118 protein-coding genes and 3 tRNA genes (1 of these 121 only partly in view) are annotated in these 112,332 nt (G+C 56.0%); 47 read left to right on the forward strand and 74 right to left on the reverse strand.

The genetic code is table 11. The features are described 5' to 3' along the window. Nucleotides 1–375 precede the first annotated feature (375 nt). The 9 genes from WC600_11150 to WC600_11190 form a co-directional block, all read right to left on the reverse strand. The gene (locus WC600_11150) at nt 376–873 is read right to left on the reverse strand and encodes a YHS domain-containing (seleno)protein (protein ID MFA4903285.1); all 498 of its coding nucleotides are present in this window, start codon (nt 871–873) and stop codon (nt 376–378) included. A gap of 113 nt (nt 874–986) precedes the next feature. Continuing rightward, a complete protein-coding gene (locus WC600_11155; GenBank protein ID MFA4903286.1) occupies nt 987–1,316 on the reverse strand; it encodes a hypothetical protein in 330 nt (109 codons plus the stop codon). A gap of 121 nt (nt 1,317–1,437) precedes the next feature. Then, nucleotides 1,438–2,742: a pentapeptide repeat-containing protein gene (locus tag WC600_11160; GenBank protein MFA4903287.1), complete on the reverse strand. Its 1,305-nt coding sequence runs from the start codon at nt 2,740–2,742 to the stop codon at nt 1,438–1,440. A gap of 67 nt (nt 2,743–2,809) precedes the next feature. Further along, the gene (gene acpS, locus WC600_11165) at nt 2,810–3,190 is read right to left on the reverse strand and encodes a holo-ACP synthase (protein ID MFA4903288.1); all 381 of its coding nucleotides are present in this window, start codon (nt 3,188–3,190) and stop codon (nt 2,810–2,812) included. An 80-nt stretch (nt 3,191–3,270) separates the two neighbouring features. Beyond that, nucleotides 3,271–3,408: a rubredoxin gene (locus WC600_11170; GenBank protein ID MFA4903289.1), complete on the reverse strand. Its 138-nt coding sequence runs from the start codon at nt 3,406–3,408 to the stop codon at nt 3,271–3,273. 80 nt (nt 3,409–3,488) lie between these two features. Further along, entirely contained in the window at nt 3,489–3,875 is a 387-nt protein-coding gene (locus tag WC600_11175; GenBank protein ID MFA4903290.1) for a spore germination protein GerW family protein, read from the reverse strand. 26 nt (nt 3,876–3,901) lie between these two features. Further along, nucleotides 3,902–4,441, reverse strand: coding sequence for a hypothetical protein (locus tag WC600_11180; protein MFA4903291.1), 540 nt, complete (start codon nt 4,439–4,441; stop codon nt 3,902–3,904). 54 nt (nt 4,442–4,495) lie between these two features. Beyond that, nucleotides 4,496–6,868 (reverse strand): endopeptidase La, encoded by a 2,373-nt coding sequence (gene lon, locus WC600_11185; protein MFA4903292.1) that lies wholly within the window; start codon nt 6,866–6,868, stop codon nt 4,496–4,498. Between the two features lie 15 nt (nt 6,869–6,883). Further along, entirely contained in the window at nt 6,884–7,318 is a 435-nt protein-coding gene (locus WC600_11190; protein MFA4903293.1) for an Hsp20/alpha crystallin family protein, read from the reverse strand. Between the two features lie 1,499 nt (nt 7,319–8,817). On the opposite strand from WC600_11190, the gene WC600_11195 reads away from it, so the two are divergent. Next, nucleotides 8,818–9,795, forward strand: coding sequence for a carbohydrate kinase family protein (locus tag WC600_11195; GenBank protein MFA4903294.1), 978 nt, complete (start codon nt 8,818–8,820; stop codon nt 9,793–9,795). 147 nt (nt 9,796–9,942) lie between these two features. Further along, complete coding sequence (locus WC600_11200; protein ID MFA4903295.1) at nt 9,943–11,031, forward strand: hypothetical protein; 1,089 nt, start codon at nt 9,943–9,945, stop codon at nt 11,029–11,031. 80 nt (nt 11,032–11,111) lie between these two features. Here WC600_11200 and WC600_11205 read toward each other — a convergent pair whose 3' ends face one another. The 3 genes from WC600_11205 to WC600_11215 form a co-directional block, all read right to left on the reverse strand. Further along, nucleotides 11,112–11,285, reverse strand: a complete 174-nt coding sequence (locus WC600_11205; protein ID MFA4903296.1) for a YHS domain-containing protein — start codon at nt 11,283–11,285, stop codon at nt 11,112–11,114. A gap of 104 nt (nt 11,286–11,389) precedes the next feature. Next, nucleotides 11,390–12,145 (reverse strand): triose-phosphate isomerase, encoded by a 756-nt coding sequence (gene tpiA / locus WC600_11210; protein ID MFA4903297.1) that lies wholly within the window; start codon nt 12,143–12,145, stop codon nt 11,390–11,392. Continuing rightward, entirely contained in the window at nt 12,138–13,340 is a 1,203-nt protein-coding gene (locus tag WC600_11215) for a phosphoglycerate kinase (GenBank protein ID MFA4903298.1), read from the reverse strand. Before WC600_11215 ends, tpiA begins: the two co-directional genes overlap by 8 nt. Nucleotides 13,341–13,768: 428 nt before the next feature. Between WC600_11215 and WC600_11220 the strand changes: the two genes are divergently transcribed. From WC600_11220 to WC600_11245, 6 genes are all read left to right on the forward strand, one after another. After that, nucleotides 13,769–14,539, forward strand: coding sequence for an MlaE family lipid ABC transporter permease subunit (locus WC600_11220; GenBank protein MFA4903299.1), 771 nt, complete (start codon nt 13,769–13,771; stop codon nt 14,537–14,539). Then, entirely contained in the window at nt 14,506–15,285 is a 780-nt protein-coding gene (locus WC600_11225; GenBank protein MFA4903300.1) for an ATP-binding cassette domain-containing protein, read from the forward strand. The genes WC600_11220 and WC600_11225 overlap by 34 nt, the downstream gene beginning before the upstream one ends. An 8-nt stretch (nt 15,286–15,293) precedes the next feature. Further along, complete coding sequence (gene mlaD / locus WC600_11230; protein ID MFA4903301.1) at nt 15,294–15,734, forward strand: outer membrane lipid asymmetry maintenance protein MlaD; 441 nt, start codon at nt 15,294–15,296, stop codon at nt 15,732–15,734. Between the two features lie 229 nt (nt 15,735–15,963). Continuing rightward, complete coding sequence (locus WC600_11235; GenBank protein ID MFA4903302.1) at nt 15,964–16,569, forward strand: ABC transporter substrate-binding protein; 606 nt, start codon at nt 15,964–15,966, stop codon at nt 16,567–16,569. A 150-nt stretch (nt 16,570–16,719) separates the two neighbouring features. Further along, nucleotides 16,720–17,940 (forward strand): MFS transporter, encoded by a 1,221-nt coding sequence (locus WC600_11240; GenBank protein MFA4903303.1) that lies wholly within the window; start codon nt 16,720–16,722, stop codon nt 17,938–17,940. Between the two features lie 167 nt (nt 17,941–18,107). After that, nucleotides 18,108–18,734, forward strand: a complete 627-nt coding sequence (locus WC600_11245; protein ID MFA4903304.1) for an ABC transporter substrate-binding protein — start codon at nt 18,108–18,110, stop codon at nt 18,732–18,734. A gap of 39 nt (nt 18,735–18,773) precedes the next feature. Here the strand turns inward: WC600_11245 and WC600_11250 are convergent, their stop codons facing one another. The 5 genes from WC600_11250 to WC600_11270 form a co-directional block, all read right to left on the reverse strand. Continuing rightward, nucleotides 18,774–19,208, reverse strand: a complete 435-nt coding sequence (locus WC600_11250) for a PaaI family thioesterase (protein MFA4903305.1) — start codon at nt 19,206–19,208, stop codon at nt 18,774–18,776. An 876-nt stretch (nt 19,209–20,084) separates the two neighbouring features. After that, entirely contained in the window at nt 20,085–20,915 is an 831-nt protein-coding gene (locus WC600_11255; GenBank protein MFA4903306.1) for a hypothetical protein, read from the reverse strand. A 66-nt stretch (nt 20,916–20,981) separates the two neighbouring features. After that, on the reverse strand, nt 20,982–21,740 hold the full coding sequence (locus WC600_11260) for a hypothetical protein (protein ID MFA4903307.1): 759 nt from the start codon (nt 21,738–21,740) through the stop codon (nt 20,982–20,984). Between the two features lie 77 nt (nt 21,741–21,817). Beyond that, complete coding sequence (locus WC600_11265; protein ID MFA4903308.1) at nt 21,818–22,963, reverse strand: glycosyltransferase family 4 protein; 1,146 nt, start codon at nt 22,961–22,963, stop codon at nt 21,818–21,820. A 40-nt stretch (nt 22,964–23,003) separates the two neighbouring features. Beyond that, nucleotides 23,004–24,197, reverse strand: coding sequence for a glycosyltransferase (locus tag WC600_11270; GenBank protein MFA4903309.1), 1,194 nt, complete (start codon nt 24,195–24,197; stop codon nt 23,004–23,006). Nucleotides 24,198–24,518: 321 nt separating this feature from the next. Between WC600_11270 and WC600_11275 the strand changes: the two genes are divergently transcribed. Then, nucleotides 24,519–24,594, forward strand: a tRNA-Ala gene (locus WC600_11275). A gap of 172 nt (nt 24,595–24,766) precedes the next feature. Here the strand turns inward: WC600_11275 and WC600_11280 are convergent. The 6 genes from WC600_11280 to WC600_11305 form a co-directional block, all read right to left on the reverse strand. Beyond that, complete coding sequence (locus WC600_11280; GenBank protein ID MFA4903310.1) at nt 24,767–25,396, reverse strand: class I SAM-dependent methyltransferase; 630 nt, start codon at nt 25,394–25,396, stop codon at nt 24,767–24,769. Continuing rightward, nucleotides 25,396–26,544, reverse strand: coding sequence for a BtaA family protein (locus tag WC600_11285; GenBank protein MFA4903311.1), 1,149 nt, complete (start codon nt 26,542–26,544; stop codon nt 25,396–25,398). Before WC600_11285 ends, WC600_11280 begins: the two co-directional genes overlap by 1 nt. Nucleotides 26,545–26,835: 291 nt before the next feature. Beyond that, nucleotides 26,836–27,387 (reverse strand): hypothetical protein, encoded by a 552-nt coding sequence (locus WC600_11290; GenBank protein MFA4903312.1) that lies wholly within the window; start codon nt 27,385–27,387, stop codon nt 26,836–26,838. 87 nt (nt 27,388–27,474) lie between these two features. Beyond that, nucleotides 27,475–29,421 (reverse strand): adenylate/guanylate cyclase domain-containing protein, encoded by a 1,947-nt coding sequence (locus WC600_11295; protein ID MFA4903313.1) that lies wholly within the window; start codon nt 29,419–29,421, stop codon nt 27,475–27,477. A 245-nt stretch (nt 29,422–29,666) separates the two neighbouring features. Continuing rightward, on the reverse strand, nt 29,667–29,909 hold the full coding sequence (locus tag WC600_11300; GenBank protein ID MFA4903314.1) for a hypothetical protein: 243 nt from the start codon (nt 29,907–29,909) through the stop codon (nt 29,667–29,669). Between the two features lie 45 nt (nt 29,910–29,954). Then, nucleotides 29,955–30,101: a hypothetical protein gene (locus WC600_11305; protein ID MFA4903315.1), complete on the reverse strand. Its 147-nt coding sequence runs from the start codon at nt 30,099–30,101 to the stop codon at nt 29,955–29,957. 289 nt (nt 30,102–30,390) lie between these two features. Here WC600_11305 and WC600_11310 point away from each other — a divergent pair, with 289 nt between their 5' ends. The 6 genes from WC600_11310 to WC600_11335 all read left to right on the forward strand — a co-directional run bounded on the left by WC600_11310 (nt 30,391) and on the right by WC600_11335 (nt 39,560). Further along, on the forward strand, nt 30,391–31,731 hold the full coding sequence (locus WC600_11310) for a sigma-54 dependent transcriptional regulator (GenBank protein MFA4903316.1): 1,341 nt from the start codon (nt 30,391–30,393) through the stop codon (nt 31,729–31,731). A 167-nt stretch (nt 31,732–31,898) separates the two neighbouring features. After that, nucleotides 31,899–33,728, forward strand: a complete 1,830-nt coding sequence (locus WC600_11315) for an ATP-binding protein (GenBank protein MFA4903317.1) — start codon at nt 31,899–31,901, stop codon at nt 33,726–33,728. Nucleotides 33,729–33,950: 222 nt separating this feature from the next. Beyond that, nucleotides 33,951–35,753, forward strand: coding sequence for a potassium-transporting ATPase subunit KdpA (gene kdpA / locus WC600_11320; protein ID MFA4903318.1), 1,803 nt, complete (start codon nt 33,951–33,953; stop codon nt 35,751–35,753). Between the two features lie 11 nt (nt 35,754–35,764). After that, nucleotides 35,765–37,795 carry a potassium-transporting ATPase subunit KdpB gene (kdpB, locus tag WC600_11325; protein ID MFA4903319.1) on the forward strand — a complete coding sequence of 677 codons (2,031 nt, stop codon included), beginning with the start codon at nt 35,765–35,767 and terminating at the stop codon, nt 37,793–37,795. A gap of 12 nt (nt 37,796–37,807) precedes the next feature. Further along, nucleotides 37,808–38,416, forward strand: a complete 609-nt coding sequence (gene kdpC / locus WC600_11330; GenBank protein ID MFA4903320.1) for a K(+)-transporting ATPase subunit C — start codon at nt 37,808–37,810, stop codon at nt 38,414–38,416. Further along, the gene (locus WC600_11335; GenBank protein MFA4903321.1) at nt 38,406–39,560 is read left to right on the forward strand and encodes a histidine kinase; all 1,155 of its coding nucleotides are present in this window, start codon (nt 38,406–38,408) and stop codon (nt 39,558–39,560) included. The genes kdpC and WC600_11335 overlap by 11 nt, the downstream gene beginning before the upstream one ends. Nucleotides 39,561–39,631: 71 nt before the next feature. On the opposite strand, the gene WC600_11340 is transcribed toward WC600_11335, so the two are convergent. Both WC600_11340 and WC600_11345 read right to left on the reverse strand, forming a co-directional pair. Then, nucleotides 39,632–40,330: a response regulator gene (locus WC600_11340; protein MFA4903322.1), complete on the reverse strand. Its 699-nt coding sequence runs from the start codon at nt 40,328–40,330 to the stop codon at nt 39,632–39,634. Nucleotides 40,331–40,372: 42 nt separating this feature from the next. Further along, nucleotides 40,373–42,337: an ATP-binding protein gene (locus WC600_11345; GenBank protein ID MFA4903323.1), complete on the reverse strand. Its 1,965-nt coding sequence runs from the start codon at nt 42,335–42,337 to the stop codon at nt 40,373–40,375. Between the two features lie 285 nt (nt 42,338–42,622). Here WC600_11345 and WC600_11350 point away from each other — a divergent pair, with 285 nt between their 5' ends. Beyond that, a complete protein-coding gene (locus WC600_11350; protein ID MFA4903324.1) occupies nt 42,623–43,381 on the forward strand; it encodes a YkgJ family cysteine cluster protein in 759 nt (252 codons plus the stop codon). A gap of 76 nt (nt 43,382–43,457) precedes the next feature. Here the strand turns inward: WC600_11350 and WC600_11355 are convergent, their stop codons facing one another. From WC600_11355 to WC600_11365, 3 genes are all read right to left on the reverse strand, one after another. After that, nucleotides 43,458–43,814: a DsrE family protein gene (locus tag WC600_11355; protein MFA4903325.1), complete on the reverse strand. Its 357-nt coding sequence runs from the start codon at nt 43,812–43,814 to the stop codon at nt 43,458–43,460. Nucleotides 43,815–43,953: 139 nt separating this feature from the next. Continuing rightward, nucleotides 43,954–44,319 (reverse strand): hypothetical protein, encoded by a 366-nt coding sequence (locus tag WC600_11360; GenBank protein MFA4903326.1) that lies wholly within the window; start codon nt 44,317–44,319, stop codon nt 43,954–43,956. A gap of 179 nt (nt 44,320–44,498) precedes the next feature. Next, nucleotides 44,499–45,002, reverse strand: a complete 504-nt coding sequence (locus WC600_11365; GenBank protein ID MFA4903327.1) for a hypothetical protein — start codon at nt 45,000–45,002, stop codon at nt 44,499–44,501. A 256-nt stretch (nt 45,003–45,258) separates the two neighbouring features. On the opposite strand from WC600_11365, the gene WC600_11370 reads away from it, so the two are divergent. After that, the gene (locus tag WC600_11370) at nt 45,259–45,705 is read left to right on the forward strand and encodes a hypothetical protein (GenBank protein MFA4903328.1); all 447 of its coding nucleotides are present in this window, start codon (nt 45,259–45,261) and stop codon (nt 45,703–45,705) included. Between the two features lie 76 nt (nt 45,706–45,781). Here the strand turns inward: WC600_11370 and WC600_11375 are convergent, their stop codons facing one another. The 10 genes from WC600_11375 to WC600_11420 form a co-directional block, all read right to left on the reverse strand. Then, nucleotides 45,782–46,489, reverse strand: coding sequence for a DNA alkylation repair protein (locus tag WC600_11375; GenBank protein ID MFA4903329.1), 708 nt, complete (start codon nt 46,487–46,489; stop codon nt 45,782–45,784). Nucleotides 46,490–46,517: 28 nt separating this feature from the next. Beyond that, nucleotides 46,518–47,294 carry an ABC transporter ATP-binding protein gene (locus tag WC600_11380; protein ID MFA4903330.1) on the reverse strand — a complete coding sequence of 259 codons (777 nt, stop codon included), beginning with the start codon at nt 47,292–47,294 and terminating at the stop codon, nt 46,518–46,520. Nucleotides 47,295–47,306: 12 nt separating this feature from the next. Continuing rightward, nucleotides 47,307–48,308: a branched-chain amino acid ABC transporter permease gene (locus WC600_11385; GenBank protein MFA4903331.1), complete on the reverse strand. Its 1,002-nt coding sequence runs from the start codon at nt 48,306–48,308 to the stop codon at nt 47,307–47,309. 15 nt (nt 48,309–48,323) lie between these two features. Continuing rightward, nucleotides 48,324–48,521 (reverse strand): DUF6485 family protein, encoded by a 198-nt coding sequence (locus WC600_11390; GenBank protein MFA4903332.1) that lies wholly within the window; start codon nt 48,519–48,521, stop codon nt 48,324–48,326. 23 nt (nt 48,522–48,544) lie between these two features. Beyond that, a complete protein-coding gene (locus tag WC600_11395; protein ID MFA4903333.1) occupies nt 48,545–49,054 on the reverse strand; it encodes a 2-oxoacid:acceptor oxidoreductase family protein in 510 nt (169 codons plus the stop codon). Beyond that, nucleotides 49,051–50,844 carry a thiamine pyrophosphate-dependent enzyme gene (locus tag WC600_11400; GenBank protein ID MFA4903334.1) on the reverse strand — a complete coding sequence of 598 codons (1,794 nt, stop codon included), beginning with the start codon at nt 50,842–50,844 and terminating at the stop codon, nt 49,051–49,053. The genes WC600_11395 and WC600_11400 overlap by 4 nt, the downstream gene beginning before the upstream one ends. A gap of 134 nt (nt 50,845–50,978) precedes the next feature. After that, a complete protein-coding gene (locus WC600_11405; GenBank protein MFA4903335.1) occupies nt 50,979–51,329 on the reverse strand; it encodes a DUF559 domain-containing protein in 351 nt (116 codons plus the stop codon). Between the two features lie 48 nt (nt 51,330–51,377). Beyond that, complete coding sequence (locus tag WC600_11410; protein ID MFA4903336.1) at nt 51,378–52,250, reverse strand: branched-chain amino acid ABC transporter permease; 873 nt, start codon at nt 52,248–52,250, stop codon at nt 51,378–51,380. A 182-nt stretch (nt 52,251–52,432) separates the two neighbouring features. Next, a complete protein-coding gene (locus WC600_11415) occupies nt 52,433–53,659 on the reverse strand; it encodes a hypothetical protein (protein ID MFA4903337.1) in 1,227 nt (408 codons plus the stop codon). A gap of 1,644 nt (nt 53,660–55,303) precedes the next feature. Beyond that, nucleotides 55,304–55,888: an HD-GYP domain-containing protein gene (locus WC600_11420; protein MFA4903338.1), complete on the reverse strand. Its 585-nt coding sequence runs from the start codon at nt 55,886–55,888 to the stop codon at nt 55,304–55,306. Nucleotides 55,889–56,390: 502 nt separating this feature from the next. On the opposite strand from WC600_11420, the gene WC600_11425 reads away from it, so the two are divergent. Continuing rightward, the gene (locus WC600_11425; protein MFA4903339.1) at nt 56,391–57,644 is read left to right on the forward strand and encodes a transglycosylase SLT domain-containing protein; all 1,254 of its coding nucleotides are present in this window, start codon (nt 56,391–56,393) and stop codon (nt 57,642–57,644) included. 170 nt (nt 57,645–57,814) lie between these two features. Here the strand turns inward: WC600_11425 and WC600_11430 are convergent, their stop codons facing one another. The 8 genes from WC600_11430 to WC600_11465 all read right to left on the reverse strand — a co-directional run bounded on the left by WC600_11430 (nt 57,815) and on the right by WC600_11465 (nt 63,457). Further along, complete coding sequence (locus WC600_11430) at nt 57,815–58,024, reverse strand: hypothetical protein (GenBank protein ID MFA4903340.1); 210 nt, start codon at nt 58,022–58,024, stop codon at nt 57,815–57,817. A 256-nt stretch (nt 58,025–58,280) separates the two neighbouring features. Next, nucleotides 58,281–58,724 (reverse strand): hypothetical protein, encoded by a 444-nt coding sequence (locus WC600_11435; GenBank protein ID MFA4903341.1) that lies wholly within the window; start codon nt 58,722–58,724, stop codon nt 58,281–58,283. Nucleotides 58,725–58,916: 192 nt separating this feature from the next. Beyond that, nucleotides 58,917–59,111, reverse strand: coding sequence for a hypothetical protein (locus WC600_11440; GenBank protein ID MFA4903342.1), 195 nt, complete (start codon nt 59,109–59,111; stop codon nt 58,917–58,919). Nucleotides 59,112–59,238: 127 nt separating this feature from the next. After that, the gene (locus WC600_11445) at nt 59,239–60,642 is read right to left on the reverse strand and encodes an MFS transporter (GenBank protein ID MFA4903343.1); all 1,404 of its coding nucleotides are present in this window, start codon (nt 60,640–60,642) and stop codon (nt 59,239–59,241) included. A 190-nt stretch (nt 60,643–60,832) separates the two neighbouring features. Then, nucleotides 60,833–60,924, reverse strand: a tRNA-Ser gene (locus WC600_11450). Nucleotides 60,925–60,976: 52 nt separating this feature from the next. Next, entirely contained in the window at nt 60,977–61,900 is a 924-nt protein-coding gene (locus tag WC600_11455) for a hypothetical protein (protein MFA4903344.1), read from the reverse strand. Between the two features lie 67 nt (nt 61,901–61,967). Beyond that, nucleotides 61,968–62,053 (reverse strand) — tRNA-Ser (locus tag WC600_11460). A gap of 114 nt (nt 62,054–62,167) precedes the next feature. Then, nucleotides 62,168–63,457, reverse strand: a complete 1,290-nt coding sequence (locus WC600_11465) for a phenylacetate--CoA ligase (protein MFA4903345.1) — start codon at nt 63,455–63,457, stop codon at nt 62,168–62,170. A gap of 147 nt (nt 63,458–63,604) precedes the next feature. Between WC600_11465 and WC600_11470 the strand changes: the two genes are divergently transcribed. From WC600_11470 to mutM, 4 genes are all read left to right on the forward strand, one after another. Continuing rightward, nucleotides 63,605–63,994 carry a hypothetical protein gene (locus WC600_11470; protein MFA4903346.1) on the forward strand — a complete coding sequence of 130 codons (390 nt, stop codon included), beginning with the start codon at nt 63,605–63,607 and terminating at the stop codon, nt 63,992–63,994. 493 nt (nt 63,995–64,487) lie between these two features. After that, nucleotides 64,488–65,093 carry a tetratricopeptide repeat protein gene (locus tag WC600_11475; GenBank protein ID MFA4903347.1) on the forward strand — a complete coding sequence of 202 codons (606 nt, stop codon included), beginning with the start codon at nt 64,488–64,490 and terminating at the stop codon, nt 65,091–65,093. Beyond that, the gene (locus tag WC600_11480) at nt 65,090–65,305 is read left to right on the forward strand and encodes a hypothetical protein (protein ID MFA4903348.1); all 216 of its coding nucleotides are present in this window, start codon (nt 65,090–65,092) and stop codon (nt 65,303–65,305) included. The genes WC600_11475 and WC600_11480 overlap by 4 nt, the downstream gene beginning before the upstream one ends. A gap of 83 nt (nt 65,306–65,388) precedes the next feature. Then, nucleotides 65,389–66,216 (forward strand): bifunctional DNA-formamidopyrimidine glycosylase/DNA-(apurinic or apyrimidinic site) lyase, encoded by an 828-nt coding sequence (gene mutM / locus WC600_11485; protein ID MFA4903349.1) that lies wholly within the window; start codon nt 65,389–65,391, stop codon nt 66,214–66,216. 580 nt (nt 66,217–66,796) lie between these two features. Here the strand turns inward: mutM and WC600_11490 are convergent. The 3 genes from WC600_11490 to WC600_11500 form a co-directional block, all read right to left on the reverse strand. Further along, a complete protein-coding gene (locus WC600_11490; GenBank protein ID MFA4903350.1) occupies nt 66,797–67,066 on the reverse strand; it encodes a DUF2277 domain-containing protein in 270 nt (89 codons plus the stop codon). Between the two features lie 344 nt (nt 67,067–67,410). Then, the gene (locus WC600_11495; protein MFA4903351.1) at nt 67,411–67,701 is read right to left on the reverse strand and encodes a hypothetical protein; all 291 of its coding nucleotides are present in this window, start codon (nt 67,699–67,701) and stop codon (nt 67,411–67,413) included. 125 nt (nt 67,702–67,826) lie between these two features. Beyond that, on the reverse strand, nt 67,827–68,156 hold the full coding sequence (locus WC600_11500; protein ID MFA4903352.1) for a hypothetical protein: 330 nt from the start codon (nt 68,154–68,156) through the stop codon (nt 67,827–67,829). Between the two features lie 215 nt (nt 68,157–68,371). Here WC600_11500 and rpmE point away from each other — a divergent pair, with 215 nt between their 5' ends. The 3 genes from rpmE (at nt 68,372) to WC600_11515 (ending at nt 70,575) form a co-directional block, all read left to right on the forward strand. Continuing rightward, nucleotides 68,372–68,602: a 50S ribosomal protein L31 gene (rpmE, locus tag WC600_11505; GenBank protein ID MFA4903353.1), complete on the forward strand. Its 231-nt coding sequence runs from the start codon at nt 68,372–68,374 to the stop codon at nt 68,600–68,602. Continuing rightward, a complete protein-coding gene (locus WC600_11510; GenBank protein ID MFA4903354.1) occupies nt 68,599–69,594 on the forward strand; it encodes a DUF1385 domain-containing protein in 996 nt (331 codons plus the stop codon). The genes rpmE and WC600_11510 overlap by 4 nt, the downstream gene beginning before the upstream one ends. Before the next feature lie 72 nt (nt 69,595–69,666). Next, complete coding sequence (locus tag WC600_11515) at nt 69,667–70,575, forward strand: DUF72 domain-containing protein (protein ID MFA4903355.1); 909 nt, start codon at nt 69,667–69,669, stop codon at nt 70,573–70,575. A 121-nt stretch (nt 70,576–70,696) separates the two neighbouring features. Here the strand turns inward: WC600_11515 and WC600_11520 are convergent, their stop codons facing one another. The 3 genes from WC600_11520 to feoB all read right to left on the reverse strand — a co-directional run bounded on the left by WC600_11520 (nt 70,697) and on the right by feoB (nt 74,628). Continuing rightward, on the reverse strand, nt 70,697–71,383 hold the full coding sequence (locus WC600_11520) for a hypothetical protein (protein MFA4903356.1): 687 nt from the start codon (nt 71,381–71,383) through the stop codon (nt 70,697–70,699). A 342-nt stretch (nt 71,384–71,725) separates the two neighbouring features. After that, nucleotides 71,726–72,295: a VPLPA-CTERM sorting domain-containing protein gene (locus WC600_11525; protein MFA4903357.1), complete on the reverse strand. Its 570-nt coding sequence runs from the start codon at nt 72,293–72,295 to the stop codon at nt 71,726–71,728. Between the two features lie 410 nt (nt 72,296–72,705). Beyond that, on the reverse strand, nt 72,706–74,628 hold the full coding sequence (gene feoB, locus WC600_11530) for a ferrous iron transport protein B (protein MFA4903358.1): 1,923 nt from the start codon (nt 74,626–74,628) through the stop codon (nt 72,706–72,708). Between the two features lie 244 nt (nt 74,629–74,872). On the opposite strand from feoB, the gene WC600_11535 reads away from it, so the two are divergent. The 13 genes from WC600_11535 to ribD all read left to right on the forward strand — a co-directional run bounded on the left by WC600_11535 (nt 74,873) and on the right by ribD (nt 85,315). Beyond that, nucleotides 74,873–75,415, forward strand: a complete 543-nt coding sequence (locus WC600_11535) for a DUF177 domain-containing protein (GenBank protein ID MFA4903359.1) — start codon at nt 74,873–74,875, stop codon at nt 75,413–75,415. Between the two features lie 11 nt (nt 75,416–75,426). Next, nucleotides 75,427–75,609 (forward strand): 50S ribosomal protein L32, encoded by a 183-nt coding sequence (rpmF, locus tag WC600_11540; GenBank protein ID MFA4903360.1) that lies wholly within the window; start codon nt 75,427–75,429, stop codon nt 75,607–75,609. A gap of 6 nt (nt 75,610–75,615) precedes the next feature. Continuing rightward, entirely contained in the window at nt 75,616–76,773 is a 1,158-nt protein-coding gene (locus WC600_11545) for an acyl-CoA dehydrogenase family protein (protein ID MFA4903361.1), read from the forward strand. A 254-nt stretch (nt 76,774–77,027) separates the two neighbouring features. Continuing rightward, entirely contained in the window at nt 77,028–77,813 is a 786-nt protein-coding gene (locus WC600_11550; GenBank protein ID MFA4903362.1) for an electron transfer flavoprotein subunit beta/FixA family protein, read from the forward strand. Nucleotides 77,814–78,012: 199 nt separating this feature from the next. Then, a complete protein-coding gene (locus WC600_11555) occupies nt 78,013–78,753 on the forward strand; it encodes an isoprenylcysteine carboxylmethyltransferase family protein (GenBank protein MFA4903363.1) in 741 nt (246 codons plus the stop codon). A gap of 41 nt (nt 78,754–78,794) precedes the next feature. Further along, nucleotides 78,795–79,988 (forward strand): FAD-binding protein, encoded by a 1,194-nt coding sequence (locus WC600_11560; GenBank protein ID MFA4903364.1) that lies wholly within the window; start codon nt 78,795–78,797, stop codon nt 79,986–79,988. Between the two features lie 235 nt (nt 79,989–80,223). Continuing rightward, nucleotides 80,224–80,970: a 3-oxoacyl-[acyl-carrier-protein] reductase gene (gene fabG, locus WC600_11565; GenBank protein ID MFA4903365.1), complete on the forward strand. Its 747-nt coding sequence runs from the start codon at nt 80,224–80,226 to the stop codon at nt 80,968–80,970. Nucleotides 80,971–80,992: 22 nt separating this feature from the next. Continuing rightward, nucleotides 80,993–81,229 (forward strand): acyl carrier protein, encoded by a 237-nt coding sequence (gene acpP, locus WC600_11570; GenBank protein ID MFA4903366.1) that lies wholly within the window; start codon nt 80,993–80,995, stop codon nt 81,227–81,229. Further along, nucleotides 81,195–81,683 (forward strand): ribose 5-phosphate isomerase B, encoded by a 489-nt coding sequence (gene rpiB, locus WC600_11575; protein MFA4903367.1) that lies wholly within the window; start codon nt 81,195–81,197, stop codon nt 81,681–81,683. The genes acpP and rpiB overlap by 35 nt, the downstream gene beginning before the upstream one ends. Nucleotides 81,684–81,697: 14 nt before the next feature. Beyond that, entirely contained in the window at nt 81,698–82,984 is a 1,287-nt protein-coding gene (gene glyA, locus WC600_11580) for a serine hydroxymethyltransferase (GenBank protein MFA4903368.1), read from the forward strand. 248 nt (nt 82,985–83,232) lie between these two features. After that, nucleotides 83,233–83,709, forward strand: a complete 477-nt coding sequence (gene nrdR / locus WC600_11585) for a transcriptional regulator NrdR (protein MFA4903369.1) — start codon at nt 83,233–83,235, stop codon at nt 83,707–83,709. Nucleotides 83,710–83,834: 125 nt separating this feature from the next. Next, nucleotides 83,835–84,224, forward strand: a complete 390-nt coding sequence (locus WC600_11590; protein ID MFA4903370.1) for a carboxymuconolactone decarboxylase family protein — start codon at nt 83,835–83,837, stop codon at nt 84,222–84,224. 17 nt (nt 84,225–84,241) lie between these two features. Next, entirely contained in the window at nt 84,242–85,315 is a 1,074-nt protein-coding gene (gene ribD, locus WC600_11595) for a bifunctional diaminohydroxyphosphoribosylaminopyrimidine deaminase/5-amino-6-(5-phosphoribosylamino)uracil reductase RibD (GenBank protein ID MFA4903371.1), read from the forward strand. Nucleotides 85,316–85,345: 30 nt separating this feature from the next. Here the strand turns inward: ribD and WC600_11600 are convergent, their stop codons facing one another. From WC600_11600 to trpE, 15 genes are all read right to left on the reverse strand, one after another. After that, nucleotides 85,346–85,837, reverse strand: a complete 492-nt coding sequence (locus tag WC600_11600) for a GNAT family N-acetyltransferase (protein MFA4903372.1) — start codon at nt 85,835–85,837, stop codon at nt 85,346–85,348. A gap of 146 nt (nt 85,838–85,983) precedes the next feature. Then, nucleotides 85,984–86,781, reverse strand: coding sequence for a tryptophan synthase subunit alpha (gene trpA / locus WC600_11605; protein MFA4903373.1), 798 nt, complete (start codon nt 86,779–86,781; stop codon nt 85,984–85,986). Then, the gene (gene trpB / locus WC600_11610; GenBank protein MFA4903374.1) at nt 86,768–87,961 is read right to left on the reverse strand and encodes a tryptophan synthase subunit beta; all 1,194 of its coding nucleotides are present in this window, start codon (nt 87,959–87,961) and stop codon (nt 86,768–86,770) included. The genes trpA and trpB overlap by 14 nt, the downstream gene beginning before the upstream one ends. 92 nt (nt 87,962–88,053) lie before the next feature. Continuing rightward, nucleotides 88,054–88,491 (reverse strand): four helix bundle protein, encoded by a 438-nt coding sequence (locus WC600_11615; protein MFA4903375.1) that lies wholly within the window; start codon nt 88,489–88,491, stop codon nt 88,054–88,056. Nucleotides 88,492–88,585: 94 nt separating this feature from the next. After that, nucleotides 88,586–89,212: a phosphoribosylanthranilate isomerase gene (locus tag WC600_11620; protein ID MFA4903376.1), complete on the reverse strand. Its 627-nt coding sequence runs from the start codon at nt 89,210–89,212 to the stop codon at nt 88,586–88,588. Between the two features lie 220 nt (nt 89,213–89,432). Next, nucleotides 89,433–89,819, reverse strand: a complete 387-nt coding sequence (locus WC600_11625) for a transposase (protein ID MFA4903377.1) — start codon at nt 89,817–89,819, stop codon at nt 89,433–89,435. A 131-nt stretch (nt 89,820–89,950) separates the two neighbouring features. Next, nucleotides 89,951–90,730 carry an indole-3-glycerol phosphate synthase TrpC gene (gene trpC / locus WC600_11630; GenBank protein MFA4903378.1) on the reverse strand — a complete coding sequence of 260 codons (780 nt, stop codon included), beginning with the start codon at nt 90,728–90,730 and terminating at the stop codon, nt 89,951–89,953. Between the two features lie 207 nt (nt 90,731–90,937). Beyond that, nucleotides 90,938–92,005 carry an anthranilate phosphoribosyltransferase gene (gene trpD / locus WC600_11635; GenBank protein MFA4903379.1) on the reverse strand — a complete coding sequence of 356 codons (1,068 nt, stop codon included), beginning with the start codon at nt 92,003–92,005 and terminating at the stop codon, nt 90,938–90,940. A gap of 32 nt (nt 92,006–92,037) precedes the next feature. Beyond that, nucleotides 92,038–94,029 (reverse strand): hypothetical protein, encoded by a 1,992-nt coding sequence (locus WC600_11640; protein ID MFA4903380.1) that lies wholly within the window; start codon nt 94,027–94,029, stop codon nt 92,038–92,040. Then, nucleotides 94,013–94,588 carry a 2-oxoacid:acceptor oxidoreductase family protein gene (locus WC600_11645; protein MFA4903381.1) on the reverse strand — a complete coding sequence of 192 codons (576 nt, stop codon included), beginning with the start codon at nt 94,586–94,588 and terminating at the stop codon, nt 94,013–94,015. The genes WC600_11640 and WC600_11645 overlap by 17 nt, the downstream gene beginning before the upstream one ends. A gap of 63 nt (nt 94,589–94,651) precedes the next feature. After that, nucleotides 94,652–95,503, reverse strand: coding sequence for a 2-oxoacid:ferredoxin oxidoreductase subunit beta (locus WC600_11650; protein MFA4903382.1), 852 nt, complete (start codon nt 95,501–95,503; stop codon nt 94,652–94,654). 271 nt (nt 95,504–95,774) lie between these two features. Continuing rightward, nucleotides 95,775–96,911 carry a 2-oxoacid:acceptor oxidoreductase subunit alpha gene (locus WC600_11655; GenBank protein MFA4903383.1) on the reverse strand — a complete coding sequence of 379 codons (1,137 nt, stop codon included), beginning with the start codon at nt 96,909–96,911 and terminating at the stop codon, nt 95,775–95,777. Next, entirely contained in the window at nt 96,908–97,222 is a 315-nt protein-coding gene (locus WC600_11660; protein ID MFA4903384.1) for a 4Fe-4S dicluster domain-containing protein, read from the reverse strand. Before WC600_11660 ends, WC600_11655 begins: the two co-directional genes overlap by 4 nt. 109 nt (nt 97,223–97,331) lie before the next feature. Continuing rightward, the gene (locus tag WC600_11665) at nt 97,332–97,904 is read right to left on the reverse strand and encodes an aminodeoxychorismate/anthranilate synthase component II (protein MFA4903385.1); all 573 of its coding nucleotides are present in this window, start codon (nt 97,902–97,904) and stop codon (nt 97,332–97,334) included. Nucleotides 97,905–98,001: 97 nt separating this feature from the next. Then, nucleotides 98,002–99,477, reverse strand: a complete 1,476-nt coding sequence (trpE, locus tag WC600_11670) for an anthranilate synthase component I (protein MFA4903386.1) — start codon at nt 99,475–99,477, stop codon at nt 98,002–98,004. A 355-nt stretch (nt 99,478–99,832) separates the two neighbouring features. Between trpE and WC600_11675 the strand changes: the two genes are divergently transcribed. Together WC600_11675 and WC600_11680 are read left to right on the forward strand one after the other, a co-directional pair. Beyond that, nucleotides 99,833–100,060, forward strand: coding sequence for a type II toxin-antitoxin system HicB family antitoxin (locus tag WC600_11675; protein ID MFA4903387.1), 228 nt, complete (start codon nt 99,833–99,835; stop codon nt 100,058–100,060). Beyond that, nucleotides 100,039–100,263, forward strand: coding sequence for a type II toxin-antitoxin system HicA family toxin (locus WC600_11680; protein ID MFA4903388.1), 225 nt, complete (start codon nt 100,039–100,041; stop codon nt 100,261–100,263). The genes WC600_11675 and WC600_11680 overlap by 22 nt, the downstream gene beginning before the upstream one ends. Nucleotides 100,264–100,294: 31 nt before the next feature. Here WC600_11680 and WC600_11685 read toward each other — a convergent pair whose 3' ends face one another. From WC600_11685 to WC600_11695, 3 genes are all read right to left on the reverse strand, one after another. Then, the gene (locus tag WC600_11685) at nt 100,295–101,119 is read right to left on the reverse strand and encodes an inositol monophosphatase family protein (GenBank protein MFA4903389.1); all 825 of its coding nucleotides are present in this window, start codon (nt 101,117–101,119) and stop codon (nt 100,295–100,297) included. Between the two features lie 168 nt (nt 101,120–101,287). Then, nucleotides 101,288–101,746, reverse strand: a complete 459-nt coding sequence (locus WC600_11690) for a PPC domain-containing DNA-binding protein (protein MFA4903390.1) — start codon at nt 101,744–101,746, stop codon at nt 101,288–101,290. Nucleotides 101,747–101,786: 40 nt separating this feature from the next. Next, entirely contained in the window at nt 101,787–102,500 is a 714-nt protein-coding gene (locus tag WC600_11695) for a rhomboid family intramembrane serine protease (protein ID MFA4903391.1), read from the reverse strand. A gap of 438 nt (nt 102,501–102,938) precedes the next feature. Between WC600_11695 and miaB the strand changes: the two genes are divergently transcribed. The 7 genes from miaB to gpmA all read left to right on the forward strand — a co-directional run bounded on the left by miaB (nt 102,939) and on the right by gpmA (nt 109,113). Continuing rightward, nucleotides 102,939–104,321 (forward strand): tRNA (N6-isopentenyl adenosine(37)-C2)-methylthiotransferase MiaB, encoded by a 1,383-nt coding sequence (miaB, locus tag WC600_11700; protein ID MFA4903392.1) that lies wholly within the window; start codon nt 102,939–102,941, stop codon nt 104,319–104,321. Beyond that, entirely contained in the window at nt 104,315–104,812 is a 498-nt protein-coding gene (locus WC600_11705) for a bifunctional nuclease family protein (GenBank protein MFA4903393.1), read from the forward strand. Before miaB ends, WC600_11705 begins: the two co-directional genes overlap by 7 nt. Before the next feature lie 171 nt (nt 104,813–104,983). Beyond that, a complete protein-coding gene (locus WC600_11710) occupies nt 104,984–105,877 on the forward strand; it encodes an alpha/beta hydrolase (GenBank protein MFA4903394.1) in 894 nt (297 codons plus the stop codon). A 105-nt stretch (nt 105,878–105,982) separates the two neighbouring features. After that, a complete protein-coding gene (locus tag WC600_11715) occupies nt 105,983–106,636 on the forward strand; it encodes a histidinol phosphate phosphatase domain-containing protein (GenBank protein ID MFA4903395.1) in 654 nt (217 codons plus the stop codon). A 146-nt stretch (nt 106,637–106,782) separates the two neighbouring features. Then, the gene (locus WC600_11720; protein MFA4903396.1) at nt 106,783–107,532 is read left to right on the forward strand and encodes a ComF family protein; all 750 of its coding nucleotides are present in this window, start codon (nt 106,783–106,785) and stop codon (nt 107,530–107,532) included. A 54-nt stretch (nt 107,533–107,586) separates the two neighbouring features. Then, nucleotides 107,587–108,081 carry a D-glycero-beta-D-manno-heptose 1-phosphate adenylyltransferase gene (gene rfaE2, locus WC600_11725; protein ID MFA4903397.1) on the forward strand — a complete coding sequence of 165 codons (495 nt, stop codon included), beginning with the start codon at nt 107,587–107,589 and terminating at the stop codon, nt 108,079–108,081. 282 nt (nt 108,082–108,363) lie between these two features. Next, nucleotides 108,364–109,113, forward strand: coding sequence for a 2,3-diphosphoglycerate-dependent phosphoglycerate mutase (gpmA, locus tag WC600_11730; GenBank protein ID MFA4903398.1), 750 nt, complete (start codon nt 108,364–108,366; stop codon nt 109,111–109,113). Between the two features lie 157 nt (nt 109,114–109,270). Here gpmA and WC600_11735 read toward each other — a convergent pair whose 3' ends face one another. The 4 genes from WC600_11735 to WC600_11750 all read right to left on the reverse strand — a co-directional run. Further along, entirely contained in the window at nt 109,271–110,395 is a 1,125-nt protein-coding gene (locus tag WC600_11735; GenBank protein MFA4903399.1) for an MFS transporter, read from the reverse strand. After that, on the reverse strand, nt 110,396–110,818 hold the full coding sequence (locus WC600_11740; GenBank protein ID MFA4903400.1) for an NIL domain-containing protein: 423 nt from the start codon (nt 110,816–110,818) through the stop codon (nt 110,396–110,398). Nucleotides 110,819–110,868: 50 nt separating this feature from the next. Then, nucleotides 110,869–111,597, reverse strand: a complete 729-nt coding sequence (locus WC600_11745; GenBank protein ID MFA4903401.1) for a hypothetical protein — start codon at nt 111,595–111,597, stop codon at nt 110,869–110,871. A gap of 169 nt (nt 111,598–111,766) precedes the next feature. Then, nucleotides 111,767–112,332: the final stretch of an AIR synthase-related protein gene (locus WC600_11750; GenBank protein ID MFA4903402.1), read on the reverse strand. The gene runs 2,419 nt beyond the window's last position; 566 of the gene's 2,985 nt are visible here — the last part of the coding sequence; its start codon lies beyond the right edge, outside the window — the gene reads right to left on this strand; the stop codon is at nt 111,767–111,769.

The following is a 112,332-nucleotide window of genomic DNA, read 5'->3' on the forward strand; positions in this document are numbered from 1 at the left end:
CCCCAATGGGGGAGAGGGTTAGGGTGAGGGGGAAGTAATCTTCTCGGAGCCGGAAGTGCGCAGCGAATTTTTGAGCTGTTGGACTACGCCCAACGAACTTCCTCATTTGCAAAAACCAAACCGGACATTGCTGCCTAATACCAAGTTGCGGTCATACAGGTAATTATAGTTTTTGTAGGGGCGGACCTATGTGTCCGCCCTCAGAGTGGTCGCACATGCAAGTGTGCCTCTACAAAACCGAAGCTATTTTTACTTCTATGAGCGCAACTTGGTATAAATCCCCCTTTTTCAAAGGGGGACTTAAAAACCAACGCGAACAAACTTTTCTTCTACGAGGAAGAAACCTAACTCTTGAGACAGGTTTTGAAATAGGTTTTAATAGGTCCCGCGCTGCTGCGTGGCCAGCTTAAAGTAATGTTGCCGGGCCTCATAAATGGTCCGGCGAGGGTCACGCAGAAACAAGTCCAGGAACTCCTGGTTGTTGAATAGGTAGAGCTTCCCGTCATAGATCAGGAAGACCTTGGGATTGATGTCCTCCAAGCGGCCCATGGCCATCGAAGTGACGCAGTAGCCGCCGAATTGCGGTTGATAGCGCGGCGCATCCCGGAGGAACTCATACCGGTCGCCGCTGGAAGCAAAATGGTACTCGGCGCCCCCTAACCGCTCAATAATCCGCTTGCTGCCTTTCACCGCCCGGTTGCGGGTGAAATACGCCACCGGGTCGTAGCCGTGCAGGGCTATGGAGTTCTCCAGATTGAGCAGGGCCATACCCGAGCCCCCGGAGGTTGTAGGCGGCGGCTGTGCCGCGGTCGCGGCCACCAGGCCGCCCACGATGAGCAGCGCCAGCCATACCTTAACTACCTGTATTTTCATAATATACCCTCCACTTATAAGAAATCTAGCGTTTACCAAAAGTTCTTTCTTCTTGTCCCCTCTCCCCCCAGCGGGGGGAGAGGGTTAGGGTGAGGGGGGGGACGCCTCCAGCCTCAATCGCAATATTTGCCCTCATAGACCTGGGCCATGACCCACTGCTCACCGAGCTTCGCAGGGATTATGATGCGCTCGTACCCTTCCCCTTCAAAGTCGTCCAACTCGGGGATCAGAAGCGGGAGTTCGGCCGACCCCAGGAGCCAGGCCGGGTGCTCCGGCCCTTGGGGGTCGTAACGGAAAGACTTGAAGCCCTGGTAGTGGCCCAGGTATCCCCGGATTTGGCATCGACCCCACTCACCACTGAGACCTGCCAGCAGGAAGTGATTGGCCTCCCCAGGAGCCAGGCTGCCATAAACGACTAACCTATTTTCGGGGTTGTCGGTCATCTTATCTCAGTGGCACGGGCATCTTGCCAGGGCAGATGAACAGGCTGAAAGCCTGTTCCACTTTACCTTAAATCTTGTTATTCTGAGCGGAATGAAGAATCTCTCATCTTTCTTCTATGCCTCAACGGCGGCGGCCCAGGCGGTTGCGCAGGGCCAGCAAAAATAAGGCCGTCTGACCGGGGATAAGCAAGACACTGAACCCGGCTATCAGTTTCCCCATAAAGGTCACGGGTTCGGCCCACGTGGGCCGCTGGAGGGTGGCCTTTTGGAGGAGATAAATAAATGAATCTCCAAAATCGGCTATGTGGAGAGGATTGACAACCTCCAATCCCAGCCTCCAGACTAATCCCGACAGGCCAAACAATAATATAACGAGCCACATTAAGGCCCATAAGGGCCGTTCACCATAACCACTTAAAGACCTATATAGATTATACCAGGAGAAAAAAATCCAGCGCCTCCAAGGGCTGGCTCGCCGGTGCATCTCCATTTCGCCGTAATGGAAATCGCCCGCGTTTTTATAGTCTCCCTCGTTTTCATAATTGATCCTAATATACCTGTAAAGCTCCTCAACTCTTGCATACTCGGCTTTGTTTGGTTTTGAAATCTTTAAATAGGGCCATCTCCAAAACAATGCAATATTGATAAGATTGGCTTTAGCCCTATAGAAAAGAGATGGTTCCTTCTCATCTAACAATACCTCATCATAGACAGCTTGCCGAATCGGTAACCATTTCACATCCTTTCTAAAAAACCAATTACTGTAAGAATGCCAAGTTATATTACGATATTCAATGTGCCGCAAATCTGTGCCAGCAAACGCCACATTGGCAAGCGATAGGTCCTGAAACCTTACCACCGTGCTGTGCTCAATCTTAAGGTCACGAAAATTACCAATAAAAGGGTGATCCCGCTCTTTTGGAGATTGGAAATTAATTGTTGCAAAAGTCGCCTGGCCTGCAAATTGGGCGGCAGTAAAAATAGCCTGATCGTCAAACTCGGTTTCAGAAAAGTCAACATTGCCATTAAATTTAGCCAGATAAAAGTTAGCCCTTCCACAAAATTTTGCTTTAATAAAACTGACAAATACGCCAAATTTAACCTGGGAAAAGTTGGTCTCGCCTGAAAATTGCGAATTCTCAAAGAATGTCCAACTATTAAATTCAGCATGTTCAAAATTGGCATTATGAAATACTTGGCGTGCAAATAAAAGCATATCACCCGGGAAAAAGACACCGCGGAAGTTATAGTCTTTTCGCTCCAATTTCTCCATAATTGAAGCGCTAAAGGCATTTAAATCTTTATCCAACTGACGGGAATGTAAAATGCACATGCCCTCTGGGTCTGATTCTAATTGGGGATTCTGGCATAAATCAGGATAATAAACGTCTTTTCTCCTAGGCTTGTTGAAATTACAAGTCGGCATAATATTATTTACCTATTGAGCAAGGTCTTCTTTAAAACATAGTGGCCTTTGTATAAAGTAAATGACATCACCGCTCCAAAATCACCACCGCCAAGGCCCGGCTATCTTCGTCGGTGAGGGACAGGTGCATGTTGGCGATGCCCGCGGTCTCACAGAGGGCCGCGGCCCGGCCGCTTACGAAAATTTCGGGCTTGCCTATGGGGTTGGGGACTACCTCCACCTCCCGCCAGCGGATGCCGCCTTTGCGCAGGCCCACCCCTAACGCCTTGGAAAAGGCTTCCTTCGCGGCAAAGCGCATGGCCAGGGCGGACGCGGCCCAGGCCTTCCCCCGGCAGTAGGCGATCTCCCGGCTCGTGAAGACGCGGTCTAAAAACCGGTCGCCATAGCGCTCCAAGACCCGCTCGATCCGGGCCACCTTCACCAGGTCAACGCCGATGCCGTAAATCATAGAAACCAGTAATCAGTTATCAGCTTTCAGTTTTGGCCAAGATAAACACCGCTCCGGTCATAGAGACCACGGGCTAGCCGTTACTTCTTTGGTTCTTTTTTGACGGCCGGGGCCTCTGCTTTGCCCATACAGCCCGATTCGCTGCACGCCGGGCACTTTTTGGGTTTGCACCGGGTCTCCACTTTTTCGCCACATTTCTCGCAGGTAAAGACGGCCATGTTGATATCCTCCAGAGCTAACAGGTTATAATTGCTGCCTCCATCCTAAGTCTGGATGTCGTGTCCATCATGTGACGGGATTAGGCTTCGGGCTCCGCCTGCTCTCCTTTTACCTCTTCCGCATGGCATTTAGCCAGAATTTTGTCGGTTATTTCGGGAAGATGTTCAAAGAGCCCATCCAGGGCGCCGCCGCGTTTAATGCCATGGAAAGAAATTTCGTCTCCTTTAATGACGATAAAGGCAATGGGCGTGACCATCACCCCGCCGCCACCGCCACCGCCCTCCCCTTCTTTCTTGTTGTCGGTGCCTTTTCCGCCACCCGCGCCGACCCCCAGAGAGATTCTGGAAATAGGAATCAGGGTGAATTCTCCCACCTTAATCTCCTGCCCTAAGATGGTTTCGGTTTTGGCAACGGTTTTGAGTTCATCCATGAGCTTGCCGATAATTTCCACAGCAGGAGCCGCCATAGCTTTTCTCCTTATTTATCCTTATGTTATGGTCTTGTCAGGTTTTTGAGGTCCCAGGCGAATCTCAATATCCTTATATAAGGCAGTTGAATCAAAAAAGTGGTTAGTTTCGAGGCCACCCGGTAAGGATAAATCGTCACCCGGATTTTGGCATAATTGCGGTTTTCAAAATTCACCGACAGAGAAACATTCTCCAGGTGGATATTGCTTGCCACCGCAAAAAGCAGGCCGTTCCACATGGGGTCAGGCAGGGAGATGGCGGCTTGCGAATCCCGGAAATTGAGCGTTTTAAAGACTTCCAGCATGAAGCGCCAGACCCGATGAATTAATTCCAGGCACAGTTCCCGCTTGGCCCACAGCCGCTTAAGCACCGCCCAGCCACGCCTTTCCCTCTTTTCGGTGCTGGCTTCCTGCTTTTTGGGTTTCTCCTCAGCCAAGCTTTTCTTCAGGGACAGGCCCAGCCATCTGATCTTGAGCCAGTTCTCTCCGGAATCGTACCCCAGGGAAATGGGGGCCGCCAGAATGACCACCCCCATCAGAATCACACTCAGAATCAAGTAGCTCATAGGGCTTCCAGAAAGCCTCGGGGAAAGCATAGGCAGGGGGCTAGCCCCCTGTCCTCACTCTTTCCCGCGCGGAAAGGCGAACTCCAGGGCCTCGTCCAGGCGCGAAACCAAGTGAAAGGTGAGTTCACCCCGCACGGACTCGGGAATCTCCTCCAGGTCCACCTGGTTTTGGGCCGGGAGAATGATCTCCTGGATACCGGCCCGGTGCGCGGCCAGGACCTTGTTCTTGATGCCGCCCACCGGGAGCACATGGCCCCGGAGGGTGATTTCGCCGGTCATGGCCAGGTTTTTTTTCACGGCGCGGCCCGATAAGAGCGACACCAGGGCAGTGAGCATGGCCACCCCGGCAGAGGGGCCGTCCTTGGGGATGGCGCCCGCAGGCACGTGGATGTGGAGGTCGGACTTCTCGAAGAAGTCTTCCTCGATCCCCAGGAAGGGGGCCCGCGCCCGAATGTAGGACAACGCGGCGTTGGCGGACTCTTTCATGACATCACCCAACTGCCCGGTGAGTTTCAGGCTCCCCTTGCCCGGCATGCGCAGGACTTCAATGAAGAGGATGTCGCCGCCGGTTGGGGTCCAGGCCAGCCCCGTGGCCACGCCCGGTTCGGGGTGATCCAGAGCCGCGTCCCGGAAAAAGCGCGGCGGTCCCAAGTACTGGGTCACGTCAGCGTCATCGATCTTGACCTGCTGACGGCCGCCTTCCGCCACTTCCCGGGCCACGCCCCGGCAGAGCGCGGCGATTTCCCGCTCCAGGTTCCGTAGCCCCGCCTCCCGAGTGTAGGAGGCGATGACCCGGCGGACGGCCTCGCGGGTGAGCTCCATCTGCTCGACAGTCAGACCGTGAGCCTCCAGTTGCCGGGGCAGGAGGTGGCTGAAGGCGATCTCCAGCTTCTCCTCCTCGGTGTAGCCGGTGAGTTCCAAGACCTCCATGCGGTCCCGCAGGGCCGGCGGGATGGGGTCCAGAAGATTGGCGGTGGTGATAAACATGACCTTGGACAGGTCGAAGTCCACCTCCAGGTAATGGTCGGAAAAAGTGTTATTCTGTTCCGGGTCCAAAACCTCCAAGAGGGCAGACGATGGGTCTCCCCTAAAATCGGCCCCGATCTTGTCCACTTCATCCAGAATAAACACCGGGTTGTTGGAGCCGGCTTTGCGGATGGACTGGATGATGCGGCCAGGGAGAGCCCCCACATAAGTGCGGCGATGGCCCCGAATCTCGGCTTCATCCCGGACCCCCCCTAACGAGAGGCGCACAAACTTGCGGCCCAGTGCCCTTGCGATGGAGCGGCCTAAAGAGGTCTTGCCGGTGCCCGGCGGGCCTACGAAGCAAAGGATGGGGCCTTTCAGGTCGGGCTTGAGTTTGCGCACCGCCAGGTATTCCAGGATGCGCTTTTTCACTTTTTCCAGGTCATAGTGGTCCTCGTCCAGGATTTCCCGGGCTTGGTGCAGGTCCAGGTTGTCCTCGGTAGATTTGGCCCAGGGCAACTCGATGAGCCACTCCAGGAAATTGCGGATGACCTGGTGATCCGGCGACGTAGGCGGAGTGCGTTTCAGACGGTTCAGTTCCCGTTCCGCCTCTTTCATGGCGTGGGGCGGCAACTCCGCCTCCTCCAGGCGGAACTGCAGATCGTCGACGTCCCGAGTGCGGTCATCCCCTTCCCCCAGTTCCTTCTGCAAGACCTTGATGTGTTCCCGGATGTAGTATTCCTTCTGGGCCTTGTCCATCTCGGTCTTCACCTGGCCCTGAATCTTCTTGCCCAACTCCAGGATTTCCAACTCCCGGTTGATGGCGGTCAATACCTTTCGCAGGCGCTCCGTCACATCGATGGTCTCCAGCATTTCCTGCTTCTCGGCTTTGGAAATATTAAGGCTGCCCGCGGTGACGTCGGCCAGGACCCGGGGGTCGCTGAACTCCCGCACCAAGGCCCCCAGTTCCGAGGGCAGGTAGGGGGAGAGCTCCAACATTTTCAGGAAGAGGCCTTTGACGTTGGAAACCAGGGCCTCCACTTCGAGAGAGGGTTCGTATTCCTCCGGGATAGGGGTTATCCGGGCCATCAGGTAAGGTTCCTGACCCACCCAACTCTCCACCCGGAAACGGTACAGGCCTTGAATGAGGAGACGCACAGAGTCGTCGTCGGCTTTGCGCATTTTTAAGATGACCGCGGCGGTGCCGACATTGTAAAAATTGTTCGGGTCAAACCCCGTGGGCTTTTCTTCCTTGCTGGTCAAAAAACCCAGGGTCTTATCCTGGAGCAAAACCTCGTGCACCAGCTTCTGGGCCGGCTCCTCCCAGAGGGCCAGGGGCATGACGATACGGGGGAACAGCACCAGGTCGGTTGCCGGTAATATGGGGAGGATCCGAGGGCCAGGCTGTTCATCAGATGGAATGGCCACCTGGATTTCGTCGGTCTCGTGATGATTGGTCATGATATCTCCATATGCTTAAGTTAAGGATTTTACCGTGATCTGTCGACTCTGGGGCACTTTGCGAGGCAAGCGGACTTCCAGAATGCCATCCACATAGGCGGCTTCCACGCCCTCGGAATCAATGGGGAGGGGGAGTGTGAAGCGCCGTTCAAACGCGCCGAAACCTATCTCCAGTCGAATAAAGCGCCGGAGGCCTTCCGGAGGGGGAGGCCGGCGCCGCCCCCGCACTACCAGTTCGTGCGCGGTTAAGGACAGGGAAATGTCCTCTGCGGCCACCCCGGCCAACTCCAGGCGGAGCACCAGCCCCTGGCTGGTTTCATAGAAATCGGCCGCGGGCCTAAAAGACGCCGAGGTCTTATGGGCTTCCAGCAAGGTATCGAGGCCGCGGCGCACCTGTTCTTCCAGGCGGTCGAAGTCTCGGATGACTCGGATTTTGATGAGACGGTACATAAGCTCCTCAAAAATTGATTTCTTCTTAATGTAATAATTTTAATGACAAAATCCAGGGATGGCGCTTTTTTATCTGCAAGCCAGCAGCTTTTTTATAAGCAATGACTTATGAGCCTCTTGCAAATATCTCCCTGCCTGTCATTCTGAGGGAGCGAAGCGACCGAAGAATCTCATAAGTGGTTGAAAATACGAGATCATTCGCTTCGCTCAGGATGACAAAACGGCTTTTTGCAAGAACCTCTTATACCAATTCGCATTCAAACGGTGGCACAGGCGTCTCGCCTGTGCAGGCGCAGGCTATAAGTCTGCGCCTACCCGACATTGCTCTTTGAATGCAGCTCGGTATTACAAGTCATTTCAAAACCTAATTCCGGCCTGATCTTGAATCAAGCAAGTGCGCCTGAACAGGTAAAGAATCACCCCCCTTTTCTAAAGGGGGGTAGGGGGGATTAAATAACACTTGATAATCCCCTTAAATTCCCCTTTAGAAAGGAGGACTAAAACTTCGCCCTCGTTCCCAAGCGCAAGCCTTAGCCCTCGTTCCCAAGCTCCAGCTTGGGCGCCGCTACCTCCCTGCGCGCCCGACCCTGCTTGTCCAAAACCCGCTGGCTTTAAAGGGACGGGGGAAAAAGTCCCCCTTTGAAAAAGGGGGATTGAGGGGGATTTGGTTTTTCACGGTAAAGCCTGCGGCTGCCAAATTACCTGTTCGACGGCATCAATCCTCCATCGCCGTCTTTAAGGCTCGCTTGCAACCCTGATAACGCTCGCTTAAAAAGCCTGTCATCTTTCTCATCATTGTTTGATGCATCGCAGACCAGAGTTTATGCTGTCCCCATGCCTTGCCGGGATAAAAGTGAGACACTTAAAATCAAGTTGAGGATTATGGCCAGGCTCCAGCCCTCCCCCCTGTGCCGCGTCCCGGGACAAGGATACTGGCCCACCATTAATCCATTGATATTAATAGCTAATTTTAGCTGGAGCCGAATATTAACCCCGGGACAGGGTCGGCACAACCCTGGCACACCCCTGGCACAACGTCGACCGGAACACGCATGCACGCGGGTTTAGACCGGGTATATGGCGAGGGCGCCTCGGCAATGTCCCGGCACATGTGCCGAAGTTGCCCCCAAAAACGACCCGCGCCCGACTATTTTCGTCGATTTTTGGCGCATTTTAGGGTGATTTTAAGCCATGCAAACACCGTTTTTACCGTCTTTATCCTTCATTCTGAACGAAGTGCAGGATCTCACTTCGTTAAAAATATGAGCTTCTGCGCTACGCTCATGAGAGCGCTGGTCAAAAGTTCTTCCTTTTATTCTCCTCTCCCCTTGTGGGAGAGGGTAGGGTGAGGGGTGAGGCTGAAAACCTTTTGGCAACGAGTATTATGACTATGCTTATCAAAGGCAGGTTTTAAAATGGCTTGTGCAAGAGGTCGCTTGGCCGGCCTTCCTCTATCCCCTGCCTTGACCGAAAACGCAAATCCTGGTAGTTTTCCAGGCATGTCACCACAGGTAATTTGTTTGGGAGCTATCAACCTTGACCTGAAGTTTCAGGTGGAGGATCTGGCGGGTTTCCTGAAGGACTGGGGCACCGGATTGACCCGGGGGGGCGAAGAGGCCGTATCCCGGGGAGAGGAGTCCCGCCTCAAGGAACTGCTGGGCCGGTACGGCCGGCCGGCAGGGCGCTTCGGCGGCGGCATGGCCGCCAACACGGCCTATGCCCTGGCCTGTCTGGGTATCCCGGTAACCCTGGTAGGACGCGTAGGGAATGATGCCGATGGAGAATTTCTTATAAAAAGCCTGGCCGGGGTGGATCTGGCGCACGTGATCACCAAAGGGGAAAGCGGCCGGGCCTATATCCTGGCGGACCCGGAAGGCGAACGCACCATCCTGCTGGCGCCCAATACCAATGATGATATAGACGAGCGGGATATTCCCTGGGAAGCCCTTAACAATACAACTTTTCTCCACCTCACCGCGCTCGCGGGAGACGGCCCTCTGGCGCTCCAGGGGATGATCGCCAGCCGGGTCCAGGAATCGGTGCGCCTCAGCCTGGACCCGGGGGAACTCTATGCCCGACGCGGCTGGCAGGCCATTGAAGCCATCCTGGATCACACAGAAACCCTGCTGCTAAACGAAATCGAGTGGCGGCTATTGGGGGGAGATATCAACGTTCACCCCACCTGGGCCCCGCCCCTGGTGGTGATCAAACGGGGGGGCCGGGGCGCCCGGCTGCTGACGCCGCTTCGCCATCTGGATTTTCCGGTGGAGCTGGGCGGAGAATTGGTGGATACCCTGGGCGCGGGTGACGTCTTCGCCGCAGGCTACCTGGCCGGACGCCTGGCCGGGCTGCATCTCAATCTTTGCGTGCGCCTGGGCAACCGGGCCGCAGCAGTGAGCCTCGGGGGCGCCGGGCGCGAGAGCTACCCGGATAAGATCTTTATAGAACGACAGATACAACTGCTGCAACAGGCTTGAATAATTCAGGGGAAAAGTCGGGCCACTGCTTGCGTAGGGGCTGGTTTAAAACCCGCTCCTACAGGGGAAAAAGCGCGGATATAAACCGCATCGACAAAAAATTAATGATATCATCAGGCTGTAAGCTATGACAGATAAGGGGAAAGTATGTCCAAGGTCCAGTTGATTACCAATTGCGAGGGTCCCCTGGCTCTCAATGACAACGCTTTTGAGCTCTGCCGGGACTTTATTAAGCCCCAGGGGGACCGGTTTTTCCGGCAGGTAAGCCGCTATGACAATTACCTGGCGGAGGTGGCCAAAAAGCCCGGGTACCAATCCGGGAACATCCTCAAGCTCATCCTGCCTTTTTTGAAGGCCCATGGCCTCACCAATGCCCAGATCGGGACTTACTCCCGGCAGACCATGATGCTGATGCCCGGGGCCGAAGGCGCCTATCAGTTCCTCCGCGGCCGCAATTTGCCCATTTTTGAGATCAGCACCAGCTACCGGCAATTTGCCAACGCCGTGGGGCTCAAGTTGGGTTTTAAACCACAACACGTCTTTTGCACCGAACTGGGTCTGGACCGCTTTGAGCTTGCCGCGGCCGAAACCGCGGAATTACTGGGCCTCCAGGAAGAAATTACCGGGGCGCCGGAGATCGAGCTGCACGAGGCCGCATCAATCACGGACCTACCGGGGGCAGTGCAGGAGGCCGCGGCCACGCTGGACCGGATCTTTGGGGAGCTGCTCCCGGCCATGGGGATCGGCGCCCTCCTGAAGGAAGTGAAGCCCTTCGGCGGGCCTGAGAAGGCCAAAGCCGTGGCCGACATTCTCGTGAAAACCGGCCTGAAAATGTCAGAAACCATCTATATAGGGGACAGCACCACCGACGTCCAGGCCTTCGAGGCGGTGCGGGCCGGGGGTGGCCTGGCCATTTCCTTCAACGGCGACAGCAACGCGATGAATGCCGCGGAAGTGGTGCTGGTGTCGGATAGCGCCTGGTCTATCGCGCTGTTAACCGCGGTTTTTCAGTCGTGGGGCAAAGAAGGGGTGCTGGAAGTGGCGGCCCCGGAGACCCGGGACAAGTCTCGGAGCCTGGTGCTCCCGGAAGACACGATCGATCCCATTATGACGGGTCTTAATGGCCATATGTTAAACATTTATCTGTCCAAGGGCATCGACCGCGCCAAAATCGCCAAGGAGAGCCTGGCCATGCGGGCCAAACTCCGGAGCGAGGCCGTGGCCGCTGAGGGTTGAGCGCAGATAAAAGCAAAGGGCGGTTTTAAGAACCGCCCTCCAAATTCATCGTGGGGTCATAATAACGCAGCGCAAGGTCGCTATTTCTGTTTCTTGACGAATTTTTTCGGTTCCTTGGCAAACTGGTCCTTGCAGAGTTCGGAACAGAAATAATAGGTCTCATCTTCAAACTCATATGCGAACTTTCCATGCATGTCCTTCAGGTCCATCATACACACCGGGTCCACGTCACATTTGGCTGGATCTTTGGCCATGGCTCTCTCCTTATGAACTTAAACTTATATAAAGACTAAGAAGCCTCTATCCCGCCGTCAAGGGAACCGTGGCATTTCCACACCGGCTTCAATGAAGTTCTGGATCACCCGGCCGCATTGATGATGGGCAAAAACAACTCGGGCTTGAGGGAAGCGCCTCCCACCAGCGCGCCATCGATATCCGGTTGACCCAGGAGAGTTGCGGCGTTGTCCGGGGTGACGCTGCCGCCATACTGAATACGGATTGCTTCGGCGTGAGGCCCCATGAACTCCCGCAGCAGACTGCGGATGAAGGCATGAACTTCCTGGGCCTGCTGGGGTGTAGCAGTTTTACCGGTGCCGATGGCCCATACCGGCTCGTAGGCGATAACCAGGCGGTCCGGGCCCGCGGCCACACCAGCCAACCCCTCGCGCAGCTGCGTGCGCACGAGCTCGAAGGTCCGGTCCGCTTCCCGTTCCCCCAGGGTTTCGCCCACACAGAGGATGACGGCTAGACCGCTCTCCAGGACTGCTTGAAGTCGGCGATTGACCGTGGCATTGGTCTCGCCGAAGTGCTGGCGCCGCTCGGAATGCCCGATGATGACATAATGGCAGCCCACATCGGCCAGCATCACAGGAGAAATGGCGCCGGTGTAGGCCCCCTGCTTTTCCCAAAAAGAGTCTTGGGCCGCCAGGCGGATGTCGGACCCGGACAGCTCTTCGGCCACTGCGGCCAGGGCGGTATAAGGCGGGGCGACCGCCACTTCAGCCCGCCGCCCCGGTCCCATCCCCTGCCGGATGTCCCGGGCCAGTGCCCTGGCTTCGGCCAGAGTCTTGTGCATCTTCCAGTTTCCCGCGATGAAAGGCTGGCGCTCAGACATTGGGATTCCCCTCGGCCCATTCCTCCAGGGCCGTGATACCCGGCAACTTTTTACCTTCCAGCAGTTCAATGAAGGCGCCCCCGCCTGTGGAGACATAAGAAAATTTCTGGAAGTCCCCGGCCTTGTGCAAGGCCACATCGGTATCGCCGCCGCCAACGATGGTCAGGGCATAAGATTCCGCCACCTTCTGGACCATGGCCATGGTGCCCCGGCTGAAGGCGTCGAACTCAAAAGCTCCCATGGGTCCGTTCCAGATAATGGTTTTGGCGTTTTGCAGCGCCTCGCCAAAGAGGGTGACAGTGGCCGGACCGATGTCGGTGATGAGCCATTCCCGGGGCACTTCCTGCACCGGAGTAATCTTGGTTTCGGCCTGTTTATCCAACCTGTCGGCCACCACGCAATCCACCGGCAGGTAAAATTTCACGTTCTTCTGCAAGGCCTCGGCCATGATCTCTCTGGCCGCGTCCAACAGGTTATCGTCCGTGAGGGATTTGCCCACTTCATACCCCATGCTCTTCAGAAAGGTATTGGCCATGGCCCCGCCGATGATCATCTTGTCCACGTGCTGCAAGAGATTCTTCAGGGCAATGAGCTTGCTGGAAACTTTGGCGCCGCCAATGATGGCCGCCAGGGGCCGGGCCGGGTCTTCCATGGAACGGTGAAAATAATGCACCTCATCCCGCATCAAAAAGCCGCCGACGCAGATGGGGGCAAAATGGGTGACCGCTTCCACCGAGGCGTGGGCCCGGTGCGCCACCGCAAAGGCATCGTCCACATAGATATCGATGCCTTTCATCAATTCCCGGGAAAAATCGGGATCGTTTTTTTCTTCCTCGGCGTGAAACCGCAGGTTTTCCAGGAGCAGCACATCGCCGGGCTTCATTTCCGCCTTGAGCTGATCCACTTCGGGACCGATGCAATCCGGTGCCAGGTTCACCTTCTTATGCAGCCGATAGGCCAGCCGACGGGCCACCGGGGCCAGGGAGTAGGCCTCCACCCTTTGGCCTTTGGGCCGCCCCAAATGAGAGGCCAGGACCACTTTGGCGTCGGCCTCCAGACAATAATTGATGGTGGGCAACACCGCCCGGATACGAGTATCGTCCGTAATATTGAGGTTCTGGTCTAAGGGGACGTTGAAATCCACCCGGATAAAAAGGGTTTTCCCTTTGATGTCAATTTCGTCGATATACTTCACTGGCAGCTCCTATTACTCACAAATTACTTATAAATTAATCCAGGTGGCGATCCACATGCACCGCCAGGTCTCATATCCGGTGGGAAATCCATTAATAGCTATCCTGACCGCCATTCCTCCTCCCGTTGCAAAATGACGGCCGCAAGGCTCAAAGGCTTTATAAGTACGGCTTTATGTTAATCAGAGTTATTCTGGCCGTCAATGATTTTATCTTTTTGGGGGGATTTTCCGAAAAGGAGGATAAGATAATGTGAGTCGGGGATGTTGACCTCGGAGGTTGACGAACTCGCGGCTCCCTGAAGAGGTCTTTTGCTGGGGCCCTGGGCCAGCGCTTCGGAATTGTGTGAATGCGCCCATCAAACCCTTTGACTCTTGCTTTTTACACTATTTTAATTTAAGTCTAGATGTTAATTTTTATGGGATTCTCCATGGCCAATCCAATTCGTCAACTAGGGCAACGCTCGTTGAATCTGGTTCAAGAAGCCGGGGGCATGATGATCTTCCTCCTGGAAGGTCTGGGTTTGGCCTGCGTACCGCCTTTCCGGTTCCGGCGGTTTCTCCAGGAATTACAGAATATTGGGGTCAGATCCACCCTGATCGTCATGCTTACCGCGGCTTTTACGGGCATGGTCATGGCCTTGCAGGGCTATTACACTTTGAGAAGGTATGGTTCCGAAGGGGCACTGGGGTCGGTGGTGGCTTTGGGTCTGATACGTGAAATGGGGCCAGTGCTCACCGGAATCATGGTTTCAGCCCGAGCCGGCTCGGCGGTCACGGCTGAGATCGGGATCATGCGGATAACCGAACAACTGGACGCCCTGGACACCATGGCCGTTAACCCCATCCAATATGTGGTGATGCCAAAGCTGCTGGCGGGAGTCATTGCGGTACCCTTGCTCACCGCGATTTTTGACGTAGTGGGCATCCTGGGCGGCTACCTGGTGGGCGTTGTCCTTTTGGGAGTAAGTTCCGGATCATATTTTTCCAGCATGACCCAGAGCGTGGTAATGAACGATGTTAACGGCGGCATCGTCAAGTCCCTGGTCTTTGGCCTCACCATCATCCTGGTGGCCTGCTACAATGGCTACTACACCGAACATGGCGCCGAGGGCGTAAGCAAAGCTACCAACCAGACCGTGGTCTTGTCTGCGGTGCTGGTGCTGGCGTGGGACTACGTTCTCACGTCTTTCTTTATGTAACCATGATCAAGATCATCAATCTGGTCAAATCCTTCCGCGGTCACAAGGTCCTGGACGGCATCAACCTCGAGATTCCCACCGGTCAGATTACCGTGGTGATCGGCAAGAGCGGCGTGGGCAAAAGTGTGCTCTTGAAGCACATCATCGGCCTGTTAAAACCCGACTCCGGTCAGATCCTCGTGGACGACCGGGATATCGCTCTGTTGAAGGGAAACAGCCTACGGGAATTCAAACTGCGCCTCGCGGTGCTCTTTCAGGGCGGAGCTCTTTTCGATTCGCTCAGCGTCTTTGAAAATATCGCCTTCCCCTTAAGGGAAAAAACCCGGCTGTCCGAAGACGAGATTGCCACCCGAGTCCGGGAACGCCTGGTCCAGATGAATCTGGCCTCTGAAGTGGAAGCCAAGTTTCCCGATGAACTGAGCGGTGGCATGAAAAAGCGCGTCGCCCTGGCCCGGGCCATGATCCAGGAACCGGAAATCATGTTCTTCGACGAACCGGTCACCGGGCTGGACCCGCCCATGACCAATACCGTCTTCCATCTCATCTCCAAGACCCATCAGGACAGTGGCTATACCGCCTTGATGGTAAGCCACGATATTCCCGAGGTCTTTCATGTGGCGCACCAGGTGGCAATGCTCCATAAGGGCCGGATTATTGCTGCAGGCACCCCCGAGGAGATTCAAAGCCATCCCGACCCGATGGTTCAGAGTTTCATCCACGGGGAAGTTGACTTTCTGGAGGATTAGACAATCTTATGAGAAGAACCAATCTGGAACTGACAGTCGGTGTCTTCGTGCTGTTGGGCCTGGCTTGCCTGGCTTATCTGGCTATTAATCTGGGCAAGATGGAGATTTACGGCGAGGGTTACCAGATTTTTGCCATATTTGATAATGTCTCCGGACTCAAAAGCGGGGCCACGGTGGAAATTGCCGGGGTGGAAGTTGGCCAGGTGAATTCCATTCAGCTTACCTCCCTGTACCAGGCCCGGGTCGGCCTGAGGTTGCATGAGGGGATTAAAGTTCACGACGATGCCATCGCCTCCGTGCGCACCAAGGGGATCATCGGGGATAAATTCGTTAAGTTGTCCCCGGGTAGCTCGGAAAATCTCATCCCGGTGGGTGGCAAGATCATCAACACCGAATCCGGCATCGACCTGGAAGAACTGATTGGCAGTTACATCCACGGCAAGGTTTGAATCTTGGCTAACGTTGGGTAAAACCGGGCAAAAAGGATATTTCCCGTCTGAGTACCCACCCTGGTCTTTAACTTGCTGTTTTTGGTCTTATCTTGATGAACAGGAATAGAATTCCTCTTGCGCCTTTGAGACAACCAGTCTGACTTAAAGCTGGGGCTGCGGCAAAGGGTTTCCCGGCCATCACCAAGTCTCCGGGAGAATTTTCGAGATTGAAGGTAAAGGAGCGCGTATGAGTCGTTTATTGATAAGAAGCGCGATTTTCGGTTTAGCTTTGCAGTTGGTGCTAGGGGCTTCCGGGGCCTGGGCGGGTCAGCCTACGGAAGTTGTCCGAAGTGTTATTGAGCGAGCCCTTGATGTTCTGAAAAATCCATCCTATAGCAAGTCACAAAAGCACCAGATGGTCAAGAATATCGTGGACCCTCACTTCAATTACCGGGAGATGGCCAAGCTCTCCCTGGGAGCAACCTGGGGGAGTCTCAATGGCGGTCAACAGGCTGAATTTGTGAGTTTGTTTTCCGAGCTTCTTGAGGCCTCTTATGCCGACAAGATCGATAAGTATGCCCAAAGGGTGAAAATTGATTACGCCGACGAAATCCCGGATGGTAATCGCGTTGAAGTGCGCACCGTAGTGCGAAGGCCCAATGACCGGTTCCCCTTGAACTACCGTCTCATCCAGGAAGGCGGCACCTGGAAGGTTTACGATGTGGTGATCGAGGGCGTCAGCCTGGTAAGCAACTACCGGTCGCAGTTCAGCCGCATTATTCATCAATCTTCTTATGCTGAACTGGTGCGGCGCCTCAAGACCAAAGTATCGGAATTACAGCAAACCGGATGATGACCGGATTTGTCCGGCAAAGCGGAAACGGGCTCCGGTTTTGAACCGGCCCGTTTCCGTTGCCACCAAGCCTTGGCCTCACCTACATTACAGAGCGCTACCCCGGCAATCGGGGCGCCGCATCACATCCACCCCTAACCCCGGCCTCCCATGACGTCTGAACCGGCTCGCCCCTACAGTTACTACACCCTTCTCTGCATTTGCTGCGGCATAGTCCTGGGCTGCTACTTCGGCACCTATATGCGCTTCCCGGTGGTGCCGCTGTTTGCCCAGTCCCTGGGCGCCGACACCGTGTTGGTAGGGGTGATCAACGCGGCCTTCCTCTTGGCCGCAGGGGCACTGTCCCTGCCCCTGGGCCTGATCGCCACCCGACTGGGCATGAAACGCCTGGCCGGCATAGGCCTCCTGATTTTGGCCGCGTCTTCCTTTCTGCTGGCGGTCAGCCATACGCCACACCAGCTTATTTGGATTTATCTGTTCTCCGGGGCAGGTTTGGCGGCGTTCGGCCCAACCACCATGTCTTATGTGGCCGGGATTTCACCGCCCACCCATTTGGGCCGGGCTTACGGCTGGTATACTACCGCGCTCTATGTCGGCATGAGCCTGGGGCCGGCAGCCGGCGGCTTCGTGGCGGAGGCCTGGGGCTTCCCTATGGTGTTTATCCTGTCGGGCCTCAGCATCTTCGTAACCTTCTGGGTTACGTTCTTTTTTCTGCCCCGGGCCCGTCACGTCATGCCGGGGGGCCACCAGCATTCCCCCATTGGACGCGCCGTCATCCGGGAAGCCTTAAAAAATCTACCCTTGTTGGGCTCCTGGGTAGCCACCGGCGGGGGTTGCTTCGGGTTGGGCATAGTCCTCACCTTCCTGCCTCTCCATGCCCACGAGCGAGGTTTGAGTTACGGACAGATTGGCTTGATCTTTGCTGTCCAAGGGGTTATGAACGCCCTTTCCCGCCTGCCCTTCGGCCACTTGAGCGACCGGGTCCAGAACCGCAGCCTCTTGGTGATTTTGGGACTCCTGGGTGTGGTTGCCTCGTTGGCCGGTTACGGCATCTCCCGGCGACCGATGCATTTCAACCTCTGCGCCGTGGCCATGGGGCTGAGCATGGGCCTGGCCTTCACGTCAGTGGCCGCCTTCAGTGTGGAAACCGTCCTGCCGGAATTCCGGGGGTTGGCCATGGGCGGCTATAACTCCGCCATCTATTTGGGCATGATGGTCAGTTCTGCGGGCTTAGGGCCAATCATCGGCCGCATCGGTTTTGAAGACGGTTTCCTCATTACCGCGTTCATCACGCTCCTGATTACCGGCGGCTCCTGTCTTCTTATGAAGAATTTCTCTCCTCCGGGCACCCCAGCGCCCAAGGCAAGTTAACCTTCCGGAGGGTAAGGCTGGTTTGTTCACCGGAGCCAATTCTCCTCGAGGAAGATATAATTAATTAACTCTTCGGCCAGATGGACTATTTCAGGCCCTTGAAAAACTTGAAAATTTGGAAAACAGCTGGTCCGTTTGTTTCGCCGATAAAGAGAGGGAAAAGCGTGATGGAAAACAAGGTGCGTGGGTGCGCTGGGGTGCGAGTCTTCTTCGTAGCCTTGGCCGTTCTGTTCATAATGGCAGGGTCTCAGGCCCTGGCTGCTGGTCCCACGGATAGCGTAATAAGCCTCTTTAACGAAGTATCGAGCATCCTAAGTAATCCGGCCCTCCAGGGCAGTTCCCACCGTTTCCAGAAAGTCGAACTGGTGGAGAAAGCCTCGGCCCGTTATTTTGATTACCGGGAAATGGCCAAACGCTCTCTGGGGGAAACCTGGGATTCCCTGAATCATGGCCAGCAAGACGAGTTCGTGAAGGATTTCAGCGGTCTCTTAAAGGCCTCTCATGCCCGTTCCCTCTTCATGTTCACCAAGGGCAAGGTGGCTTACCAGCCGCAAATCCTCAAGGCTGATGACGCCGAGGTGCCCATCGTCATCTTGCCCCCCAACGACAAGATCTCCGTCAGTTTCCGGATGTCCAAGAAACCCCAGGGCTGGATGATTTACGACTTGGTGATCGAGGGGGTCAGCTCGCTGGATCATTATAAAACTCAATTCGCCCGGATTATCCAGGAGTCCTCGTTCAAAAACCTCCTCAAGGTCCTGAAGGCCAAAATGCAGGAAATATGCATACCCTAATGATGCTTCAGGCCCTTTCAGGGGGACGTTGCTCCACTGTTACGATTCGCCGAACTCCCACGGCGTATCCTTGCGGTAGGCCAGGGCCTGGCAGGAGGCGATGAGGCCGCCTTTGGGGTCCGTCACTTCGATGAAATAAGTTGCGGTGCGGCGGCCAGCGCGGAGTTCCCGGGTTGAAGCCACCAGACGCTCACCCATCTTGGCCGCGGCATGGAAGGTCAGGTTCATGTTGAGGGCCACTGCCACGGTGCCGTGCCCGTTCACCGCGGCCTGAAAGGCTTCATCGATTAAAGCAAAGATTGCCGACCCATGCACCATCCCCATGATATTGGCCATCTCGGGACGGCAGACCATGGACACCCGGGCCCGGCCCGGGCCTACGTCTTCTAGTTCCAATTGCCAGAATTTGCTGATCTCTTGCGCGGCAATCCGCTCCTTGAAGGCAGTCAGAAAAGCTTCATTAACCTTGCTCATTTCTTCCCCCACGTATTCGTTTTCCGGAAGTCCCTATAGGGGCGGGTTTCAAACCCGCCCCTACGGCTACTTTTGACGATAAAGTCCACTACTATCTGAGCCTCTTGCAAAAGTCTCTTTGCGGTCGAAACCGTATATATAATAAAGCACAGGCTGGAAAGCCTGTGCTACCGGCGAATTTCCGGCAATTTTGCAAGAAGCTCTTTTGGCAATTACTATTAAGTGTCTTCGCTTCGTTCATGATGACAGAGAAAAACGGTGTTTTTCATGGCTTAAAATCACCCTAAACTGCCCAAAAAATCGCTGAAAATGGCCGGGCTCGGGCCGATTTGAAGGGCAAACCCGGCACATGTGCCGGGATATTGCCGAGGTGCCTTCGCCATATACCCGGTCTAAACCCGCGTGCAAGCGCGTTCCGGTCGAGGCGGTGCCAGGGTTGTCACGCGCTTGTCCCGCGCTTGTCCCAGGGTAATAATCGGGCTTTCGTAATATTTAGTCTTTAATATCAATAAATTAATGATGAGCTGGCATCCTCGTGCCGGGACACGGCACAGGCGGAACAGCTGGAGTCTGTCAATTTTCCTAAGGTTGGCCAGCAGTGAACCGCTTTTATCCCGGCAAGTCATGTCGACAGCATAAACTCAGAACTGCGACGGCATCCAGCAATGATGAGAAAGGTGACCTGCTTTTCAAGCGGACATGATCAGGTTGTAACCACATCATTTGCCAAAAGAGGTTCTTGCAAAAAGCCGTTTGGTCTATTATGAGATTCTCCGGCCCCTTCGTTCCCTTAGGATGACAGGCAGGGAGGTATTTGCAAGAGGCTCATCTGATAATCGTTATCCCCAGCTTTGCTGACCGCTGATAGCTGCCCGCTTACTCATAAATCTCCGGAAACTGGTTCTTCCAGCGGCGGTGGAGCCAGAGCCATTGAGCCGGTTCGGCTCGCACCCAGGCTTCGATGACCCGGTTTTGCAGTTCTAAATGGCGCTGGATGTCAGCCTGAGCGTCGGAGGTTTTTTTAAGGGGCAGTGGTGGGAAAATCGCCATGAGGTGACGACCGTCCGGCAGGCGCCGGGATAAGGTGGGCAGAACCGGGGTCCCCCGGCGGGCTAGGAGCGCCGCCACAGGGGTGGTGCGGGCCGGTTTGCCAAAGAAGTTCACCAGGACCCCTCCCGCGGTGGTGGTGTTCTGGTCGATGACAATCCCCACCGGCCAGTTCTGCCGCAGATATCCCATGATTCCCTTCATGCCCTTCTGCTTGGCCACCATGGCGTTACCGCCCCGCTGTCTGATATACCGGGCCATTCGGGCCGCCCACGGTTGGTCCAACTCCCGGCCCACCGCCACTCCTGGCCGGCAGAGGAGGCCGTAGCCCATGACAGTATACTCCCAGTTGCCGGCGTGAGCCGCGATGGCGATGGCGCCTCGCCCCTGTGCCAGCGCCGCCTCCATATGCTCATCACCTACGATGACCACTTTCCGTTTGATCACGGACAGCGGGGCCAGGAGAAGTTCCACCATCTCCCAGGCAAAGCGCACGAAATGGCAGAAAACCTCCCGGGCCAGACGCTCTCGGTCCTCGGGGTTAAGCGTGTCTCCGTAAGCAAATTTCAGGTTAGCCAGGGTGATCCGCCGGTGCCGTTTATCCAAGCGGTACCAAAGTGCGGCCAGACTTCTCACCAACCAGTTACTGCAAAGACCCATGGCTCACCTGCGTACCGTTGAAAATGACTTGCTGATAACTTGGAGTCGCCTCTGTCGTCGCCATCACTACTGATTCATCGGGAAAACCGTGGGAGAATCCGCCATGACGGGTGCCCCGCCCGGCTTTCCCCGCCGCCGTCCGTAAATCCGTACCGCCTCTTCTCCCACCAGGTCGGCAACCCTGGCCATAAGAAGGCGTGCCACCACCTCTTTGCCTCCGTGGTAGGCGGCCTTGCGGCCCCAGTGCCAGGGATTGGCGTAATTAAACGCGGTCCAGCCCCAACGCGCCACTTTGTCCAGGTGGTATCGCTGAATGAAGGTGAAGCCCCAATGGCTCTTGACGTTCTGATACATCTCATGATAACGCACCACCGTCGCCAGTTCCACATCCTTGAAAGGACGCATAGGCACGGTCTCCAGCCAGGCGGCCAGCCGGCTGCCCACCCGGTTGTGCAGGGCCACCAAATCTGCCAGGGAGGCCTTGAGTTCGGGCCGGTCTTCGTTGGGATAATAGACGCGGGCGATCTCCCTGATCAAATCCATGGACATATCGTTAATGGCCTTGAAGGAGATGGCGGTCCCCGGCCACCATTTGAGCAGGTAACGGCGGCGGTAGCTGCGGATGAGTTCCAGGGCGGTCAGATCTGCGGGCCGGGGGTCCGGCAGGTTGATTCTGACTTCATCGGGGGCCCCCTCTTGCCGCAGCAAGGCATGGATCACCTGATGCCGGGTCCAGAGGCGCACGGTGAGCAGAGACGCCCCCCAGAGCGCCAGTAGTGCGCCGATGGCGAGAATGAGCCAATGGTATTCCAGGGAAAAATTCATGGTGGCGAGAACAGGGCTCCAGGTTTCATGGGTATGAGAATATGGCGAAAGTCACGCAGGTCCGGGCTGAACGGGGTTCACCCCCCGCCCTCCCCTTCCCGGCGATTCTGTAAGACGCCGTAAACCGCCTCAATTTCTGTGGCCATCTGCTCCAAAGAAAAACGCTCCACCACCAGTTCCCTGCCCCGACGCCCCAACTCCTGGCGATAGTTAGGGTTGGCCTGCAAACGGCCCAAGGCTTGAGCCAGCGCCTGGGGATTCCGGGGGGGCACGAGCAAGCCGGTTTCGGCGTCAATGACCACCTCCGGAATACCGCCCACCGTGGTTCCCACCACCGGCCGGGCCATAGCCATAGCCTGCAGGAGAGACTGGGGCACCCCTTCGTTGGCATAGGACGCCAGGACCACCACGTCCATCAGGGCAAACCAGGGCGTCACTTGATCTCGGAAACCTGCCAGGCGCACCCAGGGCTGGAGGCCTAATTGGGCGATTTTCTCTTCAATCACCACCCGGTAAGGCCCCTCCCCCACCAGGAGAAGAAAGGCCCGAACGCCGTCGGCAATGAGATTCCGGAAGGCCTCCAAAAGATAGAGGTGCCCCTTCCAGGAGCGCAGCACTGCGACGCTGCCAAAGACAAAAGCATCGGTGGGAATCTTGATCTGGGCCAGCAACTCCCGGCTTTTTTCCTGGGGGACAAACTCCGCCAGATCCACCCCTGTGGGGATGGAAAAAATCCGCTGACCCGGCACTCCCAGGCGCTTCATGAGCAACTCCCTGGTAACCTGCCCGGTGGTGATGATGGCGGCCGGGGTCTGGTAGAGCCAGCGGGTGGGCCAGTTGATTTTGACCCGGGTGGATAGATGTCGGGTCCGCACCAGCAGGGGCCGGTTACGCAGGCTGCGCCAAGCCAGGGAGCCGACCCAGGAATCCAGGGAGCTGTGGGTGTTCAAGATATCGGGCGTCTCTGCATGCAAAAGTCGGCGTAGATTTATCCAGGCGCCCAGATTGTGCGTTCCCCCGAAAGTCAGAGGCGTTACCGAAAACCGGTGAAGGCAAGCCCGACGGTAGAGCTCCCCCCGGGGATCGCAGGCAACGGCCAGCCGATGGCCGCGCTGGCGCATGGCCAAGGCTTCCACCAGGATGCGGCGCTCCTGCCCGCCCCAGCCCAGGGAGGCTTCGGTATGGAGGATAGATAACGACTTGGGCGTTGACTTATCGGCCATGAGGCATCTTATCTTGTTAGCGTTAGACTTTCCAGCACTATCAAGCCCCCCGAGACCCTGCGTGCCGCCGATGGAGGTCTAGATAGAGTTCTTCCAGTTGGCGCACCATGGCCTCCAGGGAATAGCGCTTTGCCACAGTGCGCCGGGCTGCGTCTGCCAGGCGCTGCCGCTCGTTCGGATGCAGGGCGAGGTCCAGGATGGCCCTGGTCAGCGCCTGGGGGTCACCGGCTGCCACCAGCCGGCCATTAACCCCATCCACGATGGCCTCCAGGGAGCCGCTCACCCTGGTGGCCACCACCGGCAACCCTGCGCCCATGGCTTTCAATAGGGCCAGAGGTAGGCCTTCCCACAAGGAAGGCTGCACGAAAAGGTCCAAAGCGCGATAAATTTCCGGCAGATCCCGGCGAGTGCCCAAAAACCTGACCATGTCCTGAAGGCCCAAGTCTTGGACCTGGCGCTTTAAATCTTCCTGCCGCCGGCCTTCCCCCACCAAAAGCACGAGCATATCGGGAATCTCCCGACGCACCTCCGGGAGCGCCGCCAACAGATGGGCATGACCTTTCTGGTCCTCCAACCGGCCCACAGCCCCGATGACCAGACCACTCACTCCCAGGCGCTCCCGGGCCGCATCCCGGCTTAAAGGCGTGTCCAACTCGGCCAGGGGAATGCCGTAAGGCAGGAGCAGCAGGCGCGAGGCGGGCACGCCATCGTACCGCCGCACGTCTTGCCAGACCTGGGGGCTCCCCACCAAAACCCGATCCGTGGCCCGCGCCAGGAGAAAGTTCCATGCCCGGCGATGAAATTTTACCCGGGTATAGGAATTGTGGACCGAGGCCACCACCCCGGACAAGCCCATCCCCAGGGCGCCCAGGCGGCCATAGAGGTTGGGGTGGTAGAGGTGGGTATGCAGAATGTCCGGGCGCTGGGCTTTCAGCAGCCGCCGCACCGCACCCGCCACTCGCCAGACGGAGGTGCGCTTGATATCCAGCCCCAAGCTGATCACGTCATAGCCCTGGGCGAGGAGTTCATGACCCACGGGGCCGGCGGGGCCGAGGGTGGCAACCGCGGCAGAGAAGCGCCCCGGGTCAAGGCCTCGGACAATGGCAGCCACCAAGTCCTCCGCTCCGCCTACCGGCATGGTCGCCAAAAGATGGAGGACCCGGACGCGCTTATCAGAGGATGTTGCGGCTGGCGGCAGCAAGCCTGCCTGGGCTCCAGATGGGTTCAATTGCACCGCGATACCGAACTCCTTTGCCTTTTCAGCGCTACGAGCAGGCCATCTCCCGTCGAGCAAATGTGGGCCATGTCCGGCGGATACACCAGATTATATTATTATACCAAAAAACCTTGCTGGGTATAGCTGCTTTCCCGGGTTGATGGGGTGGGGATTAAGGGAAAAGAGAGCCATGCAGTTCATGCGACTGGAGATCGAGATCCCTTGATCATAGGATAAACGGAAGGGTTTGAAAATTCTCGCCAGGAGTTGGAGAATTTTGCCTCTCCAGGGCTTGACAGTCAGTCCAGGTTTTGTTACCTATTCAGGTGAATTACACGTGGGGCTGTAGCTCAGCTGGAAGAGCACTTGAATGGCATTCAAGGGGTCAGGGGTTCAAGTCCCCTCAGCTCCACCAAATTTTTGGCGGGAATTACAAGAGGTTGGCAACCTGGAAGTTGCTGGCCTTTTTGCTTTTTGGGGCATTTTTCACCGCGGCTGGGTTACGCTCAACTTCATTGTAGTGATTTTTCTACTACATTGGCGAAGTTGCCGTTACTTTCTGGACTTGGGCAGGCTCTTTTCCTGCTTCAATGCCGGCTTCTGCCAACAAAGAGAAAATATGACCAGAGGCCGCCGAAGGCCGAAGGCACCGACCATTCGCCGGAGGGGAACAGGTCACGCAGGCAGGGCAACAGATGTGAGTCGAGACGGACGTGGTTAAACCCCATCCAGCGCTTGAAGCGCTTGGAGGGCGAATCATGAAAATCAACGATGGCAATGGCGCCTTCCGGGGAGAGATCCTGGCTGGCAGTCAGCAAGGCCGCCTCCCACCCGGGATTAAACATGGATAGGGCGTAGGAAAAAACCACCAAATCGAAGCGTCCCGGAGCCACTGGCTGGTCATAGGCGGCCGCCACGAGTGTGAGCCGTTGGCCCAGATTCCGCAGTTTCTGGTGCGCTTGCCCCAGCATGTGGGGTGATAGATCCAGTCCCCAAAGTTGAGCTTCGGGAAAGAGACGTCCCAGATGCAGAAGGTTCTTGCCCGTGCCGCAGCCCACCTCAAGGATAGCTTTGGGATGGCACTGCGCCGCCGCCAGGCGTATCAGGTTCTCCCTGCCCCGCAGAAAGGTCCAGCGAGTGAAGTCATAAATCCTGGCATGGATCCGGTAATACTGGGCAATTGCCGACTGGGCCTGGGCCGTACTGTCTGTGGTCATCAGCACACTTCCGCCAGATGCAGGCTCCCGTAAGTGCCTACCCGGTCCATTTGATGTAAGGGTTGGGTCAGCTCCGGAAAAAATTGCAGTCTTGCCGTTACTATTTCAGGGAGAAAGCTCAAGTCCGGCCCGGCAGAGCGTAGCAAAATCCTGGTGCCCGGCCGGCTGTTCCGGAAGATCTGGCGCCATTCTTCCAGGAGGGCTTGAGTATCATTCCAGGCCAGCCAATCCTGGTGATCCAGGAGGACGAAATGGCTGTATACTCCTGGGTGTGCCTGCAAAAATTCGGTGACCGTAGCTGTGTGCACCTTTATGCAGTCGAGACTTTGCCTGAGTGTGGAGAAGTTCTTGGGCTCCAGATAGCGAGGGCAACAGTCGGCAGCATAGGAGCCAGTGAGGTAAACTCTCCAGAAGTAATTGTCCCGGATAGGCACCCCGGTGAAAACCCTTCGCAGTTTGTCCTGCACATAGCACCCGAGCCCGCCCGGATACCGGTGTTCGATGAGCCGGAGTTGGGGGCTGGGGACACCAATAAAGGCCATGGTCCCAGGCTGGCGGAGCAACCAGGTTATCCCCCGACTGAACAGATGTGGCTCCAGTCGGTCATAGCAACGCTGCTGCTCTGCCAAAGATCCAGCCTCAAGCAGAGCCAGAGCCAAGCCCTTTTTTTTGCCTTTTAACATTAACTTATTGAAAGCCCAAGCAAAATCACCAGCAGCGCCCCGCAAGTAGAAGGATCGACGCAGTCCCTTCGGGTTGAAATAATAACCGAATTTTTCATCCCAGAATTCTTGGGCCCAAACCGGCAAGGAAGGCCGGAGGGTGGCATAGATGTCCCGATACCCCAGGCCTCCCCCCTCGCCGAACAGGGAGAACAGGGCCTGGTGGTCGCCGGCGTCCAACAGAGCCATCTTAAGGCAGAGAACAGCGTTTTGCCGGTAATTGACATCAACGGCATGGATGGCGGCGGGCCCATCCAAGAGGTAATCCAGCACATTGCAACCGGCGCTGGTGATGGCAACGATGGTGCTTTCCGGGGTGAGGCCCAGCAATTCCCGGTCGAGGCGAGGATCTTCCCAGCAGGTGTTGTAAATCAGACGGTTTTCATGGATAAATGCAAACAGCCTTTCTTGCAGTCCGCTAACCATTATCAGCTCCGGCTGAAAAGAGATTAATCAATTATGCCGAATGATTGTTCAGGGGGTGTTAGTTTTTAGTAACAAATCAGATAACATTCTGCTTCGGGCAGCCTGCTTCCTTTGGTTAAACCAGGTAACGGAGATGCATATTTCAGGAATAGACGTGAGGAAGGAGGATCTTGTTAGCGACTAGCTTGCCAAGACATTTTTTGCAAAATATTTTATGGAATCATCGAGGTTTTGATGAGCGTTGAAATTTATTTGTGTAGTTCGGATAGTGCTGGATTAAGGTGGTTAAATTTATTCAATCTTCCATTTGCCGTAATGTAATATCAATCTAATATTTTTTTCATTTTTTGTTTTATCAATTAAACATACACCAAATGGGGTAATCCTACCTATTTCTTCTGAATATTTAACACTATAACCTGTTCCATTATCATCTTTCCTTATATTAATTATTTTATCAAAAATTAAATCACCCAGCAATACATCTATTATAATTTTATTATTCTCAGTTCTTTCTTGTAATACATATTTTCTTCCTTCTTCGGTTAAGTTAACCACATAATATTCGCTTCCATTGCTTCCTATTCCATGAATATTCATTAATATTAATTTATTGGCCAACATCTTAATATAATTCGACATGTTATCTTTGGTAATCAATATGCCTTGGTCAGGGCTTTGGCTTATTTCAACGCTACCGATTTTTTTTACAGGATATTGTGTCGCTGTTAAAATTAATTTTTTTACTTTATCATTCGTAAGATTCTCGCTACAACCAATGCTTATGAAAACCAAGATTGCAATTAATAAATATCCATAGAAATAGACTACTTTTTCTCTCATGTCATATATCCTTATTTCAAAAATAATATTTGGTGGTTACCGGTGTCCTTAAAGTACCGCTGAAGTTTTGGGTAGTTTAGCTCCTGCTCAAGCCGGGGTCGTGGCCTTCTGGATGAACTGGGCCAATTCCGGAGACACCGAGGTAAAGCGGATGGCGGCTTCATGATGCCCCTCGGCAGCGGGCTTGACCGCGGTGACTTTGCCATAGATCTTCCCCGGGAGCTCGGCCGTCTTCTCTCCCAGGAGATTGAGTCGAACATCCTCCCAGGCCTCCAACTCCCCTTCATAATCTAAAATCGCTGAAATTTCTGAAAGTTGAGTAATCCAAGCCTTGCCGGTGGCGCCGGTGACGATCTTTTCGCTCATGCGGTAGACGTGTACCGGAATCTTTTCGGGCAGGGGGATCAGGGTCTGGGACTTCTCCTTCAGAGCAATGTCATAGGGACCGTGGATGCTCCTGACGTCATAAATGGTTGAGGTTCCCGGAATACCCTTCATCTGAACCTGGACCTTATCCCGGATCTCGACGAGGTCTTGCACCCGCTGGAACGACTCCTGGCTGATCAGCACTTCACCGCCCAGGGCGTAGGACTCGATGCGGCTGGTGAAGTTGACATGGGACCCCACCACGCTGTATTTAGTCCGTTGTTCGGAGCCGATATTGCCCACCACCACCTCGCCGGTGTTCACCGCGATGCCCATCTCCAGGTGGGGCAGGCCATCAACTTGGTTAAGGGCGTTGATCTCCTCCATGGCCGTCTGCATTTTGAGGGCGCAGGCCACCGCCCGGGCCGGATGGTCTTCCTGGATCTCGGGCGCCCCGAAAAAGGCCAGTATGCCATCGCCGACAATCTCGTCGATCACGGCTCGATAATCCACCAGGATTTCGATCATCTTGCCCAGATAGCGATTGAGAAAAGTGATCACCTTCTCCGGTTCCATCCCTGCGGTGATGGCGGTGAAGGCCCGCAAGTCGGACATGAGGATGGAGACTTCCCGGCGTTCGCCCCCCATTTCTAGAGCTCCCTTGGATTCCAGGAGCCGCTTGACCACCTCCTGGGTGACGTAGCGGCCGAACGTATCCCGGATGAAGTCACGCTTTTCGATATAGTCTGTGAGTTGTCGGCCCAGCAGATTAAAGGATTCGGACAACTGGACCACTTCTTTAACCCCCCGGGCCGCAACCGCCACCGCGAAGTTGCCATCTCCCACCTGACGCACCGCATCCCGCAAACGTGAAATGGGCCAGGAAACAGTGGAGGCGAACCACAGACCAAAGAGTATGGCCATAAGAGAGAGGGTCAACCCGGCGATCAATCCTTCTCGTTTAACCTGCTTATCTAACTTACCGAGTTGTTCTTGAATATTATGTTTAGCCTGGGCCAAAATTTGTTGATTGGCCTGGACCACTTTCTGCTGGGTGGGCTCGAAGAATTGATCAATATTGACTATAGAGGCCACGATAAAGGGGGTATTCGGGACGTGCAGTCTGACTGAAAATCTCTTTCTATCCTTATTATGCTCGTCAAAGGAGGTAAAGTACCCGGATACATCTTCCTTGAGGGAATGTTTGAGCAGATCCATCGCCTCGGGATAGCCTCCCCGCCAGGTCAACTGGTTTTGGCCTTCCGCCCGGCGATCGGGATGAAAAATAATTTCCCCTCGATTATCATAGAGATCGGTATAGCCCGCGGCGCCTTCGGGAGTAAAGATCTTTTGTACCGCAATCCTTCTCAGTTTGTCGTTCCGGCGTAATTGGGCATAGTCATACTGCTTTTGGTTGCCCAGGAGATAAGCCAGTTCCCGCACCACATCTTGGGCTTTATCTCTGACCACGTATTCTCCCAGGTTAGTCAGGATTTTCTCCGAGAGCTGATCATTTGCCACGGTTACCTGTTGCACTGAAGCATCGGCGATATGTAACGTTTGCACGCTTAATTCAGTCATAAAGCGTTGGGCAACGAACCACATACCCAAGGTCAACAAAAGAATAAGCACAATATAGGACAAGATCAGGTAGGTACGGACAGTCATGATGATCTCCAAAAATCAAGTGACTTAATGAGCATTGGCCCTGTAAAACCTCGTGAGCAAGCAGCACCTTCTTACGCAATTATAGCCGCTAATCTTCCCAGGCAGTAACGTTATAATGGCTATCTGGATGTATGGATTGGAGGTCCGCAACCAAGGTCGAAGCTTCAGACTGCACAAGAACAAGACATCGAATTCCTGGCGCTGGCGGCGCTGCATGATTTATGAGTGGCCAGCTTGTGATAGGGTCAGACTTCCACCAGGAGAGGTTTCCAGGCTAAAGCCATAAGACGTTTGAGACCCGGAGGCGCAACGGTTCCTTGGGGAGACAAGGTAATGGGCGTGCGCAAGAATAGCATGTAGTCGCAGTGAACCATGTAGATTTCGGCAAACCGGCGGTAGTCGGAACCGTAAATTTCGGCCTTGTTATACCGGTCATCGTCGCTGACCTCCACCCGGCCGTCCGGGTAGACGTCACCCGGCGGTAGCACTCGTCATCCTCAAGCATGCAGGGCAGGATGACCCATTCTCCGGGCTCAACGGCTATGATCCTTCTCATGTCCCCGCTCCTTCGCGTTCACCGCCAAGAAAAATCGCCGGGCATCCTCGGAGGCGGAGAACTCCTCACCTCGGTTCTTGTCCATTGATCCCTGGCTCTTTGCGTCAGTATCTTGCCGACTCATAACGAATCTCCATCCGGATAGTGAAGGGTTGTTATGCGGTCGAGTGCCTGCCCGGGAATGGGGCTGAAAATTTTAATATGCCAAATTTATCATGCCATAGATCCATGGCAAGAATTCATTTTTGTACTTGATTCGCTTTTATTCTTTTGGCGATCTATGGACATCTTAACATGTTTTCGAGTCAGGCTCAGTGGTTCAGTCTCCCACTCGGCGTATTTCATTTTTTTTATGGGAAAATGTATAGTTATTCTGATACCAAACCTGTCTAATCGGACCAGGGGAACTCGTTATGGCGCCTTGTTTATCCATCCTGATCATCGATGATGAACCTAACATTCGCAAAACCCTATCCATTGCTTTGGAGGCCGAGGGCAACCGCGTGATGGCCGTCAGCAATTTTAAGGACGCTGTGGCCGAAGCCTCCCGTCGGTTTTTTGATATGGCCCTGGTGGATTTGCGCCTGGGAACGGAGTCGGGACTGGACTTGATCCCTATTCTGCTGACCAATTGTCCCTGGCTGAAGATCGTGGTAATCACGGCCTACGCTGCCATCGACACGGCAGTGGAAGCCATGCGCCGGGGCGCCTTTGACTACCTGCCCAAGCCGTTTTCCCCTGATCAACTGATGCTGTTAATCCGCAAGATCGCCGGGGTGCGGGCGCTGGAACAGCGGGTAACGGCGCTGCAGGAAGCCCTCAACGAGGCGCTGCCTGAGGCGGACCTGAGCAGCCGAAGCGTGGCTATGCAAAAAACCCTGGCGCTGGCCCAGAAGGTGGCGGACAGCGACGCCACCCTTTTGATTCGGGGTGAGAGCGGCACGGGCAAGACCCTTTTGGCCCGGGCGATCCATGCCTGGGGGCGGCGCGCCTCCAAAATTTTTAGTGTGATTTCTTGCCCTTCTTTGTCGGCGGAGCTGTTGGAAAGCGAACTGTTCGGCCATGTCAAAGGGGCCTTTACCGGCGCGCTGCGGGATCATCCGGGGCGGGTTGCCGCCTGCGAGGGCGGCACCCTGTTCCTCGATGAAATCGGAGACTTGCCGCTGCCATTGCAGGCCAAGCTGTTACGGGTGCTCCAGGAAAAGGAATACGAACGGGTCGGCGAGGTGGTAACCCGCAAGGCCGACGTACGGATCATCACGGCCACCAGCGTTGATCTGGCCGCGGCGGTCAAGGCCGGCCGGTTTCGGGAAGACCTGTTTTATCGCTTAAATGTGGTGGATATTGTGGTGCCGCCGTTGCGCGAGCGCCGGGAGGATATCCTGCCCCTGGCGGAGCGCCTGCTGGTTTTTTTGGCCCGACAGAACCATCGCCGCATCCTGGGTTTCAACGAGGCGGCTCAAGCGGCCCTTCAGCACTACCCCTGGCCCGGCAATGTCCGGGAATTGCGCAATGTCATCGAGCGGGCGGTCCTGCTCGATACGGGTGAGACTATTGGCGTGGAGTGTATGCCGCTTGGCCTCATTCCAACGCCGCCTGAGCCCAAAGTAGGTGATTTGGTTTCCCTTGAAACCATCGAGGAAAGACACATTCGACAGGTGTTGGCGGCGAGTAAATCTTTGGAGGAGGCGGCCAGGATCCTGGGCATGGACCCGGTTACGCTTTGGCGCCGGCGCAAAAAATACGGCGTCTGACCTTCCCCTTGCATTTTGCAATCTAAACGTCTGCCTAACCTGCAACTTGAAACCTCACCTTGCGGTTGCCACCACGCCGACTTATTAATTAATTAAGCATCCTAGCCAGTTATAAATTGCCGGCCAACGGCATAAGGGTTGCATTCTATCGGCCCGGGAGCAATTCTATGGGCATCAGGACCAAACTGGTGATTGCCTTCGCCGGCCTTTTGCTGATTGTCGCCGCGGTGGGCGTAGTGAGCATCCATACCCTCAATGAATCCAGCCAGGCCATAGCCCGCATCCTGCGAGAAAATTATGACTCGGTGGCGGCTTGTGATCATATGAAGGCGGCCCAGGAGAAACTTGATCGCCAGGCTGAACTGTGCTTGTTAGAAGACCGGCCTGACGTCTGTAAGCGCAGCGAGGCGCTTTTGGGTGAGTTCGAAAAAAATCTTCGGATTCAACAAGGCAACGTCACCCTTCCCGGCGAGCAGGAACTCACCGATAAGCTCACGGCTGCTTGGCAAGGCTACCGGCAAGGTTTGGAAAACTTCTATCAACTGTCTGATCTCACCGCACGCCGAGAATTTTATCGCCAGCGACTCCTACCGCAATCCCAGGCAATCAGGGAGGCGGCTCAAAAAATCATCGATGCGAACTTGAATAATATGGTGGCCGCGGATGGCCAGGCCCAACTTCGGGAGGCGCAGACCAGAAGAGCTTTGCTCTTTTTGCTGTTCATCGCCATGGCCATGGGCGCCGGGTTCACTGTCCTGGTGGGGCCAGCAATTTTAGAACCCATCAATAGCCTCACCCGGTCAGTGCGGGAAATTCAGAAAGGCAACCTGGATCTGGTGGTCAATGTCCACTCCCAGGACGAAATCGGTCAGTTGGGCGAAGCCTTTAATCAGATGGCCACGAGCCTGAGGGAGCTTAGGCGCAGCGACCGGGCCCACCTGTTGCGCACCCAGCATTCGACCCAACTTGCGCTAGATAGTCTGAGCGACGCTGTGGCTATTTGCACCTGTGAAGGCAAGATTGATCTGGCCAATGATGCGGCGCAGCGCCTGTTCGGGTTGAGGCCCGAATCAACGGTAGACGAGGCTGGCAACGAGAAAATCACCCAAATGTTCATACGGGTGTGCCAGGAGGAGCGGTCTTTCCAACCCAGAGGTTATGATGCCGCGATCCAGATTTTTATGGAGGAAGAAGAGCATTTTTATCTCCCCCAGGCCATTCCCATCTTTGATCAGCCCCGGCAACTCGTGGGGGTTACCCTGATGCTTACGGATGTGACGCGCTTGCGCCATCTCGATGAGGTCAAGACCGGCTTGATCTCCACGGTCTCTCACGAATTGAAGACGCCCCTGACTTCTATCCGCCTGGCGATCCATGTACTTCTGAACGAAAAACTCGGGCCTTTATCTCCCCAACAGATGGAGATTCTGGCTACGGCGCGCCAGGACAGCGATCGCCTCCATCGGGTTATTGAAGATCTGCTCGATATTAGCCGCATAGAATCGGAGGGCGCCGGAATTCAGCTGGAGCCGGTCAATGTGGAGGATCTGCTTCTGCAGGTGACAGATAAAGTGAGATCGGCGTTCCGAGATCAGAAAATCAAGCTGCACCTTGATGTGTCGGCTGAGGTGCCGCGAGTGCTTATTGACCCGACCCGTTTTCAGTTGGTGTTCGATAATCTCCTCAATAACGCGCTTAAATACACGGCCTCCGGGGGTGAGGTGAGCATAGCGGCTCGCTCTGAGGACGGCATGGTTTGCTTCGCCGTGCAGGATACCGGCATCGGTATTGCCCCGGAACACCTCCCCCGCATCTTCGAAAAATTCTTCCGGGTGCCGGGACAAGACCATATCGGCTCGGGGCTCGGACTCACTATTGCGAAAGAAATCGTGGAGGCGCACCACGGTAATATCACTGTCGCCAGCCAGCTGGGCACGGGGACTACATTTACTTTCTCTGTGCAAGCCGTGAGAGAGCGGGGGGCAGATTTAATCTAATCCTTTTAATCAACCGTAGCACAAGGAGTTGATCATAATGGACATCGTCTGGATAATTATCTCTCTCATTTTCTTTGGCATCTGCCTGGCCTACGTCGGGTTCCTGGCCAAGGAGGGCACGACATGGAAAACCTGATCGTAGGCCTGGTGGCCGTAGCTTTGATTGTCTATCTCTTCGTAGTGCTGTTGCGCCCCCATAAGTTTTAACCGGGAGAAACCTGTATGAATGCGAATGGCTGGATACAGTTGGCTTTTTTCAGCATCGTCCTGTTGGCCCTGACGAAACCCATGGGCCTGTACCTGGTGCGGGTGCTGGATGTCAACGGTCGAACCTGGCTCGATCCGGCGTTGAAGCCGGTGGAGCGCCTGATTTATCGTGTCGCCGGAATTGATCCGACCAAAGAGCAAGATTGGCAGGGCTATGCCATTTCCGTCCTGATCTTCAGCCTGGTCACCCTGCTGTTGACTTATTTCATCCTGCGGCTGCAAGGGGTGCTGCCCCTCAATCCCCAGAGCTTTAGCGGGGTGTCGGGGGATTTAGCCTTTAATACCGCCGCCAGTTTCACCACCAACACCAACTGGCAGAACTACGCCGGTGAGAGCACCCTGTCCTATCTTTCCCAGATGGTGGGGCTGGCCTTCCATAACTTCATTTCCGCCGCGGCCGGTATCGCAGTCGCCGCGGCCCTGGTCCGGGGCATCGCGCGGGACAAAACTGCAACCCTGGGCAACTTCTGGACCGATCTGACCCGGAGTTGCCTCTATCTGCTCCTGCCCATCTGCCTGGTCTTCGCCGTGTTTCTGGTTTCCCAGGGGATGATCCAGAACTTTAGCACCTACACAACCGCCAAGGTGGTGGAACCTTATACCACCCAGGTCGTCAAAAAGGACGCCGGCGGCCAGGGGATAAAGGACGCTCAGGGCAACCCGCTTATGGAGGACGTCAAAGTCGAGACTCAGACGATTCCCCAAGGCCCCGTGGCTTCCCAGGTGGCTATCAAAATGCTGGGTACCAACGGCGGCGGCTTCTTCAACGCCAATGCGTCGCATCCCTTTGAGAACCCGACGCCGCTGACGAATTTCATACAAATATTATCCATCTTCTTGATACCGGCGGGATTGACCTATTACCTGGGCCGCATGGCGAGCAACCAGAAGCACGGTTGGTCGGTGTGGACTGCCATGTTTCTGCTGTTCCTGGTGGGGGTCCTGGTCTGCTGGTACGCCGAGGCGCACGGCAACCCCCGCCTGACGGCCTTAGGCGTCGACCAGACCTGCGGCAATATGGAAGGCAAGGAAGTACGATTCGGCATCTTTAATTCCTCGCTCTTTGCCACGGTGACCACCGATGCTTCGTGCGGCGCGGTTAACTCCATGCACGACTCCTTCACGCCGCTGGGCGGGCTGGTGCCGATGTTTAATATCCAGTTGGGCGAGGTCGTCTTCGGCGGGGTGGGCGCAGGCCTCTTCGGGATGTTGGTTTTCGTGGTGCTGGCGATCTTTCTGGCCGGCCTTATGGTGGGCCGCACCCCGGAATACCTGGGGAAGAAGATCGAGTCCTTTGACATCCAGGTGGCGGCCCTGGCCATTCTGGTGCCCATCGTATTTCTCCTGGGCTTTGCTGCATTGGCCTCGACGACCGAGTGGGGCGTCAAGGCCCTGAACAATGCCGGGCCCCACGGCTTCAGCGAAATGCTCTATGCCTTTACATCATGCATCGGCAACAATGGCAGCGCCTTTGCGGGGCTCTCGGGCAACGCCCCTTGGTATAATTTGACGCTTGGTCTGGCCACGCTCATCGGGCGCTTCCTGCTCATCGTGCCGGTGCTGGCTCTGGCCGGGAGCCTGGGGCGCAAAAAAACCGTGCCCCAAAGTGCCGGCAGTTTTCCGGTGTCCGGCCCCACCTTTACTTTCTTGCTTATCGGCACGGTCATCATCGTTGGGGCGTTGACCTTCTTCCCCGCCCTCAGTCTCGGACCCATTGTCGAGCACTTCTTAATGATCAATTCCAGCAAGCTTTTCTAAGGACCTTGACTATGGCTGCCAAAATAAAATCTCGTTCTTTGTTTGATAAGACCATACTCATCCCGGCGATCGGGGATTCCTTTCGCAAACTGGCCCCGCGCCTGATGGTGCAGAACCCGGTGATGTTTGTGGCCATGGCGGGCGCTCTCGTCACCACGGCCAAGCTCTTCTATACTCCGCTTCACGGCGGGTCCTTCGGCTTCTTCGTGCAGATCGCCCTCTGGCTCTGGTTTACGGTGCTGTTCGCCAACTTTGCCGAGGCCATGGCCGAAGGCCGGGGTAAGGCTCAAGCCGCAACTTTGCGCCGCACCCGCACGCAAACCATGGCGAATCGCCGTCTCCCTAATGGGGTCATCGAGAGCGTTCCGGCAGAGTCCTTGCGCAAAGATGACATTTTCGTCGTCAAGGCCGGGGAGCCCATTCCTGCGGACGGTGAAGTCATCCAGGGCGCCGCGACCGTGGATGAGTCTGCCATCACCGGGGAATCGGCGCCAGTCATTCGCGAGGCCGGCGGCGACCGCAGCGCGGTGACCGGCGGCACCCGGGTGCTCTCTGACGAAATCGTGGTGCAGGTCACCGCCAACCCGGGGGAAAGTTTCATGGACCGGATGATTGGTCTCATTGAAGGGGCCAGCCGGCAGAAAACCCCCAACGAAATCGCTCTGACCATCCTGCTGGCTGCCCTGACCATCATTTTCCTCATGGTCATTGTGACCTTGAAACCCTTCGGGGCTTATGCCGGGGTAGTGTTTTCGGTGCCGGTGCTGGCTTCGTTGCTGGTCTGCTTGATCCCTACCACCATCGGGGGGCTTTTAAGCGCCATCGGCATCGCCGGCATTGACCGGCTGGTGCAGAAAAACGTGCTGGCCATGAGCGGCCGGGCTGCTGAGGCCGCGGGCGACGTGGACGTGTTGCTGCTGGACAAAACCGGCACCATCACCTTAGGCAACCGCCAGGCGGTGGAGTTCCTCCCCGCCCTGGGAATTGAGGCGAAAGAATTGGCTAACGTGGCGCAACTGGCCTCTCTGGCTGATGAAACCCCCGAGGGGCGCAGCATTGTGGTGCTGGCCAAAGAACATGGCTTGCGGGGGCGGGATCTGCATGAGTTCCCTCAGGCCCGTTTCGTGCCCTTCTCGGCCAAGACCCGCATGAGCGGCGTCGATATCGACGGAGACCGCTACCGGAAAGGGTCTGCGGATGCCCTCCGGGATTTTGTCGGTAAGTCCTTGCCCAAGGAAGTGGAAGGCGAGATCGAACGTATCGGCTTTTTGGGCGGCACGCCTTTAGTGGTCGCCAGCGCCGAAAAGGTCTTTGGAACTATTTACCTGAAAGATATTGTCAAGGGCGGTTTGCCGGACCGCTTTGAGCGTTTCCGGGCCATGGGGATCAAAACCATCATGATCACCGGCGATAATCCGCTCACCGCCGCGGCCATCGCCAAGGAGGCGGGGGTGGATGATTTCCTGGCCGAAGCCAAGCCCGAAGACAAGCTGGCCCTGATTCGCCGCCAGCAGGCGGCCGGGCATCTGGTGGCTATGACCGGCGACGGGACCAATGACGCGCCGGCGCTGGCCCAGGCCGACGTGGGCGTAGCCATGAATACCGGCACCCAGGCGGCTAAAGAGGCCGGTAACATGGTGGACCTGGATTCCAACCCGACCAAGCTCATCGAAGTCGTGGAAATCGGCAAACAACTGCTCATGACCCGTGGGGCGCTGACCACCTTCAGCGTAGCCAACGATGTAGCCAAATACTTTGCCATCATCCCCGCCATGTTGATGGTGACCTTCCCGCAGATCGCCCCGTTCAATATCATGAAACTGGCGTCGCCGGAAAGCGCCATCCTCAGCGCGGTGATCTTCAACGCCCTGATCATCATTGCCCTGGTGCCCTTGGCCTTAAAAGGCATCAAATTCCGGCCATTAGGGGCGGTGGCGATTCTGCGGCGCAACCTGCTGATCTATGGCCTGGGTGGGGTGTTGGCGCCGTTCATCGGGATCAAGCTCATCGACTTGATAATTGTCGCCTTTCGTCTGGTGTAAGGGGAACAAATAATGAATACTCAGGAATTGTTACGGGAAGTAAAAGTGTCAGCCTTGGTCACCGTGGCCCTGGTAATCTTGTTGTGCGGCGTTTACCCCCTGGTGGTGTGGGGTATCTCCCAAGCAGCCTTTCCGCATCAAGCCAACGGCTCTTTGGTGGAGCGACAGGGTCAGGCTGTGGGCAGCGCGCTCATTGTCCAAAATTTTACCGGCCCGCAGTACTTTCACCCGCGGCCCTCGGCCGCAGGCGAAACCGGCTATGACGGCACCAGTTCCGGGGGCAGCAACTTAGGGCCGCTGTCCGGCAAACTCGTGGACCAGGTTAAGGACCGTATTGCCGCGTATCGTGCGGAGAATAATCTGGCCCCTCATACCCTCATCCCGGCCGATGCCGTGACCGCCTCAGGCAGCGGGCTGGACCCTCATATCAGCCTGAAGAATGCGGCGATCCAGGCAAAACGGGTGACAGCCGCCAGGGGCCTAATCCCAGCCCAGGTAGCTAACCTTATTGAGACCTGCATTGATGGCCCCGGTTTGGGTTTCCTGGGCGAGCCCGGGGTCAATGTGCTTAAGCTTAACCTGGCCCTGGACGCCCTGACGAGTAGGTCCAATGCCGGATGATAAAGCCCTCAGTTTCCTTCGCCTGATCCGCCGGGCTCAGCGCGGCAGGCTTAAGGTCTATCTGGGCTATGGGGCCGGGGTCGGGAAGACCTGGCAGATGCTCAAGGAAGGCCACCGCCTGCAAAAAGAGGGTATTGATGTGGTCGCGGGCCTGGTGGAGACGCATGGCCGGGAAGAAACCGCCCAACTCATCGAAGGCCTGGAAGTCGTGCCCCGCCGCCAGGTGCAGTATCGCGGCATCACCCTTGAGGAGATGGACCTGGACGCCGTCCTGGCCCGTCGGCCCGAAGTTGCTCTGGTGGACGAACTGGCCCACACCAATGTCCCCGGCAGCAAAAACGGCAAACGCTATGAAGATGTACAGGACCTGCTCTCGGCAGGGATTCACGTCATTAGCACCCTCAACGTCCAGCATCTTGAAAGCCTCTATGATACCGTGGAAGCGCAGATCGGGGTGAGAGTTTATGAGCGGGTTCCCGATGCTGTTTTGGCCGAGGCTGATGAGATCGTCAACGTGGACCTGGCCCCGGAGGATTTACAGCAGCGGCTGCGGGAGGGGAAGATTTATCCCCATGAACGGGTTTCCACGGCCCTGGAAAACTTTTTTAAACGTGCCAACCTCAATCAACTGCGGGAGTTGACCCTGCGGGAACTCGCGGCTCAAATCGACCTCAAACGCCGGGCCGAACCGGAAGAGGAACATGATACCGCGCCCGACCAGGTCATGGTGTGCCTGAGTTCCCGCGGCCCCAACAGCGCGGCGCTGCTGCGGTACGGTTCCCGACTCGCCGGCCGTTTGAACCGAAATTGGTATGCAGTTTATGTACAGACGCCCCAGGAAGAACCCACCGCCATCGACGCCACCACCCAACGCCAGATCTCCGATACCTTGACCCTGGCCAAGCAATTAGGTGCCCAGGTTTTTCCCTTTAAGGGCGAAGATGTGGCGGAGACTATTTTGCACTTCGCGAAGGAATACCGGGTGGGACACATCGTGATCGGCAAGCCGGGGCCGCTGCCCGCCTGGAGGCGCTGGCTGGGAGGAAAAACCATTGTGGAGCAGCTAATCCGCAAGGGGCACGGGATCACTATCGTGGTAGTGGATACGCAGTTAAAATCGGAGGATGATGCCTTCAATGGCTAACTGGCAATTTTTGAGAGGGAGAGAGGGAATGGTCCACGCCCTTGCCCCGATTTTAAAGGTCCTTTCGAGACTTATTCCTTAAACCTCAGCCGGTATCCCACCCCCGGTTCGGTGCTTAAATAGGCCGGGCGCGTCGGGTCGGCTTCCAATTTGTGGCGGAGATGGTGAATGTAGTTGCGCAGATAATGCCCTTGCTCATCGCTGCCATAACCCCAGACTTCTTTCAAGAGTTGCCTCTGCGTAACCACCTTGCCGCTATGACGCACTAATACGGCTAATAGTTTAAACTCGATGGGGGTAAGATGAATTTCCTCTCCCCCCACCCAAACCAGGCGCTGGGCCAGGTCCACCCGCAGCTCTCCGGTTTGGAAGACCGGGCCCTCGCCGCCCCGGGAGCGGGTGAGGTGACGGATAGCCACTCTGATGCGGGCGGAGAGTTCCTCCACGCTAAAGGGCTTGGCCAAATAGTCATCAGCGCCGGCGTCCAGGCCTTCCACTTTCTCTTTATCCTTACCACGGGCCGAGATCACAATGATCGGAGTTGTGGACCACTCCCGAATTCTTTTGATCACTTCCAGGCCATCAAGATCGGGCAAGCCTAAATCCAGCAGGATAATATCGGGATTATGCAAGGCCGTCAGATTAATCGCCTCCGCTCCGGTGATGGCCTCCAGCAGTTTAAACCCTTGGGCTTCCAAAGCCGTTTTCAAAAAACGGCGAATAGGAACCTCATCTTCGACTATCAGCACAAGCCAACCGGAATCGGACACGGAATTTCTGCCTCCATACCAGGACACGCGAGCCTGAAGAAGTTATTGATCGTCATTTGCTTCTAGAGGCAAGGTGAACCTTACGGTTGCTCCCCCACCAGGACGATTTTCCGCCCATATCCGCCCGCCGTGGGCTTCCACGATGGCCCGGCAAATGGACAGTCCCAAGCCGTAACCTTTCTGGTCAAGATTACGGGTACCGCGCTCGAACATCTCAAATATCCGTTGCAGATCTTCCGGGGGAAACCCGGGGCCGGAATCGCTCACTTCCACTTCAATCTCCTGGTCCTGCTTAACGGCCCTGATGGCCAGGGGAGACCCGGGCGGGGTGTACTTGAGCGAGTTTTCCAGCAAGTTAATAAATATCTGTTCCGCCAGAGCCGAATCCAGTGGCACCATGGGCAGATCAGGGGGCAGAGTTGTCGTCACCGGTCGGTCTGCCAGCTTTTTCTCCAAACGGTTAAGCGCCGCGCCCACAACTTCTTCCAGAGGCTGCAATTCCTTGTGCAACTTGAGCGAGCCTGACTCCAGCAGAGCGATATTCAGAAGGTTACTGACCAAACGGCTCAGTCTCTCCGCCTCATCATAGATGTTGTGGAGCATTTCCCGGGCCGGTTCGTCTTCCAGCCGCCCCTTCAAATTCATCAGACTGCTGGCGGAACCCATAATAGCCGCCAAAGGCGTTTGAAAGTCATGGGTGATGGAAGAGAGCAGCGAGGAACGCAAGCGCTCGGTTTCCATGGAAATCTGCGCGTCCAGGGCCGCCTTCTCCAGGTGCTCGACTCCCAAAGCCAGCGCGACCTGCTTTGTCAAGGATTCAAGGAAACGCAGGCGAAATTGCTCCGGCAACAGCCAGTGGGGCGATTCCGGGGCTCGGGGCCGTAAGGCCAAAACGCCTAAGGTGGCGTTAGTCGCCTGCAAGGGCACATAGAGAATCTCGGAAGCAGGTGAATTTTGGGTCCCCCACCCGGCCGTCCGCCCGTTCTCATACGTCCATTGGGCCACGTTCATTTCTTTAATGATGTCTTTGTGAAAGACCGAGGCAAGATCACCTGCGGCCACGTGGACGCGGCCTTTTTCGTCGGGCAGCAGTGCCACCACCTGACACCCAAGGATCTTCGCGATATTCTCCACCGCGACCTGGAGAATCTGCTCAACGTCCCTGGCGCCGGCGAGTTGCCGGCTGAGGTCATACGCCGCGGCCGTCTGGCGCTCCTGAGAACGCGCAGCTTCGGCTTGCCGTCGAATCAGGGTGGTCAGGTGACTGATCACCAGGGCCACCAGGAACATCACCCCGAAGGTGAGGATATAATGGTTTGCCTCCACCGCAAAGGTAAATCGGGGCGGGACAAAACAGAAGTCAAAGGCTAAAACGCTCAAGAGAGAAACCAGGATAGCCGGTCCCCGCCCGCAATAAATGGCAGTGACCATCACCCCCAGCAGATAAACCATAATGAGATTGGGAAGTTCGAAGTAAGGGAACATCAGAAAGGAAAGAGCGGTGGCTATGACAAAATATAGGAGTCCCATCTCATATTCAGGCCGATGGATGCCCTTCGGCTGAACCAGATCCGGTGACTCTTTCGTTTCTCCCGGTGCTCCCGTCAGGACATAAACATCGATATCGCCGCCCAAACGCACCAATTCGTCCACCGGACTCCGGGAAATAAGCTCTCTCCACCGCGACCGGCGCGGTTTGCCGGTAATAATCTTGGAGATATTCCGCCTGCGGGCGAAGGTGATAATCTCGGCGGCGATGGCACGACCTCTCAAGGTGATGGTTTCCGCGCCCAATTGCTCGGCCAGCCGCAGATTATAGACGGCTCGGTTCCGTTCTGCCTCCGGCAACCGCAGCATCCTGGGGTCCTCGACGTAGACGGCAAACCATTCCGCCTGCAAACGGCTGGCCATTTGCTGAGCAGATCTGATCAAATCGATGCAGGCAGGATTCGGGCCTACGCATACGAGGATTCTTTCTATCGTGGCGTTCACCTTGTCTGACCTCATGAAATTCCCTCATTTGTGGCCGGTTTTTTACTAGTCATAAGGGTAAATCATCAATAATCATAATGTCGTAAAAATTATTACCGCTCCTGTAAATTTTCTATAAAAATTGCAAGACCGTGAGATGGACTGTGACCTTAATAGGCTTAGGGGGCAGAAAACTTTCCTTTCTCAGTCGACCCCGGGACAGCCTGTTTTACCTTAAATTATTTGGTTAATATTCACCGATATGTTCACCTAAATTGGGCTATAATTCAGCTTACAACATTATCTTGGGGGCGCGGCGGCATGGGTAAGGCATCTAAGGGCAAAAAGTTTAGTAAGAACCGACGATCTGCCGGCTCAGCCAGCCGCGCCTTGCCGACGAGCCCGGTCAATCCAGGTATCGTCCGTACCGCCCGGGAAAATGTGGTTGAGATCGTCCATCAAGGCCGGGGGCTGGACCGGGTTTTGGAAATCGCCACCAGTGCCTTTTTCCTGGCTGAGCACCTGGTATGGCGCTTTGAAGCTGAAAACCCGCTCCCCCAACCCTTGGCCTGCCAGGAAGGCTGCGACGCCTGCTGCCATAATCTGGTGGAACTGACTCCCCCGGAAGCCCTGCTCCTCGGCCACCATATCCACCGGCATTTTTCCGACGGGGAAAAAAACCTGGTGCTGACCCAGGTGGCCAAAAACCTCTCCATGGCCGCGGGTAAAAGCAAAGTTGCGCTCGCCACCCTGAGACAAGAGCTGCCCTGCCCCTTGTTGCGCGATCGCAAATGTTCGGTCTACCCCATCAGGCCCCTGGTCTGCCGCGCCATGCACGCCCTGAACCGGGAGCGCTGCGAGGCCGACTTACATTCCGGCAGCCTGGCTGGAAGTCAATACTACGAACACCGCCACGCCACTGTCCTGTCGGTGAGCGCCGGCATCTTGGAGGGCTGCCGGGCCGTGGGCTGCCAGGCCGGGACGTTGAGCCTGGACCGGGCCCTGCATGATTTTTTCACCCAGGAAAATTGTGCGGAGAGATGGATAACTGGGGAAGCCGTATTCAGATCACCGGCTTGAAGGAGTCCCGGGAGAGCCTTGCCCTGCCTCCCGGGAGCCCTGATGTTAGTTAAGCCTGGAAGGGAAATTATCAGACTTAAAACGTAAAAACTTTGGATTCCGCGGCCAGGTCGATCAGGGTGACGCCGGTGCCAATGGCCGTGCCCGGGGGCAGGTCGTCGGCGCTGATGAGCCGGGTTTCTGCACAGGGTTTGCATACTAGGATGGTGGCCTTCTTCTCCACCAGGAACTTCCAGTAGGTGATGAGTTCATCCCCGGTGGGGGCTTTGACCCGTTCGGTAAGGGACAGGTTGGTAAAATAGGTGGCATCGTCAACCAGGAACACCGTGACCTCATGGCCCTTGTCAGCGGCGATCTTGGCGAATTGGAAGCAGCGCACCGCTCGGGTGGGGTCTTCCGGACCCCGGGTCAGAACAAAGAGAAATTTGCTCATAAAAACTCCTCGCTCAACGTGTACAAAATTGCAATGAGTTTGCGATTGCTAAGACCATTATACCGCGGTTTTGCACATAGGTGAAGGCCACAAGGGGATTTTTCCGTCTCCGAAGAGGTCAGCGGCCGTGTCCCGCATCTCATTGGCCTTCAGCATCCCCCTGGCCTGGGCCAGCGGCCTCCAGGTGCTTCTGTTTCAACTCCACCGGGTCGCCGGGCAGCGGCGAAACCGCCACGAAGTTGACGTCAGCGAAGAAGACTTCGAAGCAGGTCCAGTCCTCCGGGATGGGCTCATCGCAGACGCAAACCCGGCCCCCGGGGGCTTCCCAGGGCGCCGCCAGCCAGTCGGGAAGAAAGGCCTCGTGGGGCACGGCCCGAAGCATGATGGTGCCGTCACCAAAATTGTTCATGCCAGGCGTTTCCAGCTCCAAACGGACGCCATCCTCTGTCTCTACCAACCGGCCAGGACGATATATCCTGGTGCCCACCGTTAATTGAGTATCCATGGAGCCCTCTTAACCTCTTGCCAATTTATGGCGCTTGCCAAAAGTTCTTTCCTTTTATTCCCCTCTCCCCTTGTGGGAGTGGGTGAGGGGTTAGTAGCAATAAAACTTTTGGCAACGAGTATAATTATATCCACATAGCCTTATCGTGTCCCAAAAGCAACGCCGGACCAGAGCACCCCTCAGAGCTTTTCCAGGGGCCGTGGCTCAAACTCCGCCCGAGCATCATACACGAAGAGAGCCCGCAGTTTGTCCCAAAAATCCCCCCCCAGCACGAAGAGGCTGGCCAGAAAGATGAAGTCCGCAGCCAGATTGACGTAGAGCCGCTGAGGAGAATGGTCCGGAAGCCATTGCGGGGCATAGGCCATAATGTAGGTCGGTATGAGCGGCAACAGGAACATGATCAGACCCAGCCGATATCGGTTCCGGCTCACCAGGGCGGTGGGTTTGACACGCTTCAGGCAAGCAAGGAGCTTATTTTTGAGGTGCATGAGGTTTTCTTTGCCTAGACACAACACCGCGAGAAGTCCCAACAATTCCGGCCCCCCCACCGTCAGCAGGCCGATGATCGTGGCTTTGGCGCCCAGGGACAGGTTCAGTTTGGCCACCAGGATGCCGAAGAGGGGCAAGATCCAGGCCAACACAAAGAAGAACAGCCCCAGATAGAAACGCAGCTTCTGGTTCATAAATACCTTTGCAAAACCCGCGATCAATCACCGCTCCGTCATTGAAACGGTGGAGCTTTGCGAATATGATTTTTTGCATTATAGGGGAATGATGGAGGTCTGACCAGGGCATTAGTTCGGCTACGAGACTGAAGATCCGCGTCAGAGGGCTTTAGCGCGTTCTCCGAAAATTTATGATCAGGTAAGATCGACCTTGACTTTACGCGGCAAACGCTTAACCTTGAACCATAAAAGCCATTAAAAGAAAGGATGCTCAATGATGCGCACAAGCAGAATTCTTCTCAGTCTGGCGATGGTGGCCTTTATCCTGGTGGCGGTCACCCCCGGTACAGCCCAGCAGCCGTACTACCCCGTCGCTTCGGTCTCCATTGATATGACCAGCGTGGCCGCGGGCATCGGCTTCAGTTCGGGCAGCGGCGTTTTGAGGTACAACGGCAAGCGCTATCTCTTCAAGATTGATGGCCTCAGCGTGGGCAATGTAGGCATCGCCTCCATCAGCGCGGTGGGCAACGTCTACAACTTGAACAATATTTCCCAGTTTGCCGGCAACTATGCGGCCGCCGGGGCAGGCATCGCCCTGGCCGGGGGTGCAGCCGGCTTGACCATGCAGAACCAGAGCGGCGTTATTATCAATTTGTATGCGGTGCAGCAGGGGGTGCAGTTGAACATCGGCCCCCAGGGCTTCAATATCACCATGCAATAGCAAGACTGCCCCGGATCGGGACCGCCGCACCCTGACGGTCCCGGTCGTCTCGACCCTGCTTCCCCAATAAGGCACATCAGGTCAGGGTTCCTTTCAGGTAAGCCTGTCTTTTGGTTTCGGGAAATTTCTCAATAGCATAGCGCAGCATGGTACGGGGCATTTTCCGGTAATGGGCCAGCAGGAAGGTTTCCGCTAAGGTCATCTCGCGCTTACCCACCTCCCGCAGCATCCAGCCCACCGCTTTGTGAATCAAGTCTTCCGAATCGCCTAGCAGGAGGCGGGCGATTCTGAGGGTCTCATCAAAATTTCCCTCTTTGATAAAGGCAAAGGTGGCCATGATGGCTATCCGCCGCTCCCACAAAACCGGAGACACGGCCAGGCGCGAGAGCAGGGACTTATCGCGCTCTCTCAGGTAATGGCCCACCAGGTGCGGGGCCGAGGCATCCACCAGGTCCCAGTTATTGACAAACGTCGTGTGCTCCAGATAAAGATGGTGGATTCTGGACCTGACGGCGTCTTCGCCTTGGTAGTAATGGTCCATCAGGACGAAGAGAGCCAGTAACCGGTCTTCGTGGAAGGCGGACCGGAGCAATTCTACAGCCTCGGCCAACGGCAGTTGGCGATACTTCCTGGTTAATTTTCTCAAGACCGGGACGCGGATACCCCGGAACCGGTCGCCCTCGCCGTACTCTCCCGGCCCGGTCTTAAAGAAGCGCTGGAGTATGGCGGCCTGCCGGGTATCCCCCAGACGGGCCAACTCTCCCTGAATTTCTACCATCAGCATTGCAGGAGTGCCACCTTTCGATTCGGGTTTAGGCCGTGACGCTGATCCGACCTAAATAGGCCTCCAGCACCAGGGGGTTGTGGCGCACTTCGTCAGGGGTCCCGTAGGCGATGCGGCGGCCGCCGTCCAGGACCACCACGTGATCTGAGACCCCCATCACCAGCTCCATGTCATGTTCCACCAGAACCATGGTTTTCCCCGCCAACCGCATCTGGCGGATAAGGGTGGCCACCGCCGCAGTCTCTTCAGGATTTAAGCCCGCCACCGGTTCGTCCAGCAGAGTCAGGACCGGCTGCGACACAAAGGCCCGGGCCATCTCCACCCATTTCCGGTCTCCATAGGGCAGCACCCCCACGGGCCAACTGGCCTTGTCCGCCAGGCCGAAGACGTCCAGGGTCTGAAGGGCCATGAGTTTCAACCGCCGCTCCCGGTGCCGTAGCCCGGGAGGACGGAAGAGTGCTTCCAGCATGGAGGCGCCGGCCTGGATGGTGAGGCCGCAGAGAACGTTGTCCAAAACCGATAAGCGAGGAAAGATGCGGAGGTTTTGGAAGGTGCGGGTAATGCCCAGGCGAGCCACCCGGTGAGCCGCCATCCCGGCAATATCAGCGCCCTGGAACCGGATGTCTCCCTGGTCCGGCCGGCTGACCCCGGTAAGACAGTTGATGAGGGTGGTCTTGCCTGCGCCGTTGGGACCGATGAGGGCAGTGACTTTCCCCTGTTCTACGCAAAAGCTGACGTCGGCCAGAGCCGGCACTCCCCCGAAGTGCTTGCTGAGACCGAAAATTTCAAGAAGATCGCCGGACATGGAAACGATCCCTCATGGGCGTTCGTCTATGGCCAACCGTCGCCGTGCCCAGCGGATACGAATGATGTCCACCAACCCGGATACGAAACCCTGGGGCAAGAAGAGCAGGATCACCACCAAGATCAGGCCGTGAATGATATCCGTGTAGGTTTCCAGAAATCCCAGAAAATGCGGGAGCACCGTAATGAACCCCGCTCCGAACAGGGTGCCCCAGACGGACCCCAGCCCACCCACCACCACCATAATTACCAGGTCCAGGGACTTGAAGATACTAAAACCTTCGGGGTTGACGTAGCCGAAATAGTGGGCGTAGAGGCTGCCGGCCACTGAGGCGAATACCGCGGAGAGAATAAATACGCTAATTTTTTTGCGCCGCACGTCAACCCCCAACGCGGCGGCGGCAACTTCGTCCTGGGCCAGGGCAGCCAACCCCCGTCCCACCCCGCTCCGCACCAGGTTGAGGCACAGCGTCAGAGCCACCAGGGCAAAAGCCCAAACCAGGTAATGAAACTTGAAATCACTGTCGAAGGTCAGGCCTCCGATGGACAGGGGCGGCACCCCGGAAAGGCCGCTGGGCCCGCCGGTGACCGCGTCCCATTCCACGAAAATGCTGTCCACGACATAGTTAAACCCCAAGGTCGCCATGGCAAGGTAATGCCCCGTGAGCCTCAGGGTGGGAACGCCGATGATCAAGGCCATAAGCGCCACCACTATGGCAGTCAGGGCCATGGCAGGCCAGGCGGGCCAGGCATAGCTAACGGTGAGGATGGCTGAACCGTAAGCCCCCAGGCCGAAAAACGCCGCGTGCCCCAAGGATATCTGGCCGGCAAAGCCTATGAACAGGTTGAGACCCAAAACGACGATAACATAAAGGCCGATGAGGTTGAGAATGCCCAGGGTATAAGGATTGCGCAACACCAGGGGCGCGAGGGCTAAAATCATGGCCAGCCCCCACACCATAAGCCCCGTGCGATGGCGGATGCCGAAAAATTTGGCCTTTTCCCAAACCCCCATGGATAATGTTCCAGCTTAACGGGAGGATTTCAGGAAGCGTGCGATGCTACGGTCATACGTGCGCTCCACCTCAGGAGAGAAATAACACGCCGGCAACTCGCCGGACACGCGGTGATAGCTGAGGCATTCGCAACAGATGCCTTTGCGTTCGCAGGGCTCATAGGTGCAGTTGCATTTCGCCAGATTAGCCTGCTGGTTGGGACATTCTTTCATTCTTACAATCTCCTTTTTTCTTCCTATGCCGTTGCATTCAACCCCACCTGAAAGGCCCGCAGGCTGGTCTCCCGAAAACGTTCCAGGGTCTTGGCCGCCATCACCTCCAGCAGGAGGTCCGGCTCGGCGAACAATCCGCCTTTACCCGCGGCATACCCCAGAAGGATGAGGTTGGCCGCCACCGGGGGCAGGCTATGGGACGCGGCCAGAGCGCGGGCGTCCACGTTCAGGTAATCTCCGGGCGTAGCGGTATTGACGAACACGGCCCCACCCGGTTTCAGGTAAAAGCGGTGCACCGCCAGATTCTTGGGGTGCAGGAACAAGCCGCGGTCCGCCTCGCCCGCGGGGATTAGGGGACCCCGAAAGGGCCCCACTTTGATCATGGAAATGACCGTGCCGCCCCGCTGGGCCATGCCGTGGGTTTCGGAGGTGATGACCGGCAGACTCATGGCCGCGGCGGCTTCCGCCAACAACCGGGTCAGGGTAAGGGTCCCCTGCCCTCCCAGCCCGCTGACGATGATCTGCTGCTTCATGGCTGGCCCTCCTTAACCGCGGTGATGGCTCCCGTGGGACAGACGTGAACGCAGACCCCGCAGCCGACGCAGCGGACTCCGTCGATGACCACCCGGCCGTCGGCCTCATCCATGGACAGAGCGGGACACTCAAACTCCTCCAGGCAGTGAAGGCAGCCGGTGCAATCCTCGGTAACGCACATGGCGTAAGTTGTCTGGGATTTCCGGGCCTCCCGGTCCAGCAGGCAGAGATGCTTGGCAATGATCACCGCCACCCCGCCCTCGGGGTCTCGACAGTAAGCATCGGCTTCTTTCAGGTGTTCCATGAACGCGGGCAGGTCGTAGGGGTCGGCCTCCCGGAGGAAGCCGGCGCCGCAACCCCGCACCAGGTCGGGGATCAGCACCGGGTGGCCCATATCCCCGGCGGCAGTGAGCCCCACCTGAGGGGTGGGCTGATGGCCGGTCATGGCCGTGGTGGCGTTGTCCAGGATCACCAGGACGAAGCGAGCCTGGTTAAATATGGCGTTCAAGAGCGCCGGGACACCGGCATGGAAAAAGGTGGAGTCCCCGATGGTGGCCACGATGGTGGGAAACTCCGCTCCCGCCGCGGCAAAGGCCCGGTAAAATCCCGCGGCCTGGCTGATCCCCGCGCCCATGCAGTGGCACGTGTCCACCGCCCCCAGGTTGAGGCCCAGGGTGTAGCAACCGATGTCGCTGGGGAATATCCCCGCCGGAAAGGTCTCTTTGATGGCGTAGAATGCCGCCCGGTGAGCGCAGCCGGCGCACAGAGTGGGCCGATCGCCGCCGCTCTGGACGGTCACCCTGCTCCGGACAGGTAAGTCCAGGAAAGCCTCCAAAACTGGGCGGATGACATCCGGAGTCAGTTCCCCATCATTAGGGATCATGTGGGAAGTACGCCCCTGAATGGCGCGGTTGGCCAACTGCAGCTCAATAACCGGATACGTCTCCTCGATGACCAGAATTTTTTTATACCGGGAGTTGATCGCTTCGATGAAATCCCGGTTCAGGGGGTAGGGCATGGTCACCTGGTAATAATCAACCCGCCCCAAGAGGTCCAACTCCGCCAACCAGTCCCAGGTATGGGCAAAGGCCACGCCTGAGGCAATGATGCAAGCGCCGGGATGCGAGCCGTCCCCAGGGGTGAGAATGGGGGCGAACTCCGGCAAGGTCGCAATCTGGTCTATTTTTTCATTCAGGAGATGGTGTAATTCCCGCACGAACTGAGGGGTGGCACACCAGCGCCGGGGGTCCTTGTCGAACCGGGCCGGGCGTTCCAAACGCAGAGGCGGCCCGCAAGGGACGTTCTCCCGGGCGTGGCAGACCCGGGTGGTGGGCCGGACCATGACTGGAATCTCAAAGCGCTCCGAAAGCTCGAAAGCAATTTTCACCAAGTCCTTGGCTTCCTTGGGACTCGATGGGTCCAGGACCGGCACCTTGGCGAACATGGCGAAAAAGCGGCTGTCCTGTTCGGTCTGGGAGCTGTGGGGACCGGGGTCGTCCGCGGAGATGACGACGAGGCCGCCCTTGACCCCCAGGTAGGCGGAGCGCATGAACGGGTCCGAGGCGACGTTCAGCCCCACCTGCTTCATGGCCACCGCGGAGCGACGGCCGCTCATGGAGTTGGCCAGGGCCACTTCAAAGGCTACTTTCTCGTTCACCGACCACTCGGTATAGAGCAGAACCCCGGTCTCTTTGGTAAAGACCACCACGGACTGCAAGATTTCCGAGGCCGGGGTGCCGGGATATGAAGTCGCCACGGTACATCCGGCCTCTACAATTCCCCGGCCCATAGCCTCATTGCCCATGAGGATGTGTTGGATTGATGCATTGTTTTTAGAAGTTTGTTTCTTCATGATTTGTGTTTGTGCGAAAAGAAAAATCCTCTGAAAAATTTCCCCCCTTTTTTAAAGGGGGGTAGGGGGGATTATGGCAAAAGCTCATAAATTCTCTCCAATACCCCTTCAGTATTCTCAAAAACTTCCCTGGCTGACACTCTCATGATGTTGAGTCCTAAGTCGGCCAGGTGGCGGTCCCGCATAGCATCTTTTGTCAGTCCTGGTTCTGTATAATGTTGACTCCCATCGATTTCAATTACTAACTTGGCGTCGGGACAATAAAAGTCCACAATATAGTTGCAAATAATTCTCTGCCGGTAAAATCGGCGGTTTTTAAGCTGTCTTTTCCTCAGTCTCAGCCAGAGATAGGCCTCAGCTTCGGTCAAATTATGGCGCAACTCCCTGGCAAATTGCTTGAGGCCTTTGTTGTAAGGCAGCACGCCTTATAATCCCCCCTTAATCCCCCCTTTAGAAAAGGGGGGAAACGCCTACCCTTCCCCGCCCAACAGTCCCCGGGGCCGGATGAACAAGACCAGAAGTAGCACTACGAAGGCGATGACATCTTTGTAGGCGCTGCTGATGTAGCCCGCTCCCAGGCTCTCTAAAAGTCCCAGGATGAGGCCTCCCAGAATGGCCCCGGGAAAAGAGCCGAAGCCACCCAGGATGGCCGCGGCAAAGCCCTTGAGCCCCAAAAGCACTCCCACATCGTAGCTCAAAGTGGTGATGGGGGTCACCAGGCAACCGGCCAAACCTCCCAGGGCTCCCGCCAGGGCGAAACTCATGGCCTTCACCCGCCAGACTTTGAGTCCCACCACCGCCGCGGCCTCGGGGTTAGCGGCCACTCCCCGCATGGCCAGGCCCATGGAGGTTTTCCGGAAGAACAGCACCAGGCCGATTATGGCCAGCGTGGTGAGGCCTAAGATCCATAGAGTCTGGGGCAGAATAGCGGCTCCGGCCAGGTGCAGCGGCGCCTCTCCGGATAAAGGCGGCACCGCCATGCGGTTTTTGCCCCAAATGATTTTCATGGCCCCCCTCAAGATGATGGAGAGGCCAATGGTCAGAAAGATCAGCACCAGGTGGCTTTCGGAACGGGACGGCCGGATGCCTACCACCTCCACCAGGATGGCCACCAGAGTTACGCCTGCCACCGCCGCCACCAGGGCCGGGGCCATAGGGAGACCGGCCGTTACCAGGGCGCTATAGAGGATCATGCCCCCCAGGGAGACGAAATCAACCTGAGTAAAATTGACGATCCCCATGGTGTTGTGCACCACCCCGAAGCCCAACGCCACCAGGGCGTAAATGGCCCCTCCGGTCAAACCGGCAAAGATGAACTGGATCAGGTCGTGCAGGCTGCCCATGGCTCTCCAGGCGGGGAAGATACGGCCTCTTATCCTTCCTCAAAGCTTTAAGGTATCTGAAGGGCGCCTTATCTGGCAAGGGAAAAGGCGAACGCCACACCTGGAAGGGGGCGGATAGGCCTGGCTGCATCGTCTTATGGGCAAGGCACCTCCCCCTGCCCACGTTCGTGGGGTTTGAGGGCTTACTTGGCTAGTGCCGGCGGTTTGCACACAGGACAGGGGATATAACTGCGTTCTTGAGCTTCTTTCACCGAGCTAAATTTGATCAAACGCGAGGGTCTTATCGTCTTAGCCCACTTGCAGCTGGGATTGTGGTATTTGTTAGAGGTGGTGGAGCCCACGTATATGGTCTCAGCCGCAGCCTCCCGGGCAATGGTTTCTTCCTGGCCGGCCACAGGGCTGGCCATGGTCCCGTCTTCATCGCCGGGATTAGAGACCACCAGGCCTTGTTGATTGTCCGGATCGCCGGAAGTATGCTGTTCGGTTTTCCCCTCCAGGCTGCTCTTATCCCGCAAGGTAAACCTGGGTTCGCCATTGGGGCCGAGTTGCAGCTCGGCCCGGATCCGTTGCTTCTCATCGTAGAGGATCAAGGCGGGAGCACCATCCGCGCCTAACCCCATAACGGCGCGGAGTTTGCCGTGTTGGTCCCTCAGGTTCAGGGCGAGCTTGCCGTCTTTTTCGCCCAGCCAGGCCCGGATATAGCCGTTTTGGTCGCGCACCATCAGGCTCTGGACTTCCAGGGGGCTGTTGGGAGTCTGCGTCCGGGAAAACAGAAAAGCCTGGGTCGCCAGGACCACTACCAACAATCCCAACACGACCGTGCGGAAAAATCCTCGGCCCCGATTTTGGCGCTCTAATTCCTCCAGACGATCATACACCGCGGTATCCACAACACCGGGCTTCCATTCAGGAGAAGCGGGGGGAGGTGTCTGAGCGATTTCAGGCCCAGTCACCGGGGCGCTGATTTCCACCTCAGGCATGAGCGGCTGCTGTAATGGGCTCTGGGAACCGAGGTATGCGGGAGGTGGGCTTGGAGTAACGCCACCGGGGGGAATCACAGGACTTGCGGCTGGCGCCTCCGGAGTCGGAGCACCCGTCGGAACCTTGAAGCTAATCTCTCCCCTTGAGTCTTTGAGTTCCAGAAAGGCTTCGCCGTGCTGGTTAACTCCCAACCACGCCCAGGCGGTGCCCGCGTTATCGCTTAAAATCAGACCGGCTGAACCATCTTCATTGGCGCTAATTTTACCCCGACTTTTGCCAGACCCATCCCGAAGCAGGATTTTCTCGGCCTCAATGACCCGTTCCTGGCCCTGAACCTGACTTTCCGGGGCTTCCAGCGTTTCCTGCCTCTTCGTCATTATTCTGGTCAGCAAGGCTTCCAGGTGTTTAGGGTCAGGCTTTTCGGGCATAGCAGAACTCCACGCTCCTGTAGTCACCTTGCAGGTGATCCAGCAGGTAGGAAAAGAGGGTGAGAAATTCTTTCATAAGCCGTTCAAGGTCGGGCAGCATCGGTACTCCCGGCATGCCTTACTATGACTTCATATCGATGCATCAAAATCTTTTATCTTTTTCTTTTAATCGAACTCAAAGCATTTCTCAATGATTAATTTTATCATACAATCCTGAACCCAGCCATTGCCGCCGACCTTCGTTTCTTTACCCTCCCAAACTCACATATGTGATTGCCAAAAGAGCCTCTTGCAAAAGTCTCTTTACGGTCGAAACCGTATATATGACATAAGCACAGGCTGGAAAGCCTGTGCTACCGGCGAATTTCTCAATACAAGGCTAAAGCTTGCGACCACATAAGGTCTGGTATTTTTGCAAGAAACCCTTTTGAGCCTCTTGCAAATATCTCCCTGCCTGTCATTCTGAGGGAGCGAATCGACCGAAGAATCTCATAAGTGGGTGAAAATACGAGATCCTTCGCTTCGCTCAGGATGACAAAACGGCTTTTTGCAAGAACCTCTTTTGGCAATTACTACTATAAGAGCCTGCGCTTCGTTCATGATGACAGAGAAAAACGGTTTGAAAATGGCTTTTAGTCCCTCCAAGATACCCCAAAAATCGCTGAAAATGGTCGGGCGCGGGCCGAATGGAAGGGCAAACCCGGCACATGTGCCGGGACATTGCCGAGGTACCCTCGCCATATACCCGGTCTAAGCCCGCGTGCAAGCGCGTTCCGGTCGAGGCGGTGCCAGGGTTGTCACGCGCTTGTCCCGCGCTTGTCCCAGGGTAATAATCGGGCTTTCGTAATATTTAGTCTTTAATATCAATAAATTAAGGCTGGGCTGGCATCCTCGTGCCGGGACACGGCACAGGCGGAACGGCTGGAGTCTGCCGATTTTCCTCAGGTTGGCCAGCAGTGAACCGTTTTTATCCCGGCAAGTCATGGAGACAGCATAAACTCAGAACTGCGACGGATCCAGCAATGATGAGAAAGGTGACAGGTTTTCTTTTGCAAGCGCGGACATGATCCGGGTTGCAACCATGCCATAAAAGATGGCATTGTAGAATTGATTACCCCTTTGAATTAACGCCACTTTTTTTTGAAATACTAAAATATACTTATTGCCAGGAGAGGTTCTTGCAAAAAGCCGTTTGGTCACTTATGAGATGCTTCGGTTGCTTCTTTCCCTCAGAATGACCGGCAGGGAGATATTTGCAAGAGGCTCAAAAGTTCTTTCCATATTTTCCTCTCCCCCTGTGGGAGATGGTCAGGGTGAGGGGTAAATAACTTTTGGCAATGAGTATAACTCTCGGGACATTTTTCATCCGCGGCGAGAATTTCTCCGGCTTTAATCATAAATTTCAGAATATTTGCCTAAATCTGGAGATCTATTTTTATAATAACAGGGGTATACCGGGAACAATCTGAGAGAGATTTCCAAGGGGCTAAAGAAGTGTCTTATGGTCACAGCGTATCAGCGTTATAATTTAATTCTGCTTTTATTCATTGCAGGAAGTTTCGCACCTCTCCGATGACTTACTTAACTCGGTGATTGCAACTGATACCAAAAGGGTCTGCGATTATCTGAATGACCGGAGCTTTATCATAATCTGAGTCCTGAAAAATCATGATCGAATCTATTTCCCACATATAACTCAGAACAATATTGCACCACCGCAGGATCGTAAAGGACGCCCTGGTTGCGGGAGAGCTCTTCCATGGCCAGGGTAAGCCCCAGGGCCGCCCGATAAGGCCGGTGGGTCGCCATGGCCTCCACCACATCAGCCACCCCTAATATCCTGGCTTCCAAAAGAATCTCGCTCCCGGACAAGCCCAGTGGATATCCTGAACCGTTCCAGCGTTCATGGTGCTGGAGCACAATCTGGGTGGTCTGTCGAGGCAATTCCAGGGGTTGTAATATCTCAAACCCAACCATCGGATGGGTTTTGATAATGGAAAATTCCTGGTCGGTCAATCTGCCCGGCTTGACCAGAATCTCAGTGGGAACCCCCACCTTGCCCAGGTCATGCAACGTTCCCGCAATGCGGAGTTTTTCCATCACATCACCCGCTAGACCCATCTTGTCCGCAATAGTTAGGGCTATCTGAGTTACACGCCGCTGGTGTTGCACGGTGTAAGGGTCTTTGGCTTCCATGGTAGCTTCGATCACCTTGGTTATGCCGGTCATGGGGCACCTCTGGAATGAATTATGGTCAATCAATACTGACTGATGACTCATAATAGGTCATGTGAAACCAACAACAATCAGGTGAAGACCTGAAATTCATCCGTCTAAAACCCGGATTTGAACCCAGGCCAAAGGCTGAAAGATAACCCTGGTGCGATGACTTTCTGCCACTTTATTCTCCCCGTCGATCTTTCAGGGTTTTCCCTGAGCGAAAATCAGGCCCACACCTTATTGCCTCTGATTAAAAGATGATTAAAATTGAATCCACGGCAGCAACTTTAAAGAATTACAAAAAAAACTTTACCAATTTATTACCACTATGAGGTAGAATGCGATTATGAGGCCCGGGTCTGGGAACTTGCCTATTTGGGGTTGCTCCTGGAAAGGCTGGCGGAAAATTGTCTGGCTCTTGGGAGCACTAACGTTACTCTTAATGATAGAGGGATGTGGTGGTTTGCCAAGTACCCTGGGGCATTCGGAACCCAATAGGGGCCTTGCTGCAGTGGATGATGAGGATCAGGGGGAATCCAGCGCCGGGGAGATTAATGCCCAGCATCTGGATGAACTCTATGCCAAAAGCGGCATCAAAGATCGGGATCGCACTATAGAAGAAGAATTAAAAAAATGGGAACATCAATCCTCCTTTGATTTTCCCATCCAGATGAACAAGCAAGTCAAGGCCTATGTCGTCTATTTTTCCACGGAACGCAAGGGGTTCACCAGGCGCTCCCTGACTCGCTCGAGCCGCTATCTCCCTATGATCAAAGAAGTTTTCCGGGAATATGGCCTGCCAGAGGATTTGGCTTACCTGGCCATGGTGGAGAGCGGCTTCAACCCTAAGGCCAATTCTCCCGCCGGCGCTTGCGGCATGTGGCAGTTTATCAAGGGCACCGGCCTGCGGTATGGTTTGGTGATCAACGGCAACGTCGATGAGCGTCAGGACCCCGAGAAATCAACCCGGGCCGCCGCACAATATCTTTTGGACCTGTATAAACAATTTGGTTCCTGGTATCTGGCCGCCGCCAGCTACAATTGCGGCGAAGGACGGGTCCAGAAGGAGTTAACCAAAAGCAATTATAAGAATTTCTGGGAACTTTCCGCCAATAAATGCATTCCCGGCGAGACCCGAAATTATGTGCCGCAGATGATCGCCGCCACCATCATCGCCAGGAATCCGCAGAAATTCGGTTTTGGAAATGTGCCTTACCAATCCCCCCTAACGCCCGATACACCTTCGAACCTCGAATTAGCGCAGGCTGAATCCCCGGCAGAGACCGTCACGCCGGCGAGGTCCACCAAAACCGTAATGCCGGCCAGATCTGCCAAACTGGCAAAGCTTCACCCCCCTCCTTCTGAGGATGACCCTCAGCCCCATAATGTCGTCCTGGCCAAACAGAAATCTACCGTGCCTGCGAAAGCTCTCAACAAAAAGACCAACCGCAGGATCTATGCCGTTGATAAAAAGACCCCTGACAAGCACGCCACCAAAGCCAGGTCCGAGCCTTATGTGGCATCCTTGTTCGGCTCTCCCCGTGCCCATGCCGTCAAGGCCCAGGCAAGCAAAAAGGGAGCACCTGCTTCCGGCGGCTCTAAGGCCGGCTTAAACCGCAAAAACAACAAATCCAGTCCAGCCCTCCTGGCGCAAAAACCCAAGCCGAAATCTATCCAATTGGCCAAAAAGAAAGGTAGTCCTAAGCCAAAATTATCCAAGTCGAAGTCTAAGTCCAAGGCGTTACTAGTGTCCCAGGCCAGATGAATTGAATTTGAACAGGCATGATTCCAGAGAAGTTCCTACCGACGATAGCCGGAGGTCTGGACACGCACCTCAGAGGCAGGAGTCCCCTGAGCATTTGCACCAAGCAGGCGAGGAGCACGCGGCTTTTCTCCAGGAAGACAGGGTGGACAAGTCAGTAAGAGGTTTCGACCTTAATATTGTTTGCAAAGAATCAGAACCAACAAAATCAAACCTACGATAATCATCATGTAAAATTCAATTTTTCTAAATTTCTCATCGATCTGCGCGGGTTCTGAGGGGGATTTCAGTTCGACTTCCGTGGTGGGCAATTCGGCCATGAGAGCGTCATACTCTTCCGGCTCAATGATAACCGTGCGCTCGCGGCTCAACTTGGGTTTCATGGGCGCCTCCATACGCTAGTTATCGTCATGAAAGCGGCAAGACATAATTTTTTCTTGACCCTCGATAAGGGACCTCGGGAGACCGCTTGATGTAATCGCTGCTGGACAACCGAGATACGCCTGTTCCCGGATTAAGCGCTGAGGTTGACTCCTTCAGATGATTTCCGAGTCGGCCTCGTGTTAACCGGTTCAGTTCCTCTTTACCTGCTTCTCACCCCAATCTGCTCCCTTTGGCGGCCATATTCATCCTGCGTTTTCATCGTGGATTGTTGCTATATTTTTGCGTAAGGCGCGGGTCAATTAACATGATTTTTCCGTCTTGCCTTTCAAACCAATAGGCTTCCGTAGGATTAGTACCTTTCGGAAGTCCCTGGCTGGCAAATTCAAAGCTATAATGCCTTCTGGGCTCTCGATCAACCGATAATTGGCCTTGACCACGGGATTGGCCTCCGGATTTGATAAATTTGCCTGGAAGGCCGGAGTAGCTATAACGTGACCCCTGAGATTCAGTGGCCATAGTTTCCTTAACAGTCTTTGTCCCATCCGGTTGCACTTTCTCTTCTTTGGTCGTGGTTGTGGATTGCCCCGGTCTTTGGTACGGCTGTGGGTATATTCCGTACCCTTCCTGGGCCTCCAGGGGAATGGGTGAAAAACCAACCACAACCACCAGGAGAAAAAAGACTAAGCAGAGCCCTTGCATCGGCAACCTCCAAACCCGGTTTAACTCCCTCGGCTCTATCATCATTCCTCCTATAAATTTAAGTTAAGAGGAGTTCCTTCACGTCTTTATCGACACAATGGGGTAAAGCATAAAATTCTGTCCGGATTTTCTCAAGGCGGAACCTGCTTACGGGCATTACGGCCTTAACATGAGATGGCCTCCGGCAGAATCTTATTTTTGAATATACATGACCACCAGGCCCGCCAGGATAAGGCCGAAGGCTAGGTAATCGCCCCAGGACAGCATCCGGGCCAGGCCCCCCTTGGCCGGCACCTTCCCCTGGCGCGCCCGCCGGCGCCCCAGGTTGTTCAGCAACAAAACCCCCATACCCGCCAACGCCAGAATTTCCCCTGTTTGCAGCCCCACCACACTCTCCCCAGGCTCCCTAAGGCCTTTGGTTCTCTAGTTTAATTGATGTGATATTAACACAGCGCCTCTCCTGGGCCAAGGAGATAGGCGGCGCACCGGGACGCTGACGGTTATAAGTTGGCGCTCAACGCTTGCGAGGCAATAAGTTGGCCACCAGATTGAGGGCCGCCACCATGGCGGCCAGGGCAAAGGCCTTCTGGAAAGACCCGATTCCCATGACGTTTACCCCCGCGATGGCAACATGGGCCTGGCTGAGCCAGGCAAAGACCATGACCATCAGAGTAATGCCCATCAGCGACCCCAGATTTTTTAACACTGCGTTGGTACTGGCCGCCAGCCCAATCATGGAGGGACTGACATCGCTTAAAATTTCGTTGAGATTGGGAGCCTGGAAGAGGCCGAACCCGAGACCCATAATCACGAGTCTGGCCGCCAGGGCCAGGGTGGAACTCTCCAGGCCGGTAAACAACAGAGAAATCAAGCCTGCCAGGATCAACGCGGCGCCGGTTCGCAGGACCAGCAGGTTTCCCAGCCGGTCCGCCAGATATCCCCCAAAAGGGGCTACCAGGGCATTGCTCACGCTTAAGGCCGCCAACAAGAACCCGGTTTGATCCGGTGTATAGCGATAAACCTGTTCCAAGAAAAAGGGAAGCAAAAAGAAGGTCCCCATCACCGGGGCAAAGGTCAGCACCACCGCCAGGGAGCCTACCACAAAGGGCCACCGTCGCCAGAGCTCGGGGTGGAGCAGGGGCTCGGGGTGGCGGTGTTCCATAAAATGCAGCGCCAGGGCCAGGAGCACCGCCACTCCCAAGGCTCCCAGGGTCGCAGCCCCCCAGCCTGATTGTTGGAGCCAGGTTAAACCCAACAGGAATAGCCCCAGGGTCCCGGCCAGGAGCAGGCCGCCTCCAAGGTCAAATGACTGCCAACTCCAAGGTTTTTGGGCTTTAAGCGGGGTCAGCACCCGGCTTCCCACCCAGAGGGCAACGCCACAAATGGGAATATTTATATAGTAGATGAACGGCCAGCCCAGGTATGTAGTGATGATTCCCCCCAAGGGCGCCCCAACGCTGATGCCGGTAGCGAACGCGGTGGAAAATAGACCCAGGGCCAGACCCCGTTCCCCCTCACTATAGGTCAGGGCAATGAGCTTGGGAGCCACCCCCAGCATCAAGGAGCCGCCGATTCCCTGGAGAGCCCGTGCCCCTACCATCCAGGCCAGCCCTTGGCTTAAGCCGCACAGGGCCGAGGCTCCGGTAAACACCACCAACCCTAAGAGAAAGAGCTTGCCCGGGGCCAGCAAATCCCCCAGCCGTCCGCTGGTGAGGAGCAAGGAAACATTCATGAGGAGATAGATCAGCATGACCCAGGAGATCTGCACCAGGGAACAATGGAAGTCCCGGGCGATCTGGGGCAAGGCAATGTTGACGATGCTGGTGTCCAGGGTGGCCATAAAGGCCCCGAAGCAGACCGTCAAGAGGACGGTGCGCCGGTTCAGGGTATAGCTTTGCGAAGTCGCGGCCGCAGGCATGGTTTTATATCTTACTGCAAGGAGTTTGAGAGTGGGAGGAGATTTTGCAGCCTGGTTAAAATAGGGGGGCCTGTGGCCGGCGAATTTCAAGTCATGGCGTGCACGGCACGCCCTATAACTGCAAGGATTGATGAATAGGGAGGGAATTTTTCGGGAAACGGCGACCAAGATCAGGCCACCGCCATGAAACTGGCGGAGAGAGAGGGATTCGAACCCTCGGAGGAAGTTTCCCCCCTCACTCGCTTAGCAGGCGAGCACCTTCGGCCGCTCGGTCATCTCTCCGTAAGGGCTTACTTTTATATCTTAAAGTAAATCGTAATTATTTTATTTATCTTTAATTCTCTTCAATAATTAAATTTTCCATGGTAGATAATGTATCGCAAAATATTTCTTTTGATGCTTCTATATCTATATTAACCGCTTCAAAAGGCACAAATTGCTCATATAATCCTTTTTGTAATTTGCCTAATTTTGCCTCAAGAACTAGATTTATGGGGAAATTTAATATTACTTTGAACGGTGCTCTACTTAATAAATTTTTTATCTTTTCAGCATATTGTTGCGGTAGCATTGAGAGTATTTGTTCTAATTGTTGGGGAGAATAATCCATTGATAGTCCAAAGCCACCATCATCTGTGTCCATTTTAGAGAAGGAAGTATACAAATCATCTCTGACTTTTGTGATTTCAAATATATCAAAAGTTATAAAGTGCAATGGTACATCAGTTTTTAAACCTGATTTAAGCATTCGAAGGCCAAGATCAGGAACAAAGTCCTTTTTTTCAGGAAATATAATATAATCTGCTCGCAATACTTTTTCAACTTCTTCCCACTTTTTATCTATTTCAACAATATTTAAATCTAAAATAGGTTCAAATTTATCAATATCATAAACAACTATTTTCTTCCCATTACATAAAGCATAACGATTAACTCTAACTTCCGGATGAATACCATAACTATAAACTTGTTCAACGTGATATGATTTTATAATATCTTGAGTGGGGGATTTAGCATCAATTACTGCGATATAATCGCCATCAAAAGTTAGAATATAGTCAGGTATTATATTAATTTTTTTAGACTGAGATCCTATCATTACAAAAGGATGAACTAATAATTTGCTTCTTATAATACCACATTTACCAGATGCAGTATAGCCAAGTCTTTTTAAAATAGGGAAAAGAATTTCTTCCCTAACTGAGTCCTCCTTAAATTCTGGGTCATTAAGTAATTGAAAATTGAAATCACTAAACATAATACTTAAATTCTTAAAGTGTGCTAAAGAAAAGGACGATAGTAGCTAAATCTGTCAATAATCAGAATGGCGGAGGGAGTAGGATTCGAACCCACGGACCTTCCGGTCTGCGGTTTTCAAGACCGCTGCCTTAAACCACTCGGCCATCCCTCCATAACCTATATTTTTTAACACCGCGCCCAGCGATTGTCAAGGAAAGCAAGGCTCCGCACCCGCGCAGGGGCAGGTTTCAAATCTGCCCCTACAGGTGGGGAGATGAATCTCATCTTATTGCCGATTATCAATCACCCGCTGGGCCTTGCCTTCGGTTCGAGGCAGGGTGTTGGGCTCCACCAGTTCCACCCGAGGCGTAATCAGCAATTCGCTTTTTAAGGCCTCGGAAATCCGTTTTTGTAACTGCTTGAGATACTTGAGGTCTTCCTGGAAGAAGCTCTGTTGCACTTCCACCTTAACCAGCATTATATCGCTAAAATCTTTCCGGGTCAGTTCCACCAGGTACTGGGTGCCCACCTCGGGCATGGCCATGAGCACCTTGTCTATCTGCATGGGGAAGATGTTGACTCCCTTAACGATCAGCATATCATCGGTGCGCCCCATAATCCGGGAAAGCCGCCGAAAGCTCCGGCCGCAGGCACAGGGCGCGTCGTCATAGGAGGCCAAGTCACGGGTGCGGTAGCGCAAAAGCGGCATGCCTTGCCGGGTGAGGTTGGTGAAGACCAGCTCGCCCGGCTCCCCCGGCCGCACGGGTTCCAGGGTTTGAGGATCGAGCACTTCAAACAGAAAGGAGTCTTCCCAGACATGCATACCGCTTTGCTCAGGGCATTCAAAGGCCACACCGGGGCCATTCATTTCGGAGAGCCCGTAAGAATTGTAGGCCTTGAGACCATAGGCGACCTCGATGCGCCGCCGCATATCTTCGGAGTGGGGCTCGGCCCCCAGAAACGCCAGCCGCAATGGCAGGTCCCGGGGGTCCAGGCCGTGCGCGGCAAAGGTGTTGAGCAGATACAGGGCATAGCTGGGGATGATGTGGACCGCGGTGGTGTTGAATTGCTGCATCAACTGCAACTGGCGCAGGCTGTTGCCGGCTCCGATGGGAATGGTCAGTGCCCCAAGCCGTTCGGCCCCGTAATGAAAACCCAGCCCCCCGGTAAACAGGCCGTAGCCCATCATATTCTGGAAGACGTCCGTGGCCCGCATGCCGGTCATGTACATGGAGCGAGCCACCAAATCGGCCCAGGTCTCGATATCAGCCCGAGTGTAGTAGATCACCGTGGCCTGGCCCGTGGTCCCGGAAGAGGCGTGGAGCCGCACCATATCAGTCAGGGGCAGGGTCAACATCTCTAAGCCGTGGGCTCGAAGGTCGTTTTTGGTGGTGAAGGGAATTTTGCGGACATCCTCGACGGACTTAAGATCGGCGGCAGCAAAACCCGCCTCCTGCAAGCGCCGGGCATAAAAGGGGCTCTGCGCGGCGCGCTCTACGGTCTGCCGCAGGCGGCTAAACTGTAATTCTTGCAGGGCCGCGGGTTTCAGGGTTTCAAGCTCAGCATTCCAATACACTGCATATCTCCTGGTGGATTAGCCAAATGCAGCCGGCTACCGGATTTTTTATGCGGTTACCGTCCTGCTGTCAAGGGGTGGGGACAATTAAAGTTCTTGGCGTAATGACCGATTTTAAGAAAAAGAACGATCGTAAGGTGGCCACGGGTGGACCGGGTTTTTCTCTATCCCATGCTGTTGATTTTGGGGCTGATAGTCTTCGGCGCCACGGGGGATTTGGTTTCCGCAGGAAGACATGATTTGTTATTTGGCCCTAACGAGTTAGCCCAATCTATTTTTTCTTTGGGTGATATGGTTGATTCCGAAATGGCCTTACAGTCAGCCTTAGCTCGGGAGTACGGAGCTACCAATACTGCCGAGGCGATCCAATTATTATCGGATCGTTATAATGCCGCTAATCCGGTGTCAATAGCGACATCGGATTTATATATTAATATTCCGATCAACAACCATAATCCTCTCGATGGTGTCGTCGTAGGGAGTCGAGTTATGCAAGATTATTATGCACAATTATTTCAATGCCATGGCTGGAGATGACCAGACCGGCCTGCATTGATTTAAGTCTCTCACTTACTTGGGCCTGTTCTTCTGTTATTAATGGCTGTTATGAAAAGTTCAAGGTTCAAAGTTCAAAGTTGAGTGGCGGGCGGGGACGCCCGCCCTACCGGGGTTTCATGGTTTTGAGAGAGCCAACGGCTCATGAGCGACTGCTTTGAATCAATCCCCAAGGCGGTGGCAAACCTCGCTCCGCTTTTTCCTCCCCGCTCTTTCCATGCGGATTAGAATTCTCGTATCTTCACCTGCGGAGACCAGAACAGGTGGACCATGTTGCCGGCTATTTTCTGAAGCATGTGTGCCCCAGGCAGGTCATTCTCAAATTTTGCGCGAGGGTTTCCAATATTTCCCTGGCCAATCGTGACTCTCCTCGGATTTAGCTCTCCAACTACGGGTAAAAAGGGGTTGACGGCCTGGGGTGGATAGGGTACAAGTTCCTAAAAATCCATCCCGCAGGTGCTCGGTTAGATTGATCATGAAACGTGTGATTGCTGCTACGTTGGTCCTTTTGCTGCTGGGTGGCATGGCGGGTTGCGGCCCGGCGCCCATGGTGATTCCGCCCGAATCCTCGACCCCTCCCGCAGAGTCCCCCCGAGCTGAAACTTCGGACCAGGCCAAGCTCAAAGACGGTCTCACCGGGCGGGAGATGTCGGCCTCCGAGGTGGCGGACCTGAGTGACCGCCTCCTGGTGAACGACAATACCCTCAATGATCAGGAGACCATGGCGCGCCTGGAACTCCTGATCCTTAAGAGCATGAAAGGCGCAGACAAGACCCACCGTGCGACCTTGTGGCGCAACCTGGGCATTATCCATTACCATCAGCATAAGTACAAACAGGCCCGCCAGGAGCTGCAAGCCGCCAACGAACTCAACCCCAAAAACGCCCGCACCCATTTTTACCTGGCCTGCCTTTTTGCCCACCAAGGGCAAATTTACGAAAAGCAAGGCAAGCAACGCGTCTCACGGCAACAATTCAAACGCGCCACCATCGAATTGGAGCAGGCCCGTAAGCTTGAGCCCCATAACTCCCTGTACAAACAAGACCCGAAACAAATTATCCAGCATGAGAACGGCAAATGAGAATTGCCTGCCCCTATTGCGGCAATGATACGGATTTCTACGAAGTCGCCGAAGGCGTTACCATCACCACGTTTTACGTGCAAAACGAAGACGGCAGTTTCTCCGCGGTGAGCGATGATTCCGAAATCCAGGGGGAAGTGCGCCTCTTCTGCGGAGAATGTCACAAAGAGCTGCGGGAATACCACGAACACTTTCTCGACATGCTCTTTTAGCCTGGTCACCGTCCTCAAAAAAACTCGACCTTTGTCTCCCCACCCTTGACCATGTCGACCCTTCAACCTCCGGAGTAGATGTCATGCCTGAACTCCCTGAGGTGGAAGTCATCCGCCGGGGTTTGATTCCTCTCTTGGTAGGACGCCAATTTCTGGCCGTCGAGGCGGGAGACAAACGCCTGCGACAGCAGTCCTCCCTGAAGGATCTCCGTCACTGGGTCACAGGCAGGCGTCTGGAAAAACTTCGCCGCCGCGGTAAATATCTTTTGTTTGACCTGGAAGGCGGGGTCACCTTGCTCATTCATCTGGGCATGACCGGCCGTCTCTTGGCTGGAGTCCCCCCCTCCCCTCCTCTGGACCACGTTCACCTGGTATTTCAGGTGGAAGGCGGGCTTAACTTGCTGTACCAGGACGTTCGCCGTTTTGGCCAGGTTCTGGTCTTTCCGCCGGGGGTTACGCCCCCGCCCCTGGCCCAGGTGGGAGCCGAACCCTTTTCCCGGAAGGTGACGCCGGCCTGGCTGCTTAAGCAGGCCCAGGGCCGGTCCCGGCCCATAAAAAACTTTCTCCTGGATGCCCGGGTGGTGGCCGGCATCGGCAATATTTATGCGTGCGAAATTCTCTTTGCGGCACGCTTGCATCCCGCCACCCCGGTGGGCCACTTGACCCTGACGGACTGGGACCGGGTTCTGACCGAGACTCGCCGTATCCTCAAACACGCCATAGCCAAAGGCGGCACCACGGTGTCCGACTATCTCAACAGCCGGGGAGAGTCCGGCCTCTTCCAACTTGAGCTTTTGGTCTATGGCCGGGCCGGTGAGTCGTGCTTGGTTTGCGGGACCGCCATCGCCCGCCTGGTCCAGGCCGGGCGCAGTTCCTTTTTCTGTCCGGTTTGTCAAAAATTTATCGATTAACGTCTACTCGTTTCTGCATTTCTCAACGAACCTCACCATGAGCCAGTAATACTAAGTTGCGCTCATAGAAGTAAGAAAAGCTCACGGTCTGTAGTGGAGTACCCGAGTGTGCGCCCAACCTGAGGGCGGACACATAGGTCCGCCCCTACAAAAACAAAATTACCTGTATGAGCGCAACTTGGTATAAGCCAGTCTTCACCATGGCGGCGGAGTTGCGCATCCGCCCTGATCGATTTCAGTACCATATCGAAATTTATTTTTTCAGTCAAAACTGCGCAGATATAGCAAGGGAATAAACTCGACTTTCCACAAATCTGGGCCTGTATATCATTGCCAAAAGTTTTTTCTTATTAACCCCTCACCCTACCCTCTCCCACAAGGGGAGAGGAGAATTAGAGGAAAAAACTTTTTGGCAAGCGCTATAAAGAATTTTGTGTAACTGACTTTTCGGGGTTAAGAAATTCGGCTGTAATTCTTGCAGTGCCGGTTACAGCAGCGTCGGGACGCGCCGCCGTTGCAACCGGCTGTTAGGTGGTCTCACCGTACCGCGTCAGGATGCAAGCCCTATGAAGCAAACTGGTCACGTGGAGAGCCTCTGAACTGCGCGTGCTTGTGCCTTGGCAGCCTCTTCTGTACGGTCCCTCGGTGGTGCTTTTGTCTCAAGCGAGTTCAAAAGGTTTCTGGAAACTACCGCTATCTCGTCAACAGCCGCCAGGAATGCAGTTTCGTTTACCTTCGATGGTTTGTGGAAGCCGCTCACTTTTCTCACGAATTGTAGCGAGGCTGCGCGAATCTCTTCGTCCGTCACAGGCGGCTCTAAGTTAAAGAGTGTCTTAATGTTTCTACACATAGCATCCTCATTTTGGCCGCCGCGATCAAACAGTGGCTTTTGTGGAGCCACCTCCCAGAGTTTAACCCCCCAAAATGATCCGCTTCTCGAGGCAGCCTTTGCCCGAGAAAATAAGTACTGTTTAAAAATATCCAGTTATAGAGTCAGGAAGACGCTCTCATGATGGTAACGCCATGGGAAAATCGAAAGCTGCGGGCACATTCCACCGCTGGCATGATGTAAGCGACTTTTGATGCCGGGATTAATCAAAGAATCACGGCTATCTTGCCAAACAAGAAACTTATTTAAAATATCAATTAGTTGTAGATATGTTCTGATTAACAGGCAGTCTGGCCGCCAGTCTGTTATTTCTCCATTTCCTTGAGCTTCTGCTCCGCGGCCTTCTGGCGCTTGGCCGCATCCTGGCTGCGTTTCACCCCCTCCTGCAAACGCTCCCCGGTATTTTCCTGGCGCTTTTTGATGTCTTCCAGGGTTTGCCATTGCTCTTGCCGCTTTTGCCTTAACTGTTCATACTGCTCATCCGTTAACTGCTTGGAGCCCTCTTGGGCATAAACGCACCCCGTCAGCCAGAGATTACCAGGCATTGCCAGGACACCTGCCAACCACAGTGCTCCTAATCCCATGAGCTTTTTCATGGCCTTCTCCCTCCCAGACCGGAATATAGTGCGAATCCATCGATCTCGGTTTGCCGCAATTGCTCTTTATTTGAGCGGCAAAGGCGGGATGCGCTTCGCTTTCCCGCCCTACGAGTTATTTTATTTCAGGCCAAGGCTTGCGCGAGCCGCTGCACGAATTCGCGTTCCTGCGCAGCCCGGCCGGCAAAGGTCTCCAGCGCGCTTACGTCCCACTTGAACAGGCCCCACATGGGGATACTGCGCAAAATCCGGTCCACCTCATCATGGGACGCGGCGTCCACGATAAATACCACGGCCCGGTCCCCCAGGGGCACGCCGCCGGCGAGGATTTTTTTCTCAGCTTCCAGCCGCATCAGACTCTCGAACAACGTCAGCACCAGATCTTCCAGACCTTTCAGGGTCTCCTCAGGTGAAGCATACCCGGGCCCTTCCGAAGCGGATACCAGGTAGTGCATGGGAAATCTCCTTGCAGTTTTAATGAGGCTCCAACATCGAAGGCTTGTAAACTTGTTAACCATTTTCTATCAATAGTCAATGGACCATCAGAGGCTTTGATGAGGTGCCCGTGGAGAATTCGAGCTCAAATGCTGCCACAAGTTTTCCTTCGCTTTTTGGAAGGGTATGAGATATATTTAGATGTTTGAGACGAACATCAGGAGGGCAACAGATTATGAAAAATGATATCCATCCCAACTACATTGAAACCACCGTGCGCTGCGCCTGCGGCAGCGAGTTTACCACCGGCTCCACCAAGGATAACATCCGGGTGGAAATCTGCTCCAAGTGCCATCCCTTCTTCACCGGCAAGCAGAAGCTTATGGACACCGCCGGGCGAGTGGAGCGCTTCCGGCGTAAATACGCCCATCTGGAACAGAACAAGGCGGCCGACAAAGCCGAATGAAATCGGACGATCAACACTTGGCCGTCGGGGGCCAGGCGGTGCTGGAGGGCGTGATGATGCGTTCCCCCCACGCTCTGGCCGTGGCAGTGCGCCGTCCCGACGGCTCGGTGATTCTCAAAGACGAGCGGTATTGCTCCCTGGCGGAGCGCTACCCCATGCTCAAGCGCCCCTTCCTCCGGGGTCCCGTCATCCTCATCGAGTCCATGGTCACCGGCGTCAAGGCCCTGACCTTCTCGGCCCAGGCCGCCCTTCAGGAAGAAGACAGCCAGGAGGACGAGCCCCTGGGTTGGGCGAGCATCACCCTCACCCTGGGGGGCGCCTTTTTGATGGCCTTCCTGTTTTTCGGATTTCTGCCCCACTGGTTAAGCGGCAAAGCGGGTTATTTAGTGGGCAGCCCCCTGACCCCGGCGGACTTCACGTTTCATGTCATCGACGGCATCATCAAGGCCGCCTTCCTTGTGCTCTATATCTGGGGTATCTCGTTTTTCCCGGACATCCGCCGGGTGTTCGAGTACCATGGCGCCGAACACAAGTCCATCTGCACCTTTGAATCAGGGGAAGAACTGACGGTGGCGCACGCCCGGCGTCACCCCACCGCTCATGCCCGCTGCGGCACCTCCTTTATCCTGGTGGTGCTCCTGGTGAGCATCCTGATCTTCACCTTTTTCTTTCCCTTGTTTCCGGCCCTCACCCAACGCGGCCTTGCCAACAATCTCCTTCAGGTCCTCATCAAGGTGGGGCTTATGTTCCCCATCGCAGCGCTGTCATATGAGATCATCCGCTGGGGCGGCAAACACTCTGATTCACTCCTGGCGAGAGTCCTCCTCTGGCCCGGCCTGGTCACCCAGCGCCTCACGGCCCTGGAACCCGACGACTCCCAACTGGAAGTGGCCCTGGAGGCCTTGAAAGCTGTCCTGGCCCGGGAGGAACATCCCATGCCCGAAGGCGAGTTGGCCGGCGATACCCTCACCTGTGCCGAATGCCGGCATTAATAAATAGTGAGCGGTAAGCAGTGAGCAGTGAGCAGTAAAGTGCGGCCGGTCAGGTAATCGCGTTATTTACCGATGCCCCCTTACCAAAAACCAAAAACTAAAAACCAAAAACTATATATCGGCGCCGCGGGCTGGGATTATGCGGACTGGCGGGGAGTAGTCTACCCCCCAGGGCTTAAGGGCGCGGACCGCCTCACCTTCCTTGCCGGTCTCTTTGGCGCTGTGGAGATCAACGTCACTTTCTACCGGCCCATTGCGCCCGACTATGCCCGGCGTTGGCTGTCCGCAGTGGCGGATTCCCCGGATTTCCGCTTCACCGCCAAGGTCTGGCAGGTCTTTACCCACGAACGGCGGCTGCCGGGGGCCGAACTGGCCCAGTTCCAAGAGGGGCTGGCGCCGCTTTTGGATGGAGGCAAGCTAGGGGTGCTTCTGGCCCAATTCCCCTATTCTTTCCATAATACCGAAGACAATCGCCGCTATCTCCTGGAACTCAAGGACGCGTTTCGGGATTTTCCTCTGGCTGTGGAGGTGCGGCACCGCTCCTGGCAGCAGCGGGCGGTGCGGGACTTCTTACAGACCGCGGGCCTGGATTTCTGCAACATCGACCAACCCCTGGTCTCCTACCCCATGGGAGCTACCAGCTGGGTCACCGGCGCTCGCGGGTATCTGCGCTGCCATGGCCGGCACAAAGAGGCCTGGTTTGAATTCGGGGATGACCGCCAGGCCCGCTACGACTATCTCTACTCCCCCGAAGAACTGGAAGACCTGGCGTCCCGCACCCGGGAACTCATGGAGAAAGCCCGGGAGACCTATGTCATCTTCAATAACCACCCCGCGGGCCAGGCCGTGGCCAACGCCCTGGAACTGGAACATCGGCTCGCACCGGGGCAGGCCTTGCAAGTTCCTGAACAACTGCTTGCCGCCTTTCCGCGGCTTACCGGCCTCAAGCCTCAAGTAGAGACTCCACCCTGCAAGCGCTGACGGAATAGGCGGGATAGGTTCGCCGCTGACGATGTTACATTGAAAAGGAAGCGCCCCCGAAGTGTGGGGGCGTTTCTGCGTTGCATGGCAATACAAACAACAGAGAAATTGAAGCGTTTGATTAGTTTTTCCAGCGTTGCCGGAACAGCATCGCCACCAGACCGGAGCCGAATAAAATAGCCGTTACGGGCACTGGAACTGCGGCAATGTTATCCACCCCTAAAGAAGCTGCGATCGCGGGACCCGGGAAACCGGGGTCAGAGCTATGGTACAGGCGCATTACCGTTGCATGCGTTAATGCCGTAGTAACATCGCCCAGCGCCGCGCTTAGATCGGCAGGACTGATGGGAAAGAGCACCGATATCCAACCGCTCCCGGGAGGGACTATGACTGCCTCCGTCGAAAAAGCGATATTTTCAGGCGGCCCAACCGTGGGGTCTTCAAACAACAGCCGGAGAGCGAGTTCTGTACTTCCCAGGTTATTGACAGCCATCGTAATAAGATCGATCCCTGCGGCGATAAAGTCACCCGTCCACTGGCTTGCGTTAATGACGGTCAATCTACTGCCCGCTCCACCGCCGCCAATGGCCGTAAGCAGTAGATAGTGGTCGCCGGCCCCCGCGGGACCACCCGTAGCTACATTAACCGGCGGCGCCGGGTGTGGAGCGCCCAGTAAGCCAACCACCCAGTTCTGAGTGGTGCCGTCTTCAAAGTTATCCACCTGCCCTAAGGTCACCCCCGAGGCCGGCGGCGCCTGAAATAAGATTATCAAAAGAATAGCCCACAGCATCACACGTAAGGATCTCATGGTTTTCTTCCCTTCTCTGTATGACCGAAATCAAGCACCTGGCCAATGGACTGCCCCGAATTGCTGTCTGGAACTAATTTTTTACCCTTTAACCTCCCAACAGACCTTGGGGCGGATTTCAAACCAGCACCCTAAACCATTTTTCCAAAATATATAGCTTTAAATTTTATTGTAAAGATTTATTAATAAAAGAAGTTTGACGCCAGGCTGATTATTGGCAGGACCAGGAGTTCGTAATAGGTTGGCAGGCAGATAATGACTGGCCGTTTATGACTATCTATATCTATACCGGCGAAGAGGAAGCGCCACTTCCCTGTGGCACCTTTTTGTCGAAGAGGACGGTTAGGCAGACCGCCGCCGCCAGGCGACGAGAGCGCCAAGACCCGTCAGGACCAAGGGCAGGGTGGCCGGCACGGGAATGGCAGAAACCATGAAATAGGCCGCGCCAGGGCCTGCAATTTGATAGGGCTCGATGGTAAGAGAATGATTTCCAGCCGCCAGGAAGAAAAAGCCGCGACTCAGATCGGGGTCCAATAATGCTACTACCGGATCGTCCGTTCCAGAGTCGTTCCCGGTATTAGCCACTGCCGTAGTTCCTCCGATAAAGAGGCCAAAATCGAAAACGTTGAAGGCGTCACCCTCTAGGAAAGCATCTACGACAGTGAGGAAGGTCGGCGCCAGCGAGCTAAAAGTCCAGGCCGGGGCGGGAGCATTTTGCGAGTTGCCGCTGATGCTCGGGATAACAAAATCCCCTAACGGATCATCGGGGAAAGCGCCCTGCGCCTGAACTCCCACAGCCGTAAAACTAAATTCATACCACAAGGGATCATTTACGGTAATGGGGTCAGCTTGGGCCGCCGCCACAAATCCCATCACCACCAGAAGCATGGAAATCAACGCAATCTTTTTCATTCGTTCCTCCTGGTAAATTGTTGTCAGCCATTCTTTTCTCTGCCTCCACCCTGCCGCACCTGTTCAGTTCCGGATTACCCCCCTTTCGGTGATAGATGGGAACCTTGCAAGAGTTCCAGGGAATTATTATCTGGGTGCTTTCGTTCCTCCCTTGAACCCTTTTCAAGGTTAGGCGGACCAACCCGGCCTCCCCTTCCGATCTCTTTTGGATAGTATTAAATAATTTAGTTTTTAATTAATATATTTAATTTATCATATTTGTAAAGTATTTTATATCTTCATTTATTTATTTAATTAATTTCTTCCCAGGGATCGTTGCCAGGATCAACAGAAGATGGTGCGAGCCTAAGATGATCGGCCGGAGAAATGGACTTCGGCCGTCTATCAGATCGTGGTGGCGGGGGTTATCCTTAAAACACCAGCGCCCCGAAGCCCCGGGTCAGCATCCCCAGGATCAGAGCCAGGATGAGCGACAGGCCTGCGGCTGTGGCTGCGCCCTTCCAGCCCAGTTCCCGGCTCATGGCCGCGATGGTGGAGGCGCAGGGGACATAGAACAGCACAAAGATGGTGAAGGTGAGGAGTTGGGTCAGGGTCAGGACCGTGGTGATCTGGGGGGTGCCCAGGGCCTCGGTGAGCATCACCAGGGATAGCTCTTTGCGCATGATCCCGAAGATCAGCGTGGTACCCACCGCTGGGGGCAGGCCCAGAATATAGGTGAAAGGGCGGCAGAGGTCGTTGACGTAGACCTCCAGGTGATAAAATTGCAGGAGGCTCAGGACCAGACTCCCCACAATCAGGATGGGCCAGGCCACCACGATGAATTCCTTCAGGCTGTGCCAGGACTTGCGGGCCACATTCTTAACGGTGGGGAACCGGTACTCGGGTATCTCCATCAAAAGACCCGGGGAAACCTCGGGCAGAATCCAGGTGGAGACTTTTCCCAGCAGGGCAATGATCACCAGATTGAGAAAATAGACCCCCAAGGCCCAGAACGGCCCCAGGGCATAGGCCACCAGGGCGAAGATGATCACCGAACGGGCCGAACAGGGGACCAGCACCGCCAGCATGGAGACCACCAGGCGGTCCCGGGGGCTCTCCAGGATGCGGGTGGCCATCACCGCGGGGACGCTGCAGCCATACCCCAGGATGAAAGGAATGATGGACTTGCCGTGGAGTCCCAAAAAATGCATGAGGTTATCCATCAGGAAGGCTACCCGGGGCAAATAGCCGCTATCCTCCAGCAGGGCCAACCCGATGAGGAACGGCAAGAGGTACGGCAGCACGATGGCCACCCCGCCGAAGATGCCCATGAGCAGGCCCTCAACGACGCTATAGGTCAGCGTGTTGACCCCCAGCCAAACTTTGCACAATTCCTGGGCCGCGGTTAAATAGCCCAGAAAGAATCCTTCAACATGTTGCCCCACCTTGAAGACCACCATGAAGAAGCCGGCCAGGATCGCCACCAGGAGGACATAACCCCAGAACCTGTCGGTGGCAATCTTGTCCAGGCGCTCTCGCCAGCCGGCCTTTTCCGCCGGTTTGACCTTCGCCACCTGCTCGAAAAGGTTGACGCTCAGGGCATGGCGCTCTGAGGAGATGACGGTTTCCGGGGGTCGGCCGTGGGACTGGGCCAGGATTTTTTGGCTATTTTTTACCCAGTGGACCGCTTCTTGATCCCGGCGCCCGATTTCCTCGATGACATAGGGATCATCCTCCAGGGCCTTGACCAGCATGAAGCGCCAGGGCAACCTCATTTCTTGCGAAAATTTGAAATCCAACTGAACCGCCAGGGAGTCGATCTCTTCTTCCACGTCGCGACTAAACTGGATCTGGGCGGGCAGCACCCCAGCCCGGCCCGCAATGACCGCGGCGTGCAATAGATCGGTGAGGCCCCGGCCCGCCGCGGCCACAGTGGTCACCACCGGCACCCCCAACAGCCCGGAGAGTTTGGCCGCGTCGATCACGATGCCCTTGCGCGCGGCCTCATCCATCATATTCAGGGCCAGCACCAAGGGACGTTCCAGGCTCATCAGCTCTAAAGTGAGTTCCAGACTGCGACTCAAGAGCGACGCGTCGATCACGTTGATAATGACATCGGATTTGCCCGCCAGGAGATAGTTCCGGGATTCCCGTTCCGCGGGGTCGATGGAGGTAAGGGAATAGACCCCGGGCAGATCGACGCAGGTGAGCGCCTCCCCTTCGAACACCACCTGGCTGACGGTGTACTTCACCGTTGTGCCGGGAAAATTGGAAACCGCGGCCTTATAACCGCTGAAGTAATTAAAAATGGTGCTCTTGCCGCAATTGGGTTGGCCGATGAGAGATATAATCATGCGTAACGCCTAAGGCGACTCCTTGAACAAGAATCGAAAGTCATGAACTTTTTTATTTATCATTACTGAGACTCAATTGCAATTTTATCATATCAATTTCGTCACCTGGACTTCAAACTCATCTACCGCTTAGCCTAAAGCAAAGCCGGGATGGCAGGTCCAGCCACCTTAATAGCTTGACACTTGGCCAGATTTTTATATATTAATTTATTTTGGATGTGTGAATAAACTGCATATGAACGCTATGAAATCCCGAAGCTTGCAAATAGGCCTCAAGGGCATCCCCGACATCGGCAAAGAGGTCGCCATCGACCTGGGACCGGAGTGGTTTGCCCGCTGGCGCGGCGAGGACCCCGGCCTGGAATTTGCCGACGCCCATATCACCGGTACGGTGAGCCTCTCGAAACACGGTAATGATGTTCTGGTGCGCGGGCAGCTTGAAGGCACCCTGGACCTGGCCTGCAGCCGCTGTCTTGCGCCCTTTAGCCATCCGGTGGCCGCCGAGTTCGACCTCCTCTTGGCGCCATCCCCCGAAACCGCGGCCGCGGCAGACGAGGAATTGAGCCCCGCCGACCTGGACATGGACTATTATACCGGAGAAGTGGTGGACCTGGAAAGCATTCTGAGAGAACAGATTATTCTCATGATCCCCTTCAAGCCCCTGTGTGACGAAGTCTGTAAAGGCTTGTGCCCTCAGTGCGGGGCCAACCTCAACCGCGAAAGCTGCCACTGCCGGCCTGAAGCCGTTAATTCCCCCTTTGCCGACCTGGCAAAGTTGAAAATTTAAGGAGAACGCCCGTGCCTTTACCAAAAAGAAGAACATCCGTATCCAAGAAGAATAGCCGCCGCTCCCATGACCACCTGACGCCGCCGCAGTTGTCCACCTGCCCCAAGTGCAATGAGCCCCGGCTGCCCCACCATGCCTGCCCCAGTTGTGGCTTTTACAAGGGCCGGCTCGTGATCCCGAAAGCGGCGGAGTAGGTCACCATGGATTATCTGCTCAGCGAAGAGCAGCAGATGCTCCAGGATTTGGCCCGCCAGATCTCTTATGAACGCATCAAGCCGATCCGGGCCCAACTGGACGAAGAAGAGACCTTTCCCTGGGACATTATGGCCGACCTGGCCCAGGCCGACCTGTGCGGCACCATCATTCCCGAAGAGTATGGTGGGCTGGGGTTGGGATGCATGGAGAACTGCCTGGTTTTAGAGGCCCTGGCCGAGGGCTGTGTCGGGGTGGCCACCACGTATGCCGCGAGCTTTCTGGGGGCATATCCCCTCCTGCTCTATGGCACCGAGGCCCAGAAGCACCGGTATCTGCCGGCCATGGCCCGGGGTGAGTCCCTGGCCGCGTTTGCCCTGACCGAACCCCAAGCGGGCTCAGATGCCGGGGCTATTGCCACCACCGCAGTAAAAGACGGCGATTTTTTCGTCTTAAACGGCACCAAGCAGTGGATCACCAACGCCGGGGAAGCCGAATTCAACACCATCATCGCCCTCACCGACCGGTCCAAAGGGGCCCGGGGCGCTTCGGCCTTCCTGGTGGAGAAAAATGACCCGGGCATCTCTTTCGGCAAGAAAGAGAAGAAGATGGGCATCCGGGCATCCGTCACCCGGGAGATCATCCTGGAGGACTGCCGCATCCCCGCGGACCGGCTCCTGGGCAAACCCGGCCTGGGCTTCATCATCACCATGAAGACCCTGGACCTGGCCCGCCCCGGCGCGGGCGCCCTGGCCGTGGGCCTGGCCCAAAGCGCCCTGGATGAAGCCGCCAGCTTTGCCAAGGAGCGCCACCAGTTCGGCGCCCCCATCTTTTCCTTCCAGGCGGTGCAACACCTCCTGGCCGACATGGCCACCCAGATCGAAGCGGCCCGAGCCCTGACATACGCCGTAGCCCGGCACATCGATTCCAAACCCAAAGATTACTCCAAGCACGGCGCCATGGCTAAACTCTTCGCCACGGATATGGCCATGAAAGCCACCGTGGACGCGGTCCAGGTCATGGGCGGCCACGGCTACATGCGGGAGTATCCCGTGGAAAAGATGATGCGGGACGCCAAGATCCTCCAGATCTACGAGGGCACCAACCAGATCATGAGGAACGTCATCGGGTTGGCGTTGAATAAGGAATATTCGAGGAAGAAATAGCCGGAGAAGAGTGGCCAGTGGTCAGTGATCAGTGGCCAGTGTAAGTCTCCATTTACTGGCTGTTTGCACCTGTCGTTGGCCCTAAGTCACTGGGCTCCCAGCGAGAAAATTGGTTTACCAGTTTCACCCAGGCAATGATCAAGACCGAGGGGAATCTAAAACCTCCCAAGCGTAAATTAGAAATCAGATGCAGGGTGGGCACGGTCCACCATTTCCTTTTCTTTCTGACCACTGGCCACTGACCACTGACCACTATGAATATCATCGTCTGTATAAAGCAAGTACCCGACACCCAGGAAGTGCGCCTGGACCCCGTGACCCACACCCTGAAACGGGAGGGCATCGCGGCCATCATCAACCCCTTTGACCTCTATGCCCTGGAAGAGGGGTTAAGGGTCAAAGATGCCCAGGGGGGCACGGTGACGGTCATCACCATGGGTCCGCCCCAGGCCGAGGCCGCGCTGCGGGAGGCGTTGGGTTATGGCGCCGACGCCGCGGTGCTTTTGAGCGACAGGGCCTTTGCCGGGGCCGATACCTGGGCCACGGCGCTCACGTTGGCCAAGGCGGTGGACAAGCTGGGTGGCGCTGACCTGATTTTTTGCGGCAAACAGGCTATTGACGGGGACACTGCCCAGGTAGGTCCCATGCTGGCCACCATCCTGGATATTCCTTACGTCGCCTGGGCCCGGAAATTGACTTTCACCGACGGAAATCTCACGGTGGAACGCCTCCTGGACCACGGCTATGACGCGGTGGCAGCCGATCTCCCGGCCCTGATCACCGTGGTCAAGGAGATCAACGAACCCCGAGTGCCATCCTTCAAAGCCAAACTCAAGGCTAAAAAAGCAGCCATCCCAGTTTGGGGTATCAACGATCTTGGCCTGGAAGCCGGTGAGATCGGTCTGAGCGGCTCCTTCACCCAAGTGGTGAAGGTCTTTCCGCCGCCCTCCCGGGGCACCCCGGAGATCTGGACCGGGGCGGCTGAGGAACTGGCGGACCGGTTGTGGCAGCGGCTGAAGGCGCAGGGCAAAGCTTTATAATTTTCATCCGGAAACTCCCTATAACTCCCCCCTTTGGAAAAGGGGGGCTGGGGGGGATTTTGTTGGCCCTGATAAATCCCCCTAAATCCCCCTTTTACAAAGGGGGACTTTATGAACCGCTTCCAGCCTGCGCATTCCCGGATGAACACTAATTTAGGACATTGGCGGCCACGGGCCGCCCTATGACAGTGGTCCAGGGATGGCCTTACAAGAAGAATTTGAAAAAACCGGGGAATACTTCTTCAGATGGAGAAGCTATCTACCGTTAATCATGGCCGTTTTTTTTATCCTGGCCCTGGCCGGTTATCGCACCCCCTTTGAAAACCCTGGCCTAAACCTGGCCTGGGATAGTTTCTGTCTGGCAGTGGCGCTTTTAGGCGAGGGCATTCGGTTCTTTACGGTGGGATATGTCCCCCGGGGCACTTCAGGCCGCAATACTAAAGGGCAAGTGGCCGAAACGCTGAACACCACGGGCATGTATGCGGTGGTGCGGAACCCCCTTTATTTGGGCAATTTTATCATCTGGTTCGGATTGTCCCTGTTTATGAAGTTGTGGTGGTTCACGGCGCTGATCAGCTTATTTTTCCTGGTATTTTACGAACGGATCATCTTTACGGAAGAACGCTTTTTGCGGGAAAAATTTGGGGACGAATTTTTGCAGTGGGCCGAGAAGACCCCGGTCATTATTCCCAATTTCAAGAATTGGCGGCCGCCGTCCCTGCCCTTTTCGTGGAAATCGGCCATCGTCCGGGAATACGGCTCCTTTTACGCCGTCATAGCCACCTTTACGGTGTTGGAACTGCTAGGCGGGTTGTTTGGTTACGGCAGATTTTCCATAGATGCCATCTGGATAAAGGTTTTTATAAGCAGTACGATTTTTTATCTTACGGTAAGATTTCTGAAGAAAAAAACCAAAGTGTTTGCCACGACGGGCAGGTAACTTGAGTCCGGGAGTCTTTGCTGATTGCTGACTGCTAAAACATGAGCTTAATCCTTTACTCCGAAAAATGTATCGCCTGCGGCAACTGCATCGAAGCCTGCCCCTTCGGGGTCTTACGGCTGGAAGGCGACACCCTCATCATTGGCGAGGGCTGCACCCTGTGCGGCGCCTGTGTCGAGGTCTGCGAGGTAGAAGCCCTGGCCCTGCCCGAGACCGAGGGTGAATCAATCCGGCCCGCGGTGCCGCCTGACGGCATTTGGGTCTTTGCGGAACAACGGGCCGGCGCCCTGGCCCCGGTGACTGCTGAACTCCTGGGAGAAGCCCGGCGGCTGGCCGAACCTTTGGGCGTTAAGGTGGCCGCGGTCCTCTTGGGACATCAGGTTGCCGACCTGGGCGAGAATCTGCTCGCGGCCGGGGCGGATAAGGTCTACGTAGCAGAGCACCCGCGGCTCCAAGATTTCCTGGAAGAGACCTATGCCGCGGCCTTGACTGAACTAGCCCGGAAATTTAAACCAGAGATTATCCTGGCTGGCGCCACCTATCTAGGGCGGGCCTTTATCCCCCAGGTGGCCGCAAGCCTAAAGACCGGCCTCACCGCGGATTGCACCGCCTTTGCCATCGACCCGGAAAAACGTTTGCTGCTTCAGACCCGCCCGGCCTTCGGCGGCAATATCATGGCCACCATCATCACTCCCAGGACGTTTCCCCAAATGGCCACGGCTCGGCCAGGGGTTTTCAAGCCGGTCACGCCCTCAGCCAACCCTGCCGGGGAAGTGATCCGGGTGGAGTTGGCCACCATGGACGCCCCGCGCCGCAGCCGTTTTGTGGCGACGGTGGCGGAAATCAAGGAGCGCATCCCGCTTTCTGTCGCCGAGGTCATCGTGGCCGGGGGCCGCGGCCTGAAAGACGGCAAGAATTTCAAGCTCCTGGAGGAGCTCGCGGACTTGCTGGGTGGGGCGGTGGGCGCCACCCGGGGCGCGGTGGATGCCGGCTGGATTCCTTATGCCCACCAGATCGGCCAGACCGGCAAGACCGTCTCCCCCAAACTATACTTTGCCATAGGCTTGAGCGGCGCCAGCCAGCATGTGGTGGGGATGCAATCCGCCGACGTCATTGTGGCTATCAACAAAGACCCCCAGGCGCCCATTTTTCAAGTCGCCGATGTGGGCCTGGTTGGGGACCTGTTTGAGATTGTCCCGGCCCTGATCCAAGCGATCAAGAAAGATCGGGGCTGAGATAATTCTAAAGGGGGGATGCGCTTCGCTTTCCCACCCTACGTGTTACTCTTAAATAGGTGATGACCCGGATCGGAAATGCATTTAGTGAAAAAAAGTATAAGAAACCCCTTTCAATTTCGGCAAATTCGATTTATGTAATTAACGCAGCAGACTCATGAGTTCAGAGGCTGGGGGAGTGTCGTGCGCCAAGCCTAAAATGGCGGCAAACGCAAGTGCCCGACCAGACGATAATATGAATGATACCAATCGTATAGCCTTAGTGACCGGCGCTGCCCGCGGGATCGGCCGGGCCATTGCCCTGGCCCTGGCGCAACCGGGCCTGACCATCTATCTTAATGATGTGGTCCTGGGGGAAGAAGCCGCCAGGACGCAACAAGAGGTGGAGACCAAGGGGTCGACGGCCCGTTTGGTGGAATTTAATGTGGCCGAGGCCGCGGCAGTCAACCAGGGCATTGATCATATTTTGAAAGAAAGCGGCCGCATCGATATCTTGGTGAACAATGCCGGCATCACCCGGGACAATCTCATTATGCGCATGAAGGAAACCGAATGGGATGCTGTTCTGGGGGTCAATCTCAAGGGCGCCTTTAATTGCATCCGGGCCGTGAGCAAGCCCATGGTCAAACAGCGGAGCGGGCGCATCATCAATATCAGTTCGGTAGTGGGCGCCATGGGGAACGCCGGCCAGGCCAATTATGTGGCATCCAAGGCCGGCCTGATCGGGCTCACCAAGACGGTGGCCCGGGAACTGGCTTCCCGGAACATCACGGTCAACGCCGTGGCCCCGGGCTTTATCCAAACAGAAATGACCGAGGCCTTGCCGGAGGGCACCAAGCAGCTGATGATGACCCAAATCCCTTTGGGTCGCTTTGGCACCGCAGAAGAGGTAGCCCAAGCAGTGGCTTTCCTGGCTTCCGATGCCGCAGCCTATATCACCGGTCAGGTGATTCATGTCAACGGCGGAATGTTGATGGTTTAAGAAAAGAGGAGGTTTTTGAACAATGGGAGCAATTGAAGAAAAGGTAATCGACATCATCGTAGACAAATTGGGGGTGGACCGCGCCGAAGTCACACCCGAAGCCGTATTTGTCGATGACCTGGGAGCCGATTCCCTGGACCTGGTGGAATTGATCATGGCCATGGAAGAAGAATTCGGTATGGAGATCGCTGATGAGGACGCGGAAAAGCTAAGGACCGTTCAGGATGTCATCACCTTCGTCTCCGCCCGGGCCGCCTGAGCCGGAAATCATCACCATTGGCTGCGATCACGCCGGCCATGGTTTGAAACGGGACATCCTTAAGTTTTTACATGAACTCAAGGTGCCCTATGTGGATATTGGCTGCGCCAGTCCGGATGAATCCGTACATTATCCGCTGTACGGCAAAAAAGTAGTCGAAGCACTGTTGGCGCGGCAAAAAGCGCGGGGTATACTTATATGTGGGACCGGCATCGGCATGAGCATCATGGCCAACCGGTTCCCGGGCATCCGAGCCGCCCTCTGTCACGACATCTTTAGCGCTATCATGTGCCGACGCCACAATGACGCCAATCTGCTGGTAATGGGAGGGCGGGTCATTGGCCCGGATCTGGGTAAAGAAATCGTTCGGGCCTGGCTCACAACCCCCTTTGACGGCGGCCGTCACCAGGAGCGTTTGGAACTGTTGGAACGGTTGGCCCAAGCAGCTTCTTAGGAGTGTTTTACCGGATGGATGAACTGGCCCGTACTGACCCCGAGATATTTGCTGTCATCGAGCGTGAACGCCAGCGCCAACTGACCAAGTTGGAGATGATTGCCTCCGAAAACTTCGTCAGTAATGCTGTGCTTCAGGCCCAGGGGTCCATCCTGACTCATAAATACGCTGAAGGGTATCCGGGCCGTCGTTTTTACGGCGGCTGCGAATACGTGGATACCGCGGAAAACCTGGCTTTATGCCGGGTCAAGGAGCTCTTCGGGGTTGCTTACGCCAATGTGCAGCCCCATTCCGGCTCCCAGGCCAATATGGCCGTCTATTTTTCCTTCCTTAAACCCGGTGATACCATCCTGGGCATGGATTTGTCCCATGGCGGCCATTTGAGCCACGGCGCCTCGGTTAATTTTTCCGGCCGCCTGTTCAAGGCCGTGACCTACGGGGTGGATCGCCAAACCGAAGTAGTCGACTTTGCCAAGGTGGCCGAATTGGCCCGGCAACACCTCCCCAAGATGATTATCGCCGGGGCCAGCGCTTATCCTCGGATTCTTGACTTCGACCGCTTTGCCGAAATTGCCCGGGAAGTAGGGGCGTATCTCCTGGTGGATATGGCCCATATTGCCGGGTTGATCGCTTCGGGCCTCCACCCTAGTCCCGTGGGTTCGGCGGATTTTATCACCTCCACCACCCACAAGACCTTGCGCGGGCCTCGGGGCGGCCTGATCCTGGCCCAACCCCAGTATGGCAAGGCCCTTGACAGCCAGATCTTTCCGGGCATTCAGGGCGGCCCCCTCATGCACATTATCGCCGCCAAGGCAGTAGCCTTCAAGGAAGCCCTGGCCCCTTCATTCCGGCGTTACCAGGAGCAGATCGTGGCCAATGCCCGGACTCTGGCCCGGGAGTTCATCAAGCGTGGCTACCGCCTGGTGGCCGGCGGCACCGACACCCATCTCATCCTGATGGATCTGACGCCCACCGGCCTTACGGGCCGGGAGGCCGAAGAAGCCCTGGATCTTGCCGGCATTACGGTTAACAAGAATACCATTCCCTTCGATCAGCGGCCTCCCACCATTACCAGCGGCATCCGCCTCGGCACCCCGGCCTTGACTACCCGGGGCATGAAGGAACCCGAGATGGAGATCATTGCGGAACTGATTCACCAGGCGCTGTCTGCGCCCAAGGACATGGCCCGTCTCCAGAATTTGGATGGCCAGGTCAAGGAACTTTGCCGGAGTTTCCCTCGCCTTTTTGCCGAGGAATGGCTGATGGACCGTCCGGCCCGCTCCTGCGCCGTCCGGGGTTGATCTTGGGCTGAGTTTTTTCCGGAACCGGCCACTCTCCCACAGACCTTCTTATTCCTCGTTCCCAAGCTCCTGCTGGGAACGCAATTTTTAGTCCAAGCTCTGCTTGGGCACCTTGGCTTGGCAGCACAGGTTTTCAGCCTGTGCACTTATCCGTTTGGCCCACCCAGCCTCCGCCCAATCTTCTTCCCTCTTCTTGCCCCATAAATTTCGCTCTTTACTGCGCTGCATTTTTTATGAGAAGATAGGGCATGCGCTGTCCTTATTGCCATAGCACCAACAACAAGGTCATAGATTCCCGTCCCAGCCGGGAGGCCAACGCCATCCGGCGGCGGCGGGAGTGCCTCCACTGCCTGCGGCGCTTCACCACCTATGAACAGGTGGAGGAGACCATGCCCTTGGTGGTCAAGAAAGACGGCCGCCGGGAACCCTTTCAGCGCTCCAAGCTCTACGAGGGCATTACCAAGGCCTGCGAAAAGCGCCCGGTTTCCATCGACGCCATCGAAAATTTCCTGGACAGCCTGGAACGGGAAATGCTGGAGAGCGGCGAGCGGGAGATTGCCTCAACCTGGGTCGGCGAACGGGTGATGGCTCAACTGCGCCAGTGGGATGAAGTGGCCTATGTCCGCTTTGCCTCGGTGTACCGTCACTTCACCGACGCCACCGACTTTATGGACGAGATTCGCCGTCTCCTGGAGAGCCGCAAGGAAGAAAAGGAGAAGAAGTGATTCACGGGGATCTTTAACGCCTCGTTCCCAAGCTAACGTCTCGTTCCCAAGTTGCACTTGGGAACGCAATTAATAGTCCAAGCTCTGCTTGGACACCATACGCATTGAAACCCGGAGCCTTGCCGATGGACGACACGAGGTACCAGCGCGGCTGGGAAAAACTCAAAGAAATCGACGGCGAGGCCGGAGAACGTGTCATTGCCAGTCTCCAAGACATTGCTCCGGACCTGGCCCGCTATACCATTGAATTCCCCTTCGGTGATATCTATTCCCGTCCCGGGCTGGATCTCAAGTCCCGGGAAATTGCCACAGTGGCCGCGCTCACCGCTATGGGCAACGCCGCCCCGCAATTAAAAGTTCATATCCATGCCGCCCTCAATGTCGGCTGCACCCGCACGGAGATCGTCGAAGTTATCATGCAAATGGCGGTCTACGCCGGTTTCCCCGCCGCGCTCAACGGCATGTTTACCGCCCGGGAAGTCTTCCAGGAGCGGGACCGGAATGCACAACCTTGACCCCTGAGACCTCCTATATGAAACTGGCCCTGCGCCTGGCCGCGAAAGGCGCGGGTTGGGTCAGTCCCAACCCCATGGTGGGCGCGGTGGTGGTCAAAGACGGCCGGGTCGTGGGCAAAGGGTATCATCGCCGGGCCGGTCTGCCCCACGCCGAGGTCGAAGCCTTACGAACTGCGGGCGAGGCCGCCCGGGGAGCGGACCTGTATGTAACGCTAGAGCCCTGCAACCATCAAGGCCGCACTCCCCCATGCACCCAGGCCATTCTGGCCGCGGGAGTGCGCCGGGTCATCATCGCGGCTCGTGACCCCAACCCGCAGGTCACCGGCGGCGGGGGCGAGTTTCTGACTGAGCAGGGCGTGGACGTAACCGTGGGGGTGCTTGAAGCCGAGGCCCGGCAGTTAAACGAAGCCTGGTTTCACTGGGTGAAGACCGGCCATCCATGGGTTATTGCCAAGGCGGCCTGCTCCCTGGACGGCAAGATCGCCACCGCAACCGGTGAATCCCAGTGGCTCACCGGCGAGACCGCCCGGGCTTTCGGACATCGCCTGCGCCATCAAGTGGACGCCATCCTCGTCGGGGTCGGCACGGTGCTGGCTGACAACCCCCAACTCACCGCCCGGCTGCCCCGCGGCCGTAGCCGGGACCCGATCCGCATTGTCCTGGACAGCCGCCTGCGCCTGCCCCTCGACGCCAAACTTGTCACCCTAAATTCCCCGGCCCCCACCTGGGTGGCTACCACCAGCCAGGCGCCCCTGGATACAGTCCGCGCCCTAGAAGACCATGGGGTTCAAATCCTGGTGCTGCCCGCCGACGGCGGTCGGGTATCTCTGACGGCGTTGCTGCAAATATTGGGAGAGCGCCAGGTCCAGAGCGTGTTGGTGGAGGGCGGAGCCGAGACCCTGGGCGCCTTTTTCGACCAAAGACTGGTGCATCAGTTTAATTTTTTTTATGCTCCCAAGATTCTCGGAGGCGTGAAAGCTCCGGGCATGGTGGCGGGCCAGGGCGTCACCCACCTGGGAGAGGCCCATATCGCCAGGAATCTCAGCATCCGCCACCTGGGCGTCGACCTGCTGGTGTCGGGATATTTGTGAAATGGAATTATATATCCGGAAGGAAAACCATCAGAGATCAAGCCGGTAGGCAATGGGTCCGTGTTCGCCGTCAAATTCCGGAGCCCGCCTAAACCCCAATTTTTCATAGAGGTGTTGGGCGGCCGCCATAAAAGTCCCCGTATACAAGAAGACGGTTCTGATCTTAAGCTCCCTGGCCCGCCGCAGGCAGGCCTTAGTCAAGAGAGCCCCGTAACCTTTGCCCCGGCTGCCCGGACGCACCGCCAGGAACCGGATAGCTCCAGCCCCGGCAGGCCAATGGCCCTGATGAGCCTGGCTGGCATCGGGATAGAAGGTGACTGCCCCCGCAATCCGCCCGCCAATCTCCGCCACCAAGACGATGCCCCCGGGAGCATGCAGAGCCTCGCTGACATTGCGCATCCATCTTTTCCAGATCGCTTCGGGCATAAAGCTCTGGAATTCCTGGTACGCCGTCTTCACCAGGGTTTCGATCTCTGCCAGTTCCTCTGGCCTGGCTTCCCGGATCGCAATGTCCTGCGCCATATTACGCCATATCCTTATAAAAGTGATCAGTGATCAGTGATCAGTAAAAACTTGGGCAAAAGTAGGGGAGTCACAACACAGGCTGGAAAGCCTGTGCCACCATTACTCTTCCTGTTTTCGGTGAGCCGTAACGCGCCGAACCGCTTTTACTTTGCCCGCAGAGGCGCTTTGAGGGCCGCGATAAAGTCGCCTACCTCTTTGATCAACTCCGGCCCCTTGAGGCTGGCCACTTTCTGGACGATGGCGCTGCCCACCACAAGCCCGTCCACGTACGGGGCCAGTCCCGCGACCTGTTCCGGGGTGGAGATACCGAAACCCACGGCCAGGGGGCACTTCACCAGAGAGCGCACTTCCTTAAGGGACGCGGCCAAATCCGCAGGCAGCTCCGTCCGGGCTCCGGTGATCCCGGTCACCGAGACATAGTAGAGAAAGCCCTTAGTGATGCGTCCCAGGTGCTTAATCCGCTGCGCGCCGCTGGTGGGGGCGGCCAGGAAAATCGTGGCGATGTTCGCCTTCAAGGCCGCAACTCGCCAGGGGCCTGCTTCCTCCATGGGCAAATCCGGGATAATGAAGCCATCAACTCCCTTGGCCGCGGCTGTGGCTGCGGTGCGCTCCAATCCGTACTGCAGCATGGGATTATAGTAGCCCATGAGGACTATAGGAATCTGAGTCTGGGCTCGCAACTCTCCTGCCAGGTTCAGGACATCCTCAAGGTGTACACCCGCCTGCATGGCCCTAAGACTGGCTGCCTGAATGGTAGGCCCGTCGGCCAGGGGATCGGAAAAGGGCACGCCCAACTCCAGAATATCCGCGCCCCGAGCGGCCATCTCCAGGGCCAGAGCTCGCGTAGTGGCCAGATCGGGGTCTCCTGCGGTGATAAAGGGAATTAGGGCTTTTTCGCCTTTGGCCTTGAGTTGCTGGAACACTCTGTCAATGCGGTTCACCGGACACCTCCATAGCCTCGGCCACCGCGTCCACATCCTTGTCGCCCCGGCCGGAAAGATTGACGATGATAATATCATCAGCAGAATATTCGGGTGCCAGCCGCGAGAGATACGCGATGGCATGGGAGCTCTCCAGCGCGGGGAGAATGCCCTCTGTCCTGGAGAGTAATTGAAACCCTTCCAGGGCCTCCACATCCGTTACCGCCACGTATTCGGCCCGGCCGTTATCCTTGAAGAAGGCGTGCTCCGGTCCCACCCCGGGGTAATCCAGCCCCGGCGCCAGGGAATGGGCTTCCTGGATGTTGCCCCAGGGGTCTTGTAAGAGATAGCTGAATGCGCCGTGCAACACGCCAACCGACCCGGCCACCAGGGTGGCGGAATGATGGTTGGTGTTAACCCCGTGACCCGCGGCCTCCACGCCCACAAACCGCACCGGATCGTCCACAAAAGCATGGAACAGCCCCATGGCGTTGCTACCGCCGCCGACGCAGGCCACCAGGCACTGGGGCAGTTTGTCGGTGTGCCGCCTCAGTTGGGCCCGGGCCTCCCGGCCGATGACCGACTGGAAGTCCCGAACAATCATGGGATAGGGATGGGGTCCGCCCACCGAACCCAGAACATAGTGGGTGTGCCGCACGTTGGTGACCCAATCCCGGATGGCGTCGTTCATGGCATCCTTCAGAGTGCGGCTGCCCGACTCCACCGGCACGACCGTCGCCCCCAGCAGTTGCATACGAATAACATTGAGGCGCTGGCGCCGGATATCTTCGGTGCCCATATAGATGTCGCATGACAGCCCCAACAGCGCCGCTACCGTGGCAGTGGCAACCCCATGCTGGCCCGCGCCGGTTTCGGCAATGACCCGGGTCTTACCCATCCGCCGGGCCAACAACCCCTGTCCCAGGGTGTTGTTAATCTTGTGCGCCCCGGTGTGGGCCAGGTCTTCGCGCTTAATATAGATTTGCGGCCCCCCCAACTCCATGGTCAGATGGCGGGCAAAGTACAGGGGCGTGGGCCGGCCCACATAATCTTTCAGATACCAGGCCAACTCGTCTTTGAAGTCCTTCTCCCGACTGATCCTGCGATAGGCCTCCTCCAACTCCAACAAGGCCGGCATCAGGGTCTCCGGCACAAACCGCCCCCCATACCGCCCGAATCTTCCGTGTCTGTCTGGTTGCAAGTTTTGCCTCCTTTGGTCGTAACCAGTAACAAGTAATCAGTGATCAGTAACCAGTAATCAGTGATTAGTGATTACTGATTAGTGATTAGTGATTAGTGATCTTCTATGATAAAGGTGTCTGTTGGTTCCTGAATTATAAAAATGTCCTGTCTACAGAATGAGGGAGCTTTTGCCATCATGGTATTGAGCATTCGGCCGATTTCTTGTAGCTGGGTCTCTAATCTTTCCTTTTCATCCTTCGCCAGATATCTACAAGAGGTGGCCACATCAAGCCAATGTTGGGTTTCCATTTGTTCTGCATCGGCATCCGTTAACTTACTGATAAAATGTTTTTCATAACGCCGTTTTCCCCAGGCCTCCGCGATTTGTGCCCCTATGGATCTAGAGGCCCTTCTTATCTGATCGGTAAGAGAATATATCTCTTCTTTGGGAAAATTCTTCGACATTTCGAAGATTCTTTTTGCCACTTCAAGGGCCTTACGATAAACAAGCAAATCTCTGAAACTGCGAGCGTGTCGAGCATTATGCATTATTCCCTCTCTTAGGAACACTAATCAACCAATCCTTGACCATTTAAGAATAACATTGATCACCGATCACTGATTACTGATTACTGATTACTTGTCAATGATCAAAGACCCCCTCAACCTTTGCAAAGAAAGCCCTCAACTTTTCCGGGTCTTTTTTGCCCGGCGCGGCTTCAGTGCCGCTGGCCGTGTCCACGGCCTGGGGTTGTGCAACTTTGATGGCCTGAGCGACATTGTCGGGGTTAAGTCCCCCGGCCAGAATAATCTGGCCATACCTTTTGGCCTCTCGCGCCAGGCGCCAGTCAAAAGTCTCTCCGGTGCCGCCCACCTGCCCCTTTTTATAGGTATCCAGCAAGAAGGCCTGGACCGCACCCTGAAAGGGCTCCAGGTCTTTTAAAGAGCTTTCATCCTTAATGCGAAAACCTTTGATGACCCTTCGGCCCAGGCTCCGGCAATAATCCGGGGATTCCTGGCCGTGCACCTGTACCCAGTCAAGGCCCACCCGCGCAGCCAGGTTCTGCACCACCGCAGCCTCTTCATCCACAAAGACTCCAACGCTCATCACAAATGGGGGGATTTGGGCAATAATCGCTCGGGCTGCATCAGGTGCCACGCAACGGGAGCTTTTGGGGTAAAAAATAAACCCCAGGGCGTTGGCTCCCAAATCTGCCGCCAGCAGAGCGTCTTCAAGATTAGTGATCCCGCAGATTTTAATTTTAACCATATGTTAATTTCCGACATCTTCGGCGGCCGCGGGCCGCCCTATTTCATTCATGTTTGGATTTCGCATCATAGGGCGGGCCGTGCCCGCCGAATTTTCAGTCTTATTCGCGCCCAACTGCGTCTGGTATCTCCACCCCTTCTCCCCAATTTGAGGGGTATTTACCCTCAGTTACCAACTTATGCAAGCTTGTCCAAGACCATTCTGCTGCATTTCTTGTTAGTCAGTGCTTTACGGGATTGAAGTGAATATAATTCATATGATTTTCAAAATCCTGGTCATCCTCTATACAGTGAGCCCAAAACCGCTTTTGCCAGAAAGGCGGTTTCTTCTCTTCGTCATTGGTAAACGCTTGAGTAAATTTACGTTTGATAATGCTCCAACGCCGAGAATAATTTAAATCGGTTTCGGGCAAGTTCCAAATGCAATGTAAATGATCGGGAAGCAAGACCCAAACAGCAATTTCGAAAGGGTAAATCTGACGACAATCCATGATAGCCCTTCGTAAACAATCGCGTGCTTGGTCACTGGTTAATATTTGCCTCCGATCATGAGATACGACTGTAAAAAACCAGGTATTTCCTGAGTAATATCGTAGATAGTTAGGCATCTCCTAATCCAAACGGCGGCCACGGGCCGCCCTATTACGTTGTCCCTGGATTCATTGTCATAGGGCGGGCCGTGCCCGCCGAGTTCGGATCATTATTCGCATCCAACTTTCTCTAAAATCTCCACAATTCCTTACCCTTTGATGAACTCCCGCAACGCCGCGCCCGGGTCCGCCTGCGTCACCAGGCTCTCTCCGATGAGAAAGGCCCGGATGCCCGCGGCCATATAGCGTTTAAGGTCGGCCGGGGACTTTATTCCCGACGCGGCCACCAGGGTCACGGAAGGCGGTGCCAGCGGAGCCAGTTCCAGGGCGCGGTCCGGAAACATCTCGAAGGTGTGGAGATTCCGGGAGTTGACCCCGATCAGCCTGGCCCCCGCGGCGAGCGCCATCTCCATTTCTTCGGAAGTATGCACTTCCACCAGCGCCTCCAGACCCAGGGAGCGGGTCAAAAGCAGCAGGCCCCTAAGTTTCCCAAGTTCCATCAGGCTAACGATGAGCAGCAAGGCGTCGGCCCCGAGGGCAGCAGTCTCGTAGACTTGAATAGGCTCTAGTATAAAATCCTTGCGCAGGATGGGGAGCTGGATCAGCGGACGCATCAGGCGGATGAATTCCGGGTCGCCCTTGAAATAGTGGACCTCCGTCAACACCGAGAGGGCCGCAGCGCCGTGGTTCTGGTAGATTTGGGCCAACTCCACCGGGTCCCAGCCCATCCCCAACTCCCCTTTGCTGGGGGAGGCCCGCTTGATCTCCGCGATGATGGCCGGGCCCGGGCCCAAATCCAGGGCGGCTTTGAGGCTTTTGGGCGCGGGCCGCCGGGCGATATCGGCTTTGAATTTATCGGCCACTCCGGATTCAAAGAGCTTGAGAGAATCCTTGAGCTTCCGGTCCACGATTTCTGTTAAAAAGTTCATAGCATTGCTTCTTTCTTCACATTCCGATTCGGCGGACATTGCCCGTCCTACATTGCTGCCTGAAAAGTTCTTGTCCGCACAGGCGGAAAGCCTGTGCCACCAATAATATTTTTTTGAAACGTCTCCCATAGGGCGGCCCATGGCCGCCATGATCGGTGTTCTGGACGTTCTCTCTAACCTGTCGAAAGGTTGGTGGGTGAGGCCGCCCTACAGCCCAGCGCTAAACGACTTGCTCTTCTCGATCAGACCGTCCAGCTTGGCCATGGCCGCCCCGGAGTGAATAACCTTTCGGGCCAGGTCAATCCCCTTGGAAAAGTCCGGGACCAACCCTGCGGCGATGTAGGCCGCGGCCGCGTTTAGGGCCACCATATCTTCCCGAGGCCCCCCCTCCCCTGCCAGGACCTGGCGCACAATGCGGGCGTTTTCAAAGACGTCACCGCCCTTGATGTCCGAAAGCGTCGCTCGTTTCAGGCCGAAGTCTTCGGGGGCAATCGTATACGTCCGCACCGCTCCGTCTTTAAGCTGACTCACCTGTGTGGGTCCCACGATGCTGATCTCGTCGAACGAGCCCTCGCCGTAGACCACAAAGGCGCTTTTGCCCCCCAGTTTACCCAAAACCAGCGCCAGGGGCTCGGTGAGCCGGGCGTCATAGACCCCCAGCACCTGGACGTTGGCGCTGGCCGGGTTGGTCAGGGGTCCCAGCACATTGAAGATGGTGCGGATGCCGATCTCCCGCCGGGGGCCGATGGCGTAGCGCATGGCCCCATGGAGTTGGGGGGCAAACAGAAACCCGATGCCCACCTCCAGGATGCACCAGGCCACCTGGTCCGGCGTCAATGCCAGATTGATCCCCAGGGCCTCGATGACATCCGCGGAGCCGCAACGGCTTGAAACTGCTCGATTGCCGTGCTTGGCGACTTTCAAGCCCGCGCCGGCCACCACGAACGCAGTGGTGGTGGAAACGTTGAAAGTGGAGGTGGCGTCGCCGCCGGTGCCGCAGGTATCCACCACCGTCTCCCAATCCACGTTGATCTCGTCCCGGTCCAGGTCGATGAGTCCGTCTGAGATAGGGATACGGGTGGCCTTGGCCCGCATAACTTTCGCTGCCGCGGTGATCTCATCCACGGTCTCGCCCTTCATGCGCAAGGCCGTAATAAAGGCCCCGATCTGCGCCTCGGTGGCCTCCCCGCTCATAATGATCTCCATGGCCCGGACCATCTCAGCCTCGGTTAAATCCTGCCGGGAAACGACTTTAAATATGGCTTCTTTGAGCATATTCTTTTCCTTCATTCTTTGTGGTTATCGAATCATTTAAACTGCGTCAAGACTGCGGCCAATCCTATCGGAATCAAGATCCAGCCGCTGATCTTGTGGAAATGGTAATAGAGCAGGGTGGGAAACGAGATCTTTTCCATGTGCCACAGTTTGGCCAGCCCTAAGTCCACCCCGGGCAAGAATTCATCCAGACTCAGAAAAAATTGGACTACCATGCCCTTGGAGCGATTGCCCTTAAGCAGCCAGTTCCAACCGCCGATAAAATTAGGATCGAAATTCCGGTAATCGAAGACAAAAGTCCCGATGCACACGATCAACAGGCTGACCCAGAGGGTCCGGGCCGGTTTTTTGCCGTACCCCGCCAGACCGTCCCAAAAGACCAGGGTCGCCAGATTATACGGGTGCCACCACTTCTGCATGACCTCCCGGCGCTTGCCCTCGATATACACCGTGTTCGCCCGGTCCTTGGTGCCCCCATGCAGGAAAAAATCCTCCAACTGCTGGTAGTTACGGTTGTCGAAGCGGCTGTGGTTCACCCAAGCCAAAAGCCTTTGCCAATCCTGGGGTCCCTCCCCGGCGCTGACACTCTGATAGGTCAACCCCTCCAGCCACACTTCCTCCGGGTTGGCTGGCCACGCCACGTTCAGCATTTTCAAAGAGAAAAAACTGCTGTCCCGCAGGTCGGCCTTGCGCGTGATGGTGAGATTTTTCAGAATCGTCGGGCCTTTCACCTGCAACCGGCTGGCCTGGAGAACCTCCAGGTGGAGATCGCCCAGAATCAGGGCGTATTCCACCGTCGCCGCGTCAAGATTAACTTCCTTATAGGTAAGGGTCGAGTCGCTGCTTCCCGAAAGCATGAGGTTCTTAAAGCTGGTCCCCACCATGGATAGACCTCCCTGAAAGACCGTCTCCATGATGAAAGCATGTTGGTCCACCTTCAACCCGAAAAAGTTGGGAGGCCGGCTGGGATTTTCGAACCGCGCCTGATTTATTATGAGCATCCCAGCTACGGAAGCCATGCTGAAGTCTACCGGCCCCTTGAACACAGTGCCGTCAAAGGAGGCCCGCGGGCCCACCTTGAGGCCGTTGAAGCTCACTTTTTGGTCGCCCGATTCAAAGCGGGCCCCATCGAAAAACAACTCGCCGCCGATCTCCGCGCCCCCCAAATCCACCGCGCTTTGAAAAACGGTCTTCACGAAGGAGGCGCTTTGGGCTACCTTTAAACCATTCAGAATCGCTTTTTTATCAATACCGGTAAAGTGCGCCCCCGCGGCGTTGAATTCCCCGCCGACCTTGACGCCGGTAAAATCCACCGGCCCCTCAAAAACCACATTTTTAAGGGAGATGCTCTGACCGGTTACGCAGCCATTAAAGTTGGCTCCATGGGCCTGGTCGGCAAACCTGGCTCCCGACAGGACAAGCTGGCCCTCGATCGTGGCGCCGCCGAAGTCCACCGGTCCCTTGAAAACCGTTTCGCCCAGGAAGGCATCCAGCCCCACTTTGAGCCGGTAAAAATTGGCCGACTGGGTAAACACGGCCTGTTTCAAGGTCAGACTCTTCTTAAACTCGCAGCCGGCGCAATTTACCAGGCCCTGGAATCGGCAGCCGACGAGAAACACGGTATGGGGGACCGTGGCAAACTCCAGGCTGACCGGGTCGGGGATGATGGCATTAACCAGATAGATGCCGCTGCGATGCACCTTGAACCCAGGAAAACCATCGGTGAACAGGGCTTCTACAAAATGGGCTCGAAGCTGACGAGGAGCCTCTTCGGGGCCGAATCTCTCCTTCAGGTCGGCAACTTCACCCGCGCCGACTTGCTCCAGGACCCACTTTTCCGCCACAGACAACTGGCCCAATCCTGGGAATAGGGTAGCCTTGCCATTTCCCTGCGCCTGGGCCGAACCACCTCCGGCCCCAAGCAAAATAAAGGCGCAGAGCAGCATCAGCCTGAGCAGTTTTCCACCGGCGCCCCTTCTTCCCCCGCCGAGTCGTTGACCCGAAGAATTATGACTCGTTCTCACCCGGCTCCGGCCTCCTTCTCATCGACGCGCCTTGTACTGCCCTGGCTCCCGCGGCCAAGGCTTTTTTATTCAAGTCCTCGGTGCCTTTGGGGACTCGGGCCAGCACCGCGGCTGTCAGGCTTTCAAGAGACACGGCTCCGGTGAGTTGGGCCAGGGCCCCTAGGGCAACGATATTGGCCACCATGGTTTTCCCCAACTCCTCCCGGGCGATCCGGGTAAACGGCACGGCCACGGCCTGGCTTAAGGGTACCTCCGTGACCAGGTCCGCGTCCACCAGGAGCGCGCCTCCGGGTTTCAGATCACCGCTGTAAGCGTCCAGGGATTTCTGGTTCATCGCCAACAGCACATCGGGCTGAATGGCCTTGGGATAATCGATCTCCTCGTCACTGATGACCACTTCCGCCTTGGACGCTCCACCGCGGGCCTCGGGGCCGTAGCTCTGGGTCTGGCAGACAAACTTGCCGTCATAAACCCCAGCGGCCTCAGCCAAAATGATCCCCGCCAGGATCAACCCCTGGCCTCCGGACCCGGCTAACCTGATCTCATAGCGACTTGACATGGTTGCCTTCCAGTCGAAGTTCAAAGTTCAAGGGTTGCGATTCGATGTCCATAAACTTTGAACTTAAACTTTGAACCTTGAACTTTTATTTCCTGCCCGGGCCGCGTCCCGAATCTTCTGGTACTCTTCGGTATAGATGGGCAAGTCCCGGTCAACCAGGATGCCGATGGTGATCTTCCCCTCCAGTTCCGCCGGGCTCATAGTTTGCGCCTTCTCCACCCGCACGGCCAGCTCTTTCTGGCGGCGCATCATTTCCACCGGCCCCCCCAGCTTATTTTTCAGGCCGAACTGGGTGTGACAGTGGCTGATGACTTCCACCACTGCAAAGCCCCGTTTTAAGATGGCCTGCTCCATAAGCTGGTCCAACAAGGTGGCATGATACACCGTGCCCCGTCCCACCATCGCCGCGCCCGCAGTCACGGCCATCTCGGCGATGTTAAAGGCGTGTTCGATGTTCCCATACGGCGAGGTAGTGGCCCGGGCCCCGTAAGGCGTGGTGGGCGAATACTGGCCGCCGGTCATGCCGTAAATATTGTTGTTGATGATGATGGCCGTGAGATTCAGGTTACGCCGGGCGGCATGGATAAAATGATTGCCGCCGATCGCAGTGGCATCGCCGTCACCCATGACCACGATCACCTTAAGCTTTGGATTGGCCAGCTTCACCCCCGTGGCAAAGGTCAGTGCCCGGCCGTGGGTGGTGTGCAAGGTGTTAAAATCTACATACACGCTCATGCGGCCCGAGCAGCCGATGCCACTAACTAGAACGATGTCGTCTTTTTCTATGCCGGTGCGGTCAATGGCCCGGATCAAAGCCCCCAGAACGATGCCGTTGCCGCACCCCGGGCACCAGACATGGGGAAACTTCTTCTCGTGCCGCAGGTACTTATGGATGAGTTTAGTGACTTCGGGCATGTTTACCCCAAAGCTGGCAGTACTCAGCTTCTGGTTAAAGTAAGACTTTCAATCCGACACCCATTTATAATCCGGGTCCTGAAGGAAAACTATGAAGTCTGTGTCCGAAGTTTGGATTCGCACCAACCAGCCACCAGGGACTTTGGTTCTATACATAGATCTCTTGGCAACCCAGCTGATGCCTTCCTGCTTAATTTCTTCCCAGACTATCGTAACCATTCCGGTTTCTCCCCGCTCTACCGCGTGAACTCGTGACGTCTTGTGGCAGAAACTAGAGCGTCATCAACCTTTCCAAAATCTCCCCCGGCGTAATCAAATCGCCATCAATCCGGTTCAGGGTCTCAATCCTGGTCATGCCCTGATTGACCCTTTTGACCTCCCGGGACATCTGGCCCAGGTTGAGTTCCGGAACCAGGACTCCGCGCACTTTTCGTAAGTGCGGTTCCAGCAGCCGCCGGGGAAAGGGCCACAAGGTCACCAGTTGAAACAGCCCTGCCTTGATCCCCCGCTGCCGCGCCTCCCGGACGGCCCGGCGGGCGGAACGGGCCACCGAGCCGTAGGCCACCACCAGGATTTCGGCGTCTGCGGTCTGCTCTTCCTCCACCATCAGAATATCGCCAAAATGCTGGGTGATCTTGCGAAAGAGCCGGTTTAGGAATGGCACGATCTCATCTTTGCGCTCGGTGGGAAAACCGTGCACATCATGAATCAGGCCGGTGACGTGGTAGCGGTACCCGTCGCCGAAAATCCCCATGGGTGGCACCCCCCGGGTGTTGTCCGCGTAAGGGACATACCATTCCGGGGGCACGTCGGGACGCTCACGTGTTACCACTTCCACGCCCGCATCCGGGAGCACCAACTTTTCCCGGGTGTGGGCCACCACTTCGTCGGTTAAGAGAATCACCGGAGTTCGGTATTTTTCCGATAGGTTGAAGGCCTTGATCGTGAGGTCGAAGCAATCCCGGGTCGTGGCCGCGGCCAGGACGATAATAGGATGATCGCCGTGGGTGCCCCACCGGGCCTGCATGACGTCGCCCTGGCTCACGTGGGTGGGCAGACCCGTGCTGGGGCCGCCCCGCATGACATTAACGATGACGCAGGGGACTTCCGCCACACAGGCAAACCCCAGGTTTTCCTGCATCAGGGAAAACCCCGGACCGCTGGTGGCGGTCATGGCCTTGACGCCGGCCAGGGAGGCCCCGATCACCGCGCCCAGAGAGGCGATCTCATCCTCCATCTGGATGAAGGTGCCCCCTACCCCGGGCAGCCGCTGCGCCATAACTTCGCTGATTTCAGTGGCCGGGGTGATGGGATACCCGGCAAAAAACCGGCAGCCCGCGGCCAAAGCGCCTTCCACCACGGCTTCGTTACCTTGCAGCAGTCGAGATTGTCCAGGAGATGTTTTCATTCCGCTTTCTCGGATTGCTGGTCTTGGGGTACCACTTCCCTAACACAAATGGCGAAATCCGGACAGTGCAACTCGCACCAGCGGCAACCCGTGCAGCGCTCGGCGCGGTCCACCACCGGGGCCCCATCTGCATCCAGACTCAAGCACTGCCGGGGACAAAACGCCGCGCAGATGCCGCAGGATTTGCACCAATCCCGGTAGATATTAATCCGGTATTCCGGGTGGGCTGTCTCGGGATACTCTCCCCCTGCAACCGCACCTGGCTCTGAATCTTGACTTAATTCTTTCTCCGAACTTGTATCTCGTTCCATGAAAGACTCAATTTTTAGTTGTAACGGGCGCCCTATATTTTCCCAGGAGGGGGTTTGGGGGAACCTCACTTTTGATAAAAAGCGGGGTCCCCCCAAATTCCATATTCCTTTAACCCCTCTGGCGTTTCAGGAAATTACGCAGCACATTGATACCCTCAGTGGTAAGAATCGATTCCGGATGGAACTGGACCCCGAACACCGCGAGGGTTCTATGGCGCAGCCCCATGATCTCCCCCACTGAGGTTTGAGCTGAAACCGCCAGGCAATCCGGCAGGCTCTCCCGCTCCACAATGAGGGAGTGATAACGCGTCGCCTCGAAGGGTGAAGGAATCCCCTGGAACAGGTCTTTCCCGTCATGATAGATGAGGGAGGTCTTGCCGTGCATCAGGCGAGGGGCCCGGATCACCTTGCCGCCAAAGGCCGCACCGATGGCCTGATGGCCCAGACACACCCCGAGGACGGGCACGCGCCCGGCAAAGTGCTGGATAGCCGCGAGCGAAATACCCGCCTCGTTGGGGGAACAGGGACCCGGGGAGATCACCAGGCGGCTGGGCTTGACCTGCTCCAGCCCTTTCAGGTCGATCTGGTCGTTACGGAAGACCTTAACGTCCTCTCCCAATTGGCCGAAATACTGCACTAAGTTATAAGTAAAAGAATCGTAATTGTCTATCATGACTAACATAAAAGCTCCTGATTAAAGTGATCAGTAATCAGTTATCACTTTTTTCACTGATCACTGACTACTGATTACTGATTACTGATTACTGCCTTCACATCAATCACATCAACCCCTCATCCGCCCGGTCCAGGGCCCGCATCAGGGCCATTCCCTTATTCACGGTTTCCTGGAACTCAGTGGCCGGGTCCGAGTCCGCCACGATTCCGGCGCCCACCTGCAGATAGACCCGTCCCTGGTGGATGGTGAAGCTGCGGATGGTGATGCAAAAGTCCAGGTTTCCGCCGAAGCTGAGGTACCCTACCGCACCGGCGTAGGGTCCCCGCCGCGTGGGCTCCAGTTCCTCGATGATCTCCATGGCCCGGACCTTGGGGGCCCCGGCCACGGTGCCGGCGGGAAAGGTTGACTTGAGCAGGTCCAGGCCGTCGTGTTCCGGGGCCAGTTCCCCTTCCACCTGGGATACGATATGCATGACGTGGGAGTAGCGTTCGACGCTGAACAACTCCGGCACTCTAACACTGCCGATCTTGGCCACCCGGCCCACGTCGTTGCGGCCCAGGTCCACCAGCATCAGGTGTTCGGCCCGCTCCTTGGGATCGGCCAAAAGCTCGGCTTCCAGGGCCTGATCTTCTGCGGCGGTCGCACCTCGGGGGCGGGTGCCGGCAATGGGCCGGTAGTTGACCTGGCCGTCCTCCAGGCGCACCAGGATCTCAGGCGATGCCCCCACCACCTTGATATCCCCCTGGTCCAGGTAGAACATATAGGGCGACGGATTGATAGAACGCAGAGCCCGGTACAGGTCGAAGGGGTCGTGGCGCAGCGGGGTGGAAAAACACTGGGACAGCACCACCTGAATGACGTCTCCCGCGGCGATGTATTCCTTCGCCGTGCGCACCATGTCTTCAAACCGCGCCTGGGACAGGTTGGATGTCAGGGGGGGTGGCGCTACCGGCGGCGGGGCCTCTCCCAGGGGCACCGGTTGGCGCAAGCGGCCGGCGAGCACATCGATGGCCGTCAGCGCCCGGTCGTATTGGTCCTTTAAAGGCGCCTCCGGGTCCAGGTGCACCAGGGCCAGGATCTTGATAGTCTGACGCAGGTTGTCGAAAATCAGCAGGTTATCCGCCAGCATCAGCCTGGCCTCGGGCATGTCGGTGGCCGGAGTCAGATTCGGCAGCCGCTCGATGTAGCGCACCATGTCGTACCCCAGGTAGCCCACCAAACCGCCCCAGAACCGGGGCAGTCCCTCTGTCGCCACAGGGGTAAACCCGGCCAACAATTTCCGCAGGTGCTCAAAGGGGTCGGCGGCGGGGTCCATGACTTCGGTGCGGCCCTGGCGCTGGATGGTGGTTTGCCCCCCCTTAACCTGGAACATCAGCGATGGGTTGAGCCCCAGAAAACTGAAGCGCCCCCACTTCTCACCGCCTTCCACGCTCTCCAGGAGGAAGGAACACCCCTCGCTGCGCAACTTCTTATAGGCCGACACCGGGGTCTCCAAATCCCCCAGAATCTCCCTATAGACCGGAATCAGATTCCCTTGCCGGGACATTTCGGTGAACGTCTCAAAATCAGGATAAACCATGCCTGCTCCGTCCGTTAAGATATTTACTTTTACCGCAGATGAACGCCGATAAACACAGATAAAATGCATTTTTTATCGGCGTATGTCTGCGTGCATCGGCGGTTAACAAAAAAAGCCGTGCACCCCTATGGGCCACGGCTTTTCCGCCTGCAAAAACCAAGGCCCCTCTCGTGAGGGGCCCCAAAATATCAAACCTGTTGCCGGACGCACCTCACGAACCCGCCATCACGCGCCACCAGCACCAGTTGTTTTGACCATTCAATTGCTTTTTTTCCATGGTTTTTAATATATAATCAATTCAGAAAATGCGTCAATATATTTTTTGAGAAAGTGAATTTCTTCCGGAGGAAGAGAAGTGAGATTTCTTATCACCTTATTCCAGGATGAAGACGGCATGTATATCGCTGAATGCCCTGCCATCCCCGGTTGCGTCAGCCAGGGAGAAACCGAAGCTGAGGCGGAAAAAAACATACATGAGGCAATTAGAGAATGCCTGGCAGTACGAGCCGAAAAAGGCATGCCACTAACCGTTCCGACGCGCCAGATTGAGGTTGAAGTTCAATGGGGACAATCCCCCTATTAAGGCCCAGGGAAGTAATAAAAGCATTCGAAAGACTCGGCTGGGAAACAGCCCGGCAACGCGGCAGCCACATCATCATGACCAAGCCCGGTCATATCGCCACCCTCTCTATCCCCGACCATCCCTTTGTGGCTCGCGGAACTCTGCGCAGCCTCATCGCCCGAGCCGGGATATCTCTGGAAGAATTCTTAGATTCCCTGACTTAATCTGGCGAGTTTCAGCCCCTACTTATAGCTATCACTTCAAAAAAGACAATAATTTTGTGTGCAACGCGCCATTACTCACCGCAATATTAGGTGCAAAAATGTCGTAGTCACCGCCATCAAAGGCAGTTATCTTCCCTCCCGCCTCCGTGACGATGACCAACCCTGCGGCCGTATCCCAGGGTTTCAGATTTTCTTCGAAGTAGCCGTCAAAGCGGCCGCAGGCGATATAGCACATATCCATGGCCGCGGCCCCGGCCCGGCGCACCCCTTGGGCGCTGGCCACCACCCGGCCTAACCTGGCCATGGACTCGGTTACGCGCTCCCTGATGTCATAGGGAAACCCCGTGGCAATGAGGGCCCGATCCATCCGGTCGGTGTCGGAGACCCGGATAGGGTGACCGTTCCGCCAGGCCCCTTCGCCCCTTTTCCCTTCGAAGAGCTCGTCCCGCAGAGGGTCGTAGACTACCCCATATTCCAGCACCCCGTCTGTTTCAAACGCAATGGACACGCAAAACACCGGAAACCCGTGGGCGAAATTGACGGTGCCGTCCAGGGGGTCGATGATCCAGCGGCAGATCGGCGGCGCGTCGGCTTCCCAGGCCAGGCCGGGGGAGCCAATTTCCTGGGCAGCCGGAGGCGGCTCCCCTACCGCCGTTTCCTCCGCCAGAAACCCATGGTCCGGGAAGGCCTGGTGGATCATGCCGATGATGATTTCCTGGCACTGGTAGTCGGTTTCGGTCACCGGGTCGATAGCCCCCTTCATGGTGATCTCATGGGGTTGCTCGTAATTCAAACGCATCACCGCGCCCGCGGCCAGAGCGGCTTGCCGCCCGATCTGGGCGATTTTGTCCATCATCTGCTTCCACCTCAATAGCTTTGCCTGGAGGGCTTGACCAACGTTACGCTCGTGCAACGCTGGCCACCTTGTAGGGGCGGGTTTAAAACCCGCCCCTACCCTACCTGTCCTAAGCTCGATCTTTCCACTTAAATTAATCAGTTATAGGGAGAGGTAAATAGGGCTGATTTATTTCTCCGCCGACCCTACCGTCAGCAACTGAAACCCCGTTGCCGCGTCTTTCCGGCGTAGGGCTGCGACCCCGACAATCTCCAGCAAGACTACCTCGCCTACCAGCCAGACGTCCACCCCAGCCCGGGTGCAGCCCACAGTGGCTTGGCCTTCTCGGCCCGCGGCGGCATGCATATGGAGCACCGGCAAACCAGCCTCGTCGGGGATAAGTGTGCCCACCGCCAGAACTTCCTGGGAGCCTTGGAGCATATGGATGAGCGGCACAACGGCATCAGTGCGGTCGGCATCGGGGCCCACCACCACCTTACTGCCGCTGGCGGAGCCGCCCAGGAAGAAGGCCAGAGCGTGGGCAAGATTCTGCTCCCGGGCAAAGGCCTCCAGGGTATCGTTCAGACGCTCCCCGTCTTCCAGTCTCAGGACAAAGACCCGGCCCATCTTACCTTCCGTGTAATGCATACTGCCTCCCTTCTTTATATCGTGGGTAAACCCAAACCGCCTATTTCTTCTTGCCCTTACTGCTGCCCTTTTTCGGAGTGGCTTTGGGGAAGGCCGCGGCCGGGCTCAATGGCGTGAACAGGCTGACCGTGAGCAGGCCTATAAAGAACCCGCCCAGGTGGGCCATCCAGGCCACCGCACCGCCGCTACGCAGGCCGTAGAATTGCAGCGCCAGCCACAGTCCCAGCCAGACAAAGGCGGGGATGTACACCGTCTCCGGGCGCAGACGCCAGAAAACAATGGTGCAGATGGGCGACTTGGGCAGCCGGATCAGGTACCCTCCCAAGACCCCGGCGATCGCGCCGCTGGCGCCGATCAGCGGCGCACCAAGGCTGGAGGCCGCCAGCACGTGAAAGATGCAGGCGAAGAAGCCGCAAAACAGGTAGAAGCCCAGAAACCGTCGGTGTCCCAGGTCATCCTCCAGGGCTTCCCCAAAGACCCAGAGGAACCACATGTTACCGATGAGGTGGACCCAGCCCGCGTGGAGGAAAAGGGAGCTGAACATAGTGGGCAACAGCCCCACGGACTGCTTAAGGCTCAGGACCTTGAGCCTGCTTAGTTTGGAGGCCACCGCTCCTTTCTGATAAAACAGGTCCGTAGCGGCGTCGGAACCGATGTGCAGTTGATAGAGAAAAATTGCCAGATTGACGGCGATCAGGCCCAGCGTGATCCAAGGCCACCGGCTCTTGGCCGGCGCCCCGCGCACCGGAATCACGCCGCGGCTCCGGGCTTATTGAGCACAGCATCTGATAGGTTGCTTTTGGTAACCTCGACCCTGAGAGAAATCCCCCCTAACCCCCCTTTTTCAAAGGGGGGAACCTGGCGGAATGCCATGGAAAGTCCCCCTTTGGCAAAGGGGAATTTAGGGGGATTTTCAATGCGCTTATATGAACCAGATGGAGCCCATTTTCGGCTCGGAGTAGTAAGTCTTTGAATCTCCGGCCCCATGAGGGCAACCCGGCGGGGTTGTTGGGGAGCGGCGCGGTTAGCCATGGCCATCATAGGTCTCTCAGAAAGGCTCCTTCTGCCGGCATTAAGGTATGGGAGGAAGCTCCTGGCCTTGTGCCATGCGCATTGTACTCCAATGCTGAGGTGCTGTCCAGAGCGGGAAAGCGGAGTTGACAAGGAGGGGAGTTTCTAATAAATAGAATACATGGTTGGGGCGCAAAGGAAACTTTATATCCGGACGTTTGGCTGCCAAATGAATGTGGCCGATTCCGAGTTGATGGCCCAGGTTCTAGGCCATGAGTATGCCCTGACGCCCCATGCCGAGGATGCCGACCTCTATCTGATCAACACCTGCGCCATTCGCCGCAAATCCGAAGAGAAGGTGCGGAGCCTCCTGGGAAGTTTAAAGTTCCTGAAGCGTCGGCGTCCCCAGCTCATCCTGGGCGTTGGAGGTTGCGTCGCCCAACAAGAAGGCGAACGGCTGTTGGCGGCTGCCCCCCATCTCAACCTGGTGTTCGGCACCCAAGGTATCTATCGGCTGCCTGACCTGGTGCACCGAGCCTCAATGGGCGAAAGGCTGGTGGACGTGGCCCTGACGCCTGAAATCCTGGATTTACCCCATTACGGCTGGTCACCGGGGAAGGTGCAAACCATGGTGACCATCATGCGGGGCTGCAATAATTTTTGCACTTATTGTGTGGTCCCCTACGTGCGGGGCCGGGAGAGCAGCCGCGAGCCTGAGGCCATTGTCGACGAGGTCGCCGCGTTTGTGGCCGCGGGCGGCAAGGAGGTCACCCTCCTGGGCCAAAACGTTAATTCCTACGGCCGGGGATTGCCTGAGCCTGTAACGTTTCCCCAGTTGCTACGGCATCTTGATCGTCTGTCAGGCCTGGACCGCCTGCGGTTCGCCACCTCTCACCCCCGGGACCTGTCTCCCGAGCTGATCGGCGCCTTCGGCGAGTTGCGGGCCTTGTGTGAGCATCTCCACCTGCCGGTGCAGTCCGGTTCCGACAGGATTCTAAAGAAGATGAACCGCGGTTACACCGGGACAGAATACCTGACAAAAATCACCGCGTTGCGGCAAGCCTGCCCCACTATCGCACTCACCACCGATCTCATCGTAGGCTTTCCAGGGGAGACCGAAACCGACTTCGACCAGACCCTGGAGCTGATGAGGGAAGCTATGTTCGACCAGTCCTTTTCTTTCAAGTATTCCCCCCGTCCCCAGACTCGGGCCGCCTCTTTTCCCGATCAGGTGCCGGAAGATATCAAAACCGAGCGCCTGATTCAGCTGCAGGCCTTGCAGGCTGAGCTCACCGGTAAATCCCACGCCCGCCTGGTGGGACAAGAACTGGAAGTGCTGGTGGAAGGCAAAAGTAAGCGTTCCCCCGAAGAACTCTGCGGGCGGCTCCGGACCAATCAAGTCGTCAACTTTATCGGGCCCCAAAAATTGCTGGGCTGTCTGACCCGTGTGACCATAATCGAGGCGCACCCCCATTCGCTGAAAGGCCGTTGGGTGCAGCCCTCGTCCACTTTTAATCGCAGGGAGGAGGATCTGGGGGTATTCCCAAGGGAGGCACCATGTTAATAGAAATGACGGTTTCCGGCTTGACCATCGACCCGTTCACCAACAGTCCCATCATGATTCTGAAAGATGTGGATTCGGACAAAGCCGTGCCCATCTGGATCGGGTTGTTGGAGGCCACCGCCATTGCCAGCGAGTTGGAGAACATCAAGTTCTCCCGCCCGATGACCCATGATCTGCTGAAAAATATCATGGAGCTCATGGAGACCACGGTGACTAAAGTAGAGGTTACCGACCTGCGGGATAATACTTATTTCGCCCTCATCTATCTCATTCGGGAAGGTCAAGAGATCAGTATTGACGCACGGCCCAGCGATGCCATTGCTATTGCCCTGCGCACCAAGGCCCCCATCTTTGTGGCCGACGTGGTGATCCAAAAGGCCCGGCGTGTGGACCTGAGCGCCAAGGAGGCCATCACCACCGAGGACGCCAAAAAGTGGACCGAGGTGCTGGAAGGACTGGACCCGGAGGATTTCGGTAAGTATAAGATGTAAAAAAGATCGTTTTTATTTTTTAAAACAGCCGGCTAAATAATCTCCTCACACCTCCTGAGTGCACTCCGTCAATCGCCTGGAGTGGCCCAATGACTCTTTTGATTATTGTAATTCTCCCAACAACCTGTTAAAATTACATAATAATTTCGCATTAGAAGGAATGATATTTTTGTGACCTGTGCTATCCAAGACCCTCAATTATCAAGCAAACTCCTACCGACAACGGCGAACACCGCGCTCGGTGCTGTGGAGTATGCTGAAATTGGGGACGGTCCGGTTGTGGTTGTCATCCATGGTGCTATGGGCGGTTACGACCAAAGTCTGATCCTGGCCCAAACCATCGGCAATGCCGGCTATCGCTATATAGCTTTGAGCCGGCCCGGCTATCTGGGTACGCCGCTGAGTTCCGGACAAAGCCCCGAACAACAGGGTGATCTTATTGCAGCCTTGTTGGACACCCTTGGTGTCGCCCAAGCAGGTGTCATGGCCGTTTCCGGTGGAGGACCAAGCGCTCTGCAGTTCGGTCTGAGACACCCTGCCCGATGTCCAGGACTTGTTTTGGTATCGACTTGTGCTGACAAGGTTGATACCCCTATCCCTTTTTCATTTAAGGTAATGAAATATCTCGCGCGTTGGTCTTGGTTTGCTAATAATTTCCGCAAGAAAGCTGAAAAAGACTTAGAAGGCTTAGCCAAACGTTCCATCCGAGACCCGGAAATTCTGGCTCGCACGATCAATGATACTGATACCTGGCCATTATTCTCAACAATGTTGCTCAGCACTTTTGACCGAATGGGGCAGCGTTTGGACGGTACTGAAAACGATATTAAGATTTCCCGGACCGCCACCTACCCCTTAGAAAACCTGAACGTCCCCGTTCTGATTGTCCATGGGACTCAAGACCAGCTGGTGCAATTTGATGTGCATGCCAACATGTTCAAGGCCCGTCTGCCGAATGCCGAGCTTCTGGCAGTTGATGGCGGTGAGCATGTCGCAATTTTTACCCACAGAAACATGGTGAAAGCGAAGGTGACTGAGTTTATGCAACGGCACTTCACGGCCTAGCAATTAAGCAGGAGCCTAACCTACGGCCAGACCATTAACCAACCAAACCATTCTTGTTGGCTGACAAGTTGCGCAAAACCAAAAACTAAAAGCGAACAACCTCTTATGATCGATCTCCATACCCATACCTTAAATAGCGACGGCGAACTCCTGCCGTCGGAGTTGTGGCGCCGGGCCCATGTCAAAGGCTATCGCTATCTCGGCATAACTGACCATGTCGATGCCTCGAACTTCGAGGTGGTCTTTGCCCGGCTAAGAACTGCAGCCTTGAGCCTCAACCGGGGCGACTACCCGGTGCTCATCCCCGGGCTCGAGTTCACCCATCTGCCCCCGGCCCTCATTGCTCCTCTGGCCGCCCAGGCCCGGGCCCTGGGGGTGCCCCTCATCGTGATCCACGGCGAGACCTTGGCTGAACCAGTGGCGCCCGGCACCAACCGGGCCGCCATCGAGGCCGACATCGACATCCTGGCCCATCCCGGCCTCATCACCTTAGAGGACGCCGCTCTGGCCCGGGAGCGGGGCATTTTCCTGGAACTGTCCGCCCGCAAAGGGCACTCTCTGGCCAACGGCCACGTGGCCCGGGTGGCCCTGGAGGTGGGCGCCTCCCTTATTGTCGACACCGACTCCCATAGCCCGTCTGACCTCATCACCCGGCAGCAGGCCGAACGCATCGCCAAGGGCGCAGGCCTGCGGGACGCCGCAGTCCAAACCCTCTTCACCGACGCCGAAGCCCTGGCCCGCCGCCTGGCGGAGTTGTAGGAAGGAGAGGCAAGCAAAAGATTTTGGGGGAACCCCGCTTTTTTAGAAAAAGCGAGGTTCCCCCAAACCCCCTCCTGGAAAAATGGAATTATTGGAAGTATTTAACCAATTGACAATTCCTCAAATTCAATGAACACTAAATTCCAATGAATCTGGACCAAATATCTCCATTGGGATGGCTCAAGAACTCTGCCCTTTCCATCCTGGAATTCTTCCTGCCCCGGTTGTGTCTCTTTTGTGGCACGGCAGTGGGGGAAGAGGCGGAGATCGCGGTCTGCCCGGAGTGCGAGGGCCAGATCGAGTGGGTGGAGAGCCCCCTGTGCACGTGTTGCGGCGCGGTGTTTGCCTCCCGGGACGGCGTCGACCGCGTCTGCGGCGACTGCACCACGGACCCGCCTGCCTTCACTCGGGCCCGGGCCGCGGCCATTTATGATGGCCCCACCGCCCAAGCCGTCAAGCGCTTCAAGTTCGGTGGCAAAATGGCCTACCTCCCGGTGATGCAGACCTGGCTGCAGCATCCCCTATGCCTGGAATTGCTGGCGGACGCGGACCTCATAGCCCCCGTGCCTCTCCACCCCAGGCGCTTGAGGCAGCGCGGCTTTAACCAGGCCCTGCTCCTGGCTCACGCCTTCCCTGGAGTGACTATAGCGCGGGAGGTGGTGGTGCGAGTGCGCCACACGGTGCCCCAAGTCGAACTCAAGCCTAAAGAGCGCCGGGACAACGTCAAGGGAGCCTTTGCCGTGCCCAACCCAGCCCTGGTCAAAGGCAAAAACGTCTTACTCCTCGATGATGTCTTTACCACCGGCGCCACGGTCAGAGAATGCGCCAAGGCCTTGCTGAAGGCCGGCGCCCGCCGGGTGGACGTCCTCACCGTGGCCCGGGTGAAACATGATTAGAAAGTAGGGGGAAAAGGGGAAGAGGCGAAAAGGCGAAAAGGGATTGAGACTTTCATGAGCGAATGCACCACCAGCCATAAGGTGATTTATAGGGACGCCGCGGCCATGTGGGTCCAAGACCTCCAGGGCCAGGGCCAAAAAGTGGTCTTTACTAACGGCTGCTTCGATCTGCTGCACCCTGGTCACGTGGCTTACCTGGAAGAGGCCCGTTCCCAGGGGGACGCCTTGATCGTCGGACTCAACACCGACGCTTCCGTGGTGCGCTTGAATAAAGGCCCCGGCCGCCCTATCACTCCAGAAGCCGATCGGGGCCGGGTTCTGGCCGCGCTGGCCTGCGTGGACCGGGTAGTGTTGTTTGATGAAGACACACCCCTGGCGCTCATCACCCTCCTACAACCCGACATCCTGGTAAAGGGCGGCGACTACCAACTCCATGAAATCGTCGGCCGCGAGGTGGTCGAAGCCCGGGGCGGCAAGGTCTTGACCCTGCCCTTCGTGGCCGGTTACTCCACCTCCGCACTGATCAAACGCATCCAATCCGGTTGTTAAGGGAATCGACCTCGACGGGATCTATGCGCTGATAACCTGCACAATTTATAAAAATTTTGAAACAGCTTGACTTCCGCAAGACCAGCGGGAGATATTAAAAGCCATTACCGCGGGTCACTTATACCAAGTTGCGCTCATAGAAGTAAAAATAGCTTCGGTTTTGTAGAGGCACACTTGCATGTGCGACCACTCTGAGGGCGGACACATAGGTCCGCCCCTACAAAAACTATAATTACCTGTATGACCGCAACTTGGTATTAGGAGATAACAGGAGATAAAGTAATGAAACAACTCGTGCTGCTCAGACACGGTGAAAGTATCTGGAACCAGGAAAATCGCTTCACGGGCTGGATCGATGTGGGTTTGAGTGACAAAGGCGTCCAGGAGGCCATCGAGGCCGGTCGCCTTCTCAAGGAGGAAGGTTTCGTCTTTGATGTCGCCTATACTTCAATGCTCAAGCGGGCCATCAAGACCCTGTGGATCGCGCTGGAGGGGATGGACCTGATGTGGCTCCCGATTCACCATAGTTGGCGCTTGAATGAGCGTCACTATGGCGCGCTCCAGGGGCTCAACAAAGCGGAGACCGTCGAAAAATTCGGCATGGAGCAGGTGAAAATCTGGCGCCGCAGCTACAGCATACCACCCCCGGCTTTAACGCCGGACGACCCGCGCTATCCTGGGAGTGACCCGCGCTACGCCGATCTGTCTCCCGAAGAACTTCCCCTGAGCGAATGTCTCGAAGACGTAGTGGCGCGTTTTCTGCCTTATTGGCAGAAAGTCATCGCTCCGGCCATGCAAGCGGGGCAACGGGTACTCATCGCCGCCCACGGCAACAGTCTGCGGGCTTTGGTGAAATATCTGGATAAGGTTTCAGACGATGACATCGTGTCCCTCAATATCCCCACTGGCATCCCGCTGGTTTACGAACTGAATGATGATCTAACGCCCATCCGGAGCCGTTATATGGGCGACCCCGAGGCGGCTAAACGGGCGGCCCTTGCCGTGGCCAACCAATTAAAGGGCGGAAAATAGTTCTTATTGAATCGAGGTTCTTGCAAAAAGCCGTTTTGTCATCCTGAGCGAAGCGAAGGACCTCGTATTTTCACCCCTTTTGAGATTCTTCGGTCGCTTCGCTCCCTCAGAATGACAGGCAGGGAGATATTTGCAAGGGGCTCAATCGAAACCCGAATTACTCCCGCAACCCCATATAGGCTAACGGCAACAGAGCCAGACTGATGGCCCCGGAGATGATCAGCGGCATCTGGTAGCCGTAGGCCGCGCCCAAGGGACCGAAGATCAGGGAACCGGCAAAGACCCCCATCGTGGTGGTGAGCGCAATGAGGCTGGCGCTGCCGCCGATGCGGTCCACGTGAAAAAGCCGGGTGATGGTGGTATAGGTCTCCATGAGGATGAGGCCGTCCCCAAACCCGTGCACCGCCCGCCAGGCGAAGGACCAGGCCAGGTCCGGATACGTCATGCAAATATGGCCGGTGCCGGAAAACACCAGGGCCAGGGCCAGAAAAGTGAGGGGCTTTAAGCGCCCGGCCCAGAACCGCCCATAAATATAAGCGGTTAGGGCCACCACCCCGAATTCCCCTGCCATGTAGATACCCACCCCCAAGGGCGACAGTCCCAGGTTGTGCTCCAGAAACAACGACAGGCTGGTGGCCTCAGCCCCCCAGTGCAGGGTAAAGAGAAAGAGCCAGCTAACGAAAAAGAGTACTGGAGCGGCCAAGAAATCCCGGCCATAGTCAAACAAGGCCGTACGCACCCCCCGGGTCACCGGCAGACGCACCGTAGGCCCGATCAGGATCAGCAGCCCCACGCTGAAGAGCTTCAAAGTTATGGTGAAATTCAGCCAGTAGTATGCCGCGCCTCCCAACAGCACCCCCACCAGCATCCCGCCCATGCGCATGGCATTGTACTGCCCCAGGCGCCGGGGCGCGTCCGCATGGTCTTCCTTGAACAGGAGGGTATCTAAAGAGAGCCGAAAGAGCTGAAGGCTCAGGCCGAAGCCCCAAAAGACCGCCAGGAAGGGCCAGAAACTCCCCACAAGCGCCAGCCCCCAGAGGCTTGCCGCAGTCGCCGCCAGGCCCATCCGGGTAAGGATGCGGGCGGGATAACGGTCGCCGATGACGCCCACGGGGAAAGATACCAGAATAGCGTTCAGGCTGAGGACTGCATAGAGGACCCCGATCTGGCCCCCGGAAAAATGGAGATTCCCCTTTAAATAGAGGGGAAGCAGGAAGTAGATGCAGGAGACGACCGCGGAATAGACACTGATATAAAAGGGCAGCAAAATATTGGACCGCACTTACAAGGCGCTGCGGTCGAGCCGAACCTCCATGGCCCGGGCCGGGCACACCGGGCAACACAGTTCGCAGGCGCTACATTTTTCGGGGTCAAAGAGGACTTCCATCTCAGGCCGCTTGACGCGCAGGGCCCCGGTGGGGCAGACCGCGGTGCAGGCGCCGCACTGGTAACAGCTCTCTTCATTGCGGCGCACCTCGCGGGCCACCCGCTGGACCTTAACCCCTGAATCCTTCAGGTACTTGAGACCCCGGCGAAAATTTTTCGGATGCCCCCTGAGCTCCATGACCATCACCCCTTCTTTCCGGGGATAGATGGTGGCCTTGAGCAGATTAAACTCCAGGTCATAATCTTTGACCAGGCGGTAAATGATGGGCTGATCCACCACCTCCTGGGAAAACCGCAGCACTAACATTTCCGCATGCATATACCGGCCCTCAAAATGCAATAAGGCAGATTTCTCCCCGCCCCTTATAATTATCGCTCATTGTTCTCTTCTTCGGAAGGTTTTTTAATCCAAACAAGCACAAGAGATGTCGCCTGACAAATGATCAATGCAAAAAGAAACCCTTGCAGACCAAACCAGATTCCAACAAGTGCAAAACTTGTAATTGGCGGAGAGATGAATAGGACAACCTTTCCTCCTCTTGCATCATCTCTTTTAAGAACCTGGTACCCTCGATGCCTAAGTTCCCCCACTTTGTTATCAACTTCTCTTATGGACAGATTCCTGCGGTCTGAATATTGGTCCAATGGTAGATTATCCATCATTTTATTATTTTTAGTATTTTTTGAACCATGAGATTCTATTTTACCTTGAGCATTGTAATTCTTTACATCACTATAAATAGGAGGAATTGAATATTCTTTAGTATATGGCCTATCATAAAATGAATAGCCATAGATAAAACATGGAATAGCTATAATTAATGCTATAATCATCGATATTCTACTAACTTTTTCGTAACTTTCTTTTCTGCTAAAATATTGAAAGATAGTTATTAACATAATAATGTCAATTACAACAAATAATATCAAAAATAATCCAGTATTATATGATATATTATCAATATCATTCTGTATTGCTGCCAATTCTCTGGAGAATTCTTCTATCTTACTATAATAATTGTCAACTAATTTAAAAATATCGCTAAAATCAGTTAGGCTGCTTTGAAAAAGAACACTGTTCGATAAAATCTTGAACATGCGATTCTCCTCTAATAATAATCCGCTCAGGTGAGACCGTTCCCAGCCGCCGCTACAATAGTACGAAGTTTTTTCACAGACAGAGCCTCATTCTGCCAGTCAATTTTTTTATCGGTCATTGGGTTCATTAACTTTATGAATTTTTTACACTAAATTAAGAAGGCGTTCCTCAAATCAGGCTGCCGAAACGGCGCTCCCAGGCGGCCTTGAGGGTTTCCAGGGGAGCCGAGAGCAGGGGCTGCCCATGCCGCACAATCTTCACGGTTTGATCGGACCTCACCTGCCCGATTAAGGTGAGAGGCTGGCCCCGAAAGAGATCTTCCAGACGGCCCTGGTGGGCCGGGTCGACGCTCACCAGGAACCGTCCGGCCGACTCGGAATAGAGACTGGCGTAAGCCGGGGATTCCGGTGCCACCAGGCTCAGGTCCACCTCGATGCCCAACCCCGCGGCCAGGCTGGCTAAAGCCAGATGCACCCCCAAGCCGCCCCGATAGAGGCCGTGGGCCGAAGCCATCAATTCGGCCTGGCCGGCCTCCTCCAGCAGGCGGTAGTATGCCAGGAATTCCTTATAGCGCACCTCAGGCACGCTCAGTCCCACATAGCCCAACAGCTCGTAAAACTCCGAGCCGCCCAGCTCCGGCCGGGTGTCGCCCACCAGGTAAATGGAATCCCCGGGTCGCTTCCACTCCAGGCTCAAGGCCCGCTTAAGATCCGGCAGGACACTGACCGCAGTGA

The sequence above is a fragment of the Desulfobaccales bacterium genome, from assembly GCA_041648175.1.
In the GTDB taxonomy this organism is placed as follows: domain Bacteria; phylum Desulfobacterota; class Desulfobaccia; order Desulfobaccales; family 0-14-0-80-60-11; genus 0-14-0-80-60-11.

Excerpts from the sequence above, each read along its gene's own strand:
- WC600_11150 (MFA4903285.1), bottom strand. The coding sequence starts at position 873 with ATGAAAATACAGGTAGTTAAGGTATGGCTGGCGCTGCTCATCGTGGGC.
- WC600_11155 (MFA4903286.1), bottom strand. The coding sequence starts at position 1,316 with ATGACCGACAACCCCGAAAATAGGTTAGTCGTTTATGGCAGCCTGGCT.
- WC600_11160 (MFA4903287.1), bottom strand. The coding sequence starts at position 2,742 with ATGCCGACTTGTAATTTCAACAAGCCTAGGAGAAAAGACGTTTATTAT.
- acpS (MFA4903288.1), bottom strand. The coding sequence starts at position 3,190 with ATGATTTACGGCATCGGCGTTGACCTGGTGAAGGTGGCCCGGATCGAG.
- WC600_11170 (MFA4903289.1), bottom strand. The coding sequence starts at position 3,408 with ATGGCCGTCTTTACCTGCGAGAAATGTGGCGAAAAAGTGGAGACCCGG.
- WC600_11175 (MFA4903290.1), bottom strand. The coding sequence starts at position 3,875 with ATGGCGGCTCCTGCTGTGGAAATTATCGGCAAGCTCATGGATGAACTC.
- WC600_11180 (MFA4903291.1), bottom strand. The coding sequence starts at position 4,441 with ATGAGCTACTTGATTCTGAGTGTGATTCTGATGGGGGTGGTCATTCTG.
- lon (MFA4903292.1), bottom strand. The coding sequence starts at position 6,868 with ATGACCAATCATCACGAGACCGACGAAATCCAGGTGGCCATTCCATCT.
- WC600_11190 (MFA4903293.1), bottom strand. The coding sequence starts at position 7,318 with ATGTACCGTCTCATCAAAATCCGAGTCATCCGAGACTTCGACCGCCTG.
- WC600_11195 (MFA4903294.1), top strand. The coding sequence starts at position 8,818 with ATGTCACCACAGGTAATTTGTTTGGGAGCTATCAACCTTGACCTGAAG.
- WC600_11200 (MFA4903295.1), top strand. The coding sequence starts at position 9,943 with ATGTCCAAGGTCCAGTTGATTACCAATTGCGAGGGTCCCCTGGCTCTC.
- WC600_11205 (MFA4903296.1), bottom strand. The coding sequence starts at position 11,285 with ATGGCCAAAGATCCAGCCAAATGTGACGTGGACCCGGTGTGTATGATG.
- tpiA (MFA4903297.1), bottom strand. The coding sequence starts at position 12,145 with ATGTCTGAGCGCCAGCCTTTCATCGCGGGAAACTGGAAGATGCACAAG.
- WC600_11220 (MFA4903299.1), top strand. The coding sequence starts at position 13,769 with ATGGCCAATCCAATTCGTCAACTAGGGCAACGCTCGTTGAATCTGGTT.
- mlaD (MFA4903301.1), top strand. The coding sequence starts at position 15,294 with ATGAGAAGAACCAATCTGGAACTGACAGTCGGTGTCTTCGTGCTGTTG.
- WC600_11235 (MFA4903302.1), top strand. The coding sequence starts at position 15,964 with ATGAGTCGTTTATTGATAAGAAGCGCGATTTTCGGTTTAGCTTTGCAG.
- WC600_11240 (MFA4903303.1), top strand. The coding sequence starts at position 16,720 with ATGACGTCTGAACCGGCTCGCCCCTACAGTTACTACACCCTTCTCTGC.
- WC600_11245 (MFA4903304.1), top strand. The coding sequence starts at position 18,108 with ATGGAAAACAAGGTGCGTGGGTGCGCTGGGGTGCGAGTCTTCTTCGTA.
- WC600_11250 (MFA4903305.1), bottom strand. The coding sequence starts at position 19,208 with ATGAGCAAGGTTAATGAAGCTTTTCTGACTGCCTTCAAGGAGCGGATT.
- WC600_11255 (MFA4903306.1), bottom strand. The coding sequence starts at position 20,915 with ATGGGTCTTTGCAGTAACTGGTTGGTGAGAAGTCTGGCCGCACTTTGG.
- WC600_11260 (MFA4903307.1), bottom strand. The coding sequence starts at position 21,740 with ATGAATTTTTCCCTGGAATACCATTGGCTCATTCTCGCCATCGGCGCA.
- WC600_11265 (MFA4903308.1), bottom strand. The coding sequence starts at position 22,963 with ATGGCCGATAAGTCAACGCCCAAGTCGTTATCTATCCTCCATACCGAA.
- WC600_11280 (MFA4903310.1), bottom strand. The coding sequence starts at position 25,396 with ATGACCACAGACAGTACGGCCCAGGCCCAGTCGGCAATTGCCCAGTAT.
- WC600_11285 (MFA4903311.1), bottom strand. The coding sequence starts at position 26,544 with ATGGTTAGCGGACTGCAAGAAAGGCTGTTTGCATTTATCCATGAAAAC.
- WC600_11290 (MFA4903312.1), bottom strand. The coding sequence starts at position 27,387 with ATGAGAGAAAAAGTAGTCTATTTCTATGGATATTTATTAATTGCAATC.
- WC600_11295 (MFA4903313.1), bottom strand. The coding sequence starts at position 29,421 with ATGACTGTCCGTACCTACCTGATCTTGTCCTATATTGTGCTTATTCTT.
- WC600_11305 (MFA4903315.1), bottom strand. The coding sequence starts at position 30,101 with ATGAGTCGGCAAGATACTGACGCAAAGAGCCAGGGATCAATGGACAAG.
- WC600_11310 (MFA4903316.1), top strand. The coding sequence starts at position 30,391 with ATGGCGCCTTGTTTATCCATCCTGATCATCGATGATGAACCTAACATT.
- WC600_11315 (MFA4903317.1), top strand. The coding sequence starts at position 31,899 with ATGGGCATCAGGACCAAACTGGTGATTGCCTTCGCCGGCCTTTTGCTG.
- kdpA (MFA4903318.1), top strand. The coding sequence starts at position 33,951 with ATGAATGCGAATGGCTGGATACAGTTGGCTTTTTTCAGCATCGTCCTG.
- kdpB (MFA4903319.1), top strand. The coding sequence starts at position 35,765 with ATGGCTGCCAAAATAAAATCTCGTTCTTTGTTTGATAAGACCATACTC.
- kdpC (MFA4903320.1), top strand. The coding sequence starts at position 37,808 with ATGAATACTCAGGAATTGTTACGGGAAGTAAAAGTGTCAGCCTTGGTC.
- WC600_11335 (MFA4903321.1), top strand. The coding sequence starts at position 38,406 with ATGCCGGATGATAAAGCCCTCAGTTTCCTTCGCCTGATCCGCCGGGCT.
- WC600_11345 (MFA4903323.1), bottom strand. The coding sequence starts at position 42,337 with ATGAGGTCAGACAAGGTGAACGCCACGATAGAAAGAATCCTCGTATGC.
- WC600_11350 (MFA4903324.1), top strand. The coding sequence starts at position 42,623 with ATGGGTAAGGCATCTAAGGGCAAAAAGTTTAGTAAGAACCGACGATCT.
- WC600_11355 (MFA4903325.1), bottom strand. The coding sequence starts at position 43,814 with ATGAGCAAATTTCTCTTTGTTCTGACCCGGGGTCCGGAAGACCCCACC.
- WC600_11360 (MFA4903326.1), bottom strand. The coding sequence starts at position 44,319 with ATGGATACTCAATTAACGGTGGGCACCAGGATATATCGTCCTGGCCGG.
- WC600_11365 (MFA4903327.1), bottom strand. The coding sequence starts at position 45,002 with ATGAACCAGAAGCTGCGTTTCTATCTGGGGCTGTTCTTCTTTGTGTTG.
- WC600_11370 (MFA4903328.1), top strand. The coding sequence starts at position 45,259 with ATGATGCGCACAAGCAGAATTCTTCTCAGTCTGGCGATGGTGGCCTTT.
- WC600_11375 (MFA4903329.1), bottom strand. The coding sequence starts at position 46,489 with ATGCTGATGGTAGAAATTCAGGGAGAGTTGGCCCGTCTGGGGGATACC.
- WC600_11380 (MFA4903330.1), bottom strand. The coding sequence starts at position 47,294 with ATGTCCGGCGATCTTCTTGAAATTTTCGGTCTCAGCAAGCACTTCGGG.
- WC600_11385 (MFA4903331.1), bottom strand. The coding sequence starts at position 48,308 with ATGGGGGTTTGGGAAAAGGCCAAATTTTTCGGCATCCGCCATCGCACG.
- WC600_11390 (MFA4903332.1), bottom strand. The coding sequence starts at position 48,521 with ATGAAAGAATGTCCCAACCAGCAGGCTAATCTGGCGAAATGCAACTGC.
- WC600_11395 (MFA4903333.1), bottom strand. The coding sequence starts at position 49,054 with ATGAAGCAGCAGATCATCGTCAGCGGGCTGGGAGGGCAGGGGACCCTT.
- WC600_11400 (MFA4903334.1), bottom strand. The coding sequence starts at position 50,844 with ATGGGCCGGGGAATTGTAGAGGCCGGATGTACCGTGGCGACTTCATAT.
- WC600_11410 (MFA4903336.1), bottom strand. The coding sequence starts at position 52,250 with ATGGGCAGCCTGCACGACCTGATCCAGTTCATCTTTGCCGGTTTGACC.
- WC600_11415 (MFA4903337.1), bottom strand. The coding sequence starts at position 53,659 with ATGCCCGAAAAGCCTGACCCTAAACACCTGGAAGCCTTGCTGACCAGA.
- WC600_11420 (MFA4903338.1), bottom strand. The coding sequence starts at position 55,888 with ATGACCGGCATAACCAAGGTGATCGAAGCTACCATGGAAGCCAAAGAC.
- WC600_11430 (MFA4903340.1), bottom strand. The coding sequence starts at position 58,024 with ATGAAACCCAAGTTGAGCCGCGAGCGCACGGTTATCATTGAGCCGGAA.
- WC600_11435 (MFA4903341.1), bottom strand. The coding sequence starts at position 58,724 with ATGCAAGGGCTCTGCTTAGTCTTTTTTCTCCTGGTGGTTGTGGTTGGT.
- WC600_11445 (MFA4903343.1), bottom strand. The coding sequence starts at position 60,642 with ATGCCTGCGGCCGCGACTTCGCAAAGCTATACCCTGAACCGGCGCACC.
- WC600_11455 (MFA4903344.1), bottom strand. The coding sequence starts at position 61,900 with ATGTTTAGTGATTTCAATTTTCAATTACTTAATGACCCAGAATTTAAG.
- WC600_11475 (MFA4903347.1), top strand. The coding sequence starts at position 64,488 with ATGAAACGTGTGATTGCTGCTACGTTGGTCCTTTTGCTGCTGGGTGGC.
- WC600_11480 (MFA4903348.1), top strand. The coding sequence starts at position 65,090 with ATGAGAATTGCCTGCCCCTATTGCGGCAATGATACGGATTTCTACGAA.
- mutM (MFA4903349.1), top strand. The coding sequence starts at position 65,389 with ATGCCTGAACTCCCTGAGGTGGAAGTCATCCGCCGGGGTTTGATTCCT.
- WC600_11490 (MFA4903350.1), bottom strand. The coding sequence starts at position 67,066 with ATGTGTAGAAACATTAAGACACTCTTTAACTTAGAGCCGCCTGTGACG.
- WC600_11495 (MFA4903351.1), bottom strand. The coding sequence starts at position 67,701 with ATGAAAAAGCTCATGGGATTAGGAGCACTGTGGTTGGCAGGTGTCCTG.
- WC600_11500 (MFA4903352.1), bottom strand. The coding sequence starts at position 68,156 with ATGCACTACCTGGTATCCGCTTCGGAAGGGCCCGGGTATGCTTCACCT.
- rpmE (MFA4903353.1), top strand. The coding sequence starts at position 68,372 with ATGAAAAATGATATCCATCCCAACTACATTGAAACCACCGTGCGCTGC.
- WC600_11510 (MFA4903354.1), top strand. The coding sequence starts at position 68,599 with ATGAAATCGGACGATCAACACTTGGCCGTCGGGGGCCAGGCGGTGCTG.
- WC600_11515 (MFA4903355.1), top strand. The coding sequence starts at position 69,667 with ATGCCCCCTTACCAAAAACCAAAAACTAAAAACCAAAAACTATATATC.
- WC600_11520 (MFA4903356.1), bottom strand. The coding sequence starts at position 71,383 with ATGAGATCCTTACGTGTGATGCTGTGGGCTATTCTTTTGATAATCTTA.
- WC600_11525 (MFA4903357.1), bottom strand. The coding sequence starts at position 72,295 with ATGAAAAAGATTGCGTTGATTTCCATGCTTCTGGTGGTGATGGGATTT.
- feoB (MFA4903358.1), bottom strand. The coding sequence starts at position 74,628 with ATGATTATATCTCTCATCGGCCAACCCAATTGCGGCAAGAGCACCATT.
- WC600_11535 (MFA4903359.1), top strand. The coding sequence starts at position 74,873 with ATGAAATCCCGAAGCTTGCAAATAGGCCTCAAGGGCATCCCCGACATC.
- WC600_11545 (MFA4903361.1), top strand. The coding sequence starts at position 75,616 with ATGGATTATCTGCTCAGCGAAGAGCAGCAGATGCTCCAGGATTTGGCC.
- WC600_11550 (MFA4903362.1), top strand. The coding sequence starts at position 77,028 with ATGAATATCATCGTCTGTATAAAGCAAGTACCCGACACCCAGGAAGTG.
- WC600_11555 (MFA4903363.1), top strand. The coding sequence starts at position 78,013 with ATGGCCTTACAAGAAGAATTTGAAAAAACCGGGGAATACTTCTTCAGA.
- WC600_11560 (MFA4903364.1), top strand. The coding sequence starts at position 78,795 with ATGAGCTTAATCCTTTACTCCGAAAAATGTATCGCCTGCGGCAACTGC.
- fabG (MFA4903365.1), top strand. The coding sequence starts at position 80,224 with ATGAATGATACCAATCGTATAGCCTTAGTGACCGGCGCTGCCCGCGGG.
- acpP (MFA4903366.1), top strand. The coding sequence starts at position 80,993 with ATGGGAGCAATTGAAGAAAAGGTAATCGACATCATCGTAGACAAATTG.
- rpiB (MFA4903367.1), top strand. The coding sequence starts at position 81,195 with ATGTCATCACCTTCGTCTCCGCCCGGGCCGCCTGAGCCGGAAATCATC.
- glyA (MFA4903368.1), top strand. The coding sequence starts at position 81,698 with ATGGATGAACTGGCCCGTACTGACCCCGAGATATTTGCTGTCATCGAG.
- nrdR (MFA4903369.1), top strand. The coding sequence starts at position 83,233 with ATGCGCTGTCCTTATTGCCATAGCACCAACAACAAGGTCATAGATTCC.
- WC600_11590 (MFA4903370.1), top strand. The coding sequence starts at position 83,835 with ATGGACGACACGAGGTACCAGCGCGGCTGGGAAAAACTCAAAGAAATC.
- ribD (MFA4903371.1), top strand. The coding sequence starts at position 84,242 with ATGAAACTGGCCCTGCGCCTGGCCGCGAAAGGCGCGGGTTGGGTCAGT.
- WC600_11600 (MFA4903372.1), bottom strand. The coding sequence starts at position 85,837 with ATGGCGCAGGACATTGCGATCCGGGAAGCCAGGCCAGAGGAACTGGCA.
- WC600_11615 (MFA4903375.1), bottom strand. The coding sequence starts at position 88,491 with ATGCATAATGCTCGACACGCTCGCAGTTTCAGAGATTTGCTTGTTTAT.
- WC600_11620 (MFA4903376.1), bottom strand. The coding sequence starts at position 89,212 with ATGGTTAAAATTAAAATCTGCGGGATCACTAATCTTGAAGACGCTCTG.
- WC600_11625 (MFA4903377.1), bottom strand. The coding sequence starts at position 89,819 with ATGCCTAACTATCTACGATATTACTCAGGAAATACCTGGTTTTTTACA.
- trpC (MFA4903378.1), bottom strand. The coding sequence starts at position 90,730 with ATGAACTTTTTAACAGAAATCGTGGACCGGAAGCTCAAGGATTCTCTC.
- trpD (MFA4903379.1), bottom strand. The coding sequence starts at position 92,005 with ATGCTCAAAGAAGCCATATTTAAAGTCGTTTCCCGGCAGGATTTAACC.
- WC600_11645 (MFA4903381.1), bottom strand. The coding sequence starts at position 94,588 with ATGTCAAGTCGCTATGAGATCAGGTTAGCCGGGTCCGGAGGCCAGGGG.
- WC600_11650 (MFA4903382.1), bottom strand. The coding sequence starts at position 95,503 with ATGCCCGAAGTCACTAAACTCATCCATAAGTACCTGCGGCACGAGAAG.
- WC600_11655 (MFA4903383.1), bottom strand. The coding sequence starts at position 96,911 with ATGAAAACATCTCCTGGACAATCTCGACTGCTGCAAGGTAACGAAGCC.
- WC600_11660 (MFA4903384.1), bottom strand. The coding sequence starts at position 97,222 with ATGGAACGAGATACAAGTTCGGAGAAAGAATTAAGTCAAGATTCAGAG.
- WC600_11665 (MFA4903385.1), bottom strand. The coding sequence starts at position 97,904 with ATGTTAGTCATGATAGACAATTACGATTCTTTTACTTATAACTTAGTG.
- trpE (MFA4903386.1), bottom strand. The coding sequence starts at position 99,477 with ATGGTTTATCCTGATTTTGAGACGTTCACCGAAATGTCCCGGCAAGGG.
- WC600_11680 (MFA4903388.1), top strand. The coding sequence starts at position 100,039 with ATGGGGACAATCCCCCTATTAAGGCCCAGGGAAGTAATAAAAGCATTC.
- WC600_11685 (MFA4903389.1), bottom strand. The coding sequence starts at position 101,119 with ATGATGGACAAAATCGCCCAGATCGGGCGGCAAGCCGCTCTGGCCGCG.
- WC600_11690 (MFA4903390.1), bottom strand. The coding sequence starts at position 101,746 with ATGCATTACACGGAAGGTAAGATGGGCCGGGTCTTTGTCCTGAGACTG.
- miaB (MFA4903392.1), top strand. The coding sequence starts at position 102,939 with ATGGTTGGGGCGCAAAGGAAACTTTATATCCGGACGTTTGGCTGCCAA.
- WC600_11705 (MFA4903393.1), top strand. The coding sequence starts at position 104,315 with ATGTTAATAGAAATGACGGTTTCCGGCTTGACCATCGACCCGTTCACC.
- WC600_11715 (MFA4903395.1), top strand. The coding sequence starts at position 105,983 with ATGATCGATCTCCATACCCATACCTTAAATAGCGACGGCGAACTCCTG.
- WC600_11720 (MFA4903396.1), top strand. The coding sequence starts at position 106,783 with ATGAATCTGGACCAAATATCTCCATTGGGATGGCTCAAGAACTCTGCC.
- rfaE2 (MFA4903397.1), top strand. The coding sequence starts at position 107,587 with ATGAGCGAATGCACCACCAGCCATAAGGTGATTTATAGGGACGCCGCG.
- gpmA (MFA4903398.1), top strand. The coding sequence starts at position 108,364 with ATGAAACAACTCGTGCTGCTCAGACACGGTGAAAGTATCTGGAACCAG.
- WC600_11740 (MFA4903400.1), bottom strand. The coding sequence starts at position 110,818 with ATGCATGCGGAAATGTTAGTGCTGCGGTTTTCCCAGGAGGTGGTGGAT.
- WC600_11745 (MFA4903401.1), bottom strand. The coding sequence starts at position 111,597 with ATGTTCAAGATTTTATCGAACAGTGTTCTTTTTCAAAGCAGCCTAACT.